Source organism: Neisseria chenwenguii, from assembly GCF_002216145.1.
GTDB classification, from domain to species: domain Bacteria; phylum Pseudomonadota; class Gammaproteobacteria; order Burkholderiales; family Neisseriaceae; genus Neisseria; species Neisseria chenwenguii.
The window spans coordinates 228,361-338,032 of the sequence record NZ_CP022278.1 but is presented as its reverse complement, the minus strand read 5'-3'; the positions used below and the strand labels follow the sequence as shown (position 1 = coordinate 338,032).

At 54.3% G+C, this 109,672-nt stretch carries 120 protein-coding genes, 5 tRNA genes and 6 pseudogenes (2 of these 131 running past the window's edge); 56 read left to right on the top strand and 75 right to left on the bottom strand.

Annotated elements, in window-relative coordinates:
- The 4 genes from BG910_RS01680 to rimP all read right to left on the bottom strand — a co-directional run.
- Positions 1-279: the 5' portion of a nitroreductase family protein gene (locus BG910_RS01680; RefSeq protein ID WP_089035343.1), read on the bottom strand. The gene continues 279 nt to the left of window position 1, outside the view; only the first 279 of its 558 coding nucleotides appear in the window; it begins with the start codon at positions 277-279; the stop codon falls past the left edge of the window.
- A gap of 147 nt (positions 280-426) precedes the next feature.
- Positions 427-3,243 (bottom strand): translation initiation factor IF-2, encoded by a 2,817-nt coding sequence (infB, locus tag BG910_RS01675; RefSeq protein ID WP_089035342.1) that lies wholly within the window; start codon positions 3,241-3,243, stop codon positions 427-429.
- A 16-nt stretch (positions 3,244-3,259) separates the two neighbouring features.
- Positions 3,260-4,768 (bottom strand): transcription termination factor NusA, encoded by a 1,509-nt coding sequence (nusA, locus tag BG910_RS01670; protein ID WP_089035341.1) that lies wholly within the window; start codon positions 4,766-4,768, stop codon positions 3,260-3,262.
- A gap of 39 nt (positions 4,769-4,807) precedes the next feature.
- Entirely contained in the window at positions 4,808-5,239 is a 432-nt protein-coding gene (rimP, locus tag BG910_RS01665; RefSeq protein WP_089037084.1) for a ribosome maturation factor RimP, read from the bottom strand.
- Between the two features lie 390 nt (positions 5,240-5,629).
- Between rimP and serC the strand changes: the two genes are divergently transcribed.
- Positions 5,630-6,733: a phosphoserine transaminase gene (serC, locus tag BG910_RS01660; RefSeq protein WP_089035340.1), complete on the top strand. Its 1,104-nt coding sequence runs from the start codon at positions 5,630-5,632 to the stop codon at positions 6,731-6,733.
- A 283-nt stretch (positions 6,734-7,016) separates the two neighbouring features.
- A complete protein-coding gene (locus BG910_RS01655) occupies positions 7,017-7,553 on the top strand; it encodes an RDD family protein (protein ID WP_089037083.1) in 537 nt (178 codons plus the stop codon).
- A gap of 156 nt (positions 7,554-7,709) precedes the next feature.
- On the opposite strand, the gene BG910_RS01650 is transcribed toward BG910_RS01655, so the two are convergent.
- Positions 7,710-8,129: a hypothetical protein gene (locus BG910_RS01650; RefSeq protein WP_089035339.1), complete on the bottom strand. Its 420-nt coding sequence runs from the start codon at positions 8,127-8,129 to the stop codon at positions 7,710-7,712.
- A 195-nt stretch (positions 8,130-8,324) separates the two neighbouring features.
- Positions 8,325-9,251: a pseudouridine synthase gene (locus BG910_RS01645; protein WP_089035338.1), complete on the bottom strand. Its 927-nt coding sequence runs from the start codon at positions 9,249-9,251 to the stop codon at positions 8,325-8,327.
- 258 nt (positions 9,252-9,509) lie between these two features.
- Between BG910_RS01645 and hisS the strand changes: the two genes are divergently transcribed.
- From hisS to BG910_RS01535, 25 genes and pseudogenes are all read left to right on the top strand, one after another.
- Positions 9,510-10,805 (top strand): histidine--tRNA ligase, encoded by a 1,296-nt coding sequence (hisS, locus tag BG910_RS01640; protein WP_089035337.1) that lies wholly within the window; start codon positions 9,510-9,512, stop codon positions 10,803-10,805.
- Positions 10,806-11,435: a YfgM family protein gene (locus tag BG910_RS01635; RefSeq protein ID WP_089035336.1), complete on the top strand. Its 630-nt coding sequence runs from the start codon at positions 10,806-10,808 to the stop codon at positions 11,433-11,435.
- Between the two features lie 84 nt (positions 11,436-11,519).
- The gene (locus tag BG910_RS12070; RefSeq protein ID WP_123806049.1) at positions 11,520-11,855 is read left to right on the top strand and encodes a hypothetical protein; all 336 of its coding nucleotides are present in this window, start codon (positions 11,520-11,522) and stop codon (positions 11,853-11,855) included.
- Positions 11,856-11,917: 62 nt separating this feature from the next.
- Positions 11,918-12,082 carry a hypothetical protein gene (locus BG910_RS01630; RefSeq protein WP_157694004.1) on the top strand — a complete coding sequence of 55 codons (165 nt, stop codon included), beginning with the start codon at positions 11,918-11,920 and terminating at the stop codon, positions 12,080-12,082.
- 224 nt (positions 12,083-12,306) lie between these two features.
- Entirely contained in the window at positions 12,307-13,764 is a 1,458-nt protein-coding gene (der, locus tag BG910_RS01625; protein ID WP_089037082.1) for a ribosome biogenesis GTPase Der, read from the top strand.
- A 298-nt stretch (positions 13,765-14,062) separates the two neighbouring features.
- Positions 14,063-14,356, top strand: a complete 294-nt coding sequence (gene hfq / locus BG910_RS01620) for an RNA chaperone Hfq (protein ID WP_089035334.1) — start codon at positions 14,063-14,065, stop codon at positions 14,354-14,356.
- A 140-nt stretch (positions 14,357-14,496) separates the two neighbouring features.
- Positions 14,497-15,063, top strand: a complete 567-nt coding sequence (locus BG910_RS01615; protein WP_089035333.1) for a tRNA (mnm(5)s(2)U34)-methyltransferase — start codon at positions 14,497-14,499, stop codon at positions 15,061-15,063.
- 70 nt (positions 15,064-15,133) lie between these two features.
- Complete coding sequence (locus BG910_RS01610) at positions 15,134-15,505, top strand: SirB2 family protein (RefSeq protein WP_089035332.1); 372 nt, start codon at positions 15,134-15,136, stop codon at positions 15,503-15,505.
- A gap of 13 nt (positions 15,506-15,518) precedes the next feature.
- Positions 15,519-16,034, top strand: coding sequence for a 2-amino-4-hydroxy-6-hydroxymethyldihydropteridine diphosphokinase (gene folK, locus BG910_RS01605; RefSeq protein ID WP_089035331.1), 516 nt, complete (start codon positions 15,519-15,521; stop codon positions 16,032-16,034).
- Positions 16,035-16,219: 185 nt separating this feature from the next.
- Entirely contained in the window at positions 16,220-16,852 is a 633-nt protein-coding gene (locus BG910_RS01600; RefSeq protein ID WP_089035330.1) for a deoxynucleoside kinase, read from the top strand.
- A gap of 68 nt (positions 16,853-16,920) precedes the next feature.
- Positions 16,921-17,358, top strand: a complete 438-nt coding sequence (locus BG910_RS01595; RefSeq protein WP_089035329.1) for a peroxiredoxin — start codon at positions 16,921-16,923, stop codon at positions 17,356-17,358.
- 105 nt (positions 17,359-17,463) lie between these two features.
- The gene (gene xerD / locus BG910_RS01590) at positions 17,464-18,336 is read left to right on the top strand and encodes a site-specific tyrosine recombinase XerD (RefSeq protein WP_089035328.1); all 873 of its coding nucleotides are present in this window, start codon (positions 17,464-17,466) and stop codon (positions 18,334-18,336) included.
- Between the two features lie 101 nt (positions 18,337-18,437).
- On the top strand, positions 18,438-18,866 hold the full coding sequence (locus tag BG910_RS01585; RefSeq protein WP_089037081.1) for a TOBE domain-containing protein: 429 nt from the start codon (positions 18,438-18,440) through the stop codon (positions 18,864-18,866).
- 259 nt (positions 18,867-19,125) lie between these two features.
- On the top strand, positions 19,126-19,323 hold the full coding sequence (locus BG910_RS01580) for a (2Fe-2S)-binding protein (RefSeq protein WP_089035327.1): 198 nt from the start codon (positions 19,126-19,128) through the stop codon (positions 19,321-19,323).
- A gap of 405 nt (positions 19,324-19,728) precedes the next feature.
- Positions 19,729-21,057, top strand: coding sequence for a branched-chain amino acid transport system II carrier protein (gene brnQ / locus BG910_RS01575; protein ID WP_089035326.1), 1,329 nt, complete (start codon positions 19,729-19,731; stop codon positions 21,055-21,057).
- Positions 21,058-21,258: 201 nt separating this feature from the next.
- Positions 21,259-21,525: a GNAT family N-acetyltransferase gene (locus BG910_RS01570; protein WP_089035325.1), complete on the top strand. Its 267-nt coding sequence runs from the start codon at positions 21,259-21,261 to the stop codon at positions 21,523-21,525.
- 311 nt (positions 21,526-21,836) lie between these two features.
- Positions 21,837-23,099 carry a transcription termination factor Rho gene (rho, locus tag BG910_RS01565; RefSeq protein ID WP_089035324.1) on the top strand — a complete coding sequence of 421 codons (1,263 nt, stop codon included), beginning with the start codon at positions 21,837-21,839 and terminating at the stop codon, positions 23,097-23,099.
- 94 nt (positions 23,100-23,193) lie between these two features.
- Positions 23,194-24,543, top strand: coding sequence for a deoxyguanosinetriphosphate triphosphohydrolase (locus BG910_RS01560; protein WP_089037080.1), 1,350 nt, complete (start codon positions 23,194-23,196; stop codon positions 24,541-24,543).
- A 215-nt stretch (positions 24,544-24,758) separates the two neighbouring features.
- Positions 24,759-24,835: transfer RNA gene (locus BG910_RS01555), tRNA-Arg, on the top strand.
- Positions 24,836-24,847: 12 nt separating this feature from the next.
- Positions 24,848-24,922, top strand: a tRNA-Glu gene (locus tag BG910_RS01550).
- Positions 24,923-25,134: 212 nt separating this feature from the next.
- A complete protein-coding gene (locus BG910_RS12065; protein WP_157694003.1) occupies positions 25,135-25,464 on the top strand; it encodes a hypothetical protein in 330 nt (109 codons plus the stop codon).
- The gene (locus BG910_RS13120) at positions 25,437-25,607 is read left to right on the top strand and encodes a POTRA domain-containing protein (RefSeq protein WP_157694002.1); all 171 of its coding nucleotides are present in this window, start codon (positions 25,437-25,439) and stop codon (positions 25,605-25,607) included. Before BG910_RS12065 ends, BG910_RS13120 begins: the two co-directional genes overlap by 28 nt.
- Positions 25,591-25,695: pseudogene (locus BG910_RS13115) on the top strand (POTRA domain-containing protein); the annotation flags it as partial. The gene BG910_RS13120 and the pseudogene BG910_RS13115, both read left to right, overlap by 17 nt.
- Before the next feature lie 6 nt (positions 25,696-25,701).
- Positions 25,702-26,847, top strand: a complete 1,146-nt coding sequence (locus BG910_RS01545; protein WP_158608829.1) for a ShlB/FhaC/HecB family hemolysin secretion/activation protein — start codon at positions 25,702-25,704, stop codon at positions 26,845-26,847.
- Positions 26,848-26,936: 89 nt separating this feature from the next.
- The gene (locus tag BG910_RS01535; protein ID WP_198344838.1) at positions 26,937-27,740 is read left to right on the top strand and encodes a two-partner secretion domain-containing protein; all 804 of its coding nucleotides are present in this window, start codon (positions 26,937-26,939) and stop codon (positions 27,738-27,740) included.
- Between the two features lie 215 nt (positions 27,741-27,955).
- On the opposite strand, the gene BG910_RS01530 is transcribed toward BG910_RS01535, so the two are convergent.
- Positions 27,956-28,207 (bottom strand): hypothetical protein, encoded by a 252-nt coding sequence (locus tag BG910_RS01530; RefSeq protein ID WP_089035323.1) that lies wholly within the window; start codon positions 28,205-28,207, stop codon positions 27,956-27,958.
- A gap of 196 nt (positions 28,208-28,403) precedes the next feature.
- On the opposite strand from BG910_RS01530, the gene BG910_RS01525 reads away from it, so the two are divergent.
- From BG910_RS01525 to serS, 6 genes and pseudogenes are all read left to right on the top strand, one after another.
- Entirely contained in the window at positions 28,404-29,018 is a 615-nt protein-coding gene (locus BG910_RS01525) for a hypothetical protein (RefSeq protein WP_089035322.1), read from the top strand.
- Complete coding sequence (locus BG910_RS01520) at positions 29,015-29,701, top strand: hypothetical protein (RefSeq protein WP_089035321.1); 687 nt, start codon at positions 29,015-29,017, stop codon at positions 29,699-29,701. Before BG910_RS01525 ends, BG910_RS01520 begins: the two co-directional genes overlap by 4 nt.
- Positions 29,661-29,918, top strand: a complete 258-nt coding sequence (locus tag BG910_RS01515) for a hypothetical protein (protein ID WP_157693999.1) — start codon at positions 29,661-29,663, stop codon at positions 29,916-29,918. The genes BG910_RS01520 and BG910_RS01515 overlap by 41 nt, the downstream gene beginning before the upstream one ends.
- Before the next feature lie 641 nt (positions 29,919-30,559).
- Positions 30,560-30,939: pseudogene (locus tag BG910_RS13110) on the top strand (hypothetical protein); the annotation flags it as partial.
- 226 nt (positions 30,940-31,165) lie between these two features.
- Positions 31,166-31,429: a hypothetical protein gene (locus tag BG910_RS01500; RefSeq protein WP_089035317.1), complete on the top strand. Its 264-nt coding sequence runs from the start codon at positions 31,166-31,168 to the stop codon at positions 31,427-31,429.
- Between the two features lie 185 nt (positions 31,430-31,614).
- Entirely contained in the window at positions 31,615-32,910 is a 1,296-nt protein-coding gene (gene serS / locus BG910_RS01495) for a serine--tRNA ligase (protein WP_089035316.1), read from the top strand.
- Positions 32,911-33,083: 173 nt separating this feature from the next.
- On the opposite strand, the gene radA is transcribed toward serS, so the two are convergent.
- The 3 genes from radA to BG910_RS01480 form a co-directional block, all read right to left on the bottom strand.
- Entirely contained in the window at positions 33,084-34,460 is a 1,377-nt protein-coding gene (gene radA, locus BG910_RS01490) for a DNA repair protein RadA (RefSeq protein WP_089035315.1), read from the bottom strand.
- 86 nt (positions 34,461-34,546) lie between these two features.
- On the bottom strand, positions 34,547-36,034 hold the full coding sequence (locus tag BG910_RS01485; protein WP_089035314.1) for a S41 family peptidase: 1,488 nt from the start codon (positions 36,032-36,034) through the stop codon (positions 34,547-34,549).
- A 209-nt stretch (positions 36,035-36,243) separates the two neighbouring features.
- Positions 36,244-38,001: a peptidoglycan DD-metalloendopeptidase family protein gene (locus BG910_RS01480; protein WP_089035313.1), complete on the bottom strand. Its 1,758-nt coding sequence runs from the start codon at positions 37,999-38,001 to the stop codon at positions 36,244-36,246.
- Positions 38,002-38,213: 212 nt separating this feature from the next.
- Here BG910_RS01480 and BG910_RS01475 point away from each other — a divergent pair, with 212 nt between their 5' ends.
- The 3 genes from BG910_RS01475 to ruvX are packed head-to-tail and all read left to right on the top strand — an operon-like array spanning position 38,214 to position 39,780.
- Entirely contained in the window at positions 38,214-38,768 is a 555-nt protein-coding gene (locus BG910_RS01475) for a CreA family protein (protein ID WP_089035312.1), read from the top strand.
- A gap of 9 nt (positions 38,769-38,777) precedes the next feature.
- Positions 38,778-39,326 carry a YqgE/AlgH family protein gene (locus tag BG910_RS01470; protein ID WP_089035311.1) on the top strand — a complete coding sequence of 183 codons (549 nt, stop codon included), beginning with the start codon at positions 38,778-38,780 and terminating at the stop codon, positions 39,324-39,326.
- Complete coding sequence (gene ruvX / locus BG910_RS01465) at positions 39,319-39,780, top strand: Holliday junction resolvase RuvX (protein WP_089035310.1); 462 nt, start codon at positions 39,319-39,321, stop codon at positions 39,778-39,780. The genes BG910_RS01470 and ruvX overlap by 8 nt, the downstream gene beginning before the upstream one ends.
- Before the next feature lie 326 nt (positions 39,781-40,106).
- On the opposite strand, the gene BG910_RS01460 is transcribed toward ruvX, so the two are convergent.
- The 7 genes from BG910_RS01460 to BG910_RS01430 form a co-directional block, all read right to left on the bottom strand.
- A tRNA-Ser gene (locus BG910_RS01460) sits at positions 40,107-40,197 on the bottom strand.
- Between the two features lie 7 nt (positions 40,198-40,204).
- Positions 40,205-40,294, bottom strand: a tRNA-Ser gene (locus tag BG910_RS01455).
- Positions 40,295-40,316: 22 nt separating this feature from the next.
- Positions 40,317-40,407 (bottom strand) — tRNA-Ser (locus BG910_RS01450).
- 84 nt (positions 40,408-40,491) lie between these two features.
- Positions 40,492-41,262: a peroxide stress protein YaaA gene (yaaA, locus tag BG910_RS01445; RefSeq protein WP_089035309.1), complete on the bottom strand. Its 771-nt coding sequence runs from the start codon at positions 41,260-41,262 to the stop codon at positions 40,492-40,494.
- A 378-nt stretch (positions 41,263-41,640) separates the two neighbouring features.
- Positions 41,641-42,828, bottom strand: a complete 1,188-nt coding sequence (gene dapC, locus BG910_RS01440) for a succinyldiaminopimelate transaminase (RefSeq protein ID WP_089035308.1) — start codon at positions 42,826-42,828, stop codon at positions 41,641-41,643.
- 197 nt (positions 42,829-43,025) lie between these two features.
- Positions 43,026-43,265, bottom strand: a complete 240-nt coding sequence (locus BG910_RS01435; protein ID WP_123806059.1) for a hypothetical protein — start codon at positions 43,263-43,265, stop codon at positions 43,026-43,028.
- Between the two features lie 183 nt (positions 43,266-43,448).
- A complete protein-coding gene (locus BG910_RS01430) occupies positions 43,449-44,255 on the bottom strand; it encodes an outer membrane protein assembly factor BamD (RefSeq protein ID WP_089035306.1) in 807 nt (268 codons plus the stop codon).
- Between BG910_RS01430 and rluD the strand changes: the two genes are divergently transcribed.
- Positions 44,254-45,378, top strand: coding sequence for a 23S rRNA pseudouridine(1911/1915/1917) synthase RluD (gene rluD / locus BG910_RS01425; protein WP_089035305.1), 1,125 nt, complete (start codon positions 44,254-44,256; stop codon positions 45,376-45,378). The genes BG910_RS01430 and rluD overlap by 2 nt on opposite strands.
- A 53-nt stretch (positions 45,379-45,431) precedes the next feature.
- Here rluD and BG910_RS13220 read toward each other — a convergent pair.
- Positions 45,432-46,236: pseudogene (locus BG910_RS13220) on the bottom strand (integrase core domain-containing protein).
- Positions 46,237-46,440: 204 nt separating this feature from the next.
- Between BG910_RS13220 and BG910_RS01415 the strand changes: the two are divergent.
- The 3 genes from BG910_RS01415 (at position 46,441) to BG910_RS01405 (ending at position 48,181) form a co-directional block, all read left to right on the top strand.
- Positions 46,441-46,752 (top strand): ArsR/SmtB family transcription factor, encoded by a 312-nt coding sequence (locus tag BG910_RS01415; RefSeq protein ID WP_089035304.1) that lies wholly within the window; start codon positions 46,441-46,443, stop codon positions 46,750-46,752.
- 140 nt (positions 46,753-46,892) lie between these two features.
- Complete coding sequence (locus tag BG910_RS01410; protein WP_232462219.1) at positions 46,893-47,519, top strand: DsbA family oxidoreductase; 627 nt, start codon at positions 46,893-46,895, stop codon at positions 47,517-47,519.
- A complete protein-coding gene (locus BG910_RS01405) occupies positions 47,519-48,181 on the top strand; it encodes an alpha/beta hydrolase (RefSeq protein WP_089035302.1) in 663 nt (220 codons plus the stop codon). Before BG910_RS01410 ends, BG910_RS01405 begins: the two co-directional genes overlap by 1 nt.
- Before the next feature lie 168 nt (positions 48,182-48,349).
- Here BG910_RS01405 and istB read toward each other — a convergent pair whose 3' ends face one another.
- From istB to BG910_RS01390, 3 genes are all read right to left on the bottom strand, one after another.
- Positions 48,350-49,078, bottom strand: coding sequence for an IS21-like element helper ATPase IstB (istB, locus tag BG910_RS01400; RefSeq protein WP_332457770.1), 729 nt, complete (start codon positions 49,076-49,078; stop codon positions 48,350-48,352).
- Complete coding sequence (gene istA / locus BG910_RS01395) at positions 49,065-50,597, bottom strand: IS21 family transposase (RefSeq protein WP_089035300.1); 1,533 nt, start codon at positions 50,595-50,597, stop codon at positions 49,065-49,067. Before istA ends, istB begins: the two co-directional genes overlap by 14 nt.
- Positions 50,598-50,905: 308 nt before the next feature.
- Entirely contained in the window at positions 50,906-51,046 is a 141-nt protein-coding gene (locus BG910_RS01390; RefSeq protein WP_157693997.1) for a hypothetical protein, read from the bottom strand.
- Between the two features lie 199 nt (positions 51,047-51,245).
- Here BG910_RS01390 and BG910_RS01385 point away from each other — a divergent pair, with 199 nt between their 5' ends.
- A complete protein-coding gene (locus BG910_RS01385; protein ID WP_157693996.1) occupies positions 51,246-51,557 on the top strand; it encodes a DUF4298 domain-containing protein in 312 nt (103 codons plus the stop codon).
- Positions 51,558-51,925: 368 nt separating this feature from the next.
- On the opposite strand, the gene BG910_RS01380 is transcribed toward BG910_RS01385, so the two are convergent.
- On the bottom strand, positions 51,926-52,987 hold the full coding sequence (locus tag BG910_RS01380; RefSeq protein WP_089035297.1) for an NADH:flavin oxidoreductase/NADH oxidase: 1,062 nt from the start codon (positions 52,985-52,987) through the stop codon (positions 51,926-51,928).
- A gap of 192 nt (positions 52,988-53,179) precedes the next feature.
- On the opposite strand from BG910_RS01380, the gene BG910_RS01375 reads away from it, so the two are divergent.
- Both BG910_RS01375 and BG910_RS01370 read left to right on the top strand, forming a co-directional pair.
- Entirely contained in the window at positions 53,180-53,629 is a 450-nt protein-coding gene (locus BG910_RS01375) for an aldehyde dehydrogenase family protein (RefSeq protein ID WP_198344810.1), read from the top strand.
- A 30-nt stretch (positions 53,630-53,659) separates the two neighbouring features.
- A complete protein-coding gene (locus BG910_RS01370; RefSeq protein WP_089035296.1) occupies positions 53,660-54,802 on the top strand; it encodes an NADH-dependent flavin oxidoreductase in 1,143 nt (380 codons plus the stop codon).
- A 276-nt stretch (positions 54,803-55,078) separates the two neighbouring features.
- Here BG910_RS01370 and BG910_RS01365 read toward each other — a convergent pair whose 3' ends face one another.
- The gene (locus BG910_RS01365) at positions 55,079-55,666 is read right to left on the bottom strand and encodes a DapH/DapD/GlmU-related protein (RefSeq protein ID WP_089035295.1); all 588 of its coding nucleotides are present in this window, start codon (positions 55,664-55,666) and stop codon (positions 55,079-55,081) included.
- A gap of 36 nt (positions 55,667-55,702) precedes the next feature.
- Positions 55,703-56,857, bottom strand: coding sequence for an alpha/beta hydrolase (locus BG910_RS01360; protein ID WP_232462218.1), 1,155 nt, complete (start codon positions 56,855-56,857; stop codon positions 55,703-55,705).
- Positions 56,858-57,158: 301 nt separating this feature from the next.
- Here BG910_RS01360 and BG910_RS01355 point away from each other — a divergent pair, with 301 nt between their 5' ends.
- The gene (locus BG910_RS01355; protein WP_089035294.1) at positions 57,159-58,067 is read left to right on the top strand and encodes a LysR family transcriptional regulator; all 909 of its coding nucleotides are present in this window, start codon (positions 57,159-57,161) and stop codon (positions 58,065-58,067) included.
- A 123-nt stretch (positions 58,068-58,190) separates the two neighbouring features.
- Positions 58,191-58,647, top strand: a pseudogene (locus tag BG910_RS01350) (IS1595 family transposase); the annotation flags it as partial.
- 127 nt (positions 58,648-58,774) lie between these two features.
- On the opposite strand, the gene BG910_RS01345 reads toward BG910_RS01350, so the two are convergent.
- The 18 genes and pseudogenes from BG910_RS01345 to BG910_RS01260 all read right to left on the bottom strand — a co-directional run bounded on the left by BG910_RS01345 (position 58,775) and on the right by BG910_RS01260 (position 71,951).
- Positions 58,775-59,206, bottom strand: coding sequence for a nuclear transport factor 2 family protein (locus tag BG910_RS01345; protein WP_089035293.1), 432 nt, complete (start codon positions 59,204-59,206; stop codon positions 58,775-58,777).
- 21 nt (positions 59,207-59,227) lie between these two features.
- Positions 59,228-59,668: a nuclear transport factor 2 family protein gene (locus BG910_RS01340; protein WP_089035292.1), complete on the bottom strand. Its 441-nt coding sequence runs from the start codon at positions 59,666-59,668 to the stop codon at positions 59,228-59,230.
- A 238-nt stretch (positions 59,669-59,906) separates the two neighbouring features.
- Positions 59,907-60,558 (bottom strand): annotated as a pseudogene (locus BG910_RS01335) (IS1595 family transposase).
- A 357-nt stretch (positions 60,559-60,915) separates the two neighbouring features.
- Positions 60,916-61,782, bottom strand: a complete 867-nt coding sequence (locus BG910_RS01330; RefSeq protein WP_198344809.1) for an NAD(P)H-dependent flavin oxidoreductase — start codon at positions 61,780-61,782, stop codon at positions 60,916-60,918.
- Between the two features lie 247 nt (positions 61,783-62,029).
- Entirely contained in the window at positions 62,030-62,263 is a 234-nt protein-coding gene (locus tag BG910_RS12670; RefSeq protein WP_232462217.1) for an OsmC family protein, read from the bottom strand.
- A 270-nt stretch (positions 62,264-62,533) separates the two neighbouring features.
- Positions 62,534-63,589, bottom strand: a complete 1,056-nt coding sequence (locus BG910_RS01320; protein ID WP_089035291.1) for an alpha/beta hydrolase — start codon at positions 63,587-63,589, stop codon at positions 62,534-62,536.
- A gap of 38 nt (positions 63,590-63,627) precedes the next feature.
- Entirely contained in the window at positions 63,628-64,254 is a 627-nt protein-coding gene (locus tag BG910_RS01315; RefSeq protein ID WP_089035290.1) for a glutathione S-transferase family protein, read from the bottom strand.
- 16 nt (positions 64,255-64,270) lie between these two features.
- Positions 64,271-65,398: pseudogene (locus BG910_RS01310) on the bottom strand (NADH-dependent flavin oxidoreductase).
- 12 nt (positions 65,399-65,410) lie between these two features.
- Entirely contained in the window at positions 65,411-66,310 is a 900-nt protein-coding gene (locus BG910_RS01305) for an NmrA family NAD(P)-binding protein (protein ID WP_089035289.1), read from the bottom strand.
- Between the two features lie 129 nt (positions 66,311-66,439).
- The gene (locus BG910_RS01300; RefSeq protein WP_089037078.1) at positions 66,440-67,111 is read right to left on the bottom strand and encodes a nitroreductase; all 672 of its coding nucleotides are present in this window, start codon (positions 67,109-67,111) and stop codon (positions 66,440-66,442) included.
- Between the two features lie 198 nt (positions 67,112-67,309).
- Positions 67,310-67,909, bottom strand: a complete 600-nt coding sequence (locus tag BG910_RS01295) for a glutathione S-transferase family protein (protein ID WP_408633789.1) — start codon at positions 67,907-67,909, stop codon at positions 67,310-67,312.
- Positions 67,910-68,000: 91 nt separating this feature from the next.
- Positions 68,001-68,432 (bottom strand): organic hydroperoxide resistance protein, encoded by a 432-nt coding sequence (locus tag BG910_RS01290; RefSeq protein WP_089035288.1) that lies wholly within the window; start codon positions 68,430-68,432, stop codon positions 68,001-68,003.
- 67 nt (positions 68,433-68,499) lie between these two features.
- Entirely contained in the window at positions 68,500-69,126 is a 627-nt protein-coding gene (locus BG910_RS01285) for a glutathione S-transferase family protein (RefSeq protein WP_089035287.1), read from the bottom strand.
- Positions 69,127-69,170: 44 nt separating this feature from the next.
- On the bottom strand, positions 69,171-69,509 hold the full coding sequence (locus BG910_RS01280) for a hypothetical protein (RefSeq protein WP_089035286.1): 339 nt from the start codon (positions 69,507-69,509) through the stop codon (positions 69,171-69,173).
- A 35-nt stretch (positions 69,510-69,544) separates the two neighbouring features.
- Positions 69,545-70,213, bottom strand: coding sequence for a nitroreductase (locus BG910_RS01275; RefSeq protein WP_089037077.1), 669 nt, complete (start codon positions 70,211-70,213; stop codon positions 69,545-69,547).
- Positions 70,214-70,236: 23 nt separating this feature from the next.
- Positions 70,237-71,028, bottom strand: a complete 792-nt coding sequence (locus tag BG910_RS01270) for an HpcH/HpaI aldolase family protein (RefSeq protein ID WP_089035285.1) — start codon at positions 71,026-71,028, stop codon at positions 70,237-70,239.
- A 10-nt stretch (positions 71,029-71,038) separates the two neighbouring features.
- The gene (locus tag BG910_RS01265; protein ID WP_089035284.1) at positions 71,039-71,497 is read right to left on the bottom strand and encodes a ferritin-like domain-containing protein; all 459 of its coding nucleotides are present in this window, start codon (positions 71,495-71,497) and stop codon (positions 71,039-71,041) included.
- 28 nt (positions 71,498-71,525) lie between these two features.
- Entirely contained in the window at positions 71,526-71,951 is a 426-nt protein-coding gene (locus BG910_RS01260) for a MarR family winged helix-turn-helix transcriptional regulator (RefSeq protein ID WP_089035283.1), read from the bottom strand.
- Between the two features lie 150 nt (positions 71,952-72,101).
- Between BG910_RS01260 and BG910_RS01255 the strand changes: the two genes are divergently transcribed.
- The 3 genes from BG910_RS01255 to BG910_RS01245 all read left to right on the top strand — a co-directional run bounded on the left by BG910_RS01255 (position 72,102) and on the right by BG910_RS01245 (position 73,465).
- On the top strand, positions 72,102-72,332 hold the full coding sequence (locus BG910_RS01255) for a hypothetical protein (protein WP_089035282.1): 231 nt from the start codon (positions 72,102-72,104) through the stop codon (positions 72,330-72,332).
- Between the two features lie 17 nt (positions 72,333-72,349).
- Entirely contained in the window at positions 72,350-72,841 is a 492-nt protein-coding gene (greB, locus tag BG910_RS01250; RefSeq protein ID WP_089035281.1) for a transcription elongation factor GreB, read from the top strand.
- A gap of 117 nt (positions 72,842-72,958) precedes the next feature.
- A complete protein-coding gene (locus tag BG910_RS01245) occupies positions 72,959-73,465 on the top strand; it encodes a hemerythrin domain-containing protein (RefSeq protein WP_089035280.1) in 507 nt (168 codons plus the stop codon).
- 67 nt (positions 73,466-73,532) lie between these two features.
- On the opposite strand, the gene ung is transcribed toward BG910_RS01245, so the two are convergent.
- The gene (gene ung, locus BG910_RS01240) at positions 73,533-74,192 is read right to left on the bottom strand and encodes a uracil-DNA glycosylase (protein WP_089035279.1); all 660 of its coding nucleotides are present in this window, start codon (positions 74,190-74,192) and stop codon (positions 73,533-73,535) included.
- A gap of 130 nt (positions 74,193-74,322) precedes the next feature.
- Here ung and BG910_RS01235 point away from each other — a divergent pair, with 130 nt between their 5' ends.
- Positions 74,323-74,589: a YihD family protein gene (locus tag BG910_RS01235; protein ID WP_089037076.1), complete on the top strand. Its 267-nt coding sequence runs from the start codon at positions 74,323-74,325 to the stop codon at positions 74,587-74,589.
- A gap of 259 nt (positions 74,590-74,848) precedes the next feature.
- Here BG910_RS01235 and BG910_RS01230 read toward each other — a convergent pair whose 3' ends face one another.
- The 3 genes from BG910_RS01230 to BG910_RS01220 all read right to left on the bottom strand — a co-directional run bounded on the left by BG910_RS01230 (position 74,849) and on the right by BG910_RS01220 (position 77,591).
- Positions 74,849-75,373 (bottom strand): single-stranded DNA-binding protein, encoded by a 525-nt coding sequence (locus tag BG910_RS01230; RefSeq protein ID WP_089035278.1) that lies wholly within the window; start codon positions 75,371-75,373, stop codon positions 74,849-74,851.
- Positions 75,374-75,376: 3 nt separating this feature from the next.
- Positions 75,377-76,759: an MFS transporter gene (locus BG910_RS01225; RefSeq protein WP_089035277.1), complete on the bottom strand. Its 1,383-nt coding sequence runs from the start codon at positions 76,757-76,759 to the stop codon at positions 75,377-75,379.
- Between the two features lie 208 nt (positions 76,760-76,967).
- Positions 76,968-77,591, bottom strand: coding sequence for a lytic transglycosylase domain-containing protein (locus BG910_RS01220; protein ID WP_089035276.1), 624 nt, complete (start codon positions 77,589-77,591; stop codon positions 76,968-76,970).
- A gap of 196 nt (positions 77,592-77,787) precedes the next feature.
- Between BG910_RS01220 and ppx the strand changes: the two genes are divergently transcribed.
- Positions 77,788-79,293: an exopolyphosphatase gene (gene ppx, locus BG910_RS01215; protein WP_089037075.1), complete on the top strand. Its 1,506-nt coding sequence runs from the start codon at positions 77,788-77,790 to the stop codon at positions 79,291-79,293.
- A gap of 194 nt (positions 79,294-79,487) precedes the next feature.
- Here ppx and BG910_RS01210 read toward each other — a convergent pair whose 3' ends face one another.
- The 7 genes from BG910_RS01210 to BG910_RS01180 all read right to left on the bottom strand — a co-directional run bounded on the left by BG910_RS01210 (position 79,488) and on the right by BG910_RS01180 (position 83,825).
- Positions 79,488-80,798, bottom strand: coding sequence for a sulfate adenylyltransferase subunit 1 (locus tag BG910_RS01210; protein WP_089035275.1), 1,311 nt, complete (start codon positions 80,796-80,798; stop codon positions 79,488-79,490).
- A 168-nt stretch (positions 80,799-80,966) separates the two neighbouring features.
- Positions 80,967-81,320 carry a hypothetical protein gene (locus BG910_RS01205; protein WP_232462215.1) on the bottom strand — a complete coding sequence of 118 codons (354 nt, stop codon included), beginning with the start codon at positions 81,318-81,320 and terminating at the stop codon, positions 80,967-80,969.
- Complete coding sequence (locus BG910_RS01200; RefSeq protein WP_232462214.1) at positions 81,313-81,639, bottom strand: type II toxin-antitoxin system PemK/MazF family toxin; 327 nt, start codon at positions 81,637-81,639, stop codon at positions 81,313-81,315. Before BG910_RS01200 ends, BG910_RS01205 begins: the two co-directional genes overlap by 8 nt.
- The gene (locus BG910_RS01195; RefSeq protein ID WP_089035273.1) at positions 81,624-81,875 is read right to left on the bottom strand and encodes an AbrB/MazE/SpoVT family DNA-binding domain-containing protein; all 252 of its coding nucleotides are present in this window, start codon (positions 81,873-81,875) and stop codon (positions 81,624-81,626) included. The genes BG910_RS01200 and BG910_RS01195 overlap by 16 nt, the downstream gene beginning before the upstream one ends.
- A 134-nt stretch (positions 81,876-82,009) precedes the next feature.
- Positions 82,010-82,759 (bottom strand): 23S rRNA (guanosine(2251)-2'-O)-methyltransferase RlmB, encoded by a 750-nt coding sequence (gene rlmB / locus BG910_RS01190; protein WP_089035272.1) that lies wholly within the window; start codon positions 82,757-82,759, stop codon positions 82,010-82,012.
- Between the two features lie 68 nt (positions 82,760-82,827).
- Positions 82,828-83,127 carry an AzlD family protein gene (locus BG910_RS01185; RefSeq protein WP_089035271.1) on the bottom strand — a complete coding sequence of 100 codons (300 nt, stop codon included), beginning with the start codon at positions 83,125-83,127 and terminating at the stop codon, positions 82,828-82,830.
- Complete coding sequence (locus BG910_RS01180; RefSeq protein WP_232462213.1) at positions 83,124-83,825, bottom strand: AzlC family ABC transporter permease; 702 nt, start codon at positions 83,823-83,825, stop codon at positions 83,124-83,126. The genes BG910_RS01185 and BG910_RS01180 overlap by 4 nt, the downstream gene beginning before the upstream one ends.
- Before the next feature lie 201 nt (positions 83,826-84,026).
- On the opposite strand from BG910_RS01180, the gene modA reads away from it, so the two are divergent.
- The 3 genes from modA to BG910_RS01165 all read left to right on the top strand — a co-directional run bounded on the left by modA (position 84,027) and on the right by BG910_RS01165 (position 86,386).
- Positions 84,027-84,770: a molybdate ABC transporter substrate-binding protein gene (modA, locus tag BG910_RS01175; RefSeq protein WP_089035270.1), complete on the top strand. Its 744-nt coding sequence runs from the start codon at positions 84,027-84,029 to the stop codon at positions 84,768-84,770.
- 288 nt (positions 84,771-85,058) lie between these two features.
- Complete coding sequence (modB, locus tag BG910_RS01170; protein ID WP_089035269.1) at positions 85,059-85,733, top strand: molybdate ABC transporter permease subunit; 675 nt, start codon at positions 85,059-85,061, stop codon at positions 85,731-85,733.
- Positions 85,733-86,386 carry an ABC transporter ATP-binding protein gene (locus BG910_RS01165; RefSeq protein ID WP_089035268.1) on the top strand — a complete coding sequence of 218 codons (654 nt, stop codon included), beginning with the start codon at positions 85,733-85,735 and terminating at the stop codon, positions 86,384-86,386. The genes modB and BG910_RS01165 overlap by 1 nt, the downstream gene beginning before the upstream one ends.
- Positions 86,387-86,485: 99 nt before the next feature.
- On the opposite strand, the gene waaF is transcribed toward BG910_RS01165, so the two are convergent.
- The 13 genes from waaF to mutY all read right to left on the bottom strand — a co-directional run bounded on the left by waaF (position 86,486) and on the right by mutY (position 100,122).
- The gene (gene waaF / locus BG910_RS01160) at positions 86,486-87,538 is read right to left on the bottom strand and encodes a lipopolysaccharide heptosyltransferase II (RefSeq protein WP_089035267.1); all 1,053 of its coding nucleotides are present in this window, start codon (positions 87,536-87,538) and stop codon (positions 86,486-86,488) included.
- 94 nt (positions 87,539-87,632) lie between these two features.
- Positions 87,633-88,529 carry an urea transporter gene (locus tag BG910_RS01155; RefSeq protein WP_089035266.1) on the bottom strand — a complete coding sequence of 299 codons (897 nt, stop codon included), beginning with the start codon at positions 88,527-88,529 and terminating at the stop codon, positions 87,633-87,635.
- Between the two features lie 49 nt (positions 88,530-88,578).
- The gene (locus BG910_RS01150; RefSeq protein ID WP_089035265.1) at positions 88,579-89,409 is read right to left on the bottom strand and encodes an urease accessory protein UreD; all 831 of its coding nucleotides are present in this window, start codon (positions 89,407-89,409) and stop codon (positions 88,579-88,581) included.
- A 64-nt stretch (positions 89,410-89,473) separates the two neighbouring features.
- On the bottom strand, positions 89,474-90,109 hold the full coding sequence (gene ureG, locus BG910_RS01145; RefSeq protein ID WP_089035264.1) for an urease accessory protein UreG: 636 nt from the start codon (positions 90,107-90,109) through the stop codon (positions 89,474-89,476).
- Positions 90,110-90,298: 189 nt separating this feature from the next.
- Complete coding sequence (locus tag BG910_RS01140) at positions 90,299-90,856, bottom strand: HupE/UreJ family protein (protein WP_089035263.1); 558 nt, start codon at positions 90,854-90,856, stop codon at positions 90,299-90,301.
- Between the two features lie 201 nt (positions 90,857-91,057).
- Entirely contained in the window at positions 91,058-91,783 is a 726-nt protein-coding gene (locus tag BG910_RS01135) for an urease accessory protein UreF (RefSeq protein WP_198344808.1), read from the bottom strand.
- Positions 91,734-92,282 (bottom strand): urease accessory protein UreE, encoded by a 549-nt coding sequence (ureE, locus tag BG910_RS01130; RefSeq protein ID WP_089035261.1) that lies wholly within the window; start codon positions 92,280-92,282, stop codon positions 91,734-91,736. Before ureE ends, BG910_RS01135 begins: the two co-directional genes overlap by 50 nt.
- Positions 92,283-92,518: 236 nt before the next feature.
- Positions 92,519-94,567 (bottom strand): urease subunit alpha, encoded by a 2,049-nt coding sequence (gene ureC / locus BG910_RS01125; protein ID WP_089035260.1) that lies wholly within the window; start codon positions 94,565-94,567, stop codon positions 92,519-92,521.
- A 69-nt stretch (positions 94,568-94,636) separates the two neighbouring features.
- On the bottom strand, positions 94,637-94,939 hold the full coding sequence (gene ureA / locus BG910_RS01120; protein WP_089035259.1) for an urease subunit gamma: 303 nt from the start codon (positions 94,937-94,939) through the stop codon (positions 94,637-94,639).
- A gap of 533 nt (positions 94,940-95,472) precedes the next feature.
- The gene (locus tag BG910_RS01115; RefSeq protein WP_089035258.1) at positions 95,473-96,114 is read right to left on the bottom strand and encodes a TetR/AcrR family transcriptional regulator; all 642 of its coding nucleotides are present in this window, start codon (positions 96,112-96,114) and stop codon (positions 95,473-95,475) included.
- Between the two features lie 16 nt (positions 96,115-96,130).
- Positions 96,131-97,183 carry a UDP-N-acetylmuramate dehydrogenase gene (gene murB, locus BG910_RS01110; RefSeq protein ID WP_089035257.1) on the bottom strand — a complete coding sequence of 351 codons (1,053 nt, stop codon included), beginning with the start codon at positions 97,181-97,183 and terminating at the stop codon, positions 96,131-96,133.
- Positions 97,184-97,320: 137 nt separating this feature from the next.
- On the bottom strand, positions 97,321-98,700 hold the full coding sequence (locus BG910_RS01105) for an MATE family efflux transporter (RefSeq protein ID WP_089035256.1): 1,380 nt from the start codon (positions 98,698-98,700) through the stop codon (positions 97,321-97,323).
- A gap of 399 nt (positions 98,701-99,099) precedes the next feature.
- Positions 99,100-100,122 carry an A/G-specific adenine glycosylase gene (gene mutY, locus BG910_RS01100; RefSeq protein WP_089035255.1) on the bottom strand — a complete coding sequence of 341 codons (1,023 nt, stop codon included), beginning with the start codon at positions 100,120-100,122 and terminating at the stop codon, positions 99,100-99,102.
- 157 nt (positions 100,123-100,279) lie between these two features.
- On the opposite strand from mutY, the gene BG910_RS01095 reads away from it, so the two are divergent.
- A complete protein-coding gene (locus BG910_RS01095; protein WP_089035254.1) occupies positions 100,280-101,320 on the top strand; it encodes a zinc-dependent alcohol dehydrogenase family protein in 1,041 nt (346 codons plus the stop codon).
- A 91-nt stretch (positions 101,321-101,411) separates the two neighbouring features.
- Here BG910_RS01095 and BG910_RS01090 read toward each other — a convergent pair whose 3' ends face one another.
- The 5 genes from BG910_RS01090 to BG910_RS01070 form a co-directional block, all read right to left on the bottom strand.
- Positions 101,412-102,086: a DUF3108 domain-containing protein gene (locus tag BG910_RS01090; protein ID WP_089035253.1), complete on the bottom strand. Its 675-nt coding sequence runs from the start codon at positions 102,084-102,086 to the stop codon at positions 101,412-101,414.
- A gap of 35 nt (positions 102,087-102,121) precedes the next feature.
- Positions 102,122-102,751, bottom strand: coding sequence for a phosphoribosylglycinamide formyltransferase (purN, locus tag BG910_RS01085; RefSeq protein WP_089035252.1), 630 nt, complete (start codon positions 102,749-102,751; stop codon positions 102,122-102,124).
- Between the two features lie 77 nt (positions 102,752-102,828).
- A complete protein-coding gene (locus BG910_RS01080) occupies positions 102,829-103,653 on the bottom strand; it encodes an FKBP-type peptidyl-prolyl cis-trans isomerase (RefSeq protein ID WP_089035251.1) in 825 nt (274 codons plus the stop codon).
- Between the two features lie 163 nt (positions 103,654-103,816).
- Positions 103,817-104,257: a DNA polymerase III subunit chi gene (locus BG910_RS01075; protein WP_089035250.1), complete on the bottom strand. Its 441-nt coding sequence runs from the start codon at positions 104,255-104,257 to the stop codon at positions 103,817-103,819.
- 77 nt (positions 104,258-104,334) lie between these two features.
- Positions 104,335-105,744 carry a leucyl aminopeptidase gene (locus BG910_RS01070; RefSeq protein ID WP_089035249.1) on the bottom strand — a complete coding sequence of 470 codons (1,410 nt, stop codon included), beginning with the start codon at positions 105,742-105,744 and terminating at the stop codon, positions 104,335-104,337.
- Between the two features lie 209 nt (positions 105,745-105,953).
- Here BG910_RS01070 and lptF point away from each other — a divergent pair, with 209 nt between their 5' ends.
- Both lptF and lptG read left to right on the top strand, forming a co-directional pair.
- Positions 105,954-107,069 carry an LPS export ABC transporter permease LptF gene (gene lptF, locus BG910_RS01065; protein WP_089037073.1) on the top strand — a complete coding sequence of 372 codons (1,116 nt, stop codon included), beginning with the start codon at positions 105,954-105,956 and terminating at the stop codon, positions 107,067-107,069.
- Positions 107,066-108,136, top strand: coding sequence for an LPS export ABC transporter permease LptG (gene lptG / locus BG910_RS01060; RefSeq protein ID WP_089035248.1), 1,071 nt, complete (start codon positions 107,066-107,068; stop codon positions 108,134-108,136). The genes lptF and lptG overlap by 4 nt, the downstream gene beginning before the upstream one ends.
- A 57-nt stretch (positions 108,137-108,193) precedes the next feature.
- Here the strand turns inward: lptG and rdgB are convergent, their stop codons facing one another.
- The 4 genes from rdgB to BG910_RS01040 all read right to left on the bottom strand — a co-directional run.
- Positions 108,194-108,793 (bottom strand): RdgB/HAM1 family non-canonical purine NTP pyrophosphatase, encoded by a 600-nt coding sequence (rdgB, locus tag BG910_RS01055; protein ID WP_089035247.1) that lies wholly within the window; start codon positions 108,791-108,793, stop codon positions 108,194-108,196.
- Positions 108,786-109,022, bottom strand: a complete 237-nt coding sequence (locus tag BG910_RS01050; RefSeq protein ID WP_089035246.1) for an NGO_0222 family membrane protein — start codon at positions 109,020-109,022, stop codon at positions 108,786-108,788. The genes rdgB and BG910_RS01050 overlap by 8 nt, the downstream gene beginning before the upstream one ends.
- A 182-nt stretch (positions 109,023-109,204) precedes the next feature.
- Positions 109,205-109,666, bottom strand: coding sequence for a low molecular weight protein-tyrosine-phosphatase (locus BG910_RS01045; protein ID WP_089035245.1), 462 nt, complete (start codon positions 109,664-109,666; stop codon positions 109,205-109,207).
- Positions 109,663-109,672, bottom strand: the 3' portion of a protein-coding gene (locus BG910_RS01040; RefSeq protein ID WP_089035244.1) for a conjugal transfer protein. It continues 1,088 nt past the right edge of the window; only the last 10 of its 1,098 coding nucleotides appear in the window; the start codon falls outside the window, past its right edge — the gene reads right to left on this strand; it ends in the stop codon at positions 109,663-109,665. Before BG910_RS01040 ends, BG910_RS01045 begins: the two co-directional genes overlap by 4 nt.

Genomic DNA, 109,672 nt, shown 5'->3' with positions numbered 1-109,672 from the left:
CACGCCGATGACCATCGGCGCCATGTTGCCGACTTTTTCGGCTTTAATCATGGATTCTTCGCCGAAATTCAGCGCGGTAACGGTTTGGCGCAACAGCCCGCGAAAGCGCGCCATGCCCGCTTCGCTTTCAATCACGGTAAAGCGGAACGGCCGCATATTGCCGTGGTCGGGCACCTGCGTCGCGGCTTGCAGCATGATTTCGAGTTGTCCGGCATTCGGTGCGGGCGCGGTGAGTTTTTTAGAGGAACGGCGTGTGGTCAATAAAGTGAGGGCATCCATGATTCGGCTTTCGGGTTGGAATTAAGGAGTCTGTTTATAGCACAAACAGGCACAGCGGGAAACGGGAGAATGTTTGGATGTATGAAGAATGCTGTGATACGAAAAGGCCGTCTGAAAGTTTCAGACGGCCTCTGTTTCAAAACGGCTTTACAGCGAGCGCGCGACTTCGACGATGTCGAAGCATTCGAGCTGGTCGCCTTCCATGATGTCGTTGTAGCCCTTAATCATCAGGCCGCACTCAAAGCCCATTTTGACTTCTTTAACGTCGTCTTTATAGCGTTTGAGCGAGGAAAGTTCGCCGGTGTGGATGACCACGTTGTTGCGGATCAGGCGGATGTGCGAATCGCGTTTGACGACGCCGTCTGTCACCATACAGCCGGCGATGTTGCCGACTTTGGAAACGCTGATGACCTGGCGGATTTCGACCGTGCCGGTAACCTGCTCTTTTTCTTCCGGCGCGAGCATACCGCTCATGGCGGCTTTCACGTCGTCGATGGCATCGTAGATGATGTTGTAGTAGCGGATTTCGACATCTTCGGTTTCGGCCAGTTTGCGCGCAGTAGTGTCGGCGCGGACGTTAAAGCCGATAATCACGGCGCCTGATGCAATCGCAAGGTTGACGTCGCTCTCGGTAATGCCGCCGACGCCGCTGTGCAAGACCTGCACTTTGACTTCGTCGGTCGAGAGTTTTTTCAGGCTGCCGGAAAGGGCTTCGTAAGAACCCTGCACGTCGGCTTTGATGATGACCGGCAGCGACTGCGCCTGGTTTTCGCCCATGTTGTTGAACATGTTTTCCAGCTTGGCGGCCTGCTGTTTGGCCAAACGCACATCGCGGTATTTGCCTTGGCGGAACAGCGCGATTTCGCGGGCTTTTTTCTCGTCGGCCAAGACCATCGCGTCTTCGCCGGCATTGGGCACGTCGGACAAGCCGAGGATTTCGACGGGAATCGACGGGCCGGCTTCGAGAATCGGTTTGCCGTTTTCGTCGGACATGGCGCGGACTTTGCCGAAGGCGGTACCGGCCAAGAGCATATCGCCTTTGCGCAGCGTGCCGCTTTGTACCAGCAGGGTGGCGACGGCGCCGCGGCCTTTGTCGAGGCGGGCTTCGACGATGATGCCTTTGGCCGGCGTTTCGACCGGGGCTTTGAGTTCCAAAACTTCGGCTTCGAGCAATACGGCTTCCAAAAGCGCGTCGATGTTGATGCCCTGTTTGGCGGAAACATTGACAAACTGTACGTTGCCGCCCCATTCGTCAGGCACGACTTCGTGCGCCGTCAGTTCTTGGCGGATGCGCTCGGGGTTGGCGGCCTCTTTATCAATTTTGTTTACCGCAACCACAATCGGCACGCCCGCCGCTTTGGCGTGGGCAATCGCTTCGATGGTTTGCGGCATCACGCCGTCGTCGGCGGCCACGACCAGAATCACGATGTCGGTGGCTTTCGCACCGCGCGCGCGCATGGCGGTAAACGCTTCGTGGCCCGGGGTGTCGAGGAAGGTAATCACGCCGCGCGGGGTTTCGACATGGTAGGCGCCGATGTGCTGGGTAATGCCGCCCGCTTCGCCCTGAACCACTTTGGCACGGCGGATGTAGTCGAGCAGCGAGGTTTTACCGTGGTCAACGTGACCCATCACGGTGACGACGGGCGGACGCGGCAGCAGTTCGGCTTCGACCGTATTTTCGGCGCCGTCGCTCAGGAAGGCCTCCGGATCGTCGGCGGCGGCGGGTTTGCCGATGTGGCCGAGCTCTTCCACGACAATCAGGGCGGTGTCTTGGTCGATGGATTGGTTGATGGTCACCATCATGCCCATTTTCATCAGCGCTTTGACGACTTCTACGCCTTTCACCGCCATTTTGTGCGCCAAATCGGCCACGGTAATGGTTTCGGGCACCAATACCTCGTAAACGACAGGCTCGGTCGGCGCTTGGAAGGCGTGTTGGTTCGGCTCGAGTTTGAGCTGTTTTTTACCTTTTTTGCCGCCGCGCACGCGTTCTTCCTGACCCGCGCTTTGGTTGCGGCCTTTACCGCCTTTGCCGCCGCGCGGACGGCCGTCTGAATCGTCACGGCTGCGGCGTTCGTCTTTGCGGCCTTTGGCGGGTGCGGCGGTTTTTTCAGACGGCACGCTGCTGTCTGCCGCAGCCGGTTTGGGTTTGGACGGCTTGGCGGTACGCTGTTCGGCCAGTTTGGCTTCCTGCGCGGTTTTCGATTCCTGCTGCGCTTGCAGCTTGGCAGCCTCGCGGCGTGCCTGACGCTCTTGTTTTTCTTTCAACAAGGCTTCCTGATGGGCGCGCAAAGCGGCGGCACGACGCGCCTCTTCGTCGCGCTGAGCCTGTTCCTGCTCGCTGACTACGGGTTGCGGAACGGCAGGGGCGGCGGGAGCGGCTTTTTTCGCATCTTTGCTTTTGTCTTTTTTCGGCTTGTCGTGTTTGGGTTTCGCGTCTGCTTTGTTTTCAGACGGCACTTTTTCAGACGGCTTCCCTTCTGCTTCAACAGCGGCAACAGCCTCTTTCGGCGTATCGGCTTTCGCGTTCTGCGCCGCTTTCAAACGGGCGGCTTCCGCTTCGGCCTTGGCTTTTTCCGCCGCGCGGGCGGCTTCTTTTTCCGCCTCTTCCGCTTGGGCTTGCTGTTCGGCTTCTGCCGCCTCTTTTTGTGCATCGGCTTTGGCTTTCGCTTCCGCCGCCAAATCCTGCGGAGACGGAATATTGACCGAACGGCTGCGGCGGCGGGTTTCGACTTTCACGCCGTCCACGGTGCTGACTTCGGTTTTGGTGCGGCGGATGCTGATGGTCGCATTGTCGCCGCCGTGTTTTTTCTGTAAGTAACTTCTCAGAAGCTGTTTGTCTTCCAGCGTCAGGCTGTCGCTGCCGCTGGATTTGTTGACGCCGGCGCTTTTGAGTTGTTGCAGCAATTCGTCAACGGGTCGTTTCAGTTCGGCGGCAAATTGTTCTACGGTTGCATTACTCATTGTTTTTCACCCCCCCTCAGTTGCTTTCTTCAGTAAACCAGTGCGCACGCGCCGCCAGAATCACTTTCTTAGCCGCTTCTTCGGTCACACCGGTAATTTCAATCAGTTCGTCCACAGACAGTTCCGCCAAATCGTCGCGGGTCGTGATGCCTGCCTGCGCCAAATCGCGCAGCATTTCCGAATCCACGCCTTCCAGATTGCGCATGTCGTCTGAAACGTCCTCCAGTTTTTCTTCGGACGCAATCGCCAGCGTCAACACTGCATCGCGGGCGCGGTTGCGCAGGGCTTCCACGATTTCCTCGTCGAAGCCTTCGATTTCCAGCAACTCGGAAGCGGGCACATACGCCACTTCTTCCAAAGTCGCAAAACCTTCCTGCACCAAAATATCTGCGGTTTCTTCGTCAATGTTCAGGTGTTGGACAAACAGATTGCGGATGGCGGCGTCTTCGGCGGCGTTGCGCTCGTCGGCTTCTTCCACAGTCATAATGTTCAACTGCCAGCCGGTCAGATCGGAAGCGAGGCGCACGTTTTGACCGCCGCGGCCGATGGCCAGGGCAAGCTGGTCTTCCGCCACAATCACGTCAACGGAATGTTTGTCTTCGTCAATCAGAATGCGGCTGACTTCGGCGGGCGACAGCGCGTTGATCACAAACTGCGCGGTTTCGGGCGACCACAGCACCACGTCGATGCGCTCGCCGGAGAGCTCGTTGCTCACTGCGTTCACACGCGAACCGCGCACGCCGATGCAGGTGCCCTGCGGGTCGATGCGCTGGTCGTTGGCTTTCACCGCCACTTTGGCGCGATGACCCGGATCTCGGGCGACATCGCGGATTTCCAGCAGGCCGTCTGCAATTTCGGGCACTTCCATTTCATACAGTTTGGCCAGAAATTCGCCGGCGGTACGGCTCAAAACAACCTGCTTGCGGCCGGTGTTGCCGAGTTCGTCCACACGCAGAAACAGTGCGCGAACGCGGTCGCCCGTGCGGAAATTTTCGCGCGGAATCATTTGGTCGCGCGGCAGCAGCGCATCCAAACGGCCGAGCTCGACAATCACGCCGTGGCGTTCGGAACGCTTGACCGTACCCATGACAACACTTTCGCCGACTTGGTTTTGCGTCATAAATTCGCCCAAAATCTGCTCGCGCTCGGCATCGCGGATGCGTTGCAGAATAATCTGTTTGGCCGTTTGCGCGGCTTGGCGGCCGAAACCTTCGTTTTCAAGCTGTTCTTCGTAATATTCGCCGATTTGGATGTCGGTACCCGGAATTTCTTCCTGGATTTCTTCGATGGTTTTTTCCACATCGGGGTAGGTGTAATCTTCGTCGGCAACAATCAGCCAACGGCGGAAGGTACGGTATCCGCCGGTTTCGCGGTCGATTTCCACGCGCACATCCATGTGCTCTCGGCTGGCTTTTTTACGGGCGGCGATAGACAGCGCTTCTTCCAAAGCATCAAATACCACGCCTGCCTCTACGTTTTTCTCACTGGCCAGCGCTTCGGCCAACTGCAACATTTCGCGACTCATTTTTTAGAATCTCCAAGTTTTTATTCAAATAACGAAAAATTAAAATTTAAATTCAGGGCGCAGGCGGGCTTTGTCGATATTGGCGATTTCGATTTCAGCCGTTTTGCCGTCGAAAGAAAGGGTTACGGTATCGTTTTCACAGCGCTCGATGCGTCCGATGAAGTTTTTCTGGCCGTCGATGGGCAGACGGGTCTTGATTTTGGCCTGCTGTCCTGCAAAGCGCACAAAATCCGCCGCTTTTTTCAGCGGGCGGTCGAGGCCGGGGCTGGAAATTTCGAGGCGTTTGTAGTCGATGTCTTCCACCATAAACACGCGGCTCAAGTGGTTGCTGACGGTCGCGCAGTCTTCTACGGTGATGCCGCCTTCTTTGTCGATAAAAACACGCAAATCGCCTTGCGCGGTCAGCTCGAAATCCACCAGCTCGTAGCCCAAGCCCGGCAGGGTTTTATCAAGAATATTCTGAATATCCATGCTGCTCCAAAGTGCAAAAACAAAAAAATGGCTCGCGGCCATTTTTCGGGAAAACTGAAAAATTTGCTTATTATAACCCGTTTTGCGGCAAAAAGAAAAGCCGTTGTTTCGACGGAAGTTTTTTCAGACGGCCTGACGCGGCGCAAACAGCGGAAAGGCCGTCTGAAAAATCGCAACAATCATTGAAACAGCCGAAAAATTGTCAACAAATTTCCAAACGCCTAAATGCTGTCTGAAAAAATAATTCTTTTAAAATCAAAAAATTAACTGATAAAACAGCTTTTCAGACGGCATATCAATCTCTCTGTTTCCCCCGCTTTGCCCTTGCATTAAGCAAGGGCGGCCTCTAAAATCAAAGCCTCTTTTTTATCCCCGACCAAAGGCCGTTTCATGTCCGCCCCGATTTACAATTTTTCCGCCGGCCCTGCCGTTTTGCCCGAAGCCGTTTTGCGCACGGCGCAGCAGGAAATGCTCGATTACAAGGGTACGGGTTTTCCCGTGATGGCGATGAGCCACCGTTCCGACACGTTTTTGAGTATTCTGCATCACGCCGAACAGGATTTGCGCACGCTTCTGAACATTCCGAACCATTACAAAATCCTGTTTCTGCAAGGCGGCGCAACTACCCAATTCAATATGGTGGCGATGAATCTGGCGCACGGCTTTAAAACCGCCGATGCGGTGGTAACGGGCAACTGGAGCCGAATTGCCGCCGAACAGATGCAGCGCCTGACCGACGCGCAAATCCGCATCGCGGCACTTGCCGGTGAAGGGTCTGACCATCAAAGCCTGCCGGCGGTGGCGGATTGGGATATCGCCGAAGATTCCGCGTTTGTTCATTTCGCGATCAACGAAACGGTCAACGGCCTGCAATATAAAGAAGTGCCCAAACTTTCAGACGGCCTGCCGCCGCTGGTTTGCGATATGTCGAGCGAAATTCTGTCGCGCGAATTTGATGTGAACGATTACGGCCTGATTTACGCGGGGGCGCAGAAAAACATCGGCCCCGCCGGGGCGACCGTGGTCATCATCCGCGAAGATTTGCTGGAACGCTGCCCCGACGACATTCCCGACGTGTTCAGCTACCGCGCCCACGTCAACCGCAACGGCATGCACAACACCCCTGCCACCTATCCGATTTATATGGCGGGTTTGGTGTTCCGCTGGCTGCTCGCGCAGGGCGGCGTGAAGCAGATTGAGGCGGTCAACAAACTCAAAGCCGCAACGCTTTACGATGCCATTGACGGCAGCGGCGGTTTCTACCGAAACAACATCCACCCCGATGCGCGCTCGAAAATGAATGTGGTTTTCCAAACCGGCGATGCGGAATTGGACAAAAAATTCGTATTGGAAGCCGGACTGCGCGGCCTGAAAGAGCTCAAAGGCTATAAAACCGTCGGCGGAATGCGCGCCAGCATCTACAACGCCATGCCGCTCGCGGGCGTGGAAGCGCTGGCGGAATTTATGCGCGATTTCCAACGGCGTTACGGATAAGTCCGGGCAATACCCTGTATGGAGAAATTGTCCGAATGCCGTCTGAAAATGGCGGTGGTTCGGGCGGCTGATTTTCATTCCGACAGGGTTTCGGGCCGTCTGAATGTGCATAGACGGCAATGTATGCCCGTAAACGGGTTCGGACGGCATTGTTCCGGTGTTTTGTGCGGCTGAACCGGCGGATTCCCGACTGTTTCCCCGTATCTTTCCGAGCAGACGGTTTGGCTTAATGTGCAGGCCGTCTGAAATATTGAAAATCTTTTACGCTTTATCTGCCGACGCTATGACCTTCCCCACCGTATCCCTCAAACGCCGCCTTGCCGCCATGCTTTACGAGCTGCTGCTTGTCGGCGCCGTCAGCGCGATTGCCGCTATTCTGTCAGGCATTGCCGCGATTTTCCTCAACCCTGTTTCTCCCCGGCTTTCCGCTTTCGTCACCTGCCTGCTGATGTTCGGTTTCTGGTGGTATTACTTCCGCACAAACTGGCTGCTCAAAGGCCAAACCCTGCCGATGCAGACCTGGAAAATCGGCCTGACCGACCAACGCGGCGTACGCCCGCCGCTGCACATCCTGCGCCTGCGCTTTATTTGGGCATGCGTGTTTATTGTGTTCATCCCCATGCTGGCCTACGCCGGCCTGCGCCATCTGCTCAACATCCCGCCGATGGGTGCATTCGGCGCCGCGCTGATTTGGCTGATTCTGCCGTGGGGCTTTGCGCTCTTCAACCCCGACCGCCAGTTTCTTTATGATTTTCTGGCCGGAACACGCTTGGTAGATCTGAAAGCGGGGCAGGGGGAAGACGGAGAAAAGGCCGTCTGATGCTTCGACTTCGCTCGCTCAGCAACCGATTGTTCGCGGCCGCCATTTCCCCTTTCCAACAGCTTCCCCAAACAACTTTCCTGCAAAATGCAAAAAGGCCGTCTGAAAAAATAAAAGATTTTCAGACGGCCTTTTTGCATTTTGTCGGAAACAAAATCAGCGGTGCGGACGCTTCCGGCCTTTGGCCTGCTGCATCGCCATCTGGTTCATTTCCTGACGGGTCGGGCGTTTTTTAAACATCGCATGCGCCTCGTCAACCGAGCATTTCTGCGACAGACAAATCAGCGTCACCGCATCCTTCTGCGCCTGTCCGCCGGTGTGGTACATGCGGCGCAGGTTGGCTTCATTGATGCGGCCTTTTTCCGGATCGATGTCGAATTTTTTCAGACGCTCGATAAACTGACGCTGCTGACGGCGCGAAGTCCAAACAAAACCGCCCGCGGCAGTGGCCATAATTACTACGGCAAGTAAAATGGCAAGCGGCCATGAGTCGGTGAACAACACCAGAATCAGGCTTAAAACGGCGGTGGCGAGGAGAAGCAGGCCGCCTAAACGGATTTTTGTTTTGGTATCCATAATGGTTGGGGTTCCTTTGGTTGAGGCCGTCTGAAATCCGCTTGCGGTGAAGCCGGATTTCAGACGGCCTTGAATCGGGTTTACGCTATTTTACAGGATTTTCGCCTGAGGCGTGAAGCAGGGGCAGACAGGCCGTCTGAAACCCGATTACGGAGCGTAGCTGAAATGTCAGACGGCCTGTCTGTTTTCCCAAATTCAAAGCTGCTGCAAACTCTCGAAACAGCGTGTTTCCCCACTGATCGGATCGGTAAATTCAATCTTTTTCGCCAATAATTTCAACGGTTTTTCATAATCTTCCGCGCCCGCTTCCGATACGGTCGGGTAGAGCGGGTCGTTGAGAATCGGGATACCGAGTTTCATCATGTGGATGCGGAGCTGGTGTTTTTTACCGGTGTGCGGAAACAGGCGGTAGCGGGCGGTTCCGCCATTGGTTTCAATGAGTTCGACTGTGGTGAAGGCATTGGCTTCGCCTTTGCTTTCTTGGCTGAGGAAGAATTTTTCGCCGCGCACCAGCCGTGATTGGATTTTGGCGGGAAGCTGCAAACCGGCGCGGTAGGGCGCGAGGGCTTCGTAGGTTTTGCAGACGGTCTCTTTGTTTTGAAACATCATTTGATAATCGCGCCGGCTTTCGGGGTTATGGGAAAACAGCATTACGCCGGCAGTGTCTTTGTCGAGGCGGTGGACGGGGGAAATGGCCTCCGTATCAAGATGTTGCAGCGCGGGATTGAGGCGCAGGCGGGTGAGCAGGGTTTCGCGCAGGAAGCGGCCGCTGGGGATGACGGGCAGAAAATGCGGTTTATCGACGACGATTAAGTGTTTGTCGATATGGAGGATTTTTTCGTCAAACGGAATGTGCGGTTCGCTGTCGCGGCTGGTTTCGCGGTAATACCAGACGGTTTCGCCGGCGGCAAACAGCGTGTGTTCGCTAAGCGGCGCGCCGTTTTGTCCGACGACAAACCCGCTGTTGAGCCGCGCGCGCCAGCCCGCTTCGCCGACAAAGGGAAAGCGGATACAGAGGAAATGCAGCAGCGGCAGGCCGTAAAACTGTTTGTCGTGCGGCAGAACGAGATAGCTGGGTTTGATGCCGTCTGAAACGGGCAGGGGGGCGGTGCGGTTTTTCATGGACGTATTGTAGCCGAGGCGGCGGGTTTTTCAGACGGCTTTTGCAGGCGGAAGCGGTTTTTTCGGTTTGAATTTTATGGGTAGCAAATACGGGTGTGGCAAATACTGTTTTATGGATGCGTTGCTCAGGCTGTCTGAAAAACCGGTGCGGCGTTTTCAGACGGCCTCTCTCCCCCCCCCTGATGTCGTCTGAAAACCACAAACGGCGAAAAATCGGCTATAATTCCCAGCTATTTGATTCGGGCGTTTTGATTAGAAATGGCACAGAAAATCCAATCCGTAAAAGGCATGAACGACCTTTTACCCGTCGAGCAGAAAGATTTCAAACTGACCGCCGCGTTTTGGCAGGCGTTTGAGGATGTGGTCGGCCGTTGGGCGAAAAGCTACGGCTACAGCCAAATCCGCACGCCGATTGTCGAACAGACGGGTTTGTTTGTGCGTTCCATCGGCGAGGAAACCGACGTGGTCGGCAAGGAAATGTACACGTTTTCCGATTCCAACGATTCTCTGAGCCTGAGCCTGCGCCCCGAAGGGACCGCTTCCTGCCTGCGCGCGGTGGTGGAGCATAATCTGCTTTACAACAGCCCGCAGAAATTGTGGTACATGGGGCCGATGTTCCGCCGCGAACGCCCGCAGAAAGGGCGTTACCGCCAGTTTCACCAAGTCGGCATCGAGGCGCTGGGCTTTGAAGGGCCGGACATCGACGCCGAAATCATCGCCATGTCGGCGGATTTGTGGGACAAACTCGGCATCCGCGGTTATCTGACTTTGGAAATCAACAGCTTGGGCAACCGCAAAGAGCGTGCGGCGCACCGCGCGGCTTTGGTGGATTACCTGACCCGTTATGAAGATAAATTGGACGACGACAGCAAACGCCGTCTGAAAACCAATCCGCTGCGCGTGTTGGACAGCAAAAATCCCGATTTGCAGGAAATCTGCAACGCTGCGCCGCGCTTGGTGGACTATCTCGGCGAAGAGTCGCAGGCGCATTACCGCTGCTTCAAAACCATGCTCGACGGTTTGGACATCAAATATGTCGAAAACCCACGGCTGGTGCGCGGTTTGGATTATTACAACCAGACTGTGTTTGAATGGACGACTGACAAACTCGGCGCGCAGGCGACGGTGTGCGGCGGCGGACGTTACGACGGCCTGATTGAGGAATTGGGCGGCAAACCGGCGGCGTCTATCGGTTTTGCGATGGGCATCGAGCGGCTCTTGCTGCTGGTACACGAATACGGCAGCCTCAAGGCCGACGCTGCGCCTGATGTTTACGTTATCCATCAGGGCGATGGTGCGGATTTGCAGGCGATGAAATACGCGCAGGCACTGCGTGCGGCGGGTTTTGATGTGATGCAGCATTCGGGTTGTCAGAGCCTGAAAGCGCAGATGAAAAAAGCCGATGCAAGCGGTGCGCGCTTTGCGCTGATTGTGGCGCAGAGCGAGTTGGAATCCGGCAGCGCCACGCTGAAAGACCTGCAAGGCATGCACGGACAGCAAACGGTGGCGGCAGCCGATTTAATCAATACTTTACAACAATGGAAGAGCGCATAAATGGCGGCACATATCGACGAACAGCAGGAACTCGACAATTTCAAATATTTCTGGAAAAAAACAGGGCGCTGGGTTTTTGTGCTGCTGGTTTTGGCGGCTTTGGGCTATCTGGGCTACACCATGTACCAGCGCCATTTGGTGACCAAAAATCAGGAAGCAGCCGAAGTGTTGGCGCAAATGGTTGAAAAGGTTCAGCAAAAACAGGATCCGAAATTGGCCAACGCCGACCTGCTCAAACTTCAGCAGGATTATCCCGAAACCGTCGCCGCCGCGCAGGCCACGCTGATGGCGGCTGCCTCCGAGTTTGACGCCGGCCGTCACGACGTGGCCGCAGGCCATCTGAACTGGGTGTTGAAAAACCAGCCGGCACCGCTGGTTCAGGCTTTGGCGGCGCAGCGTCTGGCGGTGGTCAAAATGCAGCAGAAAAAATACGATGAAGCGCTGACGGTTTTGGACACCAAAGTCGAAGCTGATTTCGAGCCGCTGCTGCTGGATACCAAAGGCGACGTTTACGCCGCGCAAAACAAAGCCAAAGAAGCCGTGCAAAGCTACGATCAGGCGCTGGCCAAAATGCCGCAGGAAGCTGCCGGCCGCGATTTGATCCAAATGAAACGCGATGCGCTGAAATAAGGCCGTCTGAAAAAAAAACGGTTTGCCTATTTAAACAGAAAACGCGCCGGATAAACGCCGTTTAAACCGCGTTTGCAAACAGGCTTGTCGGAATCCTCCGGCAAGCCCTTATCTGTTTTCAGACGGCCTGAAAAACGGGATGGAATTTTACCTGTGCCTGTGTTGTTGCTCCAAAATCATGAAGCCGTGCAGAATGAGACTGTTTGTTTTACGGTAACTGTATTGTCAGGTACTGATTTAACTGTTAGATACTATATTATGATTATGAAGAAAAAAGGACAGACGCTCCCCCTCTTTGCCACTTTTGGTATGCTGGCAGGCGTGGTGGTATCCCATACCCTGCAAACAGACCTTTCATATAGCATTTCACTCGGCTTGGTGGCCGGATTGCTGTTCGGCGTATTGATTGATTTATCGTGACCAGCATGCTTATTTCAGGCAGCTTGAATTTTCTCAACTTTTTTATTCATAAGGGAAAAAACATGAAAGCCCAATGCTCATGCGGAGCGGTATCGCTGAAAGTGGAACACGACAGCCATGCACATGGCCGTCAGTGCGGAATGTACCGCATACAGGGCGGCAGCGCATATTTTGCCGTGGACGCGATTGGTATGCCTCAACTCACAGGTAGCGGATACATCGCTTGATAACTCACACAATCCGTATAGGTTGAACTTCAGCCCGGTTAAAAATGTTAATGTACTTTAATATTGTCAAAGATGCCGGGTTGAGTGCCGATCTGCGAAAATGTAATAATGAGATCGGGTAAATTCTCAATTGATTAATTGATTGGAAAACAAAAGAAACAAACCGTTTTCAGACGGCGGGCATCCTTATAAAGGCAGTCCGAAAACCCATGAAAGTTCCCGAAATGAAACCAACCATAGCCTTGGTAGGCCGCCCGAATGTCGGCAAATCTACTTTGTTCAACCGTCTGACCCGCACCAAAGACGCACTGGTACACGACCTGCCAGGCCTGACCCGCGACCGCCATTACGGACACGGCAAAGTCGGCAGCAAGCCTTATCTGGTGGTGGATACGGGCGGTTTCGAGCCGGTGGTGGACAGCGGTATTCTGCATGAAATGGCCAAACAGACGCTGCAGGCGGTGGACGAAGCCGATGCGGTGGTGTTTCTGGTTGATGCCCGCACCGGCCTGACACCGCAGGACAAAATCATCGCCGACCGCCTGCGCCAAAGCCCGCGCCCCGTTTATCTTGCCGTTAATAAAGGCGAGGGCGGCAATCAGGCGGTTTTGGCGGCCGAGTTTTACGAGCTTTCGTTGGGCGAGCCGCACGTTATTTCCGGCGCGCACGGCGACGGCGTGTATTACCTGATTGAAGAAATTCTGGAAGAGTTCCCCGGGCCCGAAGAGGAGGGCGAAGCGCCGAAACACCCCGTTTTCGCCGTTATCGGCCGCCCGAACGTCGGCAAATCGACGCTGGTGAACGCCATTTTGGGCGAAGAACGCGTCATCGCCTTCGACATGGCGGGTACGACGCGCGACAGCATCCACATTGATTTCGAGCGCGACGGCAAGCCGTTTACCATCATCGACACAGCCGGCGTGCGCCGTCGCGGAAAAGTTGACGAGGCGGTGGAAAAGTTCTCTGTAATCAAAGCGATGCAGGCGGTAGAAGCCTCGAATGTGGCCGTTTTGGTGTTGGACGCACAGCAGGACATCGCCGACCAAGACGCGACGATTGCCGGCTTTGCGCTGGAAGCAGGCCGCGCGCTGGTGGTGGCGGTCAACAAATGGGACGGCATTTCCGACGAGCGCCGCGAGCAGGTCAAGCGCGACATTGCCCGCAAGCTGTATTTCCTTGATTTTGCGAAGTTCCACTACATTTCCGCGCTGAAAGAACGCGGCATAGACGGCCTGTTTGAAAGCATTCAGGCGGCCTACAATGCGGCCATGATTAAAATGCCGACGCCGAAAATCACCCGCGTTTTGCAAAGCGCCATCGAGCGCCAGCAGCCGCCGCGCGCAGGTCTGGTGCGCCCGAAAATGCGCTACGCCCATCAAGGCGGCATGAATCCGCCCGTGATTGTGGTGCACGGCAACGCGCTGGGCGCGATTTCCGACAGCTACACCCGCTATCTGACGCAAACTTTCCGCAAAGCCTTCAATCTTCAGGGAACACCGCTGCGCATCCAATACAATGTTTCGGAAAATCCGTATGAAAACGCCGATGAAAAACCGAAAAAGAAACCGCTGCGCCGCGTTACTTTGAGCAACCGCATCGAAAAACGCGAAAACCGCAAAGAAGAGAAAAACCGCTTCAAGAAAAAAGCCAAAGTCAGTGTGAAAAAGCAGCACAGCAAATAAGGCGTGATGATTGCGCGCGCTACGGTTTCAGACGGCATGATTCGGCGTTTGGCAAGACATTCAGGCCGTCTGAAAGAAGCCCGTTTAATGCGGTTTAACAGTCAAAAGTGAAAATATGCGCGTAATCAGTTTTTGAGAATGAAAACAGTCCGAAAGATGAAATTTTTAGACGGTCATTCACTGCAAGTTTGCACATTCTTACGGATAAATTGTTGGTAAAAAGTTGCATTCAAGGCTACAATCCGAAATCAGCACTTTAACAAGCCCTTTTATAAACATAATAACGGAGTTTAAGAATATGACAGCTAAAGGACAAATGTTACAAGATCCTTTTTTGAATGCGTTGCGTAAAGAGCACGTTCCGGTTTCGATTTACCTGGTCAACGGCATCAAGCTGCAAGGCCAGGTCGAATCATTCGACCAATACGTTGTTTTGCTGCGCAATACTTCTGTAACCCAAATGGTTTACAAACACGCCATTTCGACCATCGTGCCCGCACGCGCCGTCAGCCTGCAACACGAGCAAAAACCGCAGGCCGCACAAGCCGCCGCGCCGGTTCAGGTTGAAACCGCGCCGCAGGCAGCAGAATAACGCAGCTCATGCTTTAAAAATACCTTACCGGTTGTTTCCGGTAGGGTATTTTTGTTTTCAGACTGCCTTTCTCATTTTTGCAAAACCTCAGGCCGCCTGAAAATCCTGCCGCTTTCTCTAACCCATTGTTTTCAAACATCATGTATCTCGACAATATCCTTCCGTTTGCCCGCAAACTTTTATCATGCCGTCTGAGCGCAGGCTGCCGCGCGCTCGACGGTACGGCGGGAAACGGCCACGATACGCTGCTTTTGGCAGAATTGGTCGGCGCGTCAGGCAAAGTGTTGGCGTTTGACGTGCAGGAAGCCGCGCTGTTTCAGACGGCCTCGCGTCTGGCACAGGCGGGCGTGGCGGCGCGGGTTACGCTGATACACGACAGCCATGAAAAGCTGACGGATTATGTGGACGAACCGCTGGACGCAGCGGTATTTAATTTCGGCTGGCTGCCGGGCGGCGACAAAAGCTGCACGACCGAAGCGCAAAGCAGCGTCAACGCCCTCAACGCCGTGCTGCCGCTGCTCAAGCCAAACGGCCTTTTGCTGGCGGTGCTTTACCCCGGTCACGAAGTCGGGCGAAGGGAAGCGCAGGCCGTTGAAAATTGGGCGGAAAACCTGCCGCAGCAGGAATTTTCGGTCTTGAAATACGGTTTTACCAACCGCAGAAATGCGCCGCCGTATCTTCTGGCGGTCGAAAAATTAACGGCTTGAAACCGACATCAAAAATGAATGTTAAGGTAGAATAAGCGCTCTGTTTTTAACCTCTGTTGAGGCGTTTGAAATGCAATATCTGATTGTCAAACACAGCCATATGTTTTTTGTGGCAGTTACTATATTACTGTTTAATGTCCGCTTTTTCCTGCTGCGCGCCAACCCCGAAAAACCGCTGGCGGGTGTTTGGAAAGCGCTGCCGCATCTTAACGACACCATGCTGCTGTTTACCGCGATGTGGCTGCTGAAGCTGACTCATCTTTCCATTTTCACCGTACACTGGCTGGGTTTGAAAGTCTTGCTGGTGTTGGTTTACATCGGTTTGGGCATGATGATGATGCGCGCCCGCCCGCGTTCGGGCAAATTTTACGCCGCTTACGCGCTGGCAATGCTTTGCGTGGCGACCATCGTTTACCTTGCGCGTTTCAAACCGTTTTTCTGAGGCTGTCTGAAAAATGTCTGAACGAAAACAGGCTGTTATCGCGCTAGGTGCCAATCTCGACAAGCCCGCCGCGCAAATCCGTACCGCGCTGGAAGCCCTTGCTGTGCATCCGCAAATCCGCATCCTCAAAACCTCGTCGCTCTACCGAACCGCGCCCGTCGGCTACGACGACCAGCCTGATTTTGTCAACGCAGTCTGTTTGGCCGAAACCGGCTTGGACGGTGTGTCGCTGTTGTCCGTTTTAAACCGCATCGAAGCCGATTTCGGCCGCGAACGCAGTTTCCGCAACGCCCCGCGCACGCTGGATTTGGACATTGTCGATTTCAACGGCGAAACCAGCGCCGACCCGCACCTGACCCTGCCGCACCCGCGCGCGCACGAGCGCGGTTTTGTGATGGTGCCGCTGGCGGAAATCCTGCCTGATTTTGTGTTGGGCAAACACGGCAAAGCCGCAGATTTGGCGGCGGCGCTGGGGGATGAGGGCATTGTGCTGTTGGACGGGGGCGGAGATGGCAAACAGGCCGTCTGAATATTTCAGACGGCCTGTTGTTTTATGGCAAAGGCGTGATTAAATTTAAGCGGGAATATGATTTTGAAATAATCTATTGGTATAAAATGACGCATTCAGAGCCGAATGCGCCGGTCGGGCGGTTCGGGTGTGTTAGAATTGCAGAAATTACGACATTTCTCAGAACATAACCAAACAGGAATCCCATGAATTACCGTTATATCGTTGTCGAGGGCGCAATCGGCAGCGGCAAATCCGAATTGAGCCGCCGTTTGGCCAAACATTTCAGTGCGCTGCATCTGACTGAAAATCCTGATAAAAATCCGTTTTTGGCGCAGTTTTACGCCAATGCCAGCAATCACGGTTTGGCGACCGAGCTGTATTTTCTGATGCGTCGCGCCGAAAGCGTGGAAACCATCAACAGCGAAGACGATTTGGGCGGCATCATCGTGGCCGATTTCCTGCTGGAAAAAGACCAGATTTTCGTGCCCGTGGTGTTGAACGACCAAGAACAGACGCTGTTTTGGGAAATCAAGCGCAAGACTCTGCCGCAATATCCCGTGCCCGATTTGGTGGTTTACTTGCAAACTGCCGCCGACAACAACCGCAAGCGCCTGCAAAAGCGCGGTGACGGCGTGGTCAATCTGTTTCCGCAGGGGTATCTGGGGCAGATTCACGACGAATACAGCCGTTTTTTCCATCTCTATCAAAACGCGCCGCTGCTGATTGTGAATGCCGACGAGCTGGATTTGAACGGCAACGAAGAGCATTTCCGCCTGCTGCTCAACGCGATGACTGAATTGCAGGGAAGTCGTAACTACTTGAATTTAAGCGAATAGGCTGAGACTTTTGCAAAAATAATAAACATCCGCTTGAATGCCGTCTGAAAAAATCTAAAGGAGCTGTCATGCCGAAATACAAATTCACTCTGCCTTCCAGCAGTGGCACAGATTTTCATTCCGCCGAACACCTGCCGCTGGTGGTTTATTTCTACCCGAAAGACAGCACGCCCGGTTGCACCACCGAGGGCTTGGATTTTAACGCGCGCTTGGCGCAATTCGCCGGTTTGGGTTACACCGTGGTCGGCATTTCCCGTGACGGTGTGAAATCGCATCAGAATTTCTGTGCCAAACAAGGCTTTCAGTTTGAATTGTTGAGCGACAAAGATGAAACCGTGTGCAAATTATTTGACGTCATCAAGCTGAAAAAACTGTACGGCAAAGAATCTCTGGGCGTCGAGCGCAGCACCTTTGTTTTGGACAAAAACGGCGAAATCATTCACGAATGGCGTAAGGTCAAAGTCGCCGGCCACGCGCAGGAGGTTTTGGAAACTTTGGGAAAATGACGGAACAGGCCGTCTGATGCTTCGATTTCGTTCAGCACAGGTGCTTCGGCTTCGCTCAGCAACCTCTGAGGCCGTAGTTGGAAAATTCGGACGGCTTCAATCAAAATGAACGATTTAATCGAAAGGCTGCTCGAACATTTATGGCTGAGCCAGCGTTTGAGCCAAAACACCCTGCAAAGCTACCGCCGCGATTTGGAAAAAGTTGCGGCGCGTTTGCATGAAAAATGCCTGGATTGGCTGAACGTGCAAAGCGTCGATCTGGCTGATGCCGTGTATGTGCCGTCTGAAAAAAACAGCTCGCAGGCGCGCGCGCTGTCGGCCTGCAAGCGTCTTTACGGTTGGCTGGAAGAAACCGGGCAGCGGGTGGAAAATCCGACCCGTTTTCTGACCGCGCCGAAAAAAGCGCAAACGCTGCCCAAGCTGATTACCGAGCAGCAAATCGACGCGCTGCTCGCCGCGCCTAATACCGAAACGCCGCACGGCCTGCGGGATAAAGCGCTGTTGGAACTGATTTATGCCACAGGTTTGCGCGTGACCGAAGCTGTGAAGTTGAAACTGACCGAAATCGACCTGCAAAAAGGGCTGATCCGGACGGTCGGTAAGGGCAATAAGCAGCGGCTGGTGCCGATGGGCGAAGAGGCGGCCTATTGGGTGATGCGTTATTGCGCCGAAGCGCGCGGTGCGCTACTGAAAAACCGCCAATGCGACGAGATGTTCGTCAGCCAAAAACGCGTCGGCATCAGCCGTCAGCTCGCCTGGCTGATTGTGAAAGAATACGCCGCCGCCGCCGGCATCCGCGACCTCAGCCCGCACGGGCTGCGCCACGCGTTTGCCACCCATTTGGTCAACCACGGCGCCGATTTGCGCGTGGTGCAAACCCTGCTCGGTCACGCCGACATCAGCACCACCCAGATTTACACCCACGTCGCCAACCAGCGTTTGAAAAGCGTGGTTGCGCAACATCATCCGCGCAGTTGAGTTTCAGACGGCCTTTAAACGGCATTTATGATTTTTTCAAAGTCTCAGGCCGTCTGAAAGAAATAAACCGCCAACCCAACCCGATTTTAAGGAACAAACCCATGAAAACCAGCGCCAGAAACCAGTTTGCCGGCACCATTAAAAGCATCAAACGCGGCGATGTCGGCTGTATCGTCGTATTGGCTTTGGCGGGCGGTTTGGAAATTACCGCTTCGATTACCCGCGAAAGCTGCGATGAATTGGGTTTGGAAGTCGGGCAGACGGCGGTTGCGCTGATTAAATCCACCGGCGTGATTATCGCCACCGATTTGGAACATATCCGCCTTTCCGCCTGCAACCAACTGGCGGGTTTGGTGTCGCACGTCGAACGCGGAGCGGTTAATTCCGTGGTTACGCTGGATCTGGAAAACGGCATACAGATTACCGCGGGCGTGACCATGCAGAGTACGGAGGCGCTGGATTTGCGTCCCGGTCAGCGGGCGACGGCAGTGTTTAAAGCCGGAAGCGTGATTTTGGGCGTTTTGGCCTGACATTCTCAGAGCGCCTGTTGCGTAAATCAGGCCGTCTGAAAAAGGTTGCATTGCAACCGTTTCAGACGGCCTTTTGTTTTTAAACAGCATTTTTATTTTTAAAATCAAAAATTTAATTAAAATCAATCGAATTATTAAAATTCATAGCGATTTTAAAATAATCCCTGAGTTTTCTACTCTTGCAATGCAAACCGTTTTTATTTATATTTGTGTTTAATAATAAAACTAACTCTCATTGGAAAGAACACAGGAGCACATCATGTTTGTCTGTATCTGTAATGCCGTTACCGACCGCGAAATCAAAGAAACCGTTGCCGCAGGCGCGATGACGATAGGTGATTTGCAGGCGCAGCTGGGCGTGGCAACCTGCTGTGGCTGTTGCAGCGAGCTGGCGGCTTCGTTTCTGACGGCAAGTACGGTGCAGAGCGTAAGTACGGGAATTAATGTCCAGTCGTAATCAATTCAAAAAGGCCGTCTGAAAATTTGGCATTGCCGGATTTTCAGACGGCCTTTCGCGTGGGCAGCGTATATAGTGAAATAAAATAAGAAAGATACAAGGCCGCAAGGTGTAGACAGTACAGGTACGGGACAGATGAGCTTGGCGCTTCAGCGCCTTAGTGAATCGTCCTCTTTGGGCTCAGCCGCAGCCAACGAAGTAGATTTTTTATTTTAATTCGCTATAAAAGGGCGGTTTATGCCCCGTTTGCGTGAAAAACCAGTTGAAGATAACGGTTTTTTTGACTATTCTCTTGCGCAAGCTGCGTATTTTTAACCGTTTTTGGCTTTTGCCGTTCGGTCGGGCAGTCAGACCAACCCTGTTTTGCAGCAGGGATTTTCAATTAGAAAAACAGGTGTTTAGCACATGAATTCTTCAACTGGAAACCAAAAAGCATCGCTTTGGGCTGTCGGCCTGATGTTGTTCGCTTTGTTTTTCGGCGCGGGCAATCTGATTTTCCCCGCATTTTTAGGCCAGCAGGCCGGTGAAAACTGGTTTTCCGCCATGCTCGGCTTTTTGCTGACGGGCGCGGGGCTGCCGCTTTTGGGCGTGATTGCCATCGGCTATTCAAGTTCGCGCGACGTGCAGGCGCTGGCCTCAAGGGTCACGCCGTGGTACGGCATTGCGTTTGCATCTGCGCTTTATCTCGCCATCGGCCCTCTGTTTGCCACGCCGCGCACGGCGACGGTGTCGTTTGAAATCGGTGTCGCGCCGTTTATCGGTGAAAGCGATAAAACCATCGGTTTGGCGCTGTTCAGCGTGTTTTTCTTTGCCGTTGCCTTTTGGCTGTCGCTCTCGCCGGGTAAACTGGTTGATCGAATCGGTAAAATCCTGACCCCCGTTTTGCTGCTGACTATTACTGTATTGGTCGGCTATGCCGCATTCAATCCGATGGGCGCGCTGATGCCCGAGCAGGGCGATTTTGCCGTCAGCCCGCTCGCCAAAGGCATTTTGGAAGGTTACGGCACGATGGATGCGTTGGCATCATTGGTGTTCGCCATCATCGTGATTGACGCTGTGCGCGCAATGGGCGTGGACAATCGCGACGAACTTTTGCGCACGACCACCATCGCCGGTGTGGTGGCCGCAAGCTGTCTGGCGGTCGTTTACCTGCTTATCGGCTACATGGGCGCGACCAGCGTGGCCGGCTTGGGGTTGCAGGAAAACGGCGCAAACGTGCTTTCCAAAACGGCGCAACACTATTTCGGCACCGGCGGCAATATCCTCCTGAGCGTCATCGTTTTCCTCGCCTGCCTGAGCACTGCCGTCGGCCTGATTACCTCATGTTCGGAATATTTCAACCGCCTCTGCCCGGGCATTTCCTACAAAGCCTTCGTCGTCATTTTCACCCTCGTTTCCATGGGCTTGGCCAACAAAGGTCTGGCCGGCATTATCAGCTTCTCGATCCCCGTCTTGATGCTGCTGTATCCGCTGACTATTGTGTTGATTCTGCTCGCGTTTCTCGACAAATTTTTCAGCGGCAGCCGCATCGTTTACGTCTGCACCATGTTTTTCACGCTGATTGTCGGCGTTTTGGATGCTTATAAAGCTGCGTTTGGCTTTGGCGAAGAAACCGCCGCCGCCATCAACAAAACCCTGCCCTGGTACGACATCGGCTTGGGCTGGATTGTGCCCGCGCTGGTCGGTTTCGTGCTCGGCTGCATTCTGAACGCCGCCCTGAAAAAACGGGGCTGATGTGCCGTAAACCGAAAAGGCCGTCTGAATTTTCAGACGGCCTTTATAGTGAACCAAAATAAAAAATCTACTTCGTTGGCTGCGCCTTGCCGCCTCGTATCTTTCTTACTTTTATTTCACTATACTTTTTTCCGGCATTGGTTTTCCTGCCAAACCGCTTTATACTCAAACCGTTGCCAATCAAAACCTGAGGAGACCGTTATGCCGACCGTCAAACATTACCCTGAAGCGCACTGTTTCGTCCTTTCGCACGAAAACGAAATCGCCGGTGAACTCGACTACCGGCTGGCCGACGGGATGTTCAACATCGTCCATACCCGCGTCGATCCGAAATTTCGGGGGCAGGGCTTGGCGAAACATCTGCTCGATGCCGCTGTTGCCGAAGCGGGAAAACTCGGCCTGCCGCTGGAAGCGGAATGCGGCTATGCCGAAGAAGTCTTGACGCGCGAAGGTTTGTTGGCGCGTTGAATATGCCAAACAGCTGGGCCGTCTGAAAATTTTGCGTTTTTTCAGACGGCCTGCTTCATATCGGGATAAAAATGAACAATCTGATTCGGATTAAAAAAGCGTCTTAACCCAACAAGGCAGACAGGCCGTCTGAAAAGCCTGCCGCGCCATATAAAAGTTGACACTTCCGCCCCGAAAGCCTAGAATTCCGCCATTCTCAAAACGCCGCGCTCTGCGGCAGTCTTGAAAACATCTTTTCAGACGGCCTCTCCGTCGTTCTAAAAAATCTTAAAAAATTCCTTTTACTTTCCAATCGGTTCCATCCAAAAATCATGCACGTTTCCGAACTTCAGACCCTCCACATTTCCAAACTTTTGGAAATGGCCGAAGAACACGGCATTGAAAATGCCAACCGCTTACGCAAGCAAGACCTCGTATTTGCCATCGTCCGCCAGCTGATGAAGCAGGGCGAAGGATTTACTTGCTCGGGCACACTGGAAATCCTGCCCGACGGCTTCGGTTTTCTGCGCAGCGCCGACACGTCTTATCTGGCGGGGCCGGACGATATTTATGTTTCGCCCAACCAAATCCGCCGTTTTAACCTGCACACCGGCGATACGATTGAGGGGACGGTGCGCGTGCCGAAAGACAACGAGCGCTATTTTGCGCTGGTACGGCTGGATTCGATTAACGGTGACGATCCGGAAGTGTGTAAGCATAAGATTTTGTTTGAAAACCTGACGCCGCTGTTCCCGACCAAACAGTTCAAACTCGAGCGCGAGATTAAGTCGGAAGAAAACATTACCGCCCGCGCGATTGATTTGGTCTCGCCCATCGGCCGCGGCCAGCGTGCGCTGTTGGTGGCGCCGCCGAAATCAGGTAAAACCATGATGCTGCAAAACATCGCCCATGCGGTTACGGCGAATTATCCCGATGCCGAGCTGATTGTTCTGCTGATTGACGAGCGCCCCGAGGAAGTGACCGAAATGAGCCGTTCCGTGCGCGGCGAAGTGGTTTCTTCGACTTTCGACGAGCCGGCCACGCGCCACGTGCAGGTGGCGGAAATGGTGATTGAAAAAGCCAAGCGCATGGTGGAACACAAAAAAGACGTAGTCATCCTGCTCGATTCGATTACCCGCCTTGCCCGCGCCTACAATACCGTCGTGCCGACTTCGGGCAAAATCCTGACCGGCGGTGTGGACGCGAATGCGCTGCACCGCCCGAAACGCTTTTTCGGCGCGGCGCGCAATGTGGAAGAGGGCGGTTCGCTGACCATCATCGCCACCGCGCTGGTGGAAACCGGCAGCCGCATGGACGATGTGATTTACGAGGAATTCAAAGGCACGGGCAATATGGAATTGCACCTCGACCGCCGCATGGCCGAAAAACGCCTGTTCCCTGCCATCAACATCAACAAATCGGGCACGCGCCGCGAAGAGCTGCTGGTGCCGAACGACCGGCTCCAGCGGATGTGGCTGTTGCGTAAATTCCTGCACCCGATGGACGAAATCGAGGCAACGGAATTTTTGGTCGATAAGCTCAAAGCCTCGAAAAACAACGATGAATTTTTCGAGCTGATGCGCGGCAGCAAATAAAACATGAGGCCGTCTGAAAATCATTCAGACGGCCTTTCGAATATCGGTTTCCGTTTCAAAATTCCTAAATCCAAAGAGCCTGCCCATGAATGCGATGAACTGGCAAAACCTTCTTTCCACCACCCGATTCCGTACTAAAGAAGGCGAAATTGTCCCCACCGTTACCCCATCGACCCAAGAGGGCGCGGATGCGCTGCGCACGGATTTCCATATCGACTACGACCGCGTGGTGTTTTCCGGCTCGTTCAGACGGCTCGGGCGCAAAACCCAAGTGCATCCGCTGGCGCAGCACGACCTGACCCACAACCGCCTGACCCACAGCGTCGAAGTCGCCAGCGTCGGCCGCAGTTTGGGCAACCGCGGCGGCGTGATGCTTCAGGCGGGCGGTTTTCTGCCGCAGGGCAACACGCCGGGCGACATCGGCGCCGTGGTTCAAGTGGCCTGTCTGGCGCATGATTTGGGCAATCCGCCGTTCGGCCATACCGGCGAAGACGCGCTGCGCGACTGGTTCCGCAATCCGCAAAACGCCGCGTATCTGCAAGGTTTGAGCGAGGCCGAGCGCAACGATGTGCAGACTTACGAGGGCAACGCCCACAGCCTGCGGATTCTGGCCAGTTTGGAAATGTACCCCAACCGCGGCGGCATGCGCCTGACCGCAGCCACCGTCGGTGCGCTGCTGAAATATCCGTGGACAACGCTGCATCCGCAATACGGCATGAAAAAGTTCAATATCTACCAAACCGAGCTGCCGTTTATCCGCCGCGTAGCCGACGAGCTCGGGCTGCTGCCGCTCGGTGCGGACCATTGGGCGCGCCATCCGCTGTCTTACCTGATGGAAGCCGCCGACGATATCTGCTATGCCTTGCTGGATTTGGAAGACGCGGTCGAACTCGACCTATTGACCGATACCGAAGTCGAAAGCATCCTTTCCGAGCTGACCTACAGCGAAAGCGCGTGGCACGCCCAATCCAGCCGCCAACGCTGCGCCATGCTGCGCGGCATCGCCATCGGGCGGGCGATTGAAGATGTCGCGCAAACCTTTATCATGCACCAGTCCGATCTGTTGCGCGGTGCGTTCAAAGGCAAAGACCTGCTCGCCCTGTGCAGCCCCGAAGTGCAGAATACGCTGGAAAAAGCCAAAGAGTTGGCGCGCACCCGCATTTTCCGCCACCACACCAAGCTGATTACCGAAATCGCCACTTTCCCCTGCCTCGGCACGCTGCTTGATATTCTCGTTCCCGCCGCCCATGCGCTGTTGGCCAACGGCCGAACCGACACCCGCCAGTCGCTCGCTTTGGAACTTCTGAAAAACGAAAACCCCGTCAGCGCCGACGACAGCCTGTATCAGGCCTACATGAAAATCCTCGACTTCGTCGGCGGCATGACCGACAACGCCGCCGCCAAAATGGCGCAGGATTTGTCGGGATTGGGCATGCTGCGTTGAATTCGGCGTTTTGCATCGGGTAAACAAACAGGCCGTCTGAAAGCCGTCTCACCGTTTCGGTAAACGATTTTCAGACGGCCTGAAATTTAACTTTTGTCTTTCAAACAGTTGGATTTTTTATACACAAAAACAGCCTGAAAAAGCTGGACAGTTTCAGCCGTTTTCTATATATTCCGTTTTCTTGATTCACAACGCGCAAGCGAAGTGATGAGGATGCACCCGTAGCTCAGTTGGATAGAGTATCTGGCTACGAACCAGAGGGTCGGGCGTTCGAATCGCTCCGGGTGCGCCAAACACAATATCCGCGCCCATCGTCTAGCGGTTAGGACATCGCCCTTTCACGGCGGTAACCGGGGTTCGATTCCCCGTGGGCGTGCCAGATTTAGAGAGCCACTTCCATCGTCGGAAGTGGCTTTTATTCTTTGAATCAGTCTTCTGTTTTATGGCATCAGGGCCGTCTGAATATTCAGACGGCCTTGTTTTTTACGATAAATGCCGTTTGTCATATAAAGCGGCCGTTTGGAAAAGATTGGAAATATCGTTATGAAATTAAATTAAAACGACATATGTAAATACTGCCGTGAATCCGTTATGAAACTGCTTTATCCGATTATTTTTTCCGTGTCGTCCGCCGCGTTGTCTTTTCCCGCTTATGCCGAAGCCGGAATCCTGCAACAGGAATCCCAGAGGCAGGAGGCTTTGCGGCAGCGGTTCCAGCCTGATGTTTCCGTCTGTTTGGAGCAAACCGAACCTGCCGCTGCCACATCCGGACCACAGCCGGATGTTCCTTGTTTTCCGATTCGTGAAGTGCGGCTGGAGGGCAAGGCTTCACACCGCTTTCAGTTCGCGCTGAAAAAGGCGCTGCGGCAGACGGAGTTTGCGGCGGGAAATGTTTGGGTGCGGCAGGCATCAACCGCCTGACGGTATCGGCACAGAACGCCGTTATCGGGCGCGGCTATTTCACGACGCGGATTGTAACGGGGCGGCAGAACCTGAACAGCGGCGTTTTAGTGCTGACGGTATTGCCCGGCCGCATCGGCAGGCTTTATCGACCGCAATCATGACGAAACAACCCATGCGGAACGGATTGCCGCGTTTCAAAACGAATTCCCGCTTGCCGAAGGGCAGATTCTGAATCTGCACGATTTGGAACACGGTTTGGAAAACCTGAAACGCCTGCCGACGGCAGATGCCTGTATCCGCATCGAACCCTCGGGGACGGACAGGCCGTCTGAAAGCGATGTCGCCGTCGAATGGCGGCAGCAGCTTCTGCCTTTCCGGGTTTCTCTGAATCTTGATGACTCGGGCAGCAAAGCAACGGGCAAATATCAGGGCGCGCTGGCGCTGGCGGCGGACAATCTTTTGGGCCTCAGCGATATGTTTTACGTTTCCTACGGGCGCGGATTGGGGCATGAAGCCAAGCCCGACGAAACGCTGGAAGGGCGTCCGGACAGCGGCAGCAACAGTTATTCGTTCCATTACTCCGTACCCGCCGGCAATGGCTCTGGACGGCGGAACACAGCTACTACCGCTACCGTCAGGCTGTTGCAGAATTACAGTTACAGCGGGAAAAGCCGCAGCAGCAGTTTCGGTACGGACTATACGTTTTACCGCGACGCCCGGCGCAGGAGCAGTGCAGGCTTCAAACTTTGGCAGCGCGAAACGCAAACCTACATCGACGACGCGGAAATCGACGTCCAACACCGCAGAACGGCAGGTTGGTCGGCGCATTTCGACCACCGAGAATACATAGGCCGCAGCACGCTGACGTTGGGTTTGGACTACAAACGCGGGACCGGCCGCAACCACAGTCTGAGTGCGCCTGAAGAAGCATTCGGCGGCGGCACGTCGCGAATGCAGACTCTGACCGCCGACATCGGCGCCGGTATTTCTTTCTGCATCGGCGGGCAGACTTTTGCCTATGACACGGCTTTCCGGCGCCAATGGAATTTCACCCCGCTGACGCTTCAGGAGCAAATGTCGCTGGGGCGGCGTTACAGCATCCGCGGATTCGACGGCGAACAGACCCTGCTCGGCGAAAGGGGTTGGCAATGGTGCAACACGCTGGGCTGGCAGTATCTGCCGTCGCATCAGGTTTATCTTGCCGCCGATTCAGGCGGTGTCGGCGGTGGAAGAAATACAGGCGCAAGCAGCCTGTCGGGCGGTGCCGTCGGGTTGAAAGGCCGTCTGAAAGCGGGCGGTGTTTTGTCGTATGACGTTTTCGCGGGCAGGCCGTTCAGAAAGCCCGATTATCTCCAAACCGCCTCACCTGTTTACGGCTTCAACCTGAATTACAGCTTTTAATCCCACCGGACATTTTCCAACCATTGCCGTGCCGTCCGAATACGCCCGCTGCCGCAGGCAGGTTTTCAGACGGCACCGAAAGCCGCATCATGAACCGCAACCTCTACAAAATCATTTTCAATCCGCACCGAAACAGCCTGATGGCCGTACCCGAAACCGCATCTGCCGCAGGCCGCAGCGCAGGCAGGCGCACAAGCCGCCGCAGCCCGCGTATGCCGAACCTGCGCCTTTGCACCGCCGCTTTCTTTACCTCCGCCGCGCTGGGTTCGGCAGGCTTTGCAGCAGCTGCCGACATCTGTACCGACCGCAGCGCGGCGGCACATGAGCAGGCAACCGTGTTGCTGAGCGCCAACGGCCTGCCGCAGGCCAACATCCAAACGCCGAACGGCGCGGGCGTTTCGCTCAACCGCTTCAGCCGTTTCGACGTGGACGGCAGAGGCGCGCTGTTCAACAACAGCCGTACCGACGTGCAGACACAGCTCGGCGGCTGGATACAGGGCAATCCGTGGCTGGCGCGCGGCGAAGCCCGCGTCATCGTCAACCAGATTGAAAGCGCTAATCCCAGTCTGCTGAACGGCTATATCGAAGTGGGCGGACGGCGTGCCGAAGCCGTCATGGCCAATCCGGCGGGCATCAGCGTCAGCGGCGGTTTTATCAATGCCGCAGGCGTTACCCTGGCAGGCGGGAGGCCGGTTTGGAAAGACGGTGCCATCGACGGTTTCGCACACAGCGGCGGCATCCGTATCGGCGGGGCGGGTTTGGACACCGCCGATGCCGACTGCACCCGGATTTTGGCACGCGGCGTACAGACCGATGCGGGCATTTGGGCAAAAAACCTGACCGTCGCCGTAGGCAGCCGCACTGATGCGGCAGGCGGCAGAGTAGGGGGATAGCACCGTCCCGTCGGGCTATACCGCCATCGATACCGGTCGGCTGGGCGGAATGTATGCAGACAAAATTACGCTTCTCAGCCATGAAAAAGGTGCCGTTATCCGTAATGCAGGGCAACTGTTTGCCCGGGCGGGAAACGTGTCGGTTAAGCGCCGACGGCTTGATCGATAACAGCGGCAGCATCGCTGCGTCCGACGGCGGTTTTGCAGAAACCGTTTCAGACGGCCTGAACAACAGCGGTTTTATTGCCGCAGGCGCAACTTTGTAGGCCGATGCCCGACAGACCGCCAACAGCGGTGAAATCCGCGCCGGCAGGCTGGCATTTTCCATAGGCCGTCTGAACAACAGCGGTCACATCGTGCAAAGCGGTTTGCAGGGCCTGACCGTCAGCAGTTTCGCTTGCCAACAGCGGCAGCATAGGTTCTGCCGGCGCAGGGCAGGGTGCATCGGGCGCGGTATCCGCAGGCACCCGGACCCCGTCGGCACCATCCTCCGCATCAGGCGGCGAGCAGACTTCGACAGCCGCCGTTCCAAACGTTTCCGCCTTTGCCGACGGCTATCTGCGCATTTCAGACGGCCTGACCAACAGCGGCGGCATTACCGCCAACCGTATCGGTATCGGCAGCGAACGTATCGACAACAGCGGCACACACAGTCTCGACACCTTGAGCGCCGGCGGTGCGCACTTTGCCAACAGCAGCACGGTTTACGTCCGCCAAGCCGACATCGCGGCGCAGACCTTTGCCAACCGAAACGGCCGCTTTTCCGCCGCAGAGCGAGCAGTCTTCCGCAACCGCCTGACCGACAACTGCGGCGGCACGCTGGAATTGGACAGCAGCCTTGAGATCGCCTCGGCGCAGTTCGATAACCGCAGCGGGCAGACCGCTGCACGGCAGGCCGTCATCACTGCCGAAACGGCAAACGCAGGAGGAACGTTGGATGCAGACCGTCTGAATCTGACGGGGCGTTCGCTGGACAACAGCGGCGGCATGATCCGTACCGACGAAGCCGCCGTATTGAGCCTTTCAGACGGCCTAGACAACCGCAGCGGCCTCATCAGTGCCAAACAGGATGTCAGCATCCAAACCGGAACCCTGCAAAACGGCGGCGGCAGCCTGACAGCGGGGCGCGATCTGAACCTGGAGAGCGCCGGCCTGCGTACCGACGGCACGTTGGCTGCCGGCCGGGACATGGCTGTTTCCCTAAAAGAAGATTTTACCAACACGCAAACCCTTGAAGCCGGGCGGAACCTGACCCTGCACATACACAGGGCCGTTTGAACAACGCCGGCAGCCGCCTGACGGGCAGTACGGCGGCAACCGTCGAAGCCGCCGCCGTCGGTAACGGGCAGCATACAGGCGGGAGAAAGCGTCCGTCTGAACGCGAAAGCCAAGCCATTTTAAGCAACCTCGGCCTGATCAACAGCGGCGGGCTGACCCGCGTCGAAGCGGCGGAAATCGAAAATGCGGGCTCAGGCAGAATTTACGGCAACCATATTGCCCTTGCCGCAGGCCGTCTGAACAACTACGAAGAAAATGCAGACGGAACCACCCGCGCCGCCGTGGTTACCGCGCGGGAGCGGCTGGACATCGGCGCGACGGAAATCCACAACCGCGAAGGCGGTCTGATCGCATCCGAAGGCAGCCTGTATATCGGAGGCCGTTTGAACGGGCAGAACCGTGCCGAGGGAACAGCGCAGCGTCTGACTAACGGCAGCGCGCATCGAAGCAAAAGGGGATGCCGTGATTGCGGCGGCAGATTTGCAGAATCTGAACAACCATTTCAAGGCGGAAGAATATCCGGCAGAGAAGAAGCATGTCGTGTCTTATACGCGTGTCGGCGAAGCAGAGCCGTTTTTTGCTGCCTTTGGGGGATACAATACGGCAAAGGCAGTCTGAAAGCCGTATTGAAAGGAGTAAACGATGTGGGATGGATTGAAAAATTGGTTACGCGAGCAATTTGAGCGGGCAGATTATATTGACCACATGATTGGTCGGTATCCGCCGTTCAAAGTGTGGCTGATGTGGCTCGCTGCGGCGGGTGCATTGTGTGTGCTGCATGAGATTTTCCCCACGCTGGCAAAGGGTATTGCAGCGGTGGTGGGGATAGTGTATTTGGTTTACGCGTTGTTTATTTGGGCGGCGGCAGACCATCGTCCTGATGATTGGGATAGGTTTTAAGGCAGCCTGAAAGTGGGTTTATGTGGATTGGGGGTAAGCACCAGCGAAAATCTTTCAGGCAGCCTGAAATATATATTGAGGGCGAAAGCGGTTGGATGAAGAAGGAAGATCACGACCTTAATCTGTACCGTTACGACGGTACCAACATTCCGTTTCACAAATATGCCGTCGAAAGCCTCCGCAAATCCGATTACATCCAATCGGTTTACAAACAGCGGATTGTCGAAAACAGGCCGTCTGAAATCATCGTCGGCGGCAGTTTGCAGGCCGACGGCGGAAACTGGCTGAACAAAGACAGCTTTATCCTCAGCGGCGGCACAATCGGCGGCACGGCTTTCATTAATAATGAACCGTCGAAACAGACCGTTCGCACCGTTAATGACGGCTTCAGCCGCCGCGGCAGTTACGACAAGCACGGCTCTCGCGGCTCACGGCATATCGAGTTCGACAAAGACGTGATTCCCGTATCCGCCATACCGCCGGCAAGCGCAGATTTCGAAGTCCCCGTCTCCGAAGTCAGACAAAACACCGCCGCACTTTCCTTCGCCGGACAGCCGCAGGCGGCTGCCGTCTCTACTGCTGCCGTCAGTCCCGAAGGCAGTACGAAGGTGCTTATGCGCAGCCTGCCGCAGGCATCGGCCTTGCCGTCGGGCAGCCTGTTTACCGTCGATTCCGCGCGGCCGGACTACCTGGCCGAAACCGATCCCGCCTTTACCGACCGCCGCCAATGGTTGGGCAGCAGCTATATGCTCAAAGCGTTGGGACAGGATACCGCCAACACCCAAAAACGGCTCGGCGACGGCTCTATTACGAACAGCGTCTTGTAACCGAACAGATTGCCCGCCTCACAGGCTACCGCCGTCTCGAAGGCTATGCCGGCGACGAAGCGCAGTTCAAAGCCCTGATGGATGCCGGCATTACCGCCGCCAAACAGCTCGGCCTCATCCCCGGCATTGCCCTGACCGCCGAGCAGACCGCACGGCTGGCTTCCGACATCGTCTGGCTCGAACCGCAGATGGTCGAAGCGGGTAAAATCGACTTTGTCGGCGCCACCCTGCGCAACCGCGCCGCAGGCGGGCAGACCATTATCCGTTCGGAAGGTGACATCAGCCTTGGTACTGTCGAAACCGCCAAACGCGAAAGCCACGGCAGCGAATCCGACAAAAACCACCGCATCGTACGGCAGCAAGCGTAGGTACGGTTGGTTAGCTTTGCTCAAAGCAAAGCGTAACCGTACGCAAGTCTCAATGCCGTCTGAAAGCCCACAACTTGGTACCACCGCCAACCGCATCGACACCGACATCAAAGGCAGACTCCGTATCGAAAGTGCCCAAGACCACATCGAACAGGAAAACAGCCAAAGCAATGCCGGCGTAAGGGCGCAGATTTCCTTCGGCACTGCTTGGGAAGCAAAGTCTAACCGTACACAAGCCCCAATGCTGTCTGAAAGCCCCAACTTTTCAGCAAGCGTAGGGTGGGTGCTTGCACCCACGCGGTGCGATGGTTCGTAACAATAAATATGGCAGCAAGCTTAAGCCGTGTGAGCTGCGTCAAGCGGCATCCCGAAAATGGGGTATCTCGAAATCATAATACGACAAACTCACACCAGATTTTTCAGACGGCCTTCCGCATGAATCCGCCTTAAATTTGGTTTACAATAGCAGCCATCTGAAATTTTCCCGATTGAGAGACTGAAATGTTAGACATCCAACTGCTCCGCAGCAACACCGCCGCTGTGGCCGAACGTTTGGCGCAGCGCGGTTATGCGTTTGATACCGCGCGTTTTGAAAGCATCGAAGCGCGCCGCAAGGCTTTGCAGGTGGCGACGGAAGAGCTTCAGGCCGCGCGCAATACCGAGTCTAAAAAAATCGGTATGCTCAAAGGGCAGGGCAAACACGAAGAGGCTGAAGCGGCGATGGCGGCGGTGGCCAAAATCAAAACCGGTTTGGACGCCAACGCCGCCGAGTTGGAAAGCGTACAAAAAGAATTGGATGCCTGGCTGCTGACCATCCCCAATCTGCCGCACGAGAGCGTACCGCAGGGCGCGGACGAGACGGAAAACGTGGAAGTGCGCAAAGTCGGCACGCCGCGCACGTTTGATTTTGAAATCAAAGACCACGTCGATTTGGGCGAACCGCTGGGTTTGGATTTTGAAGGCGGCGCCAAACTTTCCGGCGCACGCTTTACCGTAATGAGAGGCCAAATCGCCCGCCTGCACCGCGCGCTGGCGCAGTTTATGCTCGACACCCATACCCTGCAACACGGCTATACCGAGCATTACACGCCCTATATCGTTGACGACACCACGCTGCAGGGCACCGGCCAGCTGCCGAAGTTTGCCGAAGATTTATTCCACGTTACCCGCGGCGGCGACGAAAGCAAGAAAACCCAATACTTGATTCCGACCGCCGAAGTGACGCTGACCAACACCGTGGCCGGCAGCATCCTCGCCGAAGCCGATCTGCCGCTGAAACTGACCGCACACTCACCCTGTTTCCGTTCGGAAGCCGGCGCCTACGGCAAAGACGTGCGCGGCCTGATCCGCCAGCACCAGTTTGACAAAGTGGAAATGGTGCAGATTACCCGCCCCGAAAAATCCTACGAAGCGCTGGAAGAAATGGTCGGCCACGCCGAGCGCATCTTGCAATTATTGGAACTGCCCTACCGCGTGATTACCCTCTGCACAGGTGATATGGGCTTCGGCGCTGCCAAAACTTACGATTTGGAAGTGTGGGTGCCCGCGCAGAACACCTACCGCGAAATCTCAAGCTGTTCCAACTGCGAAGATTTCCAAGCCCGCCGCATGAAAGCGCGTTTCAAAGACGAAAACGGCAAAAACCGCCTCGTCCACACCCTCAACGGTTCCGGCCTGGCCGTCGGCCGCACGCTGGTGGCGGTATTGGAAAACCATCAAAACGCCGACGGCAGCATCAATATCCCCGCCGCGTTGCAGCCGTATATGGGCGGCGTAGTCAAGCTGGAAGTGAAATAAGCCGCAGCAGTATTTAAACGAAAGCCGTCTGAAAAATCGTTTTTCAGACGGCCTTTACGTATTTTCATGTCGGTCAAACCAATGTTTTGAATGTGGGGCTGAGCGAGTCCGGCATCAACTGAAGTTTCAGACGGCCTTTGGCGTTTTAGTGAAAATACAGGCCGTCTGAAAACTCATTCGCTGTTGCGGCAGATGTCTACCGCTTCCTGTAAGCTGGAAACGCCGAAAATTTTCAGGTTAGGGAACTCATTGGCGTTGCGCGGCATATTGGCTTTCGGCACGATGGCGCGTTTGAAGCCGAGTTTTTCCGCTTCTTTCAGGCGTTCCTGTCCGCGGGCGACGGGGCGGACTTCGCCGCTGAGGCCGATTTCGCCGAAGGCGACCATTTTTTCAGGCAGCGGGCGGTTACGGAAGCTGGAGAGCATGGCGAGGATGACGGCAAGGTCGGCGGCAGGTTCCATGATTTTTACGCCGCCGACGGCGTTGAGGAACACGTCTTGGTCGAAACAGGCGATGCCGGCGTGGCGGTTTAACACGGCCAAGAGCATGGCGAGGCGGTTTTGCTCGAGGCCGACAGTGAGGCGTTTGGGCGTGAAGCCGTGTGCGTCGTCAACGAGGGCTTGGATTTCGACCAAAAGCGGGCGGCTGCCTTCCTGGGTGACGAGGACGCACGAGCCGGGGACGTCGCCGCGATAACTGGCAAGGAAAATCGCCGAGGGGTTGGAAACACCTTTCAGGCCGTGTTCGGTCATGGCGAACACGCCCAGCTCATTGGCCGCACCGAAACGGTTTTTGATGGCGCGGATCATGCGGTAGTTGGAATGCTGGTCGCCCTCGAAATACAAAACCGTGTCCACCATATGCTCGAGCACGCGCGGGCCGGCGATGGCGCCGTCTTTGGTGACATGGCCGACCAGAATCATGGTGATGCCCATCTGTTTGGCCATGCGCGTGAGTTGCGCGGCACATTCGCGTACCTGCGACACCGAACCGGGCGCGCTGGTGATTTGGTCGGAATACATGGTCTGAATCGAATCGATGACGACTACAGCCGGTTCGTGCTGCTTCAAGGCCGTCTGAACGGCTTCCATGCGGATTTCTGCCAAAAGGTTCACTCCGTCGGCGGGCAGTTCCAAACGCTGTGCGCGCAGGGCGACCTGTTGTGCCGATTCCTCGCCGGAAACGTACAAAACCTTGCGGCTTTGCGCCATTTTGGCGACGGTTTGCAGCAGCAGCGTGGATTTGCCGATGCCGGGATCGCCGCCGAGCAGAATCACCGCACCCGCCACCAGCCCGCCGCCCAGCACGCGGTCGAGTTCGCCCACGCCGGTCGGTTCGCGCGGCACTTCCACGGCGGTCACTTCGGATAATGCCTGCACTTTGGAAATATCCGCCGCCCAAGACTGGAAACGGGCGTTTTTCGGCTCGGGCGCGGTGAGGTTTTCCTGAAGCGTGTTCCATTCGCCGCAATGCGGGCATTTGCCCTGCCATTTGGGCGAAGTGCCGCCGCATTCGCTGCATTGGTAAACGGTTTTCGGGGCTTTGGCCATGATGTTTTCCCTTGTGAAAGGCCGTCTGAAAAAACGGATGCGGTTTCCGGTATTTTTCAGACGGCCTGAAGTTTAAAAAAAACGCTTTATTTTTCGTCTTTCTTATCTTTGCCTTTTTTCGGCGCGGGTTTTTTTGCGGCCAAACCTAAAGATTTCTGCCATTCGGCGGGGTTTTTCACCAGTTCCAACGCTTTGCGCAGTTGGTCGTCTTTTGCCGGATTCGGGATACGGCGGGAGGAAATGTCTTCTTTTTCCTTCGCTTTGTCTTTGTCCGACTTGGCTTTCGTATCTTTAGCGTCTTTTTCTGCTTCGTCTTTCGGAATCGGTTCGTATTGGCTGCTGTTCACATCTTCGCCGCCCAGCGGGTTGCCGATGTGGCCGACGAGATCGGCTTCGCGACTTTCATAGGCGCGGTCTTTGTCTTTCACTTCCACATCGGGAGCGATGCCCTGCGCCTGAATCGATCGGTCTTTCGGCGTGTAGTAGAGCGAGGTGGTCAGCTTGACCGCGCTGCCGTTGGACAGCGGAATCACGGTTTGCACCGAGCCTTTGCCGAAACTTTGTGTACCGACAATCACGGCGCGTTTGTGGTCTTGCAGGGCGCCGGCGACGATTTCGGAGGCGGAGGCCGAGCCGGAATTGATCAATACGGTCAGCGGGATGGTTTTCAGTTCGGGCGGCAGGCCGCTCAGGGGCGTGCTGCCGCGCGAGAGGATGTAGTCTTCGGGCATGGCTTTGAGCGTCATGCCGACTTTGCCGTCGCGGCCTTTGGTGCTGACAACGGTCGCACCCTCGGGCAGGAAGGCGGCGGAAACGCCGACCGCGCCGTTCAGAAGGCCGCCCGGGTCGTCGCGCAGGTCGAGGATGATGCCTTTAAGCGGTGCTTTGTTTTGTTTGACCAAGGCTTTGGCGGCGTCGTTGACGGCGCCGACGGTGCGCTCTTGGAACTGGGTGACGCGGATGTAGCCGTAGCCCGGCTCGAGCAGATGGTGGCGCACGCTTTTGACTTTGATAATCGCGCGGGTGATGTTGACGACGATGGGTTTGTCGGCATTTTTACGCGAGAGGGTGAGGGTGATTTTGGTGCCCGGTTTGCCGCGCATTTTTTTCACCGCTTCGCTGACAGTCATGCCGCGGGTGGAGGCGTTGTCGATTTTGACGATGAAATCGCCGCTTTTCACGCCGGCGCGTTCGGCGGGCGTGTCTTCAATCGGGGCGACGACTTTGACGAAGCCGTCTTCCTGACCGACTTCCATGCCCAAGCCTCCAAACTCGCCGCTGGTGTTTTCTTTCAGGTCGGCATAGCCTTTTTTGTCCATGTATTCCGAATGCGGGTCGAGGTCGGCAACCATGCCTTTCATGGCGCCTTCAAACAGCTCGGCATCGGTTTTGTCTTGGTAGTAGTTGGCTTTGATCTGGCCGTACACTTCGGCCATGGTACGGATGGATTGGACGGGCAGGGCTTCGGTTTTTTCCTTTTCGGCGGCAAAGCTCTGAACGCTCAGGCTGACGGCAACGCCGCTGAACGCGCCTAATGTGTAGAGTGCAACTTTTTTCAAAGTGGATTTTGACATGCTGGATTCGGCTTTCTCTTAATCTGTTTGGCTTAACCGCCCGGTATGGTGTGGGCGGAAACCGTAATCTGTGAAACTTTATGTGATTTGGGGCGTGGAAACAACCGTATTAGGGTAAAAAAATGCTAGGGCGTGTTTCTATGACGGTTTCAGACGGCCTGAATGTGGTTTTTTCGGTTCAGGGCCGTCTGAAAAATAAATACAGCAGATTAATTAATCCACGACTGTGGGTTCATATTCTGGCCGTTGTAACGGATTTCCAGATACAGCCCCTGTTCGCCGCTGGGAAGGGTGCCGCTGGTGCCGATGTTGTGGCCGGCGGCGATGTTGTAGCCTTCGGCGACGGCGGTTTGGCTCAAGCCTGAGTAAACACTGACGTAGTGGTCGCCGTGATCGACAACCACAACCTTGCCGTAGCCTTCCAGTTCGCCCGCATACATCACCATACCTGCGGCAATGGCGGTTACGGGCGCGGGCGGTGTGGCGTAAAACACGCCTTTCCAAACTTCGCCCTCGCCCCTGTCTTGACCGAACATTCCGGCAACGGCGCCGCCGGCAACGGGTTTTTTCAGACGGCCCTGCATACGGCTGAAGCTGTTGGGACTGCTGATGGGCACAAAAGCGGGCGCTTTGAGGGTCATGTCTTCGCTGGTCAGCGTGGACATCGCGGCGCGGTCTTGTTCGGCTTTTTTCGCAGCGGCTTTACGCGCTTTTTCGGCGGCAGCCAAACGCGCTTCGGCGGCTTTTTTACGCGCTTCGGCTTCGCGTTTGCGCTGCTCGGCCTTGCGCTTGTTGAGTTCTTCCAGAAGTTTGTTGAGGCGCTGCTCGTTTTCTTTGCGTTTCGCCATTTTCTGCGTATCGGCGGCCATTTTGGCATTTTGGCGGCGGCTTTCGGCCTGCTCGGCGATGTTGCCCGCGCCCTGTTTACGCAGCGAAGCCTGCGCGCCGGCCTGAAGTTTTTTCAGACGGCCCAACTCGGCGCCGATACGGCTTTCCTGCGCCGCCAGCGCTTTTTGCTGTTTGTCGAGGTCTTTGACAACCGCTTGGTTGGCGTTATGGATGTAACGGGTATAGCGCAGGAAACGGGCTTTCTGGCCGGGTTCGGCGTTTTTCAGAAAGAGCGTGACGGCCTGCGGCTGGCTGCTTTTGTAGCTGCCGGCAACGAAACGCGCAATCTGCGCGCGGGTGTTGGCGACTTCGGCTTGCAGACGGCTCAGGTCGGTGGCGGCCTGTTGCAGTTTGTCCCACGCATCACGTTGGCGGCGGTTGATTTGCGCGAGGTTGGAACGGCTTTGGCTCAGATTGCCGCTGACGCGCACGAGCAGGTTTCCGGCGCGGCGGTTGAGTGCTTTTTTCGCTTCCAAATCGTTGGCGGCGGCGGTAACGGCATCGCGGAAACCGGCTTCGCTTTTGGCGGGCGCGCGTTCGGCTTGGCGTTTGTCTTGGCGTTCTGCCGCCTTGCGCGCGTCGTTTTGCGCATCGGCTTTTTTATCGGGAACGCGGCGTTCGTCGGCGTTTTTTACATTGCCTTTTTTACCGGTTTTGTCGGCGCGTTTCCAGTTTTGGGTGTCTGCTTTTTTATCGTTGTTTTTGTCGTTTTTTTCAGACGGCCTGTTGTTTTTCGGCTCGGCTTGACGGCTTTTTTTAGCCGTTCTTGCTTCGTCGTTTTTCTCGGCTTGACGCGCTCTTCTGTCTTTGGCCGGCTCTGCGGTTTTCTTGGCTTTTGGGCCGTCTGAAACTTCTTTCACCGCTTTTTCCGCGCGCTTGGCTTGCGCCGGTTTGCGCTCGGCTTCCGGCCGGGCGGCAGCTTTTTTGTTCGGCTTTTTGTTTGATTTTTCAGCGGCTTGGGCACGTTCTTTTTTGGTTTTCACAGCCGCCGCTTTTTCTTTTTTCGGCGCGTCTTTCGCGGCAAAAGCGGGAGCGGTGAAACAGAGCATGAGGGCGAGCAGGAGCGGTTTGTAGTACATGACGGATTCTGACGGGAAAAGTTGGAATTTAAAGATAGCGTAAAGATAGCGTGAAGTGTGCGGATTGATTGTTCAAACAGCCTTGAGCGCGTAAAGGCAAGCGCGATTATACTGCCTGAGAAGCCGTCTGAAAACGTCTGCCAAGCCTTGCAATCGGGCGCGGCGCTCTTATATAGTAGCGGAGAGACTTAATTTCTGGCTGGCAAAAAATGATGGAAAAAATTCTGACAACTGCGCTCTGCGCCGTTTTACTTGCGGCTTGCGGCGGTAACGACACCGATAAAATCGGCAATGCCAGCACGGTGTTCCATATGCTCGGCAAAAACGACCGCATTGAGGTGGAAGGTTTTGACGACCCCGACGTTCAGGGCGTGGCCTGTTATATTTCCTACGCCAAAAAAGGCGGCTTGAAGGAAACGGTCAATTTGGAAGAGGACGCCAGCGATGCGTCGGTGTCGTGCGTTCAGACGGCCGAAGTCATCCGCTACAAAGAGGCGGCGGTCATAAAGCCGAGACAGGTATTCAAACGCGGCGCGAGTGTGGCGTTTAAAAGCCAGCAGATTATCCGCTACTACGATGCCAAACGTAAGGCGTTTGCCTATATGGTGTACAGCGATAAAATCATTCAGGGTTCGCCGAAAAATTCTTTGAGCGCATTGTCGTGCTTCGGCGGAAAAACAGCTGACGGCAGGGAAATTGCAGGTTTGCCGAACCGCCGGATTTTCGGTGCATGTGTGGTGGAAACGGCGGCAGTTCCTGCCAAATAAAGGACAGATATGGATTTAGTGAATCATTTTCTTGTGGCTATGCCTGATATGGACGACCCGTTTTTCGAGGGAAGCGTGATTTATCTTTGCGAACACGACGACGAAGGCGCATTGGGCATCGTCATCAACAAACCCTCGCCGATTACGATGGATATGATTTTCGCCGCGACCGACCACAACATCCCGCAGCGGATGCAGCATGACTGCGTGATGATGGGCGGGCCGGTTCAGGTTGACCGCGGTTATGTCGTGCATACGCCGCCGGGAAATTGGCAGAACACGCTGGCCGTAACCGACCGCGTCGGCTTGACTTCCTCGCGCGACATCATCGAAAACATTTCCGAGCCGGGGGCGGTAGACAAAGCGCTGGTGAGCATTGGCTATTCGAGCTGGCGCAAAGGCCAGCTCGAGCGCGAACTGGCGGACAACGTCTGGCTGACCGTGCCTGCCGACGAACATATTTTGTTTGATGTGCCGTATGAACTGCGCTACGCCGCCGTGTTCGACAAACTCGGCATTGCCCCGACCGACCTCGCTTCGGGTGTCGGCCATGCTTAAGGGCGGCAAAGGCACAACGCTGGCGTTTGATTTCGGCGAAGCCCGCATCGGTGTGGCGCAAGGCGATGCCGAAGTCGGCTTAACCCACCCGCTGGCAACGGTGACGGGCAACAGCAACGAAGCCAAATTCGAGGCCATCGCCAAATTGGTGGAAGAATGGCAGCCCGTGCAATTCGTCGTCGGCCTGCCGACCCACACCGACGGCACGGAACACGAACTAACCCGCCTCAGCCGCAAATTCGGCCGCCGCCTGCAAGGCCGTTTCAACCTGCCCGTGTATTGGGTGGACGAACGGATGTCGTCGCTCTACGCCGAGAGCCTGCTCGACGAAGCGCAAGTGTTTGGAAGAAAACAAAAATCCGTGCTCGACCAAGTGGCCGCGCAGGCGATTTTGCAGGGCTTTTTCGAGGGCGGCGCGACGGAATATTTCAACGGGCGCGAAGAAGCCGTCTGAAAAAGTCGGGACAACGCCGTAAAAAAACGGAAGGCCGAGTCTTTTGCAAAAAAACAGCCGAACCGGGTTATATCCCCGATTCGGCTGTTTTTCCAGATTCCATTCAAAATTTTATGAAACTCCTAAAGAGTACCTATTTCAGGGAATTTTCCCGTCCTATCTGACGGTTATGGGCTTTTTTCTATAATGCCGTCTCTCCGTTTTTTCCAGCCGGCGTTTCGCAGTTGCTTTTGCTGCTGTAATTTTCGGTAGGTACTCATTCAGGGATCCAAAATAACATAAATAAAAATAACGTCATGAGAAATCATGACGTTATTCAAATAATATGGCGGAAGCGGTGAGATTCGAACTCACGGAGGGCTACCAACCCTCGACGGTTTTCAAGACCGTTGCATTAAACCGCTCTGCCACGCTTCCTGAGTTCTGGCGGAAACGGTGGGATTCGAACCCACGGAGGATTTGCACCCTCAGCGGATTTCGAGTCCGCTGCATTCAGCCGCTCTGCCACGTTTCCAAGATAAAAAAAATTCAAGAAATGGCGGAAGCGGTGAGATTCGAACTCACGGAGGGCTATCAACCCTCGACGGTTTTCAAGACCGTTGCATTAAACCGCTCTGCCACGCTTCCGTTTTCTTGAAGCGCGTATCTTAGCGGAGTTGGACGGTTTTGCCAAGCTGCATTTTTGGGAAACTGCCCAGCTTTTTGTTTTTACTAAACTTGTTGTCGGCGCTGGAAAACCCATTCTGTTTCATTGGAAGCGGCGGGGTTGAAGGCGTAGCCTTCGAGATCGAAGGATTTGAGCGCTTCGGGATCGGTAATGCCGTGTTCTGCGGCGTAGCGCACCATCAGGCCGCGGGCGCGTTTGGCGTAGAAACTGATGATTTTAAACTGGCCGTTTTTTTCGTCTTGAAACACGGGAGTGATGATTTTGGCATTGAGCGTTTTGGTATCGACGGCTTTGAAATATTCCTGCGAGGCGAGGTTGATGAGGGTGTCGCCGGCGGGAAGCAGGGCGTTGAGAGCTTCCGAAAGGCGGCTGCCCCAGAATTCGTACAGGTTTTTGCCGCGCGGATTGGCAAACGGCGTACCCATTTCCAAGCGGTAGGGCTGCATCAGGTCGAGAGGGCGCAGGATACCGTAGAGGCCGGAGAGCAGGCGGACGTGTTGTTGTAGATAGTTGATTTTTTCGGGGGCGAGGCCGGCGGCGTTTAAGCCTTCGTAAACATCGCCGTTAAACATAAACACCGCCTGCTTGGCGTTTTCGGAGGTGAACGGCGTGTGCCATGCGGCGTTGCGTTCGGCGTTTAGCAGGGCGATTTTGTCGGAAACGTGCATGAGCGCGGCGATTTCCTGCGGCGCAAGTTTGCGCAGCGCGCCCATCAGGATTTCGGCCTGATCGAGCAGGTAGGGCTGGGTAAACTCTTTAACGGGGGCGGGACCTTTTTCGTTGAGGTTTTTGGCGGGGGATAAGACGAAAAGCATTTCTGGCTCGCTGGCTGGTGTGGAAGACGGTTTATTTTAGGTTTAAAGAAGGCTATCGGCAAGGATTTGGCATTTGGAGATTTTTATGAACGGTTCGGTTTTTGCTTCGCGGAAATTAATGTTTTCAGACGGCCTAGACGGTTTTATCGTTATAGGCCGTCTGAAAAATAGTAGGAACAAATCCTGTGAAAGCAAATGCCGCAGGTGAAATCCATAAGGCCGTCCGAAAAATGTGTATAGTAAATTAAAATAAAAAAGATACAAGGCGACAAGGTGAAGACAGTACGGGTAGTACGACAAGCCGCAGCCAACGAAGTAGATTTTTTATTTTAATTTACTATACACATTTTTCGGACGGCCTTATTAAATGAAAAATAATCAGCGGTACAGCGTCACAATCGTTTCCGCCGCTTTCACGCAGCTTTCCACGTCGGCCACCAGTGCGATGCGCACATAGCCTTCGCCCGGATTGCCCTGCGCGGTTTCGCGGGCGAGGAAACGGCCGGGGAGGACTTGGATGGCGGCTTCCGACCACAACCGTTTGGCAAAGGCCAAATCGTCGCCGTCGGGGACTTTCAGCCAAACGTAAAACGAGGCATCGGGCAGGTCGACGTCGAAAACCTGCTGCAAAATCGGGATGACTTTGTCGAATTTTTCCTGATACAGGCGGCGGTTTTCCTCGACGTGGGTTTCGTCGTTCCACGCCGCGATGCTGGCACGCTGTACAGGAATGCTCATCGCGCTGCCGTGGTAGGTGCGGTAGAGCAGGAAGTTTTTCAGCAAATCCGCGTCGCCCGCGACAAAACCCGAGCGCAGGCCGGGGACGCTGGAGCGTTTGGAAAGGCTGGTAAACATCACCAGATTTTTAAAACCGCGCCCCAGTTCGGCCGCCGCCTGCAAGCCGCCGATGGGCTTGTTGCCGTGAAAATAGATTTCGGAATAGCATTCGTCGGAAGCGATGACGAAACCGTATTTGTCCTGAAAATCAAACAGTTCCTTCCAATCATCCAGTTGCAGCACGCTGCCGCTCGGATTATTGGGCGAGCAGACCAAAACGATTTTCGCACGCTGCCACACCGCTTCGGGAACGCTCGACCAATCAGGGTTAAACGACGGCGCGGGGCAGTTGGCAAAACAGATTTCCCCGCCGCCCAAGAGCGTTGCACCCTCATAAATCTGGTAAAACGGATTCGGGCTGACGACAACGGGCTTGAGGCCGTCTGAAACCGGATCGAGCACGGTTTGGATAAACGAAAACAGCGCTTCGCGGCTGCCCAAAACCGGCAGGATTTCGGTTTGCGGGTTGGCCTTCAGACCGTCGTAGCGGCGGAACAGCCAGTCGGCGCAGGCTTGGCGCAGCTCGGATTCGCCCGCTGTGAGCGGATATTTCGACAATTCCGCCAGCGAAGCGGCGAGCGCGTCGGTAATGACTTTGGGCGTGGCGTGTTTCGGCTCGCCGATGTGCAGCGGTACGGGCGCGATGCCTGAGGGCGCTTCCAAACCCTGCAAGGCTTCGCGCAGGCGGGCAAACGGGTAGGGTTTGAGTAGGTCGAGTAATGAATTCATGGCGGTTTGCGGCGTTGGGAAAGAGGTAGGAATGTTAACATTTTTCCGCGCCGGCTGCTTACTGGGATTGCAGGCCGTCTGAAAATTCAGATAGCGCTCAATGCTTTAATCCGGAGATAACGCCTGCCACAAAGCCGACGGCGAAAGCGCAGGCAAAGAAAACGGTTATTTTGCGACGGCGTAAGGTATCGAATAGCTTATTTTTCATGGGTCTGGCTCATTCTGGCAATGGCAAGTTTCATAAAAAAATAGTAAAACGGGATATAAAAAACCGTTGCAATCAAAGCGCGGCGCAAGGACGAGGCTGCATCGCGGTCGGACCAATACGTCAATGCGGCAAACAGCACGAAGAAAATTGCGCCGGCGGCACAGGCGGTTTTCCAACTGAATTTTTTAGGAGTGGCAAATTTCATTTGAACCTCATTTGGATCGGACAATCGGTTTCAGACGGCCCTTGGGGATTGATTGAAAGAATATCTCGGGCCGTCTGAAAATAGATCGGCGCAGATTAAAATTTGTCCATTGTTTTTTATAAAAGTTCCGAGAAAAGTTCCGAGCCGTTTGCCGTAAAAAAGGCCGTCTGAAAATTCAGACGGCCTTTTTGCTTAAGTTCGGCTCTTTTATTTCCAATAACGCCACCACGGCATATCGTTTGGCTGCCACGGATGGGTCAAGAACGGGCTTTTCGGGAAGTTTTGCGCGAGGATGCGGCGGGTGTCGCCGGCAAGCTGCTGTTTGCCCATTTTTTGATAGGCCAGTTCCATCATCGCCAGCGATTCTTCCACATAGCGGGTGTTTTGATAGCGCTCGACAATTTTCTGCGCGCGATTGACGGCGGCGAGATAGGCGCCGCGTTTCATGTAGTAGCGGGCAACGGCCATTTCGTTACCACCCAGCGCGTCAACCAGACGGGTCATGCGTTCGGTGGCGTCGGCAGCGTATTTGCTGTCGGGGTATTGCTGAACCAGTTGGGCAAACGACTGATAGGCATCACGGTTGGCTTTGGGGTCGCGGTCCGACCAGTCTTGCGAGGCGAGTTTGTTGAGGAAGGATTTGTCTTCGTTAAACAAAACCAGGCCTTTGAGGTAAAGCGCATAGTCGGTGTTGGGGTGTTGGGGATATTGGCGTTGGAAGCGCTCGATGGCGGCCAGCGCTTTTTCCGGCTCGTCGTCTTTATAGTAGGCGTAGGCCGTGTCAAGCTGCGCCTGCTGGGCGTAACGGCCGTCGGGGAAACGGGATTCGAGGATTTCGTATAATTTTACAGCTCGCGTATAATTGTTGCTGTTCAATTCGTCCTGCGCTTCCTTGTAGAGCTTGTCCACACTCCAATCCTGAGTGATTTGGGCGTCTTTATCGGCCGCGCCTTTCGTACCGGCGCAAGCGCCCAGAGCCAAACTTAAAGAAACGACTAAAAGAATTTTTTTCATGCAAAACACTTCCTTTGAAAATGAAGCCGATTATAGCGATGATTACGACTTTGCGTCAGCCCCTGAAACGGAAAGTTGCGTTAACCTGACCGTTCCGCTCGAAATGGCGGGCTTGCGCCTTGACGCTGCATTGGCCAAACTGCTGCCCGACTATTCGCGCAGCCGCCTGGCCTCTTGGATTAAAGACGGCGCGGTCATTGTAAACGACAAAGCGGCGCAGCCGAAAGACAAACTGATAGGCGGCGAAATTATCGCCGTCAGCGTTAAGCCCAGTGAAGAAAACCTCGCTTTCACGCCCGAGGCGATGGATTTGGACATCGTTTACGAAGACGATACCGTGATTGTCGTCAACAAACCCGCCGGTTTGGTCGTCCACCCCGCTGCGGGCAACTGGACGGGCACGCTGCTCAACGGTCTCTTGGCGCACTGCCCCGAATTGTCGCAGGTACCGCGCGCAGGCATTGTGCACCGCCTCGACAAAGAAACCAGCGGCCTGATGGTCGTCGCCAAAAACCTGCCCGCGCAAAATTCACTGGTTCAACAGCTGCAAGCGCGCGCGGTCAAACGCATCTACCGCGCCGTCGCCAACGGTATCGTGCCGTTTGACGGAAAAATCGACACCTTAATCGGCCGCGACCCGCACAACCGCCTGAAAATGGCCGTCGTCAAATACGGCGGCAAACCCGCCGTTACCCATGTGAAAGTGTTGGAACGCTATCTTTCCCACAGCTACATCGAATGCGCCCTCGAAACCGGCCGTACCCACCAAATCCGCGTCCACATGCGCGAAGCCAACCATCCGCTCGCCGGTGACGCCGTTTACGGCAATCCGCGCCACCCGTGCAGTGACGCCGTCAAAGAAGCCGTCAAAGCCCTCGGCGGCCGCCAGGCGCTGCACGCCTACCGCTTGAGTTTCATCCACCCCAAAACGCAGGAAACCGTTTCGTTTGAAGCGCCCATGCCCGAGGATATATACCGCCTCTTGTCCGTCTTACGCTTGGAAGCCGGCTTGGATTCGTCGCTGAGCAACGAAGAGGAATGGAAAGACAAACTCGACGGCGACGATGACGACGATTGGAACGAAGACGATTACGACGTCGAAGTCGTTTATGTGCGCGAGTGAGGTTTTCAGACGGCATTGCAGGCCGTCTGAAATGTAGAAAATCATCGCGTTGTTTACACAACAGGCTGAGAAAAATAAGCCTTCGTCATCTCAAACGGCGTATTGTTCCAAGCCCCTGTGCGGCTTAACCGTATTATAAAAGTTCACAAAGCGGCATAACTCCTTACGGCGGTGTTCGGGGTCGTCAAACGTCCGTTTACTGTGCCGCATCTCCGTCAGCGTCCGAATCACGCGCTCGGCTTTGCCGTTGGTTTGCGGACGGGTGATGCGGGTGAACTTCTGAACGATGTTGTTTGACGGCAGGCAGCGCCGAACGGGAGGGAGCCGTTGCCTTTGTATTCCACCCCGTTGTCCGAATACGCACACCCGACAGTGTACGGGCAGCGGTCAATCGCATCGCGCAGCAGGAACTTGGCGGCACTTGAGGCGGTATGGTCGGGCAGGATGGCCGCGTACAGCTCGCGGGAATAGTCGTCGATGGCGACAAACAGGTACTCGGACGGGTCGGCAACGGTTTGTTTTTTCAGCCGCGGCAGCCGTTTGGTATCGAAATGCACCATTTCGCCGGGATAGGATTTGTTGTAGCGTCGGGCTTTCTTTTTGAGCTTTTCTTCGATTTCCCGTTCGACCTTAGCCAGCCGTTTGATGCCGTATTTTGCCTGTTTGAATCGGTTGTTGGAGCTTTTTTGCGGTACCGGCAATCTGCCGCGGGCGGCTTTGAGGCCCCGGTAAACGGTAACCCTGTTGACGTTGTAGCGTCGGGATAACGAAGTGACGCTTTCTTTGTCTTGGGTGTGGGCCCGCCAAACGGCTTGACGGCTGTGCGGAGTGAGGCGGGTGGTTTTTGTGGATGTCCATAACAGTATTTTCTTTCGGATACTTAAACAACGTTAGGTTTTTCTACACTTCAGCACGCCAATAGCCGTTATTTTAAAATAAACTTGGCGAATATATTGATTATGTTGGGTTTACCCTCTAACTTACTTATTAAAAACATTACATTGACAAATCTATATTTATAGATTTAAAATCCGCTCATTCAATAAACAGCAAAAGCAAACGATGAATTTTATAGAAATTTGCAAAATATTAGCGAATGAAAACCGCGTTCAAATGCTGCAATGGCTGAAAAATCCCGAGCGGTATTTTCTCGGGGCGGAATTTACTGCCGATGCGATTAATAGCGAAGGGGGAGTGTGTGTTCAGGCGATTACGGTTAAATCGGGTTTGGCTCAATCGGTGGTATCTAACTATTTGAATAGTATGAAAACTGTTGGTTTAGTGAGCGTAAGCCGCTCGGGGAAATGGATGTATTACCGCTATCAAGCCCAAGCCGTTGAGCGGTTTTTAGCGGATTTGCAGCAAAATATTTAATCTTTTGAATCACGCCTTTTTCGGCGTTTTTCAAACCCTGTACAAATCTATAAATCACTATATGAAGATAGGAAAGCACGATGAAAATTGAAATCTGGTCAGATTATGCCTGTCCTTATTGCTACGTCGGAAAACGCCATTTGGAACAAGCACTTAAACAATTCCCACACGCCAAAACGGTGGAAATTGTCCATCGGGCGTTTGAGCTTGACCCCACCGTTTCCGCTGAAGTGAACACCACCACGCAGCAGCGGATTGAACGCAAATACGGCAGAAGCCCTGCAGCGGCGATGGATTTTATCCGTTCCGTGGAGCATGCCGGCAAGCGCGTCGGCTTGGAAATGAATTACGAAACAGTGCAATATAGCAATACGTTTGATTCACACCGCTTGACCAAATTGGCGGCGACTTTGGGCAAAGAAGTGGCGTTAAACGAGCGTTTGTTCCGTGCCTATTTCACTGAAAATGCGGTGTTGTCCAACCGAGAAACTTTGTTGAAATGCGCGGAAGATGTCGGCATCAGCCGTGATTTGGCGGCAAAAATGCTGGATTCCGAGCAATTTGCCGATGATGTGCGGCTTGATGAACAACAAGCAGCGAGATTGGGCATTCACGGCGTGCCATTTTTTGTGATTGATGGAAAATTGGGCATGTCGGGGGCACAGCCTGTTGAAATGATGCTGCAAGCTATGGATCAGGCTTGGAGCGAGCAAACGAAAACCGCCATCGCCGAAGGCATGGCTTGCGGCGTGGACGGTTGTCATTGATGAAATCTTTTGTACCGCATTCGCAACCCATTGTTTTGTCGTCAGAAAAGGTGGATAGCTGTGTGATTTTATTGCACGGTTTAACTACAAACGGGCGGGCGTTTTTGCCCATCGCCCGATATTTGGCTGCAAAATTGCCCGACACGCGTTTTGTGTTGCCCACCGCTCCCGTCCGTCCTGTGAAATGGGCAGGGCAGGCGACTTTTGCTTGGTATGATTTGTTGGACGATGATTTTACAGCAGCGGAAGATTCGCAAGGCATCCAAGCTGCTTCTGCTTATGTGCATGATTTAATTAATGAACAAATCCAATCGGGGCTGTCGGCGGATAAAATCGTGCTCGGCGGATTTTCGCAGGGCTGTGCGATTTCGTTTTGGGCTGGGCTACATTTTCCGCAAAAATTGGGCGGTATTTTCGGTTTGTCAGGCTATTTGCCGCTGGCGGATTTATGGCAACCTGAAAAAGTCAATCAAGAGACGCCTGTTTTGTGGCAACATGGCGGCAGGGACGAATTGGTTACGCTTTCGCAAATCGAGCACGGAAAACAGCTTTTGGCGAAACAGCAAGATTTTGAATTTTTAGCATATTCGGGTTTGGGGCATCAGATTGTGGTGGAAGAATTGGACGCTGTTGCTCGGTGGTTGGGACGGTGTGGGTTGTGATTTTAGCTCCGCTGAGTTTAGTTTCAGGCAGCCTGAAATGCCTGTCTGAAACTCGTAGGGCGGGTGTCAACCCACCGCTTTTCATACCTCATCAAACTGTGGGTTGATACCCACCTGTCAATTCCATTCCAAAACTGAGCCACAGTTGTGGTCTAAAATTGAGCCACCCTATGAGCGGTGTTTCATCCGGTAAGAATCATTGCCCGTCTCAAAAATATCGCAGCAATAAGTCAGGCGGTCCAGTAAAGCACCCGTCATCTTTTCATCCATAAACAGCTTCACCCATTCGCTAAAAGCCAAATTGGTCGTCATGACAATACTCGTCCTTTCATGCAGTTGACTCATCAGATGAAACAGCAGCGCACCGCCTTTCTGACTAAACGGCAGATACCCCAACTCATCAAGAATCAACAAATCGTACCGACATTGCTGTTCGGTCAGTTTCAGACGGCCTTCGTCTTTGTCTGCTTCCAATTTGTTGACCAAGTCCAGTACATTCCAAAAACGTACCCTAAATCCTTGTGTCGCAGCTTCGATACCCAGTGCTGTGGCAATGTGTGTTTTACCCGTACCCGGTCCGCCTACCAACACCACATTACGCTTTTGTCTGATATAGCCCCCGCCCAACAGCAGTTCCAAGGCCGGACGGTGTATCAAACTCTGCTCAAAATCAAAGTCGGCCAAACTGCGGTGTTGCGGAAACCTTGCCTGGCTAATCCGGTTTTGGGTGCTTCTTGCTGTTTTGGCTATATGTTCGGCAGTCAACAACCGCTCCAGAATATCCAGCGTACCCCGTTTGCGACGGATGCCGTCCACTACGATTTCATCCCATTGCTCCGCCATCGCACCGAGTTTCAATTCTTTCAGCAATCCAACCAAACGTTCATGCTGCATGATGTTTCTCCTTCACCGTATCCGTTTGTTTGCCCGACAAACTCAGTAAGCGGTCATAACGGCTGCAATCAACTGACGGCGGGACGGTAAGTGGGATGTCCCTGATATGGAAACGGGGTGAAGGCGGTTCTTTCAGACGGTTGATGATGTTCAATACCGCCTCCGGTGTCGGCATACCTTCGTCCAATGCCAATTCCGCCGCCGTCAATGCCAAGTCAGCATCGTATTCGGCCATCAGGTTCAGCAGTTTGACCATCACCCTGTCTCCTTTGGGCTGTTTAAGCAAACAGGCTTTCAGTCGCTCTATGACGGGCGGCAGCACCCAGCCGATAAAAGCCCTGCCGTCTCTTAACGCGCCGGGTTTCTTTTGCAGATAGGGCAAAAAATGCCAAGGGTTATAGCTGATGCCGTCCTTCACAAAGCTGCGCGGATGTTCGGCAATGCAGTCGGTATCGCTACAAAAGCGGACGGTCTGTGCGCCGATATAAGCCCTAACCGTATTGCCCGCCCATTCGACCGGTACGCTGTAACGGTGACGTTCGACGGTAACCAAAGACTGGTTGCTGACTTTGAGTATCTCCAAACGTTCTGCCGGATAGGGACGGAAAGCGGCCAACGAATGCTTCTCCCTTTCCCATATGTCGGTAACCGGCTGCCTGTATTCGGGATGTTTGTGCTGCTGCATCAGCCGTAGGCATTGCTGCTGCAGGTAGTCGTTGAGAGAGGTGAAGGAATCAAAAGCCAAAGTCGGTTTGAACAATCTTTCACGTAGGTAGCGTATCTGCCTTTCGACCTGCCCTTTCTCCCAGCCGGAAGCCGGGGTACAGGCAACCGGTTCAATGAGAAAATGGGTCATCATCTGTAAAAACTGCGCGTTAAATTCCCTCTCCTTACCTTTGCCGATGCGGGTAACGGCGGTCTTCATATTGTCGTAGATACCGCGGGTAGGTACGCCGCCGAAGAAAGCGAATGCGCGGTTGTGCGCATCCATCAACATATCGGCTTTCTGATTGGGATAAGCACAAATGAAAAAAGCCCTGCTGTGGCATAAGCGGAAATGGGCGATATTCACCTTGACGGTCTGTCCGGCCAAACAAACGGTTTCGATACTCCAGTCAAACTGATAAGCATCACCCGGAGCAAAAGCCTGAGCCATAAAGACCGGAACTGGTTTGGGTTGGTGCTGTTGACGGAATTTGCGGATAAATGCGGCAACGGCGCTGTACTGTCCGGTATAACCGGCATCTTTGATGCGTTCGAAATGCCGGCGTGCGGAAAGGTGTTGCTGTTTGGGCAGTTTGGCTTCTTGGAGCAATTGTTGGGCTAATGCGTCAAGAAAAGGACCGAGCTTGGGGTAATGGGTTTGTTCTCTGCGGTAGACGGGGGGTTCTACGGTGGCGTGCTGCAGATATTTAGCGACTGTATTGCGGGAGAGTTTGAGTTGTTTGGCGATTTCACGTTGTGAGAGTTTCTGCCGGTGAAAAAGCCGGTGCACTTTTGCGATGGTTTCCATACATAACATCCAGGTTGGGCTCCGCTGTGTGATAAAGCGGAGCAGTTTATAACAAACGGAGAGTGGCTCACTTTTGGAGCACAACTCCCCATTTCCCTGGCTCAGTTTTGCACGATATTTAACATTCTGTGTTCCAAGGGTTTTTATGCCTTGTGCGCCTGCATTATTCAGATAATCCAAATGCCAAAAACTTGCGCTGCGCCATTTTTGTCCTTTGATGTCGTTTAAATTGGCAAGCGGTTTGCCAGCCATAAACGTCACAGGATAACCCAGTGCAATAAACACAGGTTCAAGATTTTGGGCGTGGTATTCCGCATTTAATTCGGGAATTTGGCGATAAGCAGCCTGAATAATTTGATATTGCCACGAGATTGTTTTTCTACTTCGCGGAAAAATTCATCGTAAATCACTTTTGTGCGCATATTGCCGTAGGGTTCATGGTCAATGTAGGTCAGCACGGTTTGTGCGTATGATGAAGTTGATGCAAGTAATAATGTTTCCAGGATAAGTAAATGATATTTCATGAGAATTCCTATTTATGGATTTGAAAAGTCAGTATTATAAGGTATGCGATTTCATTATAATGACTGTATCTCGGCAAGGGCGATTTGTGGGATCGCCTTTCCAAAAAACGTAAACAATAAAAAGGAGTATTCAATGTTAGATGAACAACGTTTAAACCAAATCCGCCAAATGGAACAAACGCTGAATGATGCGACCGAGCTGATGGCGAAAATAGAACAATTACAAGAGGAATGGAAAAACCAACAACCTCATATTCAAGCGTTGCTCGACTACTATTTTCAAGGTGATTGGCGAGCAGATTACGAAGCATTTGATAATGGCAAGATCCCGCAAGGAATGTCGTGCGGTGTGTTAAGTGAAGATGCGGTATTTAATTTGATTTCCGATCAGCAACGCTTGTCGATAGAAGCGATTAAATTAGCCGTCAAAGCATTGGAGCGTTAATGGTAAAAAAAGCGATCAATCTGATCGCTTGTTTCTATCTTTCCGTTCTTAATTTCGCTAGCACTGCTTTTAATGTTTTGTCGAGCGGTGCGATGATGTGCATTTGTTCTTCGGTTTTAGGGTGAATAAAACGGATCGAATGGGCGTGCAAAAATAGGCGATTGTGTACTTTTCAGGCTGCCTGAAAACAACCAAACTGATAAATAAGTATTTAACCAATAAAATCAATACCGTCTGAAAAAACCAATCTTTTCAGACGGTATTTCTATTTTCAGGCAGCTTTTGGGTTCTCAACCATTCTGGAATACGCCTCGCGCAGATTTCAGGCTGCCTGAAATTCAATTAAACCAAGCAGCCGTTAAAAACGGTTATGCGAAACCGCGTTGGTATGGTGCTGGCACGTCCTGCATGGGTTGCGCATCGGATGCGTTTTGCTGGTATTGCGTGTTGAGCCACCAGTTGGCATCGCGCAGCATGGCACGTCCCACCGCCACCAAATCCGCATCGCCCATTGCCAACACATGGTCGGCTACCGCCGCATCGTCCAGCATACCCACCGCAATGGTCGGCAAACCTGTTGCCTGTTTTACTTTGCGCGCCAAGCCCACTTGGTAGCCTGCGGAAAACTCGGGGTGCTTGCCGTCTGCCAACACGCCGTTGCCGCCGCCGCTGACGTGAATCAAATCCACACCTGCCGCCGCAAATCGTTTGGCGACTTCCACGCCGTAATCGCTGTCAAAACCGTTTTCGGAATATTCCTGCGCAGAAATGCGAATCGCCAACGGCATTTCAGACGGCATCACCGATTTGGCAGCCTTGATGACTTGTTCGCCGAACAGCATGCGGTCTTTGCCGTATTCGTCATCGCGCGTATTGGATTTGGGCGAGTAGAACTGGTGGATTAAATAGCCGTGCGCGCCGTGCAGTTCAATCATGTCAAACCCGGCATCCACTGCGCGTTGCACCGATTGTTTAAACAATTCCACGATTTCCAAAATTTCCGCTTTGGACAGTTCGCGCGGCGTTTTCAGATTTTGTCCTGCGAAATCCTCCGCGCCGTAGTGGATGGCAGACGGTGCAACCACATCATCGCATTCCTGCGCTTTGCGCCCTGCGTGTCCGATTTGAATACCGATTTTGCTACCCTGCGCGTGCACCGAATCCACAATGCGCTTAAACGCATCACGCTGCGTGTCGTTCCACAAACCCAAACAGCGCGGCGAAATGCGGCCATTGGGGGCGACATTGGTCATTTCCACGATAACCAAGCCCACGCCGCCCACCGCACGGCTGGTGTAATGCACGAAATGCCAATCGTTCGGCACGCCGTCTTGCGCGCTGTATTGGCACATGGGCGGCATCACGATGCGGTTTTTGAGTTGCAGATTTTTTAATTGAAACGGTTGTTGCAAAAAACGAAATTTAGCCATGTTGGTTTCCTCTTGATGGGCATTTCATGAAACTATTTTCAGGCTGCCTGAATGGAATGGATAGGCAGCCTGAAAACAGTTTCATAGGGTGTTTTGATAAGGTTTGCTATTGTAGGGTAAACTCTAATATAAAATCCAATCATTGTTGTTTATCAAGGCAAGAATCCCACCGAAATCGCCGATTATGTCAAAGTGGTTACCCCACGCCACTATCAACGTCTGAAAGCCTTTTTAAATGATGGCACGATTTTGGTTGGTGGCGAATACAACGATAAAGAAAGCAAATTAGCCTTTACCCTGTTGGATAACGTAAGCTGGGAAAGCCCTGTTATGCAAGAAGAAATTTTTGGTTCTATATTTCCCATGCTGACATTTGCCAATATAGACGAAGCGATTGCTCGCGTAAAAGCCAATGCCAAACCGTTTGCACTGTATCTGTTTACACAGGATAAAACCGTTGAAAACCGTGTCTTGAAAGAAGTATCTTTTGGTGGCGGCTGCATAAACGATACGTTCTTGCATGTTACCCATATTGACCTGCCTTTTGGTGGCGTAGGTGATAGCGGTATCGGCGGCTATCATGGTGCAAACAGCTTCTATGAATTGAGCCACAGCAAAAGCATTCTGAAACGCGTTGGTTAATCATCAAGTTATCCATACAGGAGTAAAACAATGAACCCTAAATTCCAACCTTTATTTCAACCCTATACCCTAAACAACGGTATAGAAATCAAAAATCGCTTGGTGGTTGCACCCATGACCCACTTCGGCTCAAATCCTGACGGCACTTTGGGCGATGCTGAACGCACATTCATCGCCAATCGTGCTGGCAACATGGGTATGTTTATTACTGCTGCAACATTGGTACAGGACGGTGGCAAAGCATTTCATGGGCAGCCTGAAGCGATTCATGAATCGCAAATTGAAAGCCTAAAAGCAACTGCAAAAATTATTCAGGCGCAAGGTGCAAAAGCCATTTTGCAAATTCATCATGGTGGCAAGCAAGCCGTAGATGAGCTGCTCAACGGCAAAGACAAAATTAGCGCCAGAGCAGATGAAGCAACAGGCACACGTGAAGCAACCGATGCGGAAGTTCGCTCACTCACCGCCGCATTTGGTCATGCTGCCGATTTGGCGATTCAGGCAGGCTTTGATGGCGTAGAAATACACGGCGCAAACAACTATCTCGTCCAACAATTCTATTCGGGGCATTCTAACCGCCGCACCGATGAATGGGGTGGTTCGCGCGAAAAGCGGATGCGTTTTCCTTTGGCGGTGATTGAATCTGTGCTGGCAGCTAAAACCAAGCATGGCAGAGATGATTTTATTGTGGGCTACCGCTTTTCGCCCGAAGAGCCAGAAGAAGCAGGCATCACCATGGAAGATACCCTAGCGCTGATAGACGTATTAAAAAACCAGCCTCTGCAATACCTGCATATTTCCTTGTGGGACTTTTACAAAAAAGCCAGACGTGGGGCAGATACTCATGCTTACCGTATCCAGCTGGTTCATGAGCGCATCGGCGGAAAATTACCGCTCATCGGCGTGGGTAACTTATATACCCCAAGTGAAATTTTGGAAGCGTTTGACACAGGCTGGGCAGAATTCATTGCTCTTGGCAAAACTGTAATGGTGAATCCTGACATCGCCACCCGTATCATCAACAGCGATGAAGACGGCATCCAACGCACCGTTGACCCCGAACAAACCGACCACTATGGCTTCCCCGATTTCCTGTGGAACGCCACCATGAGCGGCACGCAAGCATGGCTGCCGCCGCTTAAAGGGCAAGAACCCAATCTTTTAGATTTGTAACCCTTATCAACAGACCGTTTGAAAGTACACTCAGTTCTTTCAGACGGTCTATTTGTTTTATGGGGTCAATGTTTTTATAAATCGCTTGTTTGATCCCAATGTGGACAGCACGACAGAATGCATTAACTATATTCGCACACGGTTTTCGTTGCCGCCTTGTTTCAAAAAATAAGTGCATCAACCAAAATGCAGAATAACCATGCCGTCTGAAAACAAAAATTCAGACGGCATCTTGTTTTTCAGGCAGCCTGAAAATATCTGTTTTGACAAAACGGTCTATTTTATTTTTTTCAATATCTTGGCTGGCACACCACCCACCACGCTATCGGGCGGCACATCCTTGCTGACCACTGCTCCTGCCGCCACCACCGCGTTTTCCCCCACCGTTACGCCCGCCAAAACCGTTGCACCGGCTCCAATCCACGCGTTTTTCTTGATAACCACAGGGCGGACGATGACACCGCGGCGGCTGGCTGCATCAAGCGGATGATTCACGCTGATGATATTGGCGCGCGGACCAATCAGCACATTGTCTTCCAAGATGATGCCGCCCAAATCGGTAAACATTACCCCTGTGTTGATAAACACGTTTTTGCCGATGCGGATGTGTCTGCCAAAATCGGTATAAAACGGTAAATTGATGCGGACACTGCTGTCAATTGGGCTGGCTGTAATCGTTTCCAGCAGGGCTTGCGTTTGCGCCGGGGTATGGAAGCCTGTGTTAAGTTTCGCAACCCACGGCGCGTTTTCTGCCACAATTTGGTGAATCTGTTCAAACAGGACGCTATCGTGTGCAATCAGGCTGTTTAACGGCAAGTCCAAGGCACAATCTGCCATAACATCGCGGGTAGTGCGGGGTAGCATTGCATTCTCCGTTTTATAGTGAATTGAATTCAAACCCTATTTCAATTTTGCCTTGAAAAAGGCTTCAAATTTATCAAAAGGGATTTTGCCTGTGGTGTTGTCATACAAATCGGTGTGATTAGCGCCTTTTACGATAACCAGTTCTTTGTCTTTGCTGCCTAGCGACTTAAACGCGTCTTCGCCGAAATAGCGAGAATGTGCGATTTCGCCGTGTACCACCAAGGCAGGTGCGCGTAATTCGCTGGCGCGTTGCAAAATCGGCATATTGATAAACGGCAAGAAAGCGGTGGTTGTCCACGAACCCTTCGGATTGGAATTTACCGAGCGCGGATGAAAGCCGCGTTTGGTGCGATAGAAATTCGCATATTCTGCGACAAATTTCGGTGTTTCGGCGGTAATGTCTTTTTCGGGGTCAAGATTGTTGGCAGGCAATAAATCCGCATAATCGTGTTTAGCGGCTTCCCAACGCGCGTTGCTCATGTCTAATTTCATTTTGTAACGTGCATCCGCATCTTGTGCGGGTACGCGGTCATATTGACCTTTCGGGTCTAGCTTGATTTCGTAGCCGTTGGCATTGACACGCGTCATGTCATACATGGTGGATACAGCAACAGCTTTAATGCGCGGGTCGGAAACGGCGGCATTTAAAGCAAAACCGCCCCAGCCGCAAACACCCAAAATGCCGATGTTTTCGCGGTTTACATTTTTCAGGCGGCCCAAATAGTCCACTGCTGCGCTGAAATCTTCGGTGTTGATTTCGGGCGATGCCATATTGCGCGGTTCGCCACCGCTCTCGCCAGTGTATGAGCCGTCAAATGCCAAGGTAACAAAACCGCGTGCTGCCAATTCTTGCGCGTATAAACCGCTGGATTGTTCTTTTACTGCACCGAAAGGCCCACTCACGGCAATGGCAGGCAGTTTGCCGCTGGCGTTCTTGGGCAGATACAAATCGCCCACCAAAGTGATGCCGTAGCGGTTTTTGAACGACACTTTTTGGTGCGAAACATTGGAATTTTGCGGAAAAATTTTGTCCCATTCTTGCACCATAGAAACGGGCAGAGTGGGGTTTTGAGCGTGCGTCATGCGGTTGGCTCCTTGTGTTTGTTGCGAAAGAACAGGGGCGGCGGCGGTAGAAAGCGCGGCGGCGGTAAAAGCGGCAGTAAGGGTTTGAATGAATAAACGGCGGTTCACGGTTTACTCCTGTAACATAAATAATGAACAGAGCGCATGATACGGATAGAGATTGGTGCTGTATATGGTTTAATTTCAAACACAGTGTTCCTGATTTTGAGATAATCCTACCCCATTCAGGCAGCCTGAAACCTTTGCAAAACCCCATCTTTAGCACATTTCTTCGCGATGCGCTTCTCGCCCACTTGAAAATATTTCCATATTATCTGCGTCCAAGAAAATATATTGTCCGCGATGCTATCGCTTTGAACTGCGCTCAAATCTGGGGTTCTGCAAAGGTTTCAGCTAGAAAGGAACAAAAATGAACAAACTGGAAGCCCTGCGTCTGTTTTGCGCCGCCGCCGAAACCGCCAATTTCCGCCAAGCCGCGCGGGATAACGGACTGCCGCCGCAAGCCGTTTCGCGGGCGGTGGCGTTTTTGGAACAGGAATTCGGCGATATGCTGTTTGTACGCAATACGCGCAGCACGCAAATTACGCCGTTTGGCGAGCAGGTGTATCGGCAGGCAAAGGCGGCCGTGCAGCAGACCGACAGCGTGTTTCAGGAATTCAGCCTGAACGAGCGCGTTACCGAACGCGGTTTGGTGCGGGTTGCCATGCCGCGACTGGGCTATTCGGGTTTGCTGGATGGGGTAATCGCGCGGCTGGCAGCCTATCCCGAAATTGTGTTGGATTGGCGTTGCGGTAATGAATTGCGCGATACCGACCGCAGTCAGATTGATGTCGGTATCCGCGTGGGAACAGCGCAAAAAGATGATTTTATTGTAAAAAATATCGTACCGCTCACGCTGGTTAATGCCGCTGCCCCCAGCTTGCTGGCATGTTTGGGTGAACCGTGCGACACGGCGGATTTGCAGACACGCTTTCCCCTGCTGGGTCATTTGAACGAAAACACAAACAGCATTTTTTCGTGGGAATTTGCAGACGGCAGCGAATTTGTGCCGAGCCAGCCTACGTTCATCGCCCCCGAAACAGAACACCTGCTAGCAGTGGCAAAGGCAGGGCGCGGCATCGGGCAGTTTGCCCTTTGGCAGGTGCGCGACGAAATCCGTTCAGGCAGCCTGAAAACCGTGCTGCCCAAGCAAACAGTGGTGCTGGAAAACTGGCAGTTGTATGTCTACCGCCCCAACCGCCACCGCAACACGGCGCGGGTCAAACGCGTGTTTGATGCGCTGGTTGGGGTGCTGGAAGCATGGTTGCAGGGGGATTGAAATGTGAATGTGGCGGCTTGAAATGTCTGTCTGAAAAAATCAAAACAAATGCTGTCTGAAAGATTATTCTTGGGGCTGTACTAGATAACTAGGGAAATCTAATTTCAGGTTAGAATAATCCCGATGAGAAAAAGTCGTTTAAGTCAGTACAAACAAAATAAACTGATTGAACTGTTTATTGCGGGTGTTACCGCACGCACAGCAGCTCAATTAGTCGGCGTCAATAAAAACACTTCTGCCTATTATTTTCATCGTTTGCGCCTACTCATCTATCACAACAGTTCACATTTGGAAATGTTTGATGGCGAAGTAGAAGTTGATGAAAGCTATTTTGGCGGACAACGCAAAGGCAAACGCGGTCGCGGTGCAGCCGGTAAAGTGGCGGTATTCGGGCTTTTGAAGCGCAACGGCAAGGTTTACACCGTTGCCGTACCCAATACGCAAACTGCCACTTTCATTGCCGATAATCCGTGAGCAGGTAAAGCCTGACAGCATTGTTTATACCGATTGCTACAAAAGCTATGATGTACTTGATGTGAGTGAATTTAGCCACTTTCGCATCAATCACAGCACACATTTTAATGGTAAATTTTTCTGAAAACCAAGCAAAACGTGCTTCTACGAAGCACCACCCTCTCCCGCGCAAAGCGCAGGAGAGGGGACAGATTGTAGGAACTTCAAAATTGGGCGTCGAAAATCAGCCGTTTTCACAGATTTTCGCTAATCATAAAATTCGCAATGCGTTTGGCGATGAGCCATTTGCCGTCCACTTTTTGGTAGGTATCGGCGTAGCGAACATAGTGGTTATGAATGAGGTTTTTGCCGTCTTTCTCGCCCACCAACGCCACTTGGCAATAGTTGATTGCAGTCGCATTCGTTTCATCTTGAAATGTTACGGTATGCTGACCGTTTAAGTGATAAACGGTGTGGAAATCTGCCAAAAAGCTCGTGAACACGTTTTCGATTTCCGCACGCCCTGTCATTTCAAACACAAGTTTGCCGCCGATAAAGGTGTTCACCACTGCATTTTCCGTAAATAACGGCATTTGCTCAGCGACTTTTTTCTCGTCTGCCAAATTTGAAAAAGTATCAACTAGATCCTTGATTGCTTGACGCTCTACAAGCGGGTTAAAAGTCATCTTTTTTTCCTTATTTTTGAGTTAAAACAATGTGGCAACCGCTTTTCGCACCTGCCACGCCTGATTGATTTCGACCACATCAAGTGCCAGTTGCAATGCCCAAGTCCCCTTTGCCCCCCAAATGTTGGCGGTTGTTTTCGCCCTGCCGATCACTTGATTTTCAAGGGTTTGTACTCTCACTTCTTCGATGTGGAAATAGCACATTCTGCCGTGCTGAATATCATCAAGCCATTCTTGCTTAGGCTGAACATAGCCTGTGATATGGGTGAGGGTAAAATCGTCCGTTAAAAGGGCGGATAGCATTGCCGTATCTGCCTCAACCATCGCTTGATTAAGACGGCGATAGACGTCCACAAGCGGTCGGTTTTGATGATTTTTTTGCATTGATGATCCCTCAAATAATGCACGACATAAGCCAAAAGTAGTGGCTATTATAGTGAAAATTTTGCCTTTGATAATCATCAAAATCTTATAACAATTTGGCTCACATCAACGTAGGTGGTGCTGACCTCAAAACCTGCCTCACGTAACGTTTTGGCGGCTTTTTCTGCGTTTTCAAGCTTGATATCCGCAAGCAAAATATGCTTGCCTACCCCGATTAAGTTTCACCAACTTTTTGATATTTCGATGTTTTCATTTCATCCGAAATGCCAATTTCGTAATATTTTGATATTAAAAAATTTGGGGCTGTCCTAGATAACTAGAACAAATCCTTCTTTACTAATTGTTTTAAAATGGAAATTTGAACTTTTATTTCACTGTGGTTAAAACGCCATTCACATTCCTTCAAATACAGCTCCAAATGCTCTTTGGGAATGCCGTTAAACTTACGCAAATGGCGTTTTGCTTGGTTCCAAAAGTTCTCAATTCCGTTAATATGATTTTGTCGTTCAGCAAAATGTGTGCTGTGATTGATGCGAAAGTGGCTAAATTCACTCACATCAAGTATATCATAGCTTTTGTAGCAATCGGTATAAACAATGCTGTCAGGCTTTACCTGCTCACGGATTATCGGCAATGAAAGTGGCAGTTTGCGTATTGGGTACGGCAACGGTGTAAACCTTGCCGTTGCGCTTCAAAAGCCCGAATACCGCCACTTTACCGGCTGCACCGCGACCGCGTTTGCCTTTGCGTTGTCCGCCAAAATAGCTTTCATCAACTTCTACTTCGCCATCAAACATTTCCAAATGTGAACTGTTGTGATAGATGAGTAGGCGCAAACGATGAAAATAATAGGCAGAAGTGTTTTTATTGACGCCGACTAATTGAGCTGCTGTGCGTGCGGTAACACCCGCAATAAACAGTTCAATCAGTTTATTTTGTTTGTACTGACTTAAACGACTTTTTCTCATCGGGATTATTCTAACCTGAAATTAGATTTCCCTAGTTATCTAGTACAGCCCCTTATTCTTTAGACGGCATTATCATTCAAAGCCATTTTCAGACTGCCTGACCCCCTTTGCTACCCAGCCAAATGCTTCTTAATTTCCACAATCCTATGATTGAGTAAATAAAATTCGGACAGCTCGAATGCCTATTTTAAAGAGAGTGATGCCGTCTGAAAGGTTTTCGTTTTTCAGACTGTATCGGCATTTCAAAGTGCGGTCGGATTTTGCAAAATTTCGGTGTTTTTTGACCGCTTGTGGTTTTCAGACGGCATCGTGATTTTCAGACAGGCATTTTCAAACAGCCTGAAACCCATTTTCAAATCAAACAAAATCTTGCATCAAATCCGCCACAATCTCACTCGCTGGGCGGACGGCTTTAATCATGCTGACCCCAGTTCCCACCGACACCACGCCTTTATCACTATTGCCCAAGCGCATTCCTTGCCACAAAGAATGATAGCTGTCCATGGCTTCAAACATCTCTTCACGGCTTGCACTTTGTGCTTCAAGTTCTGCCAATTTTTTACCGTTTTCGGTCGGCAAGGTACGGTAATACGCAGGTAGCGTGAGGAATAAAATCAAATCTTCCGCCGTTGAATTCACAATCAGCTGTTTCACTTTTTCATCGGCAGGGCATTCATCGGCAACAATAAAACCGCTGCCCACATATACGCCTTCTGCACCCAGCGCGAAACTGGCACGCACGCCGCGTACATCGCTAATGCCGCCCGTCGCTACCACAGGAATGTTCACGCTGTCGGCAATCATCGGTACAATCGTAAACGTACCAATCACACGGCTTGGTACAGTACCGCCTTCGTCAAAACTAGTCGCGATAATCATATCCGCCCCCAAACGCTCGGCTTCTTGGGAATTGGCAACCGTTGGCGTTAAGGCGCGGTACATGGTTTTGATGCCGTGTTGTTTGAAAAAATCAAAAATTTCAGGGTCTAACACTTCGTTGATTAACACCGCAGACACACCTTCCTCCGCCAGCATTTGCACAGTCGGTCGCCAAAAACTCAAATCAGGACCGTTAATCAGCGTTGCCCCAAACGGTTTGTCGGTTAAAGATTTGGTTTTGCGGATTTCGGCACGCATTTTGTCCAAAGAATCCTGACGGTTTTTCGGCGGCGCGTCCTGCCCCGCATTCGGTCCGATAATGTCCAAACCGCCCGAATTGCTCATGGCGGCAACCAATTCGGCATTAGTTTAAGTAATACATAGGGGCTTGGATTAACGGCAAACGGATATTTAAAATTTCGCTGACACGGTTTTTCATAATGGTTTCCCTCAATAAAAAATAGTTTGTAGATTGGGTTGGCAAAACCAACATTTTCAGGCTATCTAAAAATCAGAAAAATATTTAAAAACAACATGTTAGTACAATTCCGTCTGAAAAACGAAAAACTTTCAGACGGCATCTGTTTAACGCTTACAAATCAAACGCATTCACCACTTTAACGTGCAAACGCACATCCACATTGCCGCGCGTGGCGTTTGAATAAGGGCAAACTTCGTGAGCTTTGCTAATCAAGGTTTTGGCTTGCTCTTCGTTAATGCCTTCGACCGTAATCGTGATGTCCAAATCCAAGCCGAATGCGCCGTCGGGTTTCTGGCCGATGCCCACGCCGACGGTGGTGCTGGATTTAGTCGGTTTGATGCCCAAAGTCGGGGCGACGTGGTTATCGCGCTGTCGAAGCAGGCGGCGTAGCCCATGGCGAAAAGCTGTTCGGGGTTGGTACCTTGCTTGCCGTCTTTATTCTGAAAGCCGACCAGATCGAAGCCGATGGAGCCGTCGTCCACCTGGGTGCGTCCGTCACGGCCGCTGGTGGCTGTTGCTGAGGTTTTGTAGAAGATTTTCATGATAGATGTCCTTGTTTTATGGGTTGGGAGAATGTTTTTTTGCTGAACGTTGTTTCAGGCCGTCTGAAATTTTTTATTCTGCGGCGTCAAACATCCGTTTGATCGCATCGTTTCGCGCGGCAATGTATTGCTTGGTTTGCGGAGAGCCGGGATTGGTACTTTCAAACGCGTGGTACACGCCGTTGATAAGCAGGAAATCGGTCGGCACGCCTGCGCTAATCAGGCGGTTGGCGTAATCCGTATCTTCATTGGCGAACAAATCCAAGCTGCCGACCATCATAAAGGTTTGCGGCAATCCTGCTAATTTTTCGGCACGGGCTGCGGAGTAGTAGGGCAAATCTGCGGCTGCGATGGTTTTGCCGCCGCGCAGGATGTCCCAGCCCAGACGGTTGAGTTTTGCCGTCCACAAAAATTCGCCGGCATTCGGGTTTTTATAGGGCGATTGTGCCGTGCCTGTGCGGTGATCCAGCATGGGGTAAATCAGCACTTGCCCTGCCGGGCGGTATTTACCGATGTCGCGTGTTTTAAGTGCCAAACGTGCGGCCAAACCGCCGCCTGCGCTTTCGCCCATGATGATGATTTTTTTCGGGTCGATGCCGAGTTTTGCCGCATTGTCGAACAGGTAAGACAAGCCGTGATAGGCGTCGTCAATATCGGCCGGGAACGGCGCATCCGTAGCAAGGCGGTATTCCGCGCTGATAACGGTGGCTTGGTTTTGTTCGGCAAGAGCAAACAGATTGGCATTTTCCATGCGCGCGTTGCCGATGATGTAGCCACCGCCGTGGATAAAGTAGATTACCCTGCCTTGTGTTTCGGCCTTAGGTTGGAAAACGTATAAATCAACGGCAGGCTGACTGCCTTTGCGGGGCGCAACGAGCTTTTTATTGGGTTGCACTTTGTCTGCTTTTGCGGCGGCAAGCATTTGGGCATTAAGTGCTTTGAGCGACGGAATGGGGTTGGCAAAATCGATGCCGTTCTGTATGGCAGAAAATGAGTTGAGCAGGCTCAAATCGCGGTATTCTGGCGCAAGCAGCCGTGCGGATTTCGGTTGCGCCGCTACTTGGGCCGGAGCCGCTTGGGCAGCGTGAACCGACGTAGCAAGTAAGGCGACAATGATGAGTTTTTTCATGGAATTAACCTTTCTTCAGGCTGTTTGTTTCGAGGAATTTAAAACCGTTTCATCGTAAATTCGCAGCCTGTTTTTTCTGCCACGCGTTGATACGCAGGGCGGCTTTCAATCTGCTGCACATAGCGCACGATGTTCGGGTAATCCGCCGCGTTTACTTGGTTCAAGCCCCATTGCAGGAGGAAGCTCATGGCGAAATCCGCACCTGTCAGTTGCTCGCCGATGAGCCATGTTTTGCCCTGCAAGTTTTGTTCCACATGGTTGAAATACAGGGCGACTTGTCCTGCGGCGTAGGCGGTGTAGTCGCCGAAGTCAAAGCGTTTGGAAAACATGCCAAGCAGGTTGGCGGAGAACATGGACGCGGCGACGCTCAGCCAGTAGACGTAATTTGAATAATCGTCGGTTTTGGACGGCGGTGTAAAGCGGTTTGCATCGTCATAGCGGTCAAGCAGGTGCTGGATGATGGCGTTGCCTTCCGCCAGTTTCAGGCTTCCGTCTTCCAGAACGGGTGCTTTGCCCAAAGGGTGTTGGCGTTTCAGTTCTTCGGGGGCGAGGCTGGTTTCAGGCAGCCTGTGGTAAACGGCGATTTCGTAGTCCAATCCGAGTTCTTCCAGCAGCCATGCGATGCGGTGCGAGCAGGAATTGTTGAGATAGTGTAGTTTAATCATGGTGTTACTCCTTGTATCAGATGTCCATAGGTTGCCAATTCTTGCCTTTTACCGGCGGTAACCAATCGCCGCCTTGCACGCAGTATCCCCACAAGATATCAGGAATGCCGTAATGGTCAGCCTGCTCGGGGTCTAATTCGGTAACAATTTCGTTATCACGCTGTTCTTGCAGCAATTGGGCGATATTGGGATTTATCATCACGGCTTTACCCAAAGCAATGAACTCTGCCCAGCCTGTGGCATAGGCTTCGCGGATTCGTTTGCCTGACAAAAGATTGCCCACGCCAATCAATGGCAGTCTGCCGTTAATGCGTTCATGAACTAACTGTATTCGGGTTAGGCTGGTATCGGCACCGCGTCTGGCTTTTTTGTCAAAATCCCACAGCGAAATATGCAGATATTGCAAGGGTTTCTTAACCAATTCGTCAATCAGGGCGAATGTGTCGGTCATGGTTAAACCATTCTCGCCCGGCTCTTCGGGAGAAAAGCGGTAGCCGATGATGAATTCGGGTTTTTGATGACGCTCGCGCACGGCATGGACGGTGTCTATAACAGCTAATGGAAAACGCAGACGGTTTGCCAACGAGCCGCCCCATTCATCCGTGCGACGGTTAAATTCGCCCGAAAAGAATTGCTGGATTAAATAACCGTTTGCGCCGTGAATTTCCACGCCGTCAAAACCTGCTCGGATAGCCAAATCCGTGGCATGGGCAAAGGCCTATATCAGTTCGCGGACTTCATCTGCGGTGGCCGCTTTGGCACCGCTCGGCGCATGGTCGGATGCGTTGATAAGATGCCGCCCGCCCAATAAATCGGCAATGGCGTGAATGCCGCCGTGATGAATTTGTAAAATGGCTTTTGCCCCTTGTTTTTGCAGGATTTGTGCCGTTTCGCGCAGGCTGTCCAACTGGCTTTCTTGTATGGCTTCAGGCTGCCTATGAAAGGCTTTGCCGTTGGCGCAAACCAGTGTGGCAGCCGTAATAAACATCCCCATATTTTGTGCACGGTTGGCGATAAAATGGCGTTCCTGTCAGCTTATCGTGCCGTCGGGGTTGGAAGCGGAATGAGTCATCGGCGCGACAACCAAACGGTTTTTGATGACAATGCCGTTGTTTAGGGTATAGCTTTGAAATAAATCGCTCATGGTGTTTTCCTTTTATTCTGTTGCTGCGCGGATAATGGCTTCTCTGTGTTCCAGCAAATGCTCACGGAACGTTTTGGCAGGTCGCCCCAATACATACGGAATATCGTTGCGGACCGTTGCCATATACGCCATGCGTCCGTCCAATACTTGTTCTACAAAATCCAAGTTGGCGCGTGCATACCAGCGTTCTACCGGAAAATCAGGGGCTTCAATCATGGCGCGGAAGTCTTCAATATCTTTATACGCGATGCCAATTTCAAGTCCTGTTACTTCGCTCAAAATTTCGGCAATTTCTTTGCCATTGTAACTTTCTACGCTCAACCAATAATGCTGCCCCGCGTGTTTTTCCGGACCTTCCAGCAAGGCTTTGGCTGCCACCGCCGCAATGTCGCTGGATGCAATCAAACCAATCCTGCGGTCGGCAAAGTAGGTGGTGTATGTCAATTTTTTCGGCATATACAGCCCTGTTATTGCTTCCATAAACATATTGGGGTGCAAATGAGTCCATGCGATGCCGCTGGCTTCAATGTATTTTTCAATCATCTGATGCCACACAAAATGTGCATCGGTGCAATCCCATTCGGCAAATACGCCAACGTGTACAATATGTTTGACCCCTGCTTTTTTTGCCGCATCAACCAGCGTTTTGCTTTGGGCAAGCATGGCAACCGTATAGCCCGTTAAAAGGAAAACACGCTCCACACCGGCCAGCGCAAGGGCGAACGTTTGCGGCTTATCCAAATCCAGATAAACGGCATCTTTGCCCTGACTCTGCAACTCTTTGACCAACGCTTGATTGCGTGTCGGAATACGGACATTGACCGCTTGACTGTTTTCCAATGTTTGAACTACTTGCTTGCCGACTGTACCTGTTGCGCCAAGCACCAGAACGGTGGGTTTTTGGTTTTGCATGATATTGACCTTAAATTTTTTTACCTGAATAACGAGGTATTGACTATTAGGAATGGGGTGACTTTCCCTCAATCCCAAAATGAGTATTTTCAGGCCGTCTGAAAATCTCTTTCAGGCTGCCTGAACCGTTCAACGGTGATACGTTACGATTTCACTCACGTCCACCCGCTCCAAATGCCGTTTGTTCGGCTGCGCGTCCCAGTCGGGTACGCCGAACGACACGCCCCAAACGAGTTTGTAATCATCGGATACGCCCAGCATTTCGCGCACGCCCGAGCCGAACACGCCAATCATCAGTTGCGGAATGCTGCCGTAGCCGCGTGCGGTCAGGGAGAGCATGAAGTTTTGCCCGAACATGCCCATGTCGGCAGCAATCGCTTCGGTGTTGTCGCCGAATTTGGGCACGAAAAACAGGGCGGAATGCTTCGCTCCGTAAAATTCGGCATTGAGCAGGTTTACGCGGTGGCGGCCTTCTTTGTCTTCCCGCGCCACGCCGAAACCGTCATAAACGAATTTATACTGGTTGCGCCAGCGGGCTTCAAAAATGCCTGTGTATTCTGATTGGTCAAAATAGCTGTCGGGCGACAAGATGCCGTTTTCGTAGTTGTATTTGATTTTGTCCGACACTTTTTTGAGCGTCTCGCCAGAAATGATATGCACATTCCAAGGCTGCGTATTGCAGGCGGACGGTGCGGCAATGGCGTCTTTGACCACTTCGTCAATCACGTTTTGCGGAATTTCTTCGGGCAAAAACGTGCGGATGGATTGGCGGCTGCGGACGGTGGTTTCAAAATCTAACATTTTGTTTTCATTTATAAAATTGGCTTCATGAGCCCATTTCAGGCTGCCTGAAATGAAACTGTACTGTTTCGGCAATTCAAACCCATACCGCGTTGCCAACGCTTTTATGGACTGCTGGCATACGTTGTCCTGATTTGAATTGAATGCCTATCATTTTAGGGAGCGAAAAAGCGGTGGTTCGGGATTGTCCATGACGAACTACGATGACTTGCCCAGCTCCAATTCGCCGATACGCTCGCAAGCTTTGCGGTAATCCGCATGGTTTTCCACCTGCGACACAAAGCGTTCAATATTCGGAAATTGTCCTTTGGGTACAAGCGTTAGCGCAAATTGCAACGGAAACGACATCATCATATCCGCACCGCTCAATTCATCGCCTAAAAACCATGTTTTGTTTTTCAGGCTGCTTTCAATATAGTTGATGTGCAAATCAAATTGCGCATTGCAAAAAGGTTTGCTGCTTTCCGATGAACCTAGGAATTGGATTAAAAACGCACCCATCGCCGAGCCTTCGGCATAGTGCACCCATTGCAGATAGCCGGCGTAATCGTTGCTGTCTGGGGCTGGGCGTAATTTGCCGTTGCCGTAGCGGGTTAACAGGTATTCTGTAATCGCACCGCTTTCTGCAATAACGGTGTCGCCATCTTTAATCAGCGGCGATTTTCCGAGCGGATGAATGTCGCGCAACGCCTGCGGTGCCAGTTTGCTGACCGGGTCGCGGTCAAAGTTTTGCACTTCGTAAGGCATATTCAAGGCTTCCAACAGCCATGCGATGCGCTGCGAGCGGGATTGTTTCAGGTTATGTTATATAGGGTAATCATTTTGCAGTCCTTATTGGGTTTTCAGGCTGCCTGAAATCTCTTCCAAGCAGCCTGAAATTTAGAACAGATTACAAATCAAATGTTTTTACTACATTTACATGCAAGCGCACGTCCACGTTGCCGCGGGTGGCGTTGGAATACGGGCAGACTTCGTGGGCTTTGGTAATCAGCTTTTTCGCGTCGTCTTCGCTGATGCCTTCCACGGTGATGGTGATGTCCAGATCCAGAGCGAATGCGCCGTCGGGTTTCTGGCCGATGCCCACGCCGACGGTAGTGCTGGATTTGCTCGGCTTGATGCCCAAAGACGGGGCAACGTGGTTCATCGCGCTGTCGAAGCAGGCGGCGTAGCCCATGGCGAAAAGCTGTTCGGGGTTGGTGCCGGTTTTGCCACTTTCGTTTTGGAAGCCGACCAAATCGAAGCCGATGGAACCGTCGTCCACTTGGGTACGCCCGTCGCGGCCGCCTGTTGCTGTTGCTGAGGTTTGGTAGAAAATTTTCATGATGAACTCCTTATTCAAGAGGGTGGAAAAATGGATTGCGGGATTGGTTTTCCGGCAGTCTGAATGTTTAAAACTGTTTCAAATTTAATTCGCAGCCTGTTTTTTCGGCAACGCGCCGGTAAGCGGGGCGGCTTTCGACTTGCTGAATGTAGCGCACGATGTTGGGGTAATCGGCAGGATTGAGCTGGTTGATGCCCCATTGCAGGGGGAAAATCATGGCGAAATCCGCGCCGGTGAGCTGTTCGCCGATAAGCCAGGTTTTGCCTTGCAGGTTTTGTTCGACATGGTTGAAATACAGGGCGACTTGGCCTTTGGCGTAATCCGCGTATGCGCCGAAATCGAATTTTTGCGACATCATGCCCAAGAGATTGGCGGAGAACATGGAAGCGGCAATGCTCAGCCAGTAAACATAATTTGAATAATCATCGGTTTGCGACGGCGGCGTAAAATGCTGGTCGGGATCGTATCGGTCGAGCAGGTGCAGAATCATGGCGTTGCCTTCCGCCAGTTTCAGATTGCCGTCTTCCAATACGGGGGCTTTGCCCAAAGGGTGCTGCGCTTTCAATTCATCGGGGGCAAGCCCGGTTTCGGGCAGCCGCTGATAAACGGCTACGTCGTAACCGACACCGAGTTCTTCCAGCAGCCACGCAATGCGGTGCGAGCAGGAATTATTGAGATAATGCAATTTAATCATAGCTTTATCCTTTCATAATATCATTTCAGACGGCCTGAGGGTTGTTAATGCAGGGTTTCGTTGAACCTCAAGGCAATCTCCAACCAGTCATCTATATTCGGCAAGGCTGCCTTATCCAAATCCAGATAACCGCGGTACAGCCTGCCGTTGCGGTGTACGGAATGGGCACCTGCCCGCGTATGCAGGGCGGCGTAATCGGCTTTGTCGATGCGGATACGGATTTCGCGGTTGGGGATGTCGCCTACTGCCACACACAATTTGCCACGCACCAAAAATGCTAAATAACCAAACATTGGGCGCTCGGCAAGCTGCTCAAACGGGTTGGACAGACGGGCGATGAGTTTGCTGCGGATATGGTCGGCAAGTTCGGGAGAATAGCTCATGGCGGTATACCTCAATCAATTCGGCCTGAACGTCGTTATTCGTGGAAAACAACGGTTTCGCTTTGCGGTGCGCGCGGCTGGACGTAGGTATTGGCGGCGGAATCGGGCTTGGGTCTGCCGAACGATACGCCCAATACCAATTTGTAATTATCGGGCACACCCAGTTCCGCACGCACGACATCGGGGCTGTATGTCAAAGCGATTTGCGGCACGCTGCCGAATCCCCGCGCCGTCAGTGCCAGCATAAAATTCTGCACCAGCATACCGACATCCAATGCGGTGAACACGTTGTCGGTAATATCGGGCATAAAGAAAAAGGCGGCGTGCGGCGCACCGTAAAAACGTGCGTTTTCTTCGGCAAAACTTTTACGCCCGGCCTTATCTTCGCGCAGAATGTCGAAAGCCTCATACAAACGCTGATACGAATCGCGCATACGGTCTTCGTAAACTCCGGTGAATGCGTGCTGGTCATAAATAAAATCGGCTTTCACATCGCCGCTGCGGAATTTGGCGACCAATTTCTCCGACAGGCGGCGCAACGCATCGCTTGAAACAATATGCAGCACCCAAGGCTGGGCATTGACGGCGGACGGCGCACGCAGGGCATCCTGCAATACCGCGTCCAATTCCGCCCGACTCAACGGCTCGGGCAGATATTCGCGGATGGATTTGCGTGTTTGCGCGGTAGTCGAGAAATCCAGCATTTTCATTCTCCTTAAATTGACTGTTAATGCTCTAATTTGCTTTTAAATCCGGCCAGGGTATCGTCTGCCGCAGCAGCAAGCAGTACCGTATCGGCGCCTACGCCCAAGAACGATACGCCGAGATCGGCATAGTGTTTCGCCTGTTCGGGGGTGGCGGCAATCGTGCCCACCGGCACACCCAATTCGCGGATACGCTTGATCGCATATTCCATTTTCGCCACCACTTCCGGGTGCAGGATATTGGTGCCCAAGCCCATATCGACGGCCAAATCCACAGGGCCGAGCAAAATCGCGCCGACACCTTTGGTGGTAACGATTGCTTCCAGATTCTCCATACCTTTCAGGCTTTCGATTTGCAGAATAATGAGCGACTCGCCGTCAATGCGTGCCTGATAATCAGGGTAACGGCCGAAACGGGAGGCACGCACCGCCCCCGCGCCCATGCCGCGTTTGCCTTGCGCGGGATATTTGGCCCAGCGGATGATTTGCTCCGCTTCCTCGCCGCTTTCCACCATCGGCACGATAATGTTTTGAATACCGGAATCCAGCAACTGTTTGAATATGCCGGCCGTTGCTTCGCCGACACGCACCACGGGTGTCATTTCATAAGGCGCAATTGCTCGGGCTGCGTTTAAAATCGTCTGAACGGTATGCGGCCCGTGTTCAGCGTCGATGAAGAGCCAGTCGTAATCGGTGGTGGCCAGAATTTCCGCAACATCCGCCGACGTGGTTTCCAAGCCGACACCGAACTGCATCTTTCCCGCTTCGATATTGTGTTTAAAGCGGTTGTACAAAAAGTCTTTTACCATTGCCATTACTGTCTCCTCAAATCATGGTTGCCAGATAATTCTGCTTACCGATCAGCGCGATTAAATCCAGTTGCGCTTTTGTCCAGTTCAGGTCTTCCTCTTCGTCTTTGTAATACTCTTTCATCAAATCCAGCGTGGTAATATCGAAGAAACCTGCGTTGATGGCCTCTTCCAACACGGGCAGTCCGTCAACGGATTGCTGCAAATCGTATTGGAAATAGGCTTCCACATCGGTCGGCGTTTGGAAAGACGGTGCGGCTTCGTGTTTGATTTCGCCGTCCAAATCCAAAATGCGGTCGTAAAACTGGTCCACAAATGCCATTTCTTCTGCGTAATGCGCCGCATATTTTTCTGCCAATTTGGTGAAACCCTGCGCGGCAAAGTTTTTGGACACGATTTTGTGGCTGATGGCGTTTGCGGCTAGGTCGGTTGCCAACGATTGCAGGAATTGAATGGTTTGTTGCACGTTTTTCATGGTTGTCTCCTTAATGACGGGTTAAAAATCAAGTATTTTCGGCAAGGATTTTTTGCGTTGCTGCGCGCAGGGCTTCTGCTTGGGCTATATCCAGTTTCAGGCAGCCTGCAAGTTGTTGCGGCACGGCAGCGGCTTGGTGTTCCAACCCTTGCCCGGTTTCGGTCAGACGGATTTTCACGCTGCGTTCGTCGGTGCTGCTGCGTCGGCGTTCTATCAAACCTTTCGCTTGCAGGCGTTTGAGCAAGGGCGTGAGCGTACCGCTGTCCAAATAGAGCTTCGCGCCAATTTCGCTAACACTCTGCTCGCCGTGTTCCCACAAAACCATCATCACGAGATATTGCGGATAGGTTAAATCCAGTGCGTCCAAAAACGGCGTATAACGGCGCGTGATTTCTTTGGAAAGTGCGTAAAGCGGAAAACATAACTGATTGTTTAATTTGAGTTGTTCGTACATGGTTCAGGCCGTCTGAAAGGTTGTGTGTTTGGGGAATGAGCTAATTATTGCTTGAAATTAAATTGTGTGCAATATAATTTACAAAAATTAAATTTCAGACGGCCTGAAAGGTTTTTTATTCAAACGGGAATATAGGCGGGAAAACAGCGGTTGTTTATCCTGATGCCGTCTGAAAAATATGTGGAATGTGTGGGGCGGCTGTTTTTGCGGGTTTCGGTGTCGGGGAATAAAAAAGGCCGTCTGAAAAAACAGATTCGGCAGACGGGTGTGGCGGCGTTGCGTGATAAAATATACGAAGATAAAAACGGCACTTCGGCAAAAGCAAAAAGGCCGTCTGAAAAATCCTGCCGTTTTTCAAAATCCCCTAACCACCTGTTTTAAAACATTTCAAACTTTCCATGACCTCCGAACACAAAAATTACATCACTCCCGCCGGCTGGCAGGCGCTGAAGGACGAGCTTTATCAACTGGTCAACAAAGAGCGCCCCGAAATCGTCCAAATCGTCAACTGGGCGGCGAGCAACGGCGACCGCAGCGAAAACGGCGATTACCTTTACGGCAAACGGCGGATGCGCGAAATCGACCGCCGCATCCGTTTTCTGACCAAACGGCTGGAAGCTGCCGTTGTCGTCGATCCGGAAGCGCGCGAAGCGACCGACCAGGTGTTTTTCGGTGCGACCGTCGAAATCCTGCGCGGCAACGGCGCGGAGCAGACTGTCCGCATTGTCGGCGTGGACGAAATCGACACCGCGCAAAACAAAATTTCGTGGATTTCCCCGCTCGCCCGCGCGCTGATTAAAGCCCGCGAGGGTGACGAGGTAGTGTTGAACACGCCGGAAGGGCGAGAGGAAATCGAGATTTTGGCGGTGGAATATTTGCGAATCGAGTAGGCCGTCTGAACATTTAGAACGCCGCAAAATACCGTATCCGATTTTCAGACGGCCTTTTGCTTCAATCCGACCGCTCAGGCCGTCTGAAAACCAAAAAAACACCAAGAAAGCCAAACCATGAACCTTTTCAACACCAAAAGCGTCACCTTCGACGAACCCATCGAAATGCTTTACGCCTGTCACGGCAAAGTGCGCCGGTTTTGCAGCCAGGTCGAAATGCTGCCCGGTTACATCGCCGAAAACGGCCGCAACCAAACCGTTTTGCAGGCCGTGCGCCAAATCAGCCAGTATTTCAACGTCGCTGCGCCGCTGCATCACGAAGACGAAGAAGAAAATTTCTTTCCGCTGCTGCAATACGCGCCGCAGGCGCAGGAAAGTGTGGACGAGTTGCGCCGCCAGCACCAAAGTCTGCACGATAATTGGAACGCGCTTTACGCCGAGTTCGGCAAGCTCGAAGCCGACGCGGATTACCGCCCCGATACGGCTGTTTTGAAGCGTTTTACCGACGGCTATGCCGTGCATCTGGGCATCGAAGAGCCGCTGTTTGAATTGGGCAAACAGTTTGTGCCGCAGGAAAAACTGGCCGAAATCGGCAAAATCATGGCTGCGCGGCGGAAGCGGTAGACGTGGATACAAACAGGCAGGCCGTCTGAAACAATTCAGACGGCCTGCCTGTTTTCCGGTTCTTCCACTAAATCTGCCAGTCTATCGGGGGAAGCCCTTGTTTTATCAAATAATTGTTTGCCTGCGAAAAATGGCGGCAGCCGAAAAAGCCGCGGTAGGCGGAAAGCGGCGAGGGGTGGGGCGCGGTGAGGACGAGGTGGCGGCTGCGGTCGATAAATGCGCCTTTTTTCTGCGCGTGGCTGCCCCAAAGCATGAAGACGAGGCCGTTGCGGTGTCGGTTGAGCTGGTTGATGACGGCGTCGGTAAACTGTTCCCAGCCGAGCGCGGCGTGGGAATGCGCCTGGCCGGCGCGCACGGTCAATACGGTGTTGAGCAACAAAACGCCTTGCTCCGCCCAATGGGTCAGGCAGCCGTGCTGCGGGATTTGGAAACCGGGAATATCAGTGGCCAACTCTTTGTAAATATTGACCAAAGAGGGCGGAACGGCAATTTCGGGGCGGACGGAAAACGCCAACCCATGGGCCTGTCCCGCGCCGTGATACGGGTCTTGGCCGAGAATGACGACCTTAACGCGGTCGAATTCGGTGGCTTTGAATGCGTTGAAAACGTCGTGCGCAGGCGGATAAATGACCTTTCCCGCTTCGCGCTCGGTACGGACGGTTTGGAGGATGTTTTGAAAATAGGGCTGCTGTTTTTCTGCCCCGATTGCATCGTGCCAAGTCTGCATGGCGGCTCCTTTGTCGGTTGGGTAGTGGGAATTATATAGCGAAACAGCGGTTTGACTGAATCGGGCTGCATGCAGACAGAAAATCCGCTAAACTGCCGTCTGAAAATATCAACCGATGAAAGGACAAACCATGCGTTCCCACCGCCTGCGCGAGCTTTTGGAATTGCTCGAACCCTATTGGAAACAGGAGCCGGAGCTTAGTCTGATGCAGATTATGCAGAAAATCGCCGATGAAGCGGGCTTCGACAAACCGCTGCCCGAGCTTTCCGACGAGGTGGTTATTTATCATCTGAAAATGCACGGCCGCGATAAAAACGAGCCGGTGCCGGGCATTGCCAAAGATTACGAGGAAGATTTCAAAACCGCGCTGCTTAAAGCGCGCGGCGTGATTAAATAAACCGTGATTAAATAATGAGGCCGTCTGAATATTCAGACGGCCTTTTGCTTTTTCAGATGGCCAACGGCTTTTGCGGAAACCGATATCGGCGTAAGGGACATTTTAGGTGCTAAAAACGCCCAAAAGCCTTATCCTGCACAGCTTTGAACGGAATGAAAGCTTTCGCCTGATTTGATGATTGACTGACTGTATCAAGGCCGTCTGAAAAACCGGTTTGCTTTTTCAGACGGCCTTTGTGACGGGCGCTGCCCGACTGCGCTTAAAACGGAATATCGTCGTCGATGTCGTCCACCGGTACGGCAGGCGCGGCGGCAGGGGCGCGGCGGGCGGGTGCGGCGGGCGGCTCTTGGTTGTAGGCGGGTGCGGCGTTTTGGTATTGCTGCTGCGGTGCGCTCTGCTGATAGCCGCCTTGCTGGTAACCTTCGTCGTAGCTTGCGCCGCCGCCGCTTTGACGGCTGCCGAGCATTTTCATTTCGTTGGCGATGATTTCGTAGGCGGTGCGCTCGATGCCGTCTTTGCCTTGGTATTTACGGCTTTGGATGCGGCCTTCGATATAGACGGAACTGCCTTTTTTCAGATATTGCCCGGCGATTTCGGCCAGGCGGCGGTACATAGTGATGTTGTGCCACTCGGTGCGCTCTTGGCGCTGGCCGCTGTTGCGGTCGTTCCAAGTTTCGCTGGTGGCGATGCTGAAGTTGCACACGGGTTCGCCGTTGGGCATGTAGCGTACTTCGGGGTCGCGCCCCAAGTTGCCGATTAAGATGACTTTGTTTAACGATGACATGGTTTAACCTCCTGAAATGATTTTTTCGGCGGCTGCGCGGTCGAAACCTTTTTGCAGCGCTTTGATGAAAACGGTTTGTCTGTCTTGGCTGAACGCGACGGCTTCGATGCCGGCCACTTCTGCCAGAGCGGATTGAAGTGCGCCGGTATTGCCCTGCCAACGGCTGCCGACGGGATAGCTCAGGTTTTTCACGGCTTTGGGCGCGGGCGCAGCCAGTGCGACGGCAAGCCAAACCAGCATCAGGCCGCTGCAAAAGGCGAAAACGCCGTTAAAACCGAAGTGTTGGAACAACATTCCGCCCGCCGCGCCGCCGGCAAACAGGCCGAGCGACTGCATGGTGTTGTACACGCCCATCGCCGTGCCTTTCAAATCGGCCGGCGCGATTTTCGACACCAGAGAGGGCAGGCTGGCTTCCAATACGTTGAAGCCGATGAAATACACAATCAGGCAGGCGGTAATCAACGCGAGTGAACCGAGGCCGAACAGCAGCCCGATTTGCGCCAGCGCAATCAGCGCAATCCCCAACACAAAAACCTGCTTGAGCCGGCCGCGCGTTTCGCCGACGATAATCAACGGCACCATCACGATCAGGCCGGTCAGCGTTGCGGGCAGATAAACTTTCCATTGCCCGATTTTTTCCAGCCCGATTTGCTGCAAAGCAAACGGCAGCGCGGTGAATAAGGCCATTTGCGCGGCGTGCAGCGCAAAAATGCCAAAGTCCAAACCCAGCAGGTGGCGGTCTTGCAATACTTCGCCGAAGCGCGCGGGTTGGGCTTGCGCGTCTTCGTGTAGTTTGGAAATTTCCGGGTCGGGTGTGAACCATGCAACCACGGCAATGCTGATTAGTGTGAGCACGCCCGTGAGCGCAAACAAGCCCGAAACGCCGATAAATTCAGCCATCAACGGCGCGGCGACCAGGCTGGCGGAAAAGGTCAGACCGATGCTCAAGCCGATCATCGACATCGCACGGGTGCGCACTTCGTTGCGGGTCAAATCCGCCAAAAGCGCCGTAACCGCTGCGCTGACCGCGCCTGCGCCCTGAAGCGCGCGCGCTGCCACCAGCATTTCCAGCGAGTTTGCCGCCGCCGCCATAAAACTGCCGGCAGCAAACACAATCAGGCCGAAATAAATGGTTTTTTTGCGTCCGAACTTATCCGAAGCCATGCCCAGCGGAAGCTGAAACAGCGCCTGCGTCAGGCCGTACATCCCCATCGCCAGCCCGACCGGTGCCTTATTGTTCTCTGCGCCGGGCAGGTTGGCGGCATACAGCGCCAATACGGGCAGCACCAAAAACATCCCCAGCATCCGCAGCGCGTAAACGCCCGACAAGGTAGTGCTGGCACGCCATTCGTGCGGAAACATTCGGGTACGGTTTTCTTTTGCCATAATGTTTTTTCAGACGGCCTTGATGCAAAACAGGCCGTCTGAAATTTCAAAATAAGGAAGCGCGGATTATACAGGAATCGGGTACGGTTTGCTTGGCGGCACGGTGGGCGGCGGGTAGGGCGGAAGAGCGGTTTGCGGCCGTCTGGAAAACGGGATTCGGCAGGCTGCGTTCAGGCAGAATCCGCCGTACTTTTTATTTTCAGACGGCCTAACCCCACTGCCATCTGTTGCGCCACGTGCCCAAGACGGCGTTGGGGTATTTGTCGCTGCCCAAGCTGCCGTTGAAACGGGCGAGGGCGCGGCGCAGATTGCCGTTTTCGAGGTTGTTGTAGTGGCGCAGGATGGTGCAGCCGTAGCGCAGGTTGGTACGGATGTCGAACAGATTGTGCGTCGGCTTGCCGATGTAGTTTTTCCAAAACGGCATGACCTGCATCAGCCCGCGCGCACCGACGCTGCTGATGGCGTATTGGCGGAAGCCGCTTTCGACTTCGATCAGGCCGAGGATAACCTGCGGATCGAGTCCCGCGCGGCTGGCTTCGTATTGGATGTTGGTGAGCAGGCGGCGGCGTTCGGCTTCGTCGGGAACGAATCTGGCCAGCCGCGACGACATGGCGGTAAGCCAGCGTTGGCCTTCGGCGGGGTTGGCGAACACCAGACGCGGCGGATTGACGCTGCCGACCGAACTGCGCATTACCGAGGCGACGTCGTCGGAAAGGGTTTCTTCGCGCTGTGCGCCGGCGAGGGCAAGCGAGGGGGCGGCGAGCAAGGCGCCGCCGGCAATGAGGAAGCGGCGGCGGGTAGGAGATTCGGGGGTGAGGGGCGTTTTTTCCATATGTTATGTAATGATTCGGTTTGTCTGATTGGATTGAAATGGCTTGATGCCGTCTGAAGAACGTCAGGATATTTTCAAACGGCCCCAATTATAAAATAAAGCATTTTTAAGCGGAATCAAAAGCAGGCGTTTTTTGGGATGACACCGCTTTTTGCAGCCTGTAACATACGGTTTCCTTATTTCCGGCTGAATGTACATGACTGCAACAAACAACCTCATCGCCTCCGTCGATTTGGGTTCCAACAGCTTCCGTCTGCAAATCTGCGAAAACAACGGCGGACAGCTTAAAGTTGTCGATTCGTTCAAACAGATGGTGCGCTTTGCCGCGGGTTTGGACGAACAGAAAATGTTGAGCGAAGAATCGCAGCAGTGTGCACTTGACTGTTTGGCGCGTTTCGGCGAGCGGCTGCGCGGTTTTTCGCCCGAACAGGTGCGCGTGGTGGCGACCAACACGTTCCGCGTGGCGAAAAACATTGCTGCCTTTATCCCCAAAGCCGAAGCGGCGTTGGGTTTTCCGATCGAGGTGATTGCGGGGCGCGAGGAAGCGCGCCTGATTTACACCGGCGTAGTGCACACGCTGCCGCCCAACGGCGACCGGATGCTGGTTATCGACATCGGCGGCGGTTCGACCGAATTCGTCATCGGTTCCGACTTGCAGCCGACCGCGACCGAAAGCCTGCCGCTGGGCTGTGTGACGTACAGCATGCGGTTTTTCCAAAACAAAATCACTGCAAAGAATTTTCAGACGGCCATTTCGGCGGCGCGCAACGAAATCCAGCGCATCAGCAAACTGATGAAACGCGCGGGCTGGGACTTCGCCATCGGCACTTCCGGTTCGGCCAAATCCATCCGCGACGTGCTGGCGGCGGAATATCCGCAGGAAGCAGACATCACTTACGCCGGCATGAAAAAACTGGCCGAACGCATCATTGAGGCAGGTTCGGTTAAAAAAGTCAGGTTTGAAAACCTCAAGCCCGAGCGCGTGGAAGTGTTTGCGGGCGGATTGGCGGTGATGATGGCGGCGTTCGAAGAGCTGGAAATTCGGAAAATGACCGTCACCGAAGCCGCCCTGCGCGACGGCGTGTTTTACGATTTCATCGGCCGCGAGCTCAATGGAGATATGCGCGACCAAACCGCCGCCGAGTTCCAAAACCGCTATCACGTCAGCCTCAACCAGGCCAAGCGCGTGGCCGAAACCGCGCAACAGTTTATGGAAAGCCTCTGCATGGCGGAAAACGTGCCGGTTCAAGACGTTGTGCGCTGGAAGCGTTTCCTCGGCTGGGCGGGGCAGCTGCACGAAATCGGTATCGACATCGCCCATACCGGCTACCACAAACATTCGGCCTATATTCTGGAAAACGCCGATATGCCGGGCTTTTCGCGCAAAGAACAGACCGTGTTGGCACAGCTGGTGTTGGGACACCGCGGCGACGTAAAAAAAATGGCCGACGTCGTCGGCGCAAACAGTATGATGTGGGATGCTATTTTGTCGTTGCGTCTGGCCGCGCTGTTCTGTCGCGCCCGCCTGCCGCTGGAAATGCCCGCCTCAACCCAGCTCCGCCCCGATCCGTCGGGCAAAGGCTTTACCCTGCGCATCAGCGCGGCCTGGCTGGAGCAGCACCCGCTGGTGGCCGACGCGCTGGATTATGAAAGCGCGCAATGGCAGAAAGTGGATATGCCGTTTACCGTGCAGCCGCAGTAGAACGGGCGTTTGGGCAGATAAAACAGGCCGTCTGAATTCAGACGGCCTGTTTCATGCCTGCGGATGTGGCGGTGTAGGTCGGATTCTTGAATCCGACGTTTGAAACAACAACGACAAGGGAAATCGCCTCTTTGTCGGATTCGATAATCCGACCTATGCTGCTGCAAATCTAAAAATACCGTTTTCATACGGCCTCAAATCTCAAAGCTGTCCGCCGTGTCGCCGCTGCGGATCATGCCGGCGGCGACGGTATGGTTAGTAGCCTCGTCAATCAGGATAAACGCGCCGGCGGCGGGGTTTTGCGCGTAGGGCGCGGCGGCCAGCGGCTGTTGGGTTTTGAGGCTGACGTGGCCGATGTCGTTGAGCTTGAGTTCGGCGGCGGACTGCATGCGGCTGAGGGTGTTGACGTCCCAAACGTATTCGATGCCGCTGATTTTGACGGCGGTGGTTTGGGTGGTGTGTTTCAGCAGGTATTTGCGGCGCGGGTTGAGCGGGGTTTCGTCAAACCAGCACAATGCGGCTTGGAATTGCTGTTCGGGAGCGATCGGGCTGTCGGCGGCAACGATGGTGTTGCCGCGCGAGATGTCTAGGTCGGTGTCGAGGGTGACGGTAAGCACTTCTCCGGCTTCTGCGGCATCGGTTTTGCCGTTCGGATTGTAGATTTCGGCGATTTTGGCGGTTCGGCCGCCGGGCAATACCTTCACGGCATCGCCGGTTTTCAGACGGCCTGCTTCGAGGCGGCCTTGGTAGCCGCGGAAATCGTCGCTGCTGCTGCCGTCTTGGCGGGCAACGCGCTGAACGGGGAAATGCGCGGGCAGTTCGGCGGCGTCGTTGCGGGAAACGGGCAGGGTTTCGAGCAGGGGCAGCAGCGGTAAACCTTGATACCACGGGGTTTGGGCGCTGGCTTCAACGATGTTGTCGCCTTGCAGGGCGCTGATGGGCAGGAAATACACTTTGGCGGTCAGGCCGATTTGCTGCGCGAGTTTGCGGTAGGCTTCGGTGATGGCTTCGTATTTGGCTTGGTCGAAACCGAGCAGGTCGAGTTTATTGACGGCGACGATGATGCCGGGGCAGCCCAAGAGTTTGAGAATGGCGCTGTGGCGTTTGGTTTGCGGTAAGAGAACGGGTTCTGCGCTGCTGAAATCGACACGGGTGGCGTCGACGAGGACGATAGCTGCATCGGCGGTGGACGCGCCCGTGACCATGTTGCGGGTGTATTGCTCGTGTCCCGGGGTGTCGGCGATGATGAATTTGCGTTTCGGGGTAGCGAAATAGCGGTAGGCGACGTCGATGGTGATGCCTTGCTCGCGTTCGGCGGCCAAACCGTCGGTCAGGCTGGCGAAATCGGGCGTTTCGCCTTTGGCGGCGGTCTGGTTGAGTTTGGCAATCTGGTCGGTCAGCAGGGTTTTGCTGTCGTAAAGCAAACGGCCGATGAGGGTGGATTTTCCGTCGTCAACACTTCCGGCGGTAATGAAGCGGAGCAGGGGGGCGGTGGTGGCGGTCATGTTGTCGTCCTTATTCGAAAATAGGGGCTACTTTAAACAGGCCGTCTGAAAATGGGAAAGAATGCTTGGTTTTAAAAAAAGCTGTTTTCGTTATATGAATCAGGCCGTCTGAACCGGTTGCTGAGTGCAGCCGAAGCATCAGACGGCCTTTGGTTTGAAAAAGACAAATCAGACAATCGGCTCGGGAGAAACGAGAATGCCGTCTTCGCCGCTGTCCAGAAAATGGCCGGGTGTAAAGGTTACGCCGCCGTCTGACGGGATGTTGAGCATTTTGCGCAACAGGCTGTTGTCGCGGCTGCATTTTTTTTTTGGGTGGGAGGGGCGGATTTTGCCGCTGAAGCGTTTTTTGCCGGAACTGCACGCTGCAAGAGGGTGTGTCGGGCGCGAGGTCGATGAGGTTGGCGGTGGGGTAATCGGTTTGCATGGGGTTTCTCCTTTGTTTGTCTGTGGGTTATGTTTTTCAGACGGCTTACGGAAGCGGATTTCGGGCAGATTTGCGGTTGACGGGAAAAAACTAGGCAAACAGCTCCCGCAAAACGGCCAATGTTTGTGTCAGCGTATCGTTGTCCAAACTGCCCAAACGCTGAACCAACCGGTTTTTGGCTATAACCCGCATCTGGTCGGTCAGAATCAGGCCGTTTTTACCTTGGAACGATACCTCGATACGAAACGGCGCAGGGCGTGCGCCCGTCGTCATCGGCGCAATCAACGCGGTTTTCAGGTGGTTGTGGATTTCGTCGGGCGATACGATGACACACGGGCGGGTTTTGCGGATTTCACTGCCGACGGTCGGATCCAATGTAATCAGCCAAATATCGCCGCGCGTCAGCGTGTTTGCCATTGCCATTCTCCGTCGGCTTCGTTGGCCAAATCCGTCCATTCGGTATCGGGCGCTTCGGCGGCGATTGCAGCGGCGGCTTCCGCCCAGCCGGTACGGACGGCAGCGGGTTTGCTCAGAATGACTTTTCCGTCTGCGATCTGCATTTCCAAGCTGTCGCCAAAATCCAGTTGGCGGATGATGGATTTGGGCAGAATCAGTCCCTGAGAATTGCCCATTTTGCGTAAATTGATCAACATTGTGTATTCCTGTGAAAAGTGTAAAAGTTGCAACAATGTTATTACTTCGACAGGATTTTGACAAGTGGAAAGCTTGGTAAACAGTAAGGCCGTCTGAAAGATAGAAACTTTCAGACGGCCTTGTTTTTACAGAATTATTGTTCCGACGGCAACACCCGCCGGCGGCGGGTTTCGCTCAATACCATGCCGGCGGAGACGGAAACGTTCATGCTTTCGACGGTGCCGTACATCGGGATGGAAACGAGCATATCGCAATGTTCGCGCGTGAGGCGGCGCATGCCTTCTCCTTCGTTGCCCATGACCCAGGCGATGCTTTCGGGCAGTTTGGCGTGGTAGAGGTCGGCTTCGCCGGTCATGTCGGTGCCGACGATCCAGATGCCGTATTCTTTCAGCTCGCGCAGGGTGCGGGCGAGGTTGGTGACGGTGATGTAGGGCACGGTTTCGGCGGCGCCGCAGGCGACTTTGCTGACGGTGGCGTTTAAGCCTGCGCTTTTGTCTTTGGGCGCGATGACGGCGTGTACGCCCATGGCGTCGGCGGTGCGCAGGCAGGCGCCGAGGTTGTGGGGGTCGGTGATGCCGTCGAGGATTAAGAGCAACGGCGGTTCTTGCAGGTTTTCCAAAACGTCTTCGAGGTGGACGTGGTTTTTCGAGGCGTCGATAAACCCGGCCACGCCCTGATGGCGTGCACCTTTGGCGATGGCGGCAAGGCGTTCGGCGTTGGCAAAATGAATGCGCACGTTTTCGGCGGCGGCTTTTTCCAATACGTCGCGGGTGCGCGCGTCGTTTTTGCCTTCTTGGATGTAGAGTTCGGTAATGGATTTCGGGTTTTGCCACAGGCGGGCGTTGACGGCGTGGAAGCCGTAGATTAAGCGTTGGTTGGCCATGATTTTCTGCTTTTTGGTTTGTTTTTAAAAAGGTTTTCAGACGGCATGGGATAAACCATCTGAAAAATTCAGCGCATCAGATATCCGAGCAGCCCCGACGAGCCGACGCCGATTAACACGGTAACCAGCATGGAAAAACGGCCGGCGGCCAAGACTGTGAGCGCGATGGCGGTGAGTTCGTGTGGTTTGTCGGAAACGAAGTAGGGCGAGATGACGGAAATCAACACACAGCCCGGCGCGGCTTCCATCACCACTTGCGCACGGCGGCTCAATGTGCGGTTGCGCAGGGCGAAAAAGCCGATAAGGCGGGTGGAATAGGTCACGGCGAGCATGGCGGCGAATACGGCGAACGAGTCCCAAGAAATCATGGTTCCGCCCCCCAATAATACGCCGCGAACAGGCCGGAAAGCGTGCCGGCGGGTACATACCACGCGCCGTCCACCGATAAATAAGTCAGCGCCGCCGCAATCAGGCTGACAAACCACGGACGTGCGGCGGCGAAACTTTTCCACATTCCGCGCATCAACACCAAAAATACGGCGGGAAACGCCATGCCGAAGCCCCACGCGGCCACGTCGCCAAACAGCGGCCCGACCGCCGCGCCGAATGCGGCAAACACAATCCAAGCGATATAAAGCGTGGCGCACACGCCCATATAGTGCGGCAGATTAAAGCCCAAACCGGCCGCCTTGCGCTTTTGCGCTTCCGCTAAGCCCATCGCCCAGCTTTCGTCGCACATAAAAAACAGCGCGGGTATCACTTTTTTCAACGGCGTGTGTTTCAGATAAGGCGCCAGCGCCGCACCCATCAGGATGTGGCGCGAGTTGATCATAAAGGTAACGGTCGCGATGAGGAGCACGGGCAACGGGTGCACCCAAAGATTGACCGCCGCAAATTCCGAGCCGCCCGCGAAGTTCATCCCCGTCATCATCAGCATTTCCAGCCAGCTCATGCTCTTCTGCCCGCCCTGAACGCCCAAAATCAGCGCCCACGGCAACAGGCCGATGAGCATGGGCGAACATTCTTTCATGCCGCGCAGAAATTCGGATTTCGGGGAGGAGTCCATCTGAAAAGTTCCGTCGGGAAATTGCAAAGAAACCGCATTATACACGGGGCAGCCGTTTCAGGCCGTCTGAAAAACGCCGCGCGGCCGCTACCACATTTCCAGACGGCCTGCCTTAATCCGAAAGTATTGGGTACAAATGCCCATCATCAAAACCCGCGCCGCGTGGTAAAACCCATTCCGTTTTCCATTTGGGAGCGGACTGTGAAACCCGTTTATGCCTTACTGTTTACCGCCTTATTATCCGGCCGTGCCGCAGCCGCCGACATTACCGTCTCCGCCGCCGCCAGCCTGAAAGACGCGTTCGGCGAAATCGCCCGAAACTACCAAAAACAATATCCGCAAAGCAAAATCAGGCTCAACACCGCCGGCTCGGGCGTCTTGCTGCAACAGGCCGTACAAGGTGCGCCGGTTGATGTTTTGGCTTTTGCCGACGAAGAAACCATGAATCAGGCGCAGGCAAAAAATGTCGCCGACAAGGCCGGCCGTAAAACTTTTGCGCTCAATTCGCTGGTGATCGCCGCGCCGAAAAACAGCAAATTGGCGGTTAATAGTTTGAAAGACTTAGAAAACGCCCGTTTCGGCCGCATCGCCGTCAGTAATCCCGCCGGCGTCCCTGTCGGCCGCTACACCAAAGCCGCGTTGGAAAAGGCCGGCGTTTGGGCGGGCATCCAAGCCAAAGTCATCACCACCCAAAACGTTCGCCAGTCACTTGACTACGTCGCCCGCGGCGAAGTCGATGCGGGTTTTGTGTACAACACCGACGCCGTGCTGATGAAAGACAAAGTGAAAGTCCTCAAAACCGTGCCGACGCAGAAACCGGTTTCCTATCCGATCGCCGTCGCCGCCTCGTCGTCTCAAAAAGCCGAAGCGCAGCGTTTTGTGAACTACGTTTTGTCGGCGCAAGGGCAGGGCGTGTTGAACAAATACGGCTTTAACAAGCCTTGATTTTTTAGGGGAGGCCGTCTGAAATGTTGGTGGGAAACGGTTTCAGACGGCATAAATCGTAGGTACGGTTAGCCGCCCAAAGGCGGCGTAACCGTACAAATCCGCTGTTTTTCAGACGGCATCGGTGGCAGGCGTTTCCAAACGGCGTGGCGGTGTACGGTTACGCCGCCTTTGGGCGGCTAACCGTACCTACTCAACCCACATCTCCCCATAAACCCGGTTCCCAACCAAAACAATCCCGATAAAACCATTTCCCCAAACACTTTTTTCAGACGGCCTTACCAACCCATGAACGAAACCCTCATCACCACCCTGCTGTTATCCCTCAAAATCGCGGGCACGGCGACTTTGCTGAATATGGTTTTCGGCACGGCGGCGGGCTTTTTGTTTGCGCGGCGGCGGTTTGTCGGGCGCGATTTTCTCGATACCGTGTTTACGATGCCGATGGTGCTGCCGCCGACGGTGTTGGGTTATTACCTTTTGGTGGTGTTCGGGCGCAACGGCTCGGTGGGGGTGTGGCTGAAAGAGACGTTTAACTTCAATCTGATTTTTACCTGGCAGGGTGCGGTGGCGGCGGCGGCGGCCGTGACTTTTCCGCTGGTGTTCAAGCCCGCGCGGGCGGCGTTTGAAGAAGTGAACCCGCAGCTTGAGCAGGCGGCGCGGGTGTTGGGGCTGAGCGAAGCGGCGGTGTTTTTCCGCGTCAGCCTGCCGCTGGCGTGGCGCGGTATTTTGGCGGGCGTGCTGCTCGCGTTTGCGCGCGCGCTGGGCGAATTCGGCGCGACACTGATGATTGCGGGCAGCATCCCCGGCCAGACCCAAACCCTGTCGATTGCGATTTACGAGGCGGTGCAGGCGGGCGACGATATGCTGGCAAACGGGCTGGTGGTGCTGGTTTCGGCGGTGTGCGTCGTGATTCTGCTGGCGGCCGGCCGGCTTTTGCGTGTGCGCGGAGGAGGAAAATAATGTTGTTTGACATTGACTTGCGCAAAAAACTGCCCGCGTTTGAATTGAATGCGCGTTTGCAGTCCGACGCCAAACGGCTGGTCATTTTGGGCGCGTCCGGCTCGGGCAAAAGCCTGACTTTGCAGCTTTTGGCAGGGCTGGTGAAGCCCGACGGCGGGCATATCCGCATCGGCGGCGAAACGTGGTTTGATGCGGAAAACGACCTGCCTGCACAGGCGCGCAAAGTCGGTTTGCTGTTTCAGGATTACGCGCTGTTTCCGCATCTGACCGTGGCGCAAAACATCGACTTCGGCCTGAACAAAGGCTGGCGCAATCCGCCCAAAAGGCCGTCTGAAAAAGCCGTGCGCTGGTTGGAACTTTTAAAAATCAGCCACATTGCAGACCATTATCCGCAGCAGATTTCAGGCGGCCAAAAACAGCGCACCGCCTTGGCCCGCGCGCTGGTTACCGAGCCGGAACTTCTGCTGTTGGACGAACCCTTTGCCGCGCTTGATACGGATTTGCGCGCGCACACGCGGCAGGAGGTGCTGCAAATCCAGCAAACCGGCGGCGTGCCGATGATTTTGATTACGCACGATCAGGCGGATGCGGCGGTGCTGGCGGAAGAGGTCTGGCGGATGGACGGCGGGCGCTTGGCGAAAGAGGCCGTCTGAAATTCATTTGGGTTTGTGATTGGGATAAAGCAACAGGCCGTCTGAAAATTTCAGACGGCCTTTTTGACGGTTGTAAAGGTTGGGCGTTGCGGTGTCGGTTCAGACGGCCTTTTCAATCCCGATCACGCCGTCGGTTTTGCGGTCGGCCAGTCTTTTGGCCGCCTCTTCCACCGTTTCGGGCATCAGTTTATTGAGGCAGTCCGTATGTCCCAGCGGGCATTCGCGTTTGAAGCAGGGCGAGCAGTCGAGGTTGAGGCTGACGATTTCGGCGGTTTCGCTTAAGGGCGGGGTGTGGTCGGGGCTGGACGATCCGTACACGGCGACGAGGTTGCGGCCGAGCGCGGCGGCGAGGTGCATCAGGCCGCTGTCGTTGCAGACGACGGTTTCGGCGCAGGCCAAGAGGTCGATGGCTTCGGAAAGGCTGGTTTTGCCGCAGAGGTTGGTGCAGAGGCCGTCTGAAAGGGTGTTGATTTCTTCTGCGGTTTCAAAGTCTTTTTGCGAGCCGAACAGCCAAATCTGCCGCCCCTGCGCGGCGTGTTGTTTGGCCAGCGCGGCGAAATGGCGGGCGGGCCAGCGTTTGGCGGGGCCGTATTCGGCGCCGGGGCAGAATGCGGTAACGGGGCGGTCAGCACTCAAGCCGTGTTTGGCCAGCGCGGCCTGTTGGTTTTCGGGGTCGATTTGGAAGCGCGGATGGTCGGAACGGCCGTTAAATTCCGCCTGGCTCGGATGCGCGAGCGCGGTGTAGCGGTCAACCATCAAGGGCAGGGCGGTTTTGTCGAGTTTGCGGATGTCGTTGAGCAGGAAATAGCGCGATTCGCCGACGTAACCCGTGCGCCGTTTGATGCCGGTAGCCAGCGCGATAATGGCGGATTTGAGCGAACCGGGCAGTACGATCACACGGTCGTAACCGCGCCGCCCGAGCGCGCGCCCGACCTGCCAGCGTTTTTTCAAATCCAGCGCGCCGTGGCCGAACGGGTTTTCCAAAACTTCGTCCACTTCGGGCATCTGCTCGAATACGGCCATCGACCACTTCGGTGCGAAAACGTCGATGGTGCAGCCGGGCGATAATTCGTGCAGGCGTTTGTAGAGCGGCTGGGTCATGACGCAGTCGCCGATCCAGCTCGGGGAAATGATGAGGATTCTTTCGGACATTTTTGGGCGTGGTGTGAGTGGTGCAGGGCGTTATTTTATATGGAACAAAGGCCGTCTGAAAAACTTTTCAGACGGCCTCTGCGTATCGGGCGGATTACGGATTCAGCAATTTGCGGATTTCGGCATCAATATCGTAGCTGCTCAAACGCGCCCTGAACGGCAGCATAATCCAGCTTGCGGCGATGAAGCCGAAGGTGTAGGCGGCGAGGCCGGTTTGGGAGACGGCGTATTGGATGACGACGGCGAGGAGGATGCCGAACATCACGCAGATGAAATCGCGCAGGCGGCTGCCGGAAAAGACGCAGGCGACGAGGATGGCGGAGAAACCGTACAAGCCGTTGGCCAGGGTGTTGTCGTCGATGCCTAAGAGGTAGTGTGCCAACACGGCGCCGACGGGGGTGGCGGCCATGCCCCACATGGCGGCTTGCGGCGAGCTGACGGCGATGGCGGCAAACAGGAATACGCCGTCCCAAATCGAGGAGCCGAAATTGACTTCCGCCCAAGCGTAAAACGGTTCGGCGACACCGCCGAAGGTGTCGGCGGGCACAAGCGGCGGGGTGGTCTGGCTCAAGCCGAACAGGCCGAAACGGGCGGTGCCCCAACAGAAAATCCAGCAGGACAGTACAAACGGGAAGGTAAACGCGGGTTTGCCGCGTTTCACAAAGGCCCGCATGAGGAGGGTGGAAATGACGGAGGCGATCAGGCCGATCAGCCAAATCAGCGGGTTGGAGGCATCGGGAATGCCGAATGTGAACATGGTGCACATAAAGCAGAGGCTGGCGTTGAAGCCGTAGAGCCCCCGGCGGATTTCGTCTTCGGGGAACTTTAAAATCTGCGCGGTCAGCGTGCCGATGAGCGAGCCGAGGAAGCAGGCGACGCCGAGCGTCCAATGGCTGAAAAACATGCCGACGGTAATCAGGAGGCCGGAGAGGCCGTTTTCCTGCAAAAAGATTTGGCCGATGCCGGTGAGGGTGGTTTTGATGAGTTTCATGGCGGTTTGGTGGTTTTTTAAAAAATTTTTCAGAAGGCATTGCGGGCGATTACCGGAAAAACGCCGTGGTCTGCGGGGTAATCTGGTCGGCCTGCAAATGCGTTACCGCGCTTTGCAGCAGCGTCTGCAAATCCTGCGCGTTGCCCGAGAGCGCGCGCAGGCACAAGACGCAGTCGTTGGCCTGCGTGACGCCCCAGAGGATGCGGCCGTCTGAAAACGCTGCGTCCAGCGTGTGATACAGATTGTCGGCCTGTTCGCGGATTTCAGGCGGCATCTTAGCGGTGTGCACATAAAACAAATTGAGCTGGTGGGTGTAGCCTTCCATCTGCCCGATGGTTTCCACCGCGTATTTCCGCGGCTGCCATTGGATGTTGTCGGTAACGATTTCGCGACCGTTGTGGCGGATATCGAGGTGGGACGAGAGCCGCTCGAAAGCGAATTTTTCGCCGCGCAACACGCGCCCCGCCGCGATGATTTCGCCGTAGAGCAGCTCGCAGTCGCCGGCCAAATCGATGCCGGTGGTTTGGAACAGCGAACTGCCCTCGTGCAAAACCAGCGGATGCGGCAGATAGCAGAGGCGGCTGCCCGTTTCCTGAACAATTGCCGTGCGCTGTTCGGCCTTATCGCCTGCGCGCATACTCAATACCCGCGTGTAGGCTTGGGTATAGAGCGAAAGCGCGCTGCCGGCGCTGACGCGGATATCGGTTTCGACCAAATCGCCCGCGAGCAGGCCGGGGGACGACGACATCTGCACCGCGCGCAGCATGGCGTCGGTTTGGTGCGGCAGGGTCAGGAGTTTGAGCGGCGGCGACACAAAGCTGTTTTTCAGTGTGGTTTTGCCCGCGCGGATTTGCGTGGATAGGGTCAGTTTGGCATGCATAGCGTTTTATCGGGGAGGAAATTTTTTCAGACGGCCTTTCCGGCAATCAGGCCGTCTGAAAACTTCAATGCACCAAACCCTCGGGTTCGGCGGTGTTTTCCAAGAGAGCGTATTTTTTAATCCAGCCGATAACGTCTTGAAGATGCTCGTCTTTACGCAGGTTGGTAAACACAAACGGCTGGCCGCCGCGCATACGGCGCGCGTCGCGCTCCATTACTTCCAAACTCGCGCCGACAAACGGGGCGAGGTCGGTTTTGTTGATGACCAGCAGATCCGAACGGGTAATGCCCGGCCCGCCTTTGCGCGGAATTTTTTCGCCCTGCGCCACGTCGATGACGAAAATGGTCACGTCGGCCAAATCGGGGCTGAACGTGGCGGAAAGGTTGTCGCCGCCCGATTCGATGAACACGATCTGCACGTCGGGAAAACGCGCGGCCATTTCCTCCACCGCTTCCAAGTTCATCGACGCATCTTCGCGGATAGCGGTGTGCGGGCAACCGCCCGTTTCTACGCCCATGATGCGTTCGGCGGGCAGGAGGCTGTTTTTGGTGAGGAATTCCGCATCTTCGCGGGTGTAAATGTCGTTGGTAATCACGGCCACGCTGTATTCTTTGGCCATTTGGCGGGTCAGCCGCTCGATCAGCGCGGTTTTGCCTGCGCCCACGGGGCCGGCCACGCCGATTTTGATGTAGTTGCGCATAGGGTTCTTTCGGTTTTGTCGAGGCCGTCTGAAAAAGGGTTTGTTTTTTCAGACGGCCTTTTTGTTTTGAGGAATGGAAATGCCTGTCTGAAAACGGCTTTCGCGGTTTTCTGCCTGCCCATTCAAATGTTTTCAGACAGGCACGGTTCGGCTGTAATCAGCCTACGGACTCGGTCTGTATCTACCGAATCAGGCAAACATCATGCCCAAACCGATGGCGCCGATGGCGGTGCCGGCGACGCGGTTGACCCAAATGTTTTTGCTCAAAGCGGTGCCCGTAAAGAAACCGGCGGCGTGCAGGGCGATGGTGCTGGCGATGAAGCCGGCGGCGTAGGCAAAGGCGGAGGAGCCGTGCATTTCCGCGCCGTGCGCCACGCCGTGGAACAGAGCGAACACGCCGACAACGGCCATCGCGGCGGCGGGAATGCGGTGCGCCCAAGCGGCGGCCAGGCCGATAACCAAAACGGAGGCGGCAATGCCTTGTTCCATCATCGGAATTTCGCCGCCGTTGGCGCCGAATGCGAAGCCCAAAGTCATCATGGCGACGAAGCTGGCGGGAATGGCCCAGCGCGCTTTACCGCTGAACGATGCGGCCCACAGACCGACGGCCAGCATGGCCAAAATGTGGTCGAGGCCGCTGACGGGGTGCGCCAAACCGCTGATCAGGCCGGTATCGGCATGACCTGGGTGCGCCATGGCGGCGGTGGAGACGGTGGTTAAAGCAATCAGGGTAAGAAGTTTTTTCATGGTGGGGTTTCCTTTTTAAGATGAAAAATCAAAGGGGTTCGGGAAAAGTGATTTTGGGTGTGGATCGGGCTTACGGTCCAACTTGGCGCTCCCGTAGTCCGACAAGGCCGGATGGTTGTGGTGTCGGATTCGAGAATCCGGCCTACAGAGTGGCGGGGGCGCAGGCCGTCTGAAATATCCGGCCTACGTTTTTCAGACGGCCTAACTCATATACAGCCTCGTATAAAGCCGCTCGTGCTGCATGGCGCGGATGTCGGAGGCGATGCTGGCGGCGCCGAGCCGGTTTTCGTCGGGCACGAGGCTGTCGGCGACGGCATTGGCGATGGGCAGGCGCAGTTCGAAGAGAATGTCCTGCCCGTCCATCTGGCTCAGGGGAATCAGCTTCACACCGTTGGTAACGGCGCCGACGGCGGCGTTGTAGTAGAACGCGGTCAGGGTTTCGTCTTTCGGATGCGCGCCCAGCGCGGCAATCAGGCCGAACACGAGGGGATAAAACCCGTAGGCCTCCTTGGCGGTAACGGCCGTCTGAAAATCCTGCAAAACCGGCGCGTTTTCGTAGCGGGCGAAAATCTTCAGCAGGCGCACGCCGAGTTTGGCAGCGGCTTCGCGGATTTCGCGCGGCGCTTTGTTGGCGGAGATTTTGGCGTCGAGTTTCAGCAGCGCGGCCAAATCGCCGTGCGCGGCGGCATCGTAGGCCAGCGACACATACGCACCGTCGTTGTGCGCCCAGTTTTGACGCAGCTGCACGGCGACGTATTCCTGCAAATCGGCGCGGCTGTTCACAATCCGTTGCTGCACGAAAGTTTCCAAGCCGCCCGAGTGGTTGAAACCGCCGATGGGCAGGGTGGGATCGACCAGATGCAGCAGGGCGGTGAGTTTAGTGCTCATGATGGTGGCGGCTGTGTGAATGCGGATGGGCGTGGTCATGGTTGTGACTGTGACCGTGATTATGGGCATGGCCGTGCGAATGCCCGCCCACGCCTTGCGCGGAGTTGGCGCGAAGCGCGTGGCTCAGGCGGCGGCGCTCTTTTTTCGGCGCAAAACCGGCGGCTTGCAGCCAGAGAAACATCGGCTCGTCGTAGGTCAGCAGCAGCTCATCGCCGTCGAGAAACAGCGGCGAATGCTTGTTGCCGATTTCGTAACACGCCCGCGCCATGTCGGGCAGGGTTTTCGGCGACAAAACAATGGTTTCGCTCGGTTTGATTGCCACGCGGATAACCAGCTTGGCATCGGCGTAAACCAGCGCGCCGTGTTCCAAACGCCGGCCTTCGCGCAGCAGGCGGAACGCAATATCGCGCCCCTGCACGGTGGTTTTGCGCAGAATGCGGCGGTCGGCTTCGTACCACTCCAGCGCGACGGTGTCGTGTTCGGCTGCATCGGCAGTGGCGGTATCGGCGGGGAGGATGTCTTGGATAATCAGGTTCATGTTTTTTCGGGGGTGGGTTTTTCAGACGGCCTTATGGTTTGAAACAGGCCGTCTGAAAGGTTTGGACAACAAATATTGCACGGCATATGAAACCGGCGGCGCCTGGTAAACCGAAAACGTAAGGGAACTGCAACCGTTCCCTTCTCGGGGAGCGGGCGGCAAACCGCAGGTTTGCAACACAGCCGTTTCTCGGATTTTCAGACAGGCATTGGAAAGGCCGTCTGAAAATCCGACGTTTAGAACAGGAAATACCGTTGCGCCAGCGGCAGTTTTTCCGCCGGTTCGCAGGTAATCAGTTCGCCGTCCACGCGCACTTCGTAGCGTTCGGGGTCAACCGTGATTTCGGGCGTGGCGTTGTTGTGCACCAGGTCTTTTTTGCCGATGCTGCGGCAGCCCTTGACCGGCAGGGTCTGTTTTTCCAAACCGTATTGCGTGCGGATGTCGGCATCGACGGCGGCTTGGGAGACGAACAGTACGGCGGTTTGTTTGACCGCTTTGCCGTGCGCGCCGAACATCGGGCGGTAAATCACGGGCTGCGGGGTCGGGATGGAGGCGTTCGGATCGCCCATGCGCGCGAAGCTGATGAAGCCGTTTTTGATGATGATTTCGGGTTTGACGCCGAAAAAGGCGGGTTTCCACAACACGATGTCGGCCATTTTGCCGACTTCGAGCGAGCCGACGTATTGGGCTATGCCGTGCGCAATCGCGGGGTTGATGGTGTATTTGGCGATATAGCGTTTGATGCGGAAGTTGTCGCTGCCGTCCGAATCTTCGGGCAGGGCGCCGCGCTGCTGTTTCATTTTGTCGGCGGTCTGCCAAGTGCGCAGAATCACTTCGGCGGGGCGGCCCATTGCCTGCGAGTCGGAACTCATAATCGAGAACACGCCCATGTCGTGCAGAATGTCTTCGGCGGCGATGGTTTCGGGGCGGATGCGGCTGTCGGCAAAGGCGACGTCTTCGGCGACGCGTTTGTCGAGGTGATGGCAGACCATCAGCATGTCGAGGTGTTCGTCGATGGTGTTGACGGTGTAAGGGCGGGTCGGGTTGGTCGAGGCGGGCAACACATTGGGGTACATCGCGGCTTTGATGATGTCGGGGGCGTGGCCGCCGCCTGCGCCTTCGGTGTGGAAGGTGTGGATCACGCGGCCCGCGATGGCTTTCATTGTGTCTTCGAGGAAACCGCCTTCGTTGAGCGTGTCGGTATGGATGGCGATCTGTACGTCCATTTCGTCGGCCACGGTCAGGCTGGCGTCAATCACGGCTGCGGTTGCGCCCCAGTCTTCGTGGATTTTCAAACCGAGTGCGCCGGCTTGAATCTGCTCGCGCAGCGGTTCTAAAGAGGCGCAGTTGCCTTTGCCGAAAAAGCCGAGGTTGACGGGATAATCTTCGGCAGACTGCAACATCCGCTGCAAATTCCATGCGCCGGGGGTGACGGTGGTGGCGTTGGTACCGTCGGCTGGGCCGGTGCCGCCGCCGATCATGGTGGTGATGCCGCTTTCGATGGAATGGGTAATCTGCTGCGGGCAGATGTTGTGGATGTGGGTGTCGATGCCGCCGGCGGTGGCGATAAGGTGTGCGCCGTTATGCACTTCGGTTGATGCGCCGATGACCATATTGGGCGTTACGCCGTCCATGGTGTCGGGGTTGCCCGCCTGGCCGATTCCGACGATTTTGCCGTCGCGGATGCCGATGTCGGCTTTGATGATGCCGCTGTGGTCGATAATCAGCACGTTGGTGATCGCGAAATCGAGCACGTTTCCATTGCTGCGGGTCGCGGTGGCAGACTGCGCCATGCCGTCGCGCACGGATTTTCCGCCGCCGAATTTGCATTCGTCGCCGTGGGTCAGCAGGTCTTTTTCTACTGTGGCGTAAAGTTCGGTATCGCCCAAGCGCACTTTGTCGCCGACGGTCGGGCCGTAGGTGGCAACGTATTGCGAACGCGGAATGGTCAGCGCGGATTTGCCGGTTTGGTTGTCCACGGCCACTTTGCCGTTTACGGCGTTGTGGAAACCGTGCAGGTTTTGCTTGCCGCCGAACGCGACCAGCTCGACGGTTTTGCTTTCGCCCGGCTCGAAGCGCACGGCGTTGCCGCTGGGTACGTTCAAATGAAAGCCTTTGGCCTGTTCGCGGTCGAACTGCAGGGCGGAATTGGTTTCGTAAAAGTGGAAATGCGAGCCGACCTGAATCGGACGGTCACCGAGGTTGGATACGGTCAGGGTGCGGGTTTCGCGGTTGAGGTTGGCGGCGATGTCGCCGTCGGCGAGGCGGTATTCTCCGGGATTCATCTTGCTTCTTTCTTTCTGGTAAAACGGCGGTTTGGGGCCGTCTGAAAATTTCAAATAAGCCGTACGGCCTTAGCGGATGGGATGATGCACCGTGACCAGCTTGGTGCCGTCGGGGAAGGTCGCTTCGATCTGCACTTCATGCACCATCCCGGCCACCCCGTCCATAACGTCATCGACCGTCAGCAGCGTCGCGCCGTGTTCCATCAGCTCGGCCACGCTCATACCGTCGCGCGCCGCTTCGAGCAGATGTGCGGAAATATAGGCCACCGCTTCGGGGTAATTCAGTTTCAAACCGCGTCCGCGCCGTTTGGCCGCCAGCTCGCCGGCGACAAACAGCATCAGCTTCTCTTGTTCTCGAGCACTTAAATGCATGGCAAATCCTTTTTGATTTTGGGGAAGATAAAACGGGAATTCTGAAAATAATTTCGATATAAATAAAATATATGATTCGACAACTCGGATGCAAAGGTCTCAGGTCTTTCCCTCGGAGGAAAATAATCAGAATGTTTGCTCCGATTGTTGATGATTTTTTCGAAATGTTAGACCTGAAATTTTCAGGTGTACATTTTTGAGAATGTAAAAAATATATTTAAATGATTTTTATGGGAATTAATTTCTAACGATGATGATAGTTGAGAATTTTGATTGTTTGGTAAATTAAAAATTTTGAAAAATTTTTTAAAATTAAGAACAAGGAATAGTGTTGGTGAGCGGGGTGGTATCGGATTGGATTTATTATTAATAAGACAATAAAATGTTTGGTGGCTGCGTGGGAACAAGCGAAAAGATCCCAAATGTAAAAAATGGGACCTATCAGGAATGGAAAAGGCCGTCTGAAACCCGGCCGCTGCGCAACGTCGGCGCAGTCGGGTTTCAGACGGCCTTTTTGGGTATTGACGGCGGGCTTAATCCACCGCGCTGATTTTTTCGTCAAACTCACTGCGGTGTTCGGGCAAAAGGTAGGGGCGCAGCAGGCTGAGGGTGCGGCGGATGCCGCGGCCTTTGGAATCTTCGGTGAGCTTGGTGCGGCCGCGCAGGGAAGCGTCGAAGTCGAACCAGTATTTCGTCACCATCCACATATTGACGGCGAGGTCGTTCATCGCGGTTTGGTCGGCGCGGATGATTTCCAGGCCGTTGAGCTGGGTGAGCAGGTTGACCAAGAGCGGGGAAACTTTGGCTTGGGTAAAGTTGTTGTGTTCGCCCAAAAGCTCGGCGCTGCGGGCGAGCAGGGTGTTGACGTCGGTAAAGAGGAAGCGGTAGTCCCACATCACGTCATATACGCTGGCCATGTAGTCGATGGATTCTTCGACGTTGGTCGGCAATACGGCGTTTTGCAGGTATTCGAGCAGGGCTTCGCTGTACCGGTTGAACAGTTGGACGATGATTTCGTCTTTGTTGCGGAAATGGTAATACAGGTTGCCCGGACTGATGCCCAAGTTTGCGGCGATGTGGTTGGTGCTGATGTTGCGCTCGCCTTCTTCGTTGAAAAGCGCGAGACTGGCGTTGATGATTTTGGTGTAAGTATTGATTTTGACTTCTCTGGTCATGATGTAATTCCTTGTTTTATTTTGTATTTCTTTCATAAAATTCCGGCCGGGGCAGCCAATTCGGTTCTGCGCTCAATTCTACCTGGAATTTTTCGACGACAACACGGCGGATGTGTTCGGCAAGGCGGTACACATCTTCGGCTGTGGCGCGGTTTTTGTTGACCAAAACCAGCGCCTGTTTGTCGTGAACCGCCGCGCCGCCGATTTGGAAACCTTTCAGACGGCATTGGTCGATCAGCCAGCCGGCGGCGAGTTTGACGCTGCCGTCAGGCTGCGGATAGCGCGGCATTTCGGGATATTGCGCCAGCAGGGCGGCGGCGGTTTCGGCGGAAACGACGGGGTTTTTGAAGAAACTACCGACGTTGCCCAATATTTTCGGGTCGGGCAGCTTGCTTTGGCGGATGGCGCAAACGGCATCGGAAACGTCTTTCGCCGTCGGAGCGCGGCCTTCGGCAAGTTTGGCGACGGCGTCGGAAACGTCGCCGTATTTAAGGTTTGGCGTGAACGTGTCTTTTAAGGTAAAGACAACGGAAACAATTACATAGAACCCTTTGCCCGCCTGTTTGAACAGGCTCTCGCGGTAGGCGAATCCGCATTCGGCGTTGCTCAAAACGACGAAACTTTCCGTTTCCAAATCAAAGCAGTTGACGCTGTGGATCAAATCTTTCACTTCCACGCCGTAAGCGCCGATGTTCTGCACGGGCGAGGCGCCGACCGTACCCGGAATCAGGCTGAGGTTTTCCAGCCCGCTCCAACCTTGCGAAACGGTGTGCAGCACGAAATCATGCCAGATTTCGCCCGCCTGCGCTTCGACCAAAACAAGGCCGTCTGAATGCGAAAGCGTGCGGATGCCTTTGTTTTCCATGTGCACCACCAGCCCGGGATAATCGCGGGAAAGCAGGATATTGCTGCCGCCGCCGAGCCACAACACCGTATCGCGACGGTATTCGGGCAGTCGGATGATGTCGCGCAATTCGGCGGCGTGGCGCAGGGAAACGAAAGCCGCGGCTTTGGCGGCGAGGCCGAAGGTGTTATAGGAGGTAAGGTCGGTATGGTGTCGGACCTGCATGGGAAACCTTTATGTGCGGGTGTGTTTTCAGACGGCCTTTGGCAAACTTCAGACCGTCTGAAAGATTTTGAGGCAAAAGAAGCACCGTATGCGCGGCAGGGTATCAAAGGCCGTCTGAAAAGAGCGGCCGGCCGTTTTCAGACGGCCTTTTCCGTTTTCGCCACCGACTTGCTGCAAAGTTCCAAACACCAAACCAGCGCCACGGCGGCGATGGTCAGTGATACGATTAAGGCCGTCCAAAAGCCGTAAATGCCCATGCCGAAACGGTAGGCCAGCAGGTAGCCCGGCAACAGGCCGCAGCCCCAAAAGGCGGCGGCGTGGATAACCATCGGCGCTTTGGTGATTTTGTAGCCGCGCAGCGCGTAGGAGGCGATGCATTGGGTGGAATCGGCAAGCTGGAAAAGGGCGGCCAGCAGCAAAACGCCGGCAGCGGTGTCTAAAACCGTTGCGTCGTCCGTGTACATCCCCGCCAGCGGGAAGCGTAATAATACCAAAGCGAGGGCGGTAAAAACAGCCAAAACCCATCCTGAAACCAGCGATACGCCCGCGATGTAACGTGCGCGCAAATAGTCGCGCCGTCCGAGCGAATAGCCGACGCGCACCGTGCCCGCCGAGCCGACGCTTTGCGGGATCATATAAATCATGCCGGTGAGGCTGATGACCACCTGTTGCGCCGCGACATAATCCTCGCCCAACCGCGCCACCAGAAATACGATAAACGAAAACGCGCTGGCTTCGAGAAAATACGACAGGCCGATGGGCGCGCCGAGTTTCCAAATCTGTTTGAACGCCTTGGGGTCGGGGCGGCTGAATGAAGCCGTCAGCCCGAACGTGCGGAAATAGCGTTCTTTGGCGATATAGAGCCACAAAGCCGCCGCGCTGAACCAAAACACCAGCATCGTCGCCACGCCGCAGCCCGCGCCGCCCATCGCCGGCAGGCCGAACTTGCCGTACACAAAAGCGTAATTGAACGGAATATTCAGGAAAAACGCCGCCACGCTGACCATCATGATCACGCGCGGGCGGTTGAGGCTGGTTGCGTAGGCGTGCAGCGCGCGGTGTACCATCGCCGCTGGCATCGCCAATCCGGTAAACACCATGTATTTTGCCATTGTGTTTTCCACATAATCACTCAGCGAGAGCCAGTTTTGAAACGGCACAATCACTGCCCACATCAGCAGCATGCCCGCCAACCCCAGCATCAGCCCGAACCAGATACCTTGCCGCCCCGTTTCGCCCGTTTCCGCCGTTTTACCTGCGCCGTGAAGCTGGGCAATCATCGGGTTAAGAGCGGTCATGATGCCGATAAACGTGATGTAAACCGTGGAAAACGTGCCGCTGCCCAGCGCCACCGCCGCCAAATCCTCCTTGCCCGCACCGCCCGCCATCACGGTATCGACAAAGCCGATGCCGACCTGCGCAACCTGCGCCAGCAGCATCGGCAGCGCCAGCGCAAGCAGCAGGCGGGCTTCTTTTTTAAACACGGGAAAGGTAAAGCGGTTGAGGTCGAGCAGCATGGTTTTTGGGGAACTTGAGTTAAGAGAAAAAACAGAGGGAGGCCGGGACCGTTGCAAAAATCAAAAAAGGCCGTCTGACGCTTCGACTGCGCTCAGCGCAAGAACTTTCACGGACGTCATTCCCGCGCAGGAGGGGAATCCACGTTTGATTTTCTGAAACTTATTGCAAAACAATATGTTGTCTGTTTTTAACCGTGGATTCCCGCCTGCGCGGGAATAACGTCGGTTGTAGGATTAACCGTTTCAGACCGGACTTTAGGCGGATGCTTCTGATTTTTGTAAAAGCCTCAGGCCGTCTGAAAAAAATGTTTTCAGACGGCTGTGCATTGTAAAGGGCGTTATTGTATCGGAAAACGGTCGGACTGTTTTGTCGGCGTATTCTGTCCGGCGGCAGAGGCATCAAGGCTGTTGCAAATAAGCGGCCAGCGGTTTGGGTAGGCCGTAGGCGGCGAGGTTTTCGGAGGAGGCCCAGAGGCCGTCTGAAACGCTTTCTGCCTGCGCGCTAAACGGCGTAATCAGCAGCAGGCGGTGGGTGAGGCGGTGGGTGAGGGCGGGTTGTTCGCTGAGGCAGTCTGAAAAAATGCCGTGGCGCGCGGCGAATTGGTTAAGTGCTTCGAGCGTTTCAAAACAGGGTACGCAATACAGGCCGCCCCAAATGCCTTTGGCGGGGCGTTTTTCCAGCAAAACGGCGCCGTCTTTTCTGCGCAAAACCAGCCAGTAGAGAGGAAGGGTGGCGGCTTCGGCGGCGGCTTTTCGGCGCGGCAGTTCGGCGGTACGGTTTTGCGCTTTGGCTTGGCAGATTCCGGCCATCGGGCATTCGCCGCATAGGGGTTTGCTGCGTTTGCAGACGGTGGCGCCCAAGTCCATCAAGCCCTGCGTATAGGCAGGCATTTCGGCGTTTTCAGACGGCATCAGGCTTTCGGCGAGCTGCCAGAGGCGGTTTTCGAATTTTTTATCCTGCGGGTCGCCGTCTTGGGCGAATACGCGGCAGAGTACGCGTTTGACGTTGCCGTCTAAAATGGTTTCGCGCTGATGAAAGGCGAAGGCGGCGATGGCGGCGGCGGTGCTGCGGCCGACGCCGCAGAGGCGTTCCAGATCGGCGCGGTTTTGCGGGAACTGCCCGCCGAATTCGGTGACGACCTGCTGCGCGGCTTTATGCAGGTTGCGGGCGCGGCTGTAATAGCCCAAACCCGCCCAGAGCGCCAATACGTCGTCTTGCGGCGCGGCGGCGAGGGATTGTATGGTGGGGAATTTTTCGAGAAAACGCGGATAGTAGCCGGCAACGGTGGCAACTTGGGTTTGCTGGAGCATGATTTCGGAGAGCCAGACGCGGTAGGGGTCGCTGACCTGCCAGGGCAGGTCGCGGCGGCCGTGGCGGCGTTGCCAAGTGATGAGGCGGCGGGCGAAGTCGGTTTGGTTCATTAATATTCTTTTTGGGTTTGTTTATAGATTAATCAATGTGTTATGGTATAACTTGTTGAGAATGTTTTTTATTGACACCGCTTTTTTCGGGGTATATAACAAGGTCTGGAGTGTTTAATCGGGTTTTCCGTCAACTTTTTAAATCAAGGAGTGACTGATGAAAGCAATGGTTTATTACGGCGCAAACGACATCCGTTTTGAAGAAAAACCGAAACCTCAAATCACCGAGCCGACCGATGCGGTGGTCAGAATTGTGAAAACCACCATCTGCGGCACCGACTTGGGGATTTGGAAAGGTAAAAACCCCGAAATCGACGCCGGCCGCATTCTCGGCCACGAGGGCATCGGCATTGTAGAAGAAGTCGGCTCCGCTGTAAAAAACATCAAAGTCGGCGATAAAGTCATTATTTCCTGCGTGAGCAAATGCTGCACCTGCGACAACTGTAAAGTCCAACTTTATTCACACTGCCGCAACGGCGGCTGGATTTTGGGCTATATGATCGACGGCACGCAGGCGGAATTTGTGCGCACGCCGTATGCCGACAACAGCCTGGTGCCACTGCCGGACAATGTCAACGAAGAAGTGGCGCTGCTGCTTTCCGACGCGCTGCCGACGGCACACGAAATCGGCGTGCAATACGGCGATGTAAAACCGGGCGACACGGTATTTATCGCGGGTGCGGGCCCGGTGGGAATGTCGGCGCTGCTGACCGGCCAACTTTACAGCCCGGCTGCGCTGATTGTCTGCGATATGGACGAAAACCGCCTGAAACTGGCGAAAGAATTGGGCGCAACCCATGTCATCAACCCAGCTTCGGGCGATGTGGCGCAGCAGGTGTTCGGCATTGTCGGCGCAGACGGCGTGGATTGCGCGATTGAGGCCGTCGGCATTCCTGCGACTTGGAATATGTGCCAAGACATCGTCAAGCCGGGCGGCCACATCGCGGTAGTCGGCGTACACGGCGTTCCCGTCGATTTCAAACTGGAAAAACTGTGGATCAAAAACCTGGCGATTACCACGGGTCTGGTCAACGCCAACACCACCGAAATGCTGATGAAAGCCATCTCTACAAGCTCTGTGGATTATACGAAGATGATTACCCACCGCTTCAAATTCAGCGAGCTGGAGCAGGCTTACGATGTGTTCAAACACGCTTCGGAAAATCAGGCGATGAAAGTGGTTTTGGTCGCGGATTGAGTGGTTTGATTGGGTAAAATGAAAAGGCCGTCTGAAATTCGGTTACTGAGCGTAGCCGAAGTATCAGACGGCCTTTTTTTGCTTTAAAACATCAAGGCTTCACGGCTTTACCGTTGATTTTTACGCCGGTCAGTTTGAGGTTGTAGGTTTTCGTGTAGTCGTCGGTAAAGCTGATTTGCGCGGGGATATGGTTGATTTTGGAGGCAAACGCATAGGTAATCACATCGTTGCCGCGGTGGACGACATATCTATCGACAGGCGTGGTGCCGCCGCTGAATTTATACTGCGCCGAACCGGTTTTGCTCATACCGGCAATCGGGTAGATTTTTTTGCCGTTGGTCACGCGCAAGCCGGCGGGCAGGCGGGCGTCGTTGGCGGCAAGCTGCCAGGCGAGGGTGAATAAATCCATCGTCGTGCCCGATACCGCTTGGGTTTTCTCCTCGCCGGCTTTGCCGTAGCTTACTTTGCCGCCGCTGAATTTGGCAGAGGCGTAGAGCTTGCCGTTGCGGATTTCTTTGTAGTATCTCGGCTTGAGGCTGTTGCCGGAAACCGTGCCGCCGGATTCAAAGCGGATGCGGTAAAGCGGCACTTTCACGGTGGAAACGATTTTGTAACTGCTGCCGCTGCGGTTGAACGTCATGGTGGCGGGGATGCCGTAGCTGCCGGAAAACTGCAAAACAGCGGATTTGGGCAGCTCTGCCGAAAATGCGGGTAGCGATAGGGTGGCAGCCAGGATTAAAACGGCGGTGCGGGTTGGTGTGTGCATGGTTTGTTCCTTTCTTTTTGCAGCGGGGAAGCCGCTCAGGCCAAAAGGTTTTGGTCTCCGGCGGCGTTGCGTTGCTGATTGATGACGCGGTTGCCTTCGATTTTCAGACGGCCTGCGGCAAAATCGGCGACGGCTTGCGGAAAAAGTTTGTGTTCTACGGCCAATACCCGCGCGGCGAGCGTGTCGGCGTTGTCGCCGTCTAAAACGGGCACGACGCCTTGCGCGATAATCGGGCCGCAGTCGAGTTCGGCGGTAACGAAATGGATGGAGCAGCCGGCAACGCGGCAACCGGCTTCGATGGCGCGTTCGTGGGTGTGCAGGCCGGTAAACGAGGGCAGCAGCGAGGGGTGGATGTTGATCAGACGGCCTTCGTAATGCGCGCAGAATTGGGGCGTGAGGATGCGCATAAAGCCTGCCAATACGACCAAATCGGGCGCGTAGGCGTCGATTTTTTCCATCATGGCGGTGTCAAACGCAAAGCGCGAGTCAAAATCTTTGTGGTTGAGGCTTTCGGTGGCGATGCCGCGTTCCGCTGCCCACGCCAATCCCGCCGCGTCGGCGCGGTTACTCAATACGGCGGCAATGCGTACATTCGGAATCGCTGCGCTGACAATCGCCTGCATATTGCTGCCGCGGCCGGAAATCAGGATCACGATGTTTTTCATGGATTTTTTCCCTTTAACAATAAGGCCGTCTGAAACTGCGCGTTGCTGCGTTTTCAGACGGCCTTTTCTGCATCATTTTATTGGACTTTTTTTACGTCCATTTTCACTTCCGGTTGGGCGGGCGCAGCACCTTCGGGTGCGCCGACTTTCACCAGTTTGACATCGAATACCAAAGTAGAATTCGGGCCGATTTTCTCGCCTGCACCGCGTTCGCCGTAAGCCAGTTTGGCCGGGATGAAGAATGTGGCTTCGCCACCTTCTTTCATCAGCTGCACGGCTTCAGTCCAACCCGGAATCACTTGGTTGAGCGGGAAGGTCGCCGGCAGGCCGTTTTGTTTGCTGCTGTCGAATACGGTACCGTCAATCAGACGGCCTTCGTATTCCACGGTAACGACGTCGGTGGCTTTAGGCTGTTTGCCCGTACCCTCGGTTTTAACGGTGTATTGCAGGCCGGAGGCGGTGGTTTTCACGCCTTGTTTTTTGCCGTTTTCAGCCAGGAAGGCATTGCCTTTTTCCAGATTGGTTTTTGCATCGGCCTGGAATTTGGCCTGCGCTTTTGCCTGCTGCTCCTGCAGGAATTTCATCATCACTTCCTGAGCCTGCATTTCGCTCATTTTCGGCTCTTTGCCGTCATACATGGTTTGCAGGGCTTCGTTGAACACTTTCAGGTCAACTTCGGTACCCTGGTCTTTCATCTGCTTGAGGGTGCGGCCGATGTCGATACCCATCGCGTAGCTGGCCTGCTGGGCAGGCGTGCCGATGTTGGAAGCGGCAGCGGCGCCGGAAGCGGCCGAAACGGCAGGCGCCGAAGCCGGTTTGCCAGCGGCGTCTTTTTTGTCACAAGCGGTCAGAGCCAAAGCGGCGGCGATCGCCAGCGCGCCGAATTTGAAAGTTTTGTTCATCATAAGTTTGTCTTCTGAATGAGTATGAAAGGGGCGATTATAGCCGAGTTTGCTTGAAAATGAATCAGGCCGTCTGAAAAATTAGCGGCAGAAATGTAAAGATAAAAAAGGGTTTTCAGACGGTCTGAAAAGCTGCAAAAGCGCTTGAGGCCGTCTGAAAAACTCAAGCCTTGCCCGCCATATTGAAATGCTCGATTTCAAACCCGCTTTGCCTGTAGGCGCGGAAGCGGTTGCGCGCTTCTTCGAGCTCTTCAAAATTCGCACCGACGATTTCCAACACACGCGCGGGCGCTTGCGGGGCTTGGTTCCAAAAGTCTGGCGAGAGGTTCAACACCGTCGCTTCGGCGGGCAGCGTGGGCAGGTCGTAACCCGAAGCGAGCAGCAGCGGCGTTTCAGACGGCATCGGCGCATGGTTTGCCCAGATTTCGTGGGGAATAAAACTTTCGGGATCAAACTGCCACAAATCGCGGTCGAGCGCGGAGACGGCGGCGGCGCTGTCCGACCAGACCAACACCCGCCCGCCGCCCCGTATGGCGCGTGCGGCCAAGCGGCAGGTAAAGGCGGCGGGGTTGGAAACGTGGGTGTAAAACGTGGCTTTGGGCATGGTCGGAATCGGGGAAAAGCGGATAGGGGATTATAGCAAAAGGCCGTCTGAATTTTCAGACGGCCTGTTTCACAACCTTACTTCACGTTGCGCAGATAATTCAGCAACAGCGGCACGGGGCGGCCGGTGGCGCCTTTTTCCGCGCCCGATTTCCAAGCCGTGCCGGCGATGTCGAAGTGCGCCCACGGGTAGTCTTCGGTGAAGTAGGAGAGGAAGGTGCCGGCGGTGATGGTGCCTGCGCCGGGGCTGCCGATGTTGGGGATGTCGGCGAAGTTGGATTTGAGCTGTTCTTTATAAGTGTCGAACAGCGGGAGCTGCCAGGCTTTGTCGTCCACGGCGCGGGAGGCGGCGAGGAGGCTGTCGACCAAGTCCTGATTGTTGCCCATCACGCCGCTGACGTCGTGGCCGAGGGCGACGATGCAGGCGCCGGTGAGGGTGGCGACATCGATGACGGCTTTGGGTTTGAACTGTTCGGCGTAGGTGAGGGCGTCGCAGAGAATCAGACGGCCTTCGGCATCGGTGTTCAAAACTTCAATCGTCAGCCCTTTCATGGATTTGACCACGTCGCCGGGTTTGTTGGCGCCGCCCGAGGGCATGTTTTCGCAGGTGGGCACAACGGCGATGAGATTGACGGGCAGCTTGAGTTTGACTGCGGCGCAGAAGGTGCTGATGACGGTGGCGGCGCCGCACATATCGAATTTCATTTCGTCCATGCCGGCACCGGGTTTCAGCGAGATGCCGCCGCTGTCGAAGGTGATGCCTTTGCCGACCAAAACGACGGGCGCGGCGGTTCGGTCAGCGGCGCCGAAGTAGCTCAGCTCGACCAGATACGGGTCTTGCACGCTGCCTTTGGCGACCGACCAAAACGAGCCCATTTTTTTTTGAATGTAGTCTTTGCCCAAGATTTTGACGCTTGCGCCGAGTTTTTCGGCTTCGGTTTTGGCGGTTTGCGCTAAAAATTCGGGCGTGCATTCATTCGGCGCGGCGTTGCCCAAGTCGCGGCACAAAGTCTGTCCGAACACCTGCGCATCGGCTACCGCCAGCGCGGCGGATACGGCGCTTTCGTGTTCGGAATAAAACACGGCTTTGGCAAATTTCGCGGGCTTGGCTTCTTTTTTGTAGCGGTCGAAGCGGTAGGCGGCGTTGCCGAACACGGCGGCGAAGGCTTCGGCAACCGCAGCGGCTTGATCGGCGGGGAAGGCGTTCAGGCAGACGTGGATTTCGGCTTGGTTTTGCGCCCATTTGGCGGCTTCGGCGGCGGCTTTGTTTAACGCGGCGCGGTCGGATTTTTCCAAACGCACAACCGCTACGGCTTGCAGGCCGTCTGAAACGGTATTTTTCGCGTCGGCAAAAGTCTGCTTTTCTTCCAGCGAATCAAAAAGCGCGCGCGCACTTGCGTTTTCGGGCAGATTTTCCGCCGTACAGACAAATAATTGCGCTCCGGGCTGTTGCGGCTGCAATTTTCCTGCTTTTGTGCTAAATTCCACGTTGGTTCTCCTGATTTAGAGCGGTTGTTCGGGGGATTTCAGACGGCCTTTTGTTACAAATGCCGTCTGAAAACCGTCTGGAAAGATGGATTGATTGTACTCTATGATAAGGCCGTCTGAAAGCAAAGGCCGTCTGAAAAAAGTGTTTGGAAACGGTTTTCCAAACCTGCCGAAACGGCGGTTTCACCCGCCACTCAAAAGCAAACTTTATGATCTACCAAAGAAATTTCATCAAAGAACTCTCTTTTTCCGCCGTCGGCATTTTCGTGGTGCTGCTGGCGGTCTTGGTTTCGACGCAGGCCATCAACCTGCTCGGACGCGCGGCCGACGGGCGGGTGGCGATTGATGCCGTGCTCGCGCTGGTAGGCTTCTGGATTATCGGCATGACGCCGCTGCTGCTGGTGTTGACGGCGTTTATCAGCACACTGACGGTGCTGACCCGCTACTGGCGCGACAGCGAAATGTCGGTCTGGCTCTCCTGCGGGCTGGCGCTCAGGCAATGGATACGGCCGGTGATGCAGTTTGCCGTGCCGTTTGCCGTTCTGATTGCGGTGATGCAGCTTTTGGTGATGCCGTGGGCTGAGCTACGCAGCCGCGAATATGCGGAACTTTTAAAGCAGAAACAAGAGCTTTCGCTGGTTGAGGCGGGCGAATTCAATGCCTTGGGAAAGCGCAACAGCCGCGTTTATTTTGTGGAAAAGTTCGACACCGAATCGGGCGTGATGAAAAACCTGTTTCTGCGCGAGCTCGACGACAAGGGCAACGACAACATCGTGTTTGCCAAAGAGGGCAATTTTTCGCTCGACAACAACAAGCGTACGCTGCAACTGCGCAACGGCTACCGTTACAGCGGCGTGCCGGGCAGGGCGGACTACAACCGCGTGTCGTTTGAAAACCTCAGCCTGATTATCAGCACCACGCCGAAAATCGTCGATCCGATTTCCCACCGCCGCACCATCCCCACAGCGAATTTGATCGGCAGCGACAATCCGCAACATCAGGCCGAACTGATGTGGCGCGTATCGCTGCCCATCAGCGTGCTGCTGCTGAGTATGCTGGCCGTGCCGCTTTCCTATTTCAACCCGCGCACGGGGCATACTTATAATATCCTGATTGCCATCGGTATGTTTCTTGTCTACCAAAACGGCCTGACCCTGCTGCGCAACGCGGTGGAAGACGGCAAAATCAATTTCTGGATCGGTTTTCTGCCGATGCACCTTTTCATGTTTGCCGTCGCCGTCGTTTTACTGCGCGTGCGCACCATGCCCGCGCAGCCGTTTTGGCAGGCGGTGGGTAAAAGTCTGAGTCTGAAAGGCGGAAAATGAACCTGATTTCACGCTACATCATCCGCCAGATGGCCGTGATGGCCGTATATTCGCTGCTGGCGTTTCTCGCTTTATACAGTTTTTTCGTCGTCATCGACGAAGTCGGCGATTTGGGCAAGGGCTCTTACAACGGCATGAAAATGATGCAGTATGTTTTGATGCAGATGCCCGCGCGCGCGTATGAACTGATGCCGCTGGGCGTCTTGATCGGCGGCCTGATTTCCCTGAGCCAGCTCGCGCAAGGCAGCGAATTGACCGTGATGAAAGCCAGCGGCTTAAGCACCAAAAAACTCCTGCTCATCCTATCCCAATTCGGCCTGATTTTCGCGCTCGCCACCGTGGCGCTGGGCGAATGGGTCGCCCCCGCCTTGAGCCAGCGTGCCGAAAACCTCAAAGCCGGCGCCGTCAACGGCAAAATCAGCACCGGTTCCACCGGCCTTTGGCTGAAAGAGAAAAACAGCATCATCAATGTGCGCGAAATGCTGCCCGACCACACGCTCACCGGCATCAAAATCTGGACGCACAACGACAAATACGAATTGGCCGAAGCCGCCGAAGCCGAAAGCGCCACCTTAAATCCAGACGGCAGCTGGCAGCTCAAAAACGTACGCCGCAGCGTATTGGGCGACGACAAAGTCAGCGTTTCTTCTGAGTCCACGCAGCGTCTGCCCGTCGAACTCAAAAGCGGCCTGCTCGACGTTTTGCTGGTCGATCCCGAGCAGATGTCCGTATCCGAGCTGGCCACCTATCTCAAACACCTTAAAGAAAACAACCAGCAAACCCAAACCTACGCCATTGCCTGGTGGCGCAAACTGGTCTATCCCGTCGCCGCCTGGGTGATGGCGCTGGTCGCCTTTGCCTTCACCCCGCAAACCACACGCCACGGCAATATGGGGCTGAAACTCTTCGGCGGCATCTGCTTGGGGCTGCTGTTCCACTTCGCCGGACGGCTGTTCGGCTTTACCAGCCAGCTCTACGGCATTCCCCCGTTTCTCGCCGGTGCGCTGCCGACGATTATCTTCGCAGTTTTGGCGGTTTATTTAATCCGCAAACAGGAACGGCGCTGAGTTAAGATCAGTACAGACAAAAAAAGGCCGTCTGAAATTTTCAGACGGCCTTTATCGTTAGCGGGAGAACGCCGCCAGCTTGGCGGTTAATCCGCGCAGGGCTTGCGCGCGGTGGCTGACGGCGTTTTTGGCTTCGGGGGAGAGTTGGGCGGCGGTGCGACCGTGTTCGGGCAGGTAGAAATGCGGGTCGTAGCCGAAGCCGTGTTCACCGGCGGGCGTTTCCCGCCATTGTCCGTGCCAGATGCCTTCGGCGATGACGGGTTGCGGGTCGTGCTCGTGGCGGACGAAAACGAGGACGCAGACGTAATAGCAGCTTTTGTCGCTTTTGCCGGCGAGTTCGGCGGAAACTTTGGCATTGTTGGCGGCATCGGATTTGGGGTTGTCGCCGGCATAGCGGGCGGAGAGGACACCGGGTGCGCCGCCGAGGGCGTTGACGCAGATGCCGGAGTCGTCGGCGAGGGCGGGCAGGCCGCTGTGGCGGGCGGCATGGCGGGCTTTGGCCAGGGCGTTTTCGACGAAGGTGAAATAGGGTTCGGGGCATTCGGGGGTGTCAAACTGCGATTGCGGCAGGATTTCTATGCCGTCATCGGCGAAGATGGCGGAAAATTCGCGCAATTTGCCGGCGTTGCCGCTGGCGAGGACGATTTTTTCAAGCATTTCGGTTTTCCTTTTGCTGCGCCTGCGCGGCTTGGCTGCGCGCTTTTTGGCGCAGGAAGAGGGCGAGGCAGGTCATTTGGGCGAACACGGCGGCGAAAGCGAAGAGAAAGGCGGCGACGCCGTATTGTTTGCTGCCGACGGAGAGGAGGTAGCTGCCGAACGCGACCAAACCCATAAAGAGCAGGGTAAAGAAGGCGGTGGCGAGCAGGTAGGTTTTGGCGGGTTTCATGGTGGTTTGGTTGGGGTTTTCAGACGGCCTTTTGGGAGGCCGTCTGAAAAAATTTCCGGTGGGTAAACAGCGAAATTGGGCAGTTTCGCTGTCAGGGTTTGGCTTGAAGTCTGAGACCGTCTGAAAGCGCTTGATCGGATACGGCCGGTTTTTCAGACGGCCTCTGTTTCCATCAAACCGTTTCAGGTCAAGCTGAGTTTTTTCAGTAGGGCGAGGCTGCCGGCATCGACGAGGCGGAAGGTTTCTTCAAAGTCGCCGGTGTACCACGGATCGGGCACGAGTTTGTAACCGCTTTCGGGAATCAGGTCGGTGAGTTTGAAGATTTTTTCAGGATGGCGGCCGAACAGTTTTTCGAGGTCGGCGAGGTTGTTGTCGTCCATGGCGATGATGTAGTCGAACGCGTCGAAATCGGCGCTTTTGACTTTGCTGCTGGTAAAACCGGCGTGGCTGATGCCGTGGCGGGCGAGGGTTTTGCGCGTGCCTTCGTGCATGTTTTCACCGTCGTGCCAGCCGGAGGTGCCGGCGCTGTCGGTTTGGATGCGGTGGGAAACGCCGTGTTCGGCGGCGCGGTGGCGCAAAACGTATTCGGCCATGGGTGAGCGGCAGATGTTGCCGAGGCAGACGAAGAGGATTTTATGGCTCATTGAAGT

What these genes read in the sequence shown, in the direction of transcription:
- BG910_RS01235 (WP_089037076.1), top strand. Translation starts at nt 74,323, where the DNA reads ATGCGTTCCCACCGCCTGCGCGAGCTTTTGGAATTGCTCGAACCCTAT.
- BG910_RS01430 (WP_089035306.1), bottom strand. Translation starts at nt 44,255, where the DNA reads ATGAAAAAAATTCTTTTAGTCGTTTCTTTAAGTTTGGCTCTGGGCGCT.
- BG910_RS01485 (WP_089035314.1), bottom strand. Translation starts at nt 36,034, where the DNA reads ATGTCAAAATCCACTTTGAAAAAAGTTGCACTCTACACATTAGGCGCG.
- BG910_RS01480 (WP_089035313.1), bottom strand. Translation starts at nt 38,001, where the DNA reads ATGTACTACAAACCGCTCCTGCTCGCCCTCATGCTCTGTTTCACCGCT.
- serS (WP_089035316.1), top strand. Translation starts at nt 31,615, where the DNA reads ATGTTAGACATCCAACTGCTCCGCAGCAACACCGCCGCTGTGGCCGAA.
- BG910_RS01630 (WP_157694004.1), top strand. Translation starts at nt 11,918, where the DNA reads ATGAAAGCCCAATGCTCATGCGGAGCGGTATCGCTGAAAGTGGAACAC.
- BG910_RS01155 (WP_089035266.1), bottom strand. Translation starts at nt 88,529, where the DNA reads ATGAAACTCATCAAAACCACCCTCACCGGCATCGGCCAAATCTTTTTG.
- BG910_RS01650 (WP_089035339.1), bottom strand. Translation starts at nt 8,129, where the DNA reads ATGGATACCAAAACAAAAATCCGTTTAGGCGGCCTGCTTCTCCTCGCC.
- BG910_RS01210 (WP_089035275.1), bottom strand. Translation starts at nt 80,798, where the DNA reads ATGACCGCCACCACCGCCCCCCTGCTCCGCTTCATTACCGCCGGAAGT.
- BG910_RS12065 (WP_157694003.1), top strand. Translation starts at nt 25,135, where the DNA reads ATGAAACTGCTTTATCCGATTATTTTTTCCGTGTCGTCCGCCGCGTTG.
- BG910_RS01470 (WP_089035311.1), top strand. Translation starts at nt 38,778, where the DNA reads ATGGATTTAGTGAATCATTTTCTTGTGGCTATGCCTGATATGGACGAC.
- BG910_RS01265 (WP_089035284.1), bottom strand. Translation starts at nt 71,497, where the DNA reads ATGAAAAACGTGCAACAAACCATTCAATTCCTGCAATCGTTGGCAACC.
- BG910_RS01230 (WP_089035278.1), bottom strand. Translation starts at nt 75,373, where the DNA reads ATGTCATCGTTAAACAAAGTCATCTTAATCGGCAACTTGGGGCGCGAC.
- BG910_RS01280 (WP_089035286.1), bottom strand. Translation starts at nt 69,509, where the DNA reads ATGAGCTATTCTCCCGAACTTGCCGACCATATCCGCAGCAAACTCATC.
- rlmB (WP_089035272.1), bottom strand. Translation starts at nt 82,759, where the DNA reads ATGGCCAACCAACGCTTAATCTACGGCTTCCACGCCGTCAACGCCCGC.
- BG910_RS01570 (WP_089035325.1), top strand. Translation starts at nt 21,259, where the DNA reads ATGCCGACCGTCAAACATTACCCTGAAGCGCACTGTTTCGTCCTTTCG.
- BG910_RS01340 (WP_089035292.1), bottom strand. Translation starts at nt 59,668, where the DNA reads ATGATTATCAAAGGCAAAATTTTCACTATAATAGCCACTACTTTTGGC.
- BG910_RS01180 (WP_232462213.1), bottom strand. Translation starts at nt 83,825, where the DNA reads ATGGACTCCTCCCCGAAATCCGAATTTCTGCGCGGCATGAAAGAATGT.
- purN (WP_089035252.1), bottom strand. Translation starts at nt 102,751, where the DNA reads ATGAAAAACATCGTGATCCTGATTTCCGGCCGCGGCAGCAATATGCAG.
- serC (WP_089035340.1), top strand. Translation starts at nt 5,630, where the DNA reads ATGTCCGCCCCGATTTACAATTTTTCCGCCGGCCCTGCCGTTTTGCCC.
- BG910_RS01600 (WP_089035330.1), top strand. Translation starts at nt 16,220, where the DNA reads ATGAATTACCGTTATATCGTTGTCGAGGGCGCAATCGGCAGCGGCAAA.
- ppx (WP_089037075.1), top strand. Translation starts at nt 77,788, where the DNA reads ATGACTGCAACAAACAACCTCATCGCCTCCGTCGATTTGGGTTCCAAC.
- BG910_RS01075 (WP_089035250.1), bottom strand. Translation starts at nt 104,257, where the DNA reads ATGCCCAAAGCCACGTTTTACACCCACGTTTCCAACCCCGCCGCCTTT.
- BG910_RS01580 (WP_089035327.1), top strand. Translation starts at nt 19,126, where the DNA reads ATGTTTGTCTGTATCTGTAATGCCGTTACCGACCGCGAAATCAAAGAA.
- BG910_RS01185 (WP_089035271.1), bottom strand. Translation starts at nt 83,127, where the DNA reads ATGATTTCTTGGGACTCGTTCGCCGTATTCGCCGCCATGCTCGCCGTG.
- modB (WP_089035269.1), top strand. Translation starts at nt 85,059, where the DNA reads ATGAACGAAACCCTCATCACCACCCTGCTGTTATCCCTCAAAATCGCG.
- rluD (WP_089035305.1), top strand. Translation starts at nt 44,254, where the DNA reads ATGCAAAACACTTCCTTTGAAAATGAAGCCGATTATAGCGATGATTAC.
- hisS (WP_089035337.1), top strand. Translation starts at nt 9,510, where the DNA reads ATGGCACAGAAAATCCAATCCGTAAAAGGCATGAACGACCTTTTACCC.
- BG910_RS01405 (WP_089035302.1), top strand. Translation starts at nt 47,519, where the DNA reads ATGAAATCTTTTGTACCGCATTCGCAACCCATTGTTTTGTCGTCAGAA.
- BG910_RS01370 (WP_089035296.1), top strand. Translation starts at nt 53,660, where the DNA reads ATGAACCCTAAATTCCAACCTTTATTTCAACCCTATACCCTAAACAAC.
- der (WP_089037082.1), top strand. Translation starts at nt 12,307, where the DNA reads ATGAAACCAACCATAGCCTTGGTAGGCCGCCCGAATGTCGGCAAATCT.
- BG910_RS01165 (WP_089035268.1), top strand. Translation starts at nt 85,733, where the DNA reads ATGTTGTTTGACATTGACTTGCGCAAAAAACTGCCCGCGTTTGAATTG.
- BG910_RS01090 (WP_089035253.1), bottom strand. Translation starts at nt 102,086, where the DNA reads ATGCACACACCAACCCGCACCGCCGTTTTAATCCTGGCTGCCACCCTA.
- lptG (WP_089035248.1), top strand. Translation starts at nt 107,066, where the DNA reads ATGAACCTGATTTCACGCTACATCATCCGCCAGATGGCCGTGATGGCC.
- BG910_RS01195 (WP_089035273.1), bottom strand. Translation starts at nt 81,875, where the DNA reads ATGTTGATCAATTTACGCAAAATGGGCAATTCTCAGGGACTGATTCTG.
- BG910_RS01285 (WP_089035287.1), bottom strand. Translation starts at nt 69,126, where the DNA reads ATGATTAAATTGCATTATCTCAATAATTCCTGCTCGCACCGCATTGCG.
- BG910_RS01345 (WP_089035293.1), bottom strand. Translation starts at nt 59,206, where the DNA reads ATGACTTTTAACCCGCTTGTAGAGCGTCAAGCAATCAAGGATCTAGTT.
- dapC (WP_089035308.1), bottom strand. Translation starts at nt 42,828, where the DNA reads ATGAATTCATTACTCGACCTACTCAAACCCTACCCGTTTGCCCGCCTG.
- mutY (WP_089035255.1), bottom strand. Translation starts at nt 100,122, where the DNA reads ATGAACCAAACCGACTTCGCCCGCCGCCTCATCACTTGGCAACGCCGC.
- infB (WP_089035342.1), bottom strand. Translation starts at nt 3,243, where the DNA reads ATGAGTAATGCAACCGTAGAACAATTTGCCGCCGAACTGAAACGACCC.
- folK (WP_089035331.1), top strand. Translation starts at nt 15,519, where the DNA reads ATGTCTGAACGAAAACAGGCTGTTATCGCGCTAGGTGCCAATCTCGAC.
- BG910_RS01615 (WP_089035333.1), top strand. Translation starts at nt 14,497, where the DNA reads ATGTATCTCGACAATATCCTTCCGTTTGCCCGCAAACTTTTATCATGC.
- BG910_RS01140 (WP_089035263.1), bottom strand. Translation starts at nt 90,856, where the DNA reads ATGAAAAAACTTCTTACCCTGATTGCTTTAACCACCGTCTCCACCGCC.
- BG910_RS01290 (WP_089035288.1), bottom strand. Translation starts at nt 68,432, where the DNA reads ATGAAAATTTTCTACCAAACCTCAGCAACAGCAACAGGCGGCCGCGAC.
- BG910_RS01320 (WP_089035291.1), bottom strand. Translation starts at nt 63,589, where the DNA reads ATGAAAAAACTCATCATTGTCGCCTTACTTGCTACGTCGGTTCACGCT.
- BG910_RS01315 (WP_089035290.1), bottom strand. Translation starts at nt 64,254, where the DNA reads ATGATTAAACTACACTATCTCAACAATTCCTGCTCGCACCGCATCGCA.
- BG910_RS01095 (WP_089035254.1), top strand. Translation starts at nt 100,280, where the DNA reads ATGAAAGCAATGGTTTATTACGGCGCAAACGACATCCGTTTTGAAGAA.
- ureA (WP_089035259.1), bottom strand. Translation starts at nt 94,939, where the DNA reads ATGCATTTAAGTGCTCGAGAACAAGAGAAGCTGATGCTGTTTGTCGCC.
- BG910_RS01635 (WP_089035336.1), top strand. Translation starts at nt 10,806, where the DNA reads ATGGCGGCACATATCGACGAACAGCAGGAACTCGACAATTTCAAATAT.
- BG910_RS01275 (WP_089037077.1), bottom strand. Translation starts at nt 70,213, where the DNA reads ATGCTGGATTTCTCGACTACCGCGCAAACACGCAAATCCATCCGCGAA.
- waaF (WP_089035267.1), bottom strand. Translation starts at nt 87,538, where the DNA reads ATGTCCGAAAGAATCCTCATCATTTCCCCGAGCTGGATCGGCGACTGC.
- ureC (WP_089035260.1), bottom strand. Translation starts at nt 94,567, where the DNA reads ATGAATCCCGGAGAATACCGCCTCGCCGACGGCGACATCGCCGCCAAC.
- BG910_RS01380 (WP_089035297.1), bottom strand. Translation starts at nt 52,987, where the DNA reads ATGGCTAAATTTCGTTTTTTGCAACAACCGTTTCAATTAAAAAATCTG.
- BG910_RS01245 (WP_089035280.1), top strand. Translation starts at nt 72,959, where the DNA reads ATGAACCTTTTCAACACCAAAAGCGTCACCTTCGACGAACCCATCGAA.
- BG910_RS01515 (WP_157693999.1), top strand. Translation starts at nt 29,661, where the DNA reads ATGTGGGATGGATTGAAAAATTGGTTACGCGAGCAATTTGAGCGGGCA.
- rimP (WP_089037084.1), bottom strand. Translation starts at nt 5,239, where the DNA reads ATGGATATTCAGAATATTCTTGATAAAACCCTGCCGGGCTTGGGCTAC.
- BG910_RS01500 (WP_089035317.1), top strand. Translation starts at nt 31,166, where the DNA reads ATGCCGTCTGAAAGCCCACAACTTGGTACCACCGCCAACCGCATCGAC.
- BG910_RS01415 (WP_089035304.1), top strand. Translation starts at nt 46,441, where the DNA reads ATGAATTTTATAGAAATTTGCAAAATATTAGCGAATGAAAACCGCGTT.
- BG910_RS01105 (WP_089035256.1), bottom strand. Translation starts at nt 98,700, where the DNA reads ATGCTGCTCGACCTCAACCGCTTTACCTTTCCCGTGTTTAAAAAAGAA.
- yaaA (WP_089035309.1), bottom strand. Translation starts at nt 41,262, where the DNA reads ATGCTTTTCGTCTTATCCCCCGCCAAAAACCTCAACGAAAAAGGTCCC.
- BG910_RS01260 (WP_089035283.1), bottom strand. Translation starts at nt 71,951, where the DNA reads ATGTACGAACAACTCAAATTAAACAATCAGTTATGTTTTCCGCTTTAC.
- BG910_RS01365 (WP_089035295.1), bottom strand. Translation starts at nt 55,666, where the DNA reads ATGCTACCCCGCACTACCCGCGATGTTATGGCAGATTGTGCCTTGGAC.
- BG910_RS01330 (WP_198344809.1), bottom strand. Translation starts at nt 61,782, where the DNA reads ATGAGCAATTCGGGCGGTTTGGACATTATCGGACCGAATGCGGGGCAG.
- BG910_RS01355 (WP_089035294.1), top strand. Translation starts at nt 57,159, where the DNA reads ATGAACAAACTGGAAGCCCTGCGTCTGTTTTGCGCCGCCGCCGAAACC.
- BG910_RS01045 (WP_089035245.1), bottom strand. Translation starts at nt 109,666, where the DNA reads ATGAGCCATAAAATCCTCTTCGTCTGCCTCGGCAACATCTGCCGCTCA.
- rho (WP_089035324.1), top strand. Translation starts at nt 21,837, where the DNA reads ATGCACGTTTCCGAACTTCAGACCCTCCACATTTCCAAACTTTTGGAA.
- greB (WP_089035281.1), top strand. Translation starts at nt 72,350, where the DNA reads ATGACCTCCGAACACAAAAATTACATCACTCCCGCCGGCTGGCAGGCG.
- BG910_RS01300 (WP_089037078.1), bottom strand. Translation starts at nt 67,111, where the DNA reads ATGTTAGATTTTGAAACCACCGTCCGCAGCCGCCAATCCATCCGCACG.
- BG910_RS01135 (WP_198344808.1), bottom strand. Translation starts at nt 91,783, where the DNA reads ATGACCACGCCCATCCGCATTCACACAGCCGCCACCATCATGAGCACT.
- BG910_RS01475 (WP_089035312.1), top strand. Translation starts at nt 38,214, where the DNA reads ATGGAAAAAATTCTGACAACTGCGCTCTGCGCCGTTTTACTTGCGGCT.
- BG910_RS01220 (WP_089035276.1), bottom strand. Translation starts at nt 77,591, where the DNA reads ATGGAAAAAACGCCCCTCACCCCCGAATCTCCTACCCGCCGCCGCTTC.
- istA (WP_089035300.1), bottom strand. Translation starts at nt 50,597, where the DNA reads ATGTTATGTATGGAAACCATCGCAAAAGTGCACCGGCTTTTTCACCGG.
- BG910_RS01595 (WP_089035329.1), top strand. Translation starts at nt 16,921, where the DNA reads ATGCCGAAATACAAATTCACTCTGCCTTCCAGCAGTGGCACAGATTTT.
- BG910_RS01535 (WP_198344838.1), top strand. Translation starts at nt 26,937, where the DNA reads ATGAACCGCAACCTCTACAAAATCATTTTCAATCCGCACCGAAACAGC.
- ruvX (WP_089035310.1), top strand. Translation starts at nt 39,319, where the DNA reads ATGCTTAAGGGCGGCAAAGGCACAACGCTGGCGTTTGATTTCGGCGAA.
- xerD (WP_089035328.1), top strand. Translation starts at nt 17,464, where the DNA reads ATGAACGATTTAATCGAAAGGCTGCTCGAACATTTATGGCTGAGCCAG.
- BG910_RS01560 (WP_089037080.1), top strand. Translation starts at nt 23,194, where the DNA reads ATGAACTGGCAAAACCTTCTTTCCACCACCCGATTCCGTACTAAAGAA.
- murB (WP_089035257.1), bottom strand. Translation starts at nt 97,183, where the DNA reads ATGCAGGTCCGACACCATACCGACCTTACCTCCTATAACACCTTCGGC.
- brnQ (WP_089035326.1), top strand. Translation starts at nt 19,729, where the DNA reads ATGAATTCTTCAACTGGAAACCAAAAAGCATCGCTTTGGGCTGTCGGC.
- BG910_RS01050 (WP_089035246.1), bottom strand. Translation starts at nt 109,022, where the DNA reads ATGAAACCCGCCAAAACCTACCTGCTCGCCACCGCCTTCTTTACCCTG.
- ung (WP_089035279.1), bottom strand. Translation starts at nt 74,192, where the DNA reads ATGCAGACTTGGCACGATGCAATCGGGGCAGAAAAACAGCAGCCCTAT.
- BG910_RS01610 (WP_089035332.1), top strand. Translation starts at nt 15,134, where the DNA reads ATGCAATATCTGATTGTCAAACACAGCCATATGTTTTTTGTGGCAGTT.
- BG910_RS01585 (WP_089037081.1), top strand. Translation starts at nt 18,438, where the DNA reads ATGAAAACCAGCGCCAGAAACCAGTTTGCCGGCACCATTAAAAGCATC.
- BG910_RS01645 (WP_089035338.1), bottom strand. Translation starts at nt 9,251, where the DNA reads ATGAAAAACCGCACCGCCCCCCTGCCCGTTTCAGACGGCATCAAACCC.
- nusA (WP_089035341.1), bottom strand. Translation starts at nt 4,768, where the DNA reads ATGAGTCGCGAAATGTTGCAGTTGGCCGAAGCGCTGGCCAGTGAGAAA.
- BG910_RS01150 (WP_089035265.1), bottom strand. Translation starts at nt 89,409, where the DNA reads ATGCATGCCAAACTGACCCTATCCACGCAAATCCGCGCGGGCAAAACC.
- BG910_RS01385 (WP_157693996.1), top strand. Translation starts at nt 51,246, where the DNA reads ATGTTAGATGAACAACGTTTAAACCAAATCCGCCAAATGGAACAAACG.
- BG910_RS01200 (WP_232462214.1), bottom strand. Translation starts at nt 81,639, where the DNA reads ATGGCAAACACGCTGACGCGCGGCGATATTTGGCTGATTACATTGGAT.
- lptF (WP_089037073.1), top strand. Translation starts at nt 105,954, where the DNA reads ATGATCTACCAAAGAAATTTCATCAAAGAACTCTCTTTTTCCGCCGTC.
- BG910_RS01115 (WP_089035258.1), bottom strand. Translation starts at nt 96,114, where the DNA reads ATGACCAGAGAAGTCAAAATCAATACTTACACCAAAATCATCAACGCC.
- BG910_RS01305 (WP_089035289.1), bottom strand. Translation starts at nt 66,310, where the DNA reads ATGCAAAACCAAAAACCCACCGTTCTGGTGCTTGGCGCAACAGGTACA.
- rdgB (WP_089035247.1), bottom strand. Translation starts at nt 108,793, where the DNA reads ATGCTTGAAAAAATCGTCCTCGCCAGCGGCAACGCCGGCAAATTGCGC.
- ureE (WP_089035261.1), bottom strand. Translation starts at nt 92,282, where the DNA reads ATGAACCTGATTATCCAAGACATCCTCCCCGCCGATACCGCCACTGCC.
- BG910_RS01270 (WP_089035285.1), bottom strand. Translation starts at nt 71,028, where the DNA reads ATGGCAATGGTAAAAGACTTTTTGTACAACCGCTTTAAACACAATATC.
- BG910_RS01655 (WP_089037083.1), top strand. Translation starts at nt 7,017, where the DNA reads ATGACCTTCCCCACCGTATCCCTCAAACGCCGCCTTGCCGCCATGCTT.
- hfq (WP_089035334.1), top strand. Translation starts at nt 14,063, where the DNA reads ATGACAGCTAAAGGACAAATGTTACAAGATCCTTTTTTGAATGCGTTG.
- BG910_RS01080 (WP_089035251.1), bottom strand. Translation starts at nt 103,653, where the DNA reads ATGAACAAAACTTTCAAATTCGGCGCGCTGGCGATCGCCGCCGCTTTG.
- BG910_RS01225 (WP_089035277.1), bottom strand. Translation starts at nt 76,759, where the DNA reads ATGGCAAAAGAAAACCGTACCCGAATGTTTCCGCACGAATGGCGTGCC.
- ureG (WP_089035264.1), bottom strand. Translation starts at nt 90,109, where the DNA reads ATGCGCAACTACATCAAAATCGGCGTGGCCGGCCCCGTGGGCGCAGGC.
- radA (WP_089035315.1), bottom strand. Translation starts at nt 34,460, where the DNA reads ATGGCCAAAGCCCCGAAAACCGTTTACCAATGCAGCGAATGCGGCGGC.